Annotated in this window: 68 protein-coding genes, 1 tRNA gene and 2 pseudogenes (1 of these 71 running past the window's edge); 37 read left to right on the plus strand and 34 right to left on the minus strand. The window is 60.1% G+C overall.

Features of this window, described 5'->3' with window-relative positions:
• The 5 genes from CF137_RS06555 to CF137_RS06575 all read right to left on the minus strand — a co-directional run.
• Nucleotides 1–157, minus strand: the beginning of a protein-coding gene (locus tag CF137_RS06555) for an acyloxyacyl hydrolase (RefSeq protein WP_139718438.1). It extends 368 nt beyond the left edge of the window; the window shows 157 of its 525 coding nt (coding positions 1–157); it begins with the start codon at nt 155–157; its stop codon lies off the left edge, out of view.
• A 248-nt stretch (nt 158–405) separates the two neighbouring features.
• Nucleotides 406–2070, minus strand: coding sequence for an asparagine synthase B (gene asnB, locus CF137_RS06560; RefSeq protein WP_139718439.1), 1665 nt, complete (start codon nt 2068–2070; stop codon nt 406–408).
• A gap of 192 nt (nt 2071–2262) precedes the next feature.
• Nucleotides 2263–2631 (minus strand): cupin domain-containing protein, encoded by a 369-nt coding sequence (locus tag CF137_RS06565; protein WP_139718440.1) that lies wholly within the window; start codon nt 2629–2631, stop codon nt 2263–2265.
• A gap of 130 nt (nt 2632–2761) precedes the next feature.
• On the minus strand, nt 2762–4336 hold the full coding sequence (locus CF137_RS06570; protein ID WP_139718441.1) for a cation:proton antiporter family protein: 1575 nt from the start codon (nt 4334–4336) through the stop codon (nt 2762–2764).
• 54 nt (nt 4337–4390) lie between these two features.
• Nucleotides 4391–5140: an HAD-IIA family hydrolase gene (locus tag CF137_RS06575; RefSeq protein WP_101317469.1), complete on the minus strand. Its 750-nt coding sequence runs from the start codon at nt 5138–5140 to the stop codon at nt 4391–4393.
• Between the two features lie 197 nt (nt 5141–5337).
• On the opposite strand from CF137_RS06575, the gene CF137_RS06580 reads away from it, so the two are divergent.
• Nucleotides 5338–6402, plus strand: a complete 1065-nt coding sequence (locus CF137_RS06580) for an adenosine deaminase (RefSeq protein WP_139718442.1) — start codon at nt 5338–5340, stop codon at nt 6400–6402.
• Between the two features lie 113 nt (nt 6403–6515).
• On the opposite strand, the gene CF137_RS06585 is transcribed toward CF137_RS06580, so the two are convergent.
• The 4 genes from CF137_RS06585 to CF137_RS06600 form a co-directional block, all read right to left on the minus strand.
• The gene (locus CF137_RS06585; RefSeq protein WP_139718443.1) at nt 6516–7502 is read right to left on the minus strand and encodes a zinc-binding dehydrogenase; all 987 of its coding nucleotides are present in this window, start codon (nt 7500–7502) and stop codon (nt 6516–6518) included.
• A 146-nt stretch (nt 7503–7648) separates the two neighbouring features.
• Nucleotides 7649–8770 carry an alkene reductase gene (locus tag CF137_RS06590; protein ID WP_139718444.1) on the minus strand — a complete coding sequence of 374 codons (1122 nt, stop codon included), beginning with the start codon at nt 8768–8770 and terminating at the stop codon, nt 7649–7651.
• A gap of 202 nt (nt 8771–8972) precedes the next feature.
• A complete protein-coding gene (locus CF137_RS06595) occupies nt 8973–10508 on the minus strand; it encodes a TerC family protein (protein WP_101317461.1) in 1536 nt (511 codons plus the stop codon).
• Between the two features lie 300 nt (nt 10509–10808).
• Nucleotides 10809–11735: a cation diffusion facilitator family transporter gene (locus tag CF137_RS06600; protein WP_101317459.1), complete on the minus strand. Its 927-nt coding sequence runs from the start codon at nt 11733–11735 to the stop codon at nt 10809–10811.
• Between the two features lie 167 nt (nt 11736–11902).
• Between CF137_RS06600 and ydiJ the strand changes: the two genes are divergently transcribed.
• The 4 genes from ydiJ (at nt 11903) to CF137_RS06620 (ending at nt 18133) form a co-directional block, all read left to right on the plus strand.
• Entirely contained in the window at nt 11903–14980 is a 3078-nt protein-coding gene (ydiJ, locus tag CF137_RS06605) for a D-2-hydroxyglutarate dehydrogenase YdiJ (RefSeq protein ID WP_162515873.1), read from the plus strand.
• Nucleotides 14980–15468 (plus strand): hypothetical protein, encoded by a 489-nt coding sequence (locus CF137_RS06610; RefSeq protein ID WP_139718446.1) that lies wholly within the window; start codon nt 14980–14982, stop codon nt 15466–15468. Before ydiJ ends, CF137_RS06610 begins: the two co-directional genes overlap by 1 nt.
• Before the next feature lie 132 nt (nt 15469–15600).
• Complete coding sequence (locus CF137_RS06615) at nt 15601–16062, plus strand: hotdog fold thioesterase (protein ID WP_139718447.1); 462 nt, start codon at nt 15601–15603, stop codon at nt 16060–16062.
• Nucleotides 16063–16243: 181 nt separating this feature from the next.
• Nucleotides 16244–18133 (plus strand): DEAD/DEAH box helicase, encoded by a 1890-nt coding sequence (locus CF137_RS06620; protein WP_139718448.1) that lies wholly within the window; start codon nt 16244–16246, stop codon nt 18131–18133.
• A 538-nt stretch (nt 18134–18671) separates the two neighbouring features.
• Here the strand turns inward: CF137_RS06620 and CF137_RS06625 are convergent.
• The 3 genes from CF137_RS06625 to CF137_RS06635 all read right to left on the minus strand — a co-directional run bounded on the left by CF137_RS06625 (nt 18672) and on the right by CF137_RS06635 (nt 21777).
• Nucleotides 18672–19994 carry a Na+/H+ antiporter family protein gene (locus tag CF137_RS06625; RefSeq protein ID WP_139718449.1) on the minus strand — a complete coding sequence of 441 codons (1323 nt, stop codon included), beginning with the start codon at nt 19992–19994 and terminating at the stop codon, nt 18672–18674.
• Nucleotides 19995–20277: 283 nt separating this feature from the next.
• A complete protein-coding gene (gene rnt, locus CF137_RS06630; RefSeq protein ID WP_162515874.1) occupies nt 20278–20955 on the minus strand; it encodes a ribonuclease T in 678 nt (225 codons plus the stop codon).
• 99 nt (nt 20956–21054) lie between these two features.
• Nucleotides 21055–21777, minus strand: a complete 723-nt coding sequence (locus CF137_RS06635) for a phosphatase PAP2 family protein (RefSeq protein WP_139718451.1) — start codon at nt 21775–21777, stop codon at nt 21055–21057.
• 256 nt (nt 21778–22033) lie between these two features.
• Between CF137_RS06635 and CF137_RS06640 the strand changes: the two genes are divergently transcribed.
• The 7 genes from CF137_RS06640 to dedD all read left to right on the plus strand — a co-directional run bounded on the left by CF137_RS06640 (nt 22034) and on the right by dedD (nt 30965).
• Nucleotides 22034–23155, plus strand: coding sequence for a 4-phosphoerythronate dehydrogenase (locus CF137_RS06640; protein WP_139718452.1), 1122 nt, complete (start codon nt 22034–22036; stop codon nt 23153–23155).
• Between the two features lie 194 nt (nt 23156–23349).
• On the plus strand, nt 23350–24366 hold the full coding sequence (locus CF137_RS06645; protein WP_042022376.1) for an aspartate-semialdehyde dehydrogenase: 1017 nt from the start codon (nt 23350–23352) through the stop codon (nt 24364–24366).
• A gap of 282 nt (nt 24367–24648) precedes the next feature.
• The gene (locus CF137_RS06650) at nt 24649–26847 is read left to right on the plus strand and encodes a FimV/HubP family polar landmark protein (RefSeq protein ID WP_139718453.1); all 2199 of its coding nucleotides are present in this window, start codon (nt 24649–24651) and stop codon (nt 26845–26847) included.
• Between the two features lie 203 nt (nt 26848–27050).
• On the plus strand, nt 27051–27860 hold the full coding sequence (gene truA / locus CF137_RS06655) for a tRNA pseudouridine(38-40) synthase TruA (RefSeq protein WP_042022379.1): 810 nt from the start codon (nt 27051–27053) through the stop codon (nt 27858–27860).
• A gap of 119 nt (nt 27861–27979) precedes the next feature.
• Nucleotides 27980–28843 carry an acetyl-CoA carboxylase, carboxyltransferase subunit beta gene (gene accD / locus CF137_RS06660; RefSeq protein WP_042022381.1) on the plus strand — a complete coding sequence of 288 codons (864 nt, stop codon included), beginning with the start codon at nt 27980–27982 and terminating at the stop codon, nt 28841–28843.
• A gap of 2 nt (nt 28844–28845) precedes the next feature.
• Entirely contained in the window at nt 28846–30105 is a 1260-nt protein-coding gene (folC, locus tag CF137_RS06665; protein WP_162515875.1) for a bifunctional tetrahydrofolate synthase/dihydrofolate synthase, read from the plus strand.
• A gap of 74 nt (nt 30106–30179) precedes the next feature.
• A complete protein-coding gene (gene dedD, locus CF137_RS06670; protein ID WP_139718455.1) occupies nt 30180–30965 on the plus strand; it encodes a cell division protein DedD in 786 nt (261 codons plus the stop codon).
• 106 nt (nt 30966–31071) lie between these two features.
• On the opposite strand, the gene CF137_RS06675 is transcribed toward dedD, so the two are convergent.
• Nucleotides 31072–32409: a flavohemoglobin expression-modulating QEGLA motif protein gene (locus tag CF137_RS06675; RefSeq protein WP_139718456.1), complete on the minus strand. Its 1338-nt coding sequence runs from the start codon at nt 32407–32409 to the stop codon at nt 31072–31074.
• A 158-nt stretch (nt 32410–32567) separates the two neighbouring features.
• On the opposite strand from CF137_RS06675, the gene CF137_RS06680 reads away from it, so the two are divergent.
• Together CF137_RS06680 and CF137_RS06685 are read left to right on the plus strand one after the other, a co-directional pair.
• Nucleotides 32568–33023 carry a type III secretion system chaperone family protein gene (locus CF137_RS06680; RefSeq protein WP_082186808.1) on the plus strand — a complete coding sequence of 152 codons (456 nt, stop codon included), beginning with the start codon at nt 32568–32570 and terminating at the stop codon, nt 33021–33023.
• 225 nt (nt 33024–33248) lie between these two features.
• Nucleotides 33249–33336: transfer RNA gene (locus CF137_RS06685), tRNA-Ser, on the plus strand.
• Between the two features lie 239 nt (nt 33337–33575).
• On the opposite strand, the gene CF137_RS06690 is transcribed toward CF137_RS06685, so the two are convergent.
• Nucleotides 33576–34292 (minus strand): DUF2982 domain-containing protein, encoded by a 717-nt coding sequence (locus CF137_RS06690; RefSeq protein WP_139718457.1) that lies wholly within the window; start codon nt 34290–34292, stop codon nt 33576–33578.
• A gap of 245 nt (nt 34293–34537) precedes the next feature.
• Here CF137_RS06690 and recR point away from each other — a divergent pair, with 245 nt between their 5' ends.
• Both recR and htpG read left to right on the plus strand, forming a co-directional pair.
• On the plus strand, nt 34538–35140 hold the full coding sequence (gene recR / locus CF137_RS06695; protein WP_068978499.1) for a recombination mediator RecR: 603 nt from the start codon (nt 34538–34540) through the stop codon (nt 35138–35140).
• 212 nt (nt 35141–35352) lie between these two features.
• Nucleotides 35353–37266 (plus strand): molecular chaperone HtpG, encoded by a 1914-nt coding sequence (gene htpG / locus CF137_RS06700; protein WP_139718458.1) that lies wholly within the window; start codon nt 35353–35355, stop codon nt 37264–37266.
• A gap of 95 nt (nt 37267–37361) precedes the next feature.
• Here htpG and CF137_RS06705 read toward each other — a convergent pair whose 3' ends face one another.
• From CF137_RS06705 to pspF, 6 genes are all read right to left on the minus strand, one after another.
• The gene (locus tag CF137_RS06705) at nt 37362–38147 is read right to left on the minus strand and encodes a peptide ABC transporter ATP-binding protein (protein WP_101325026.1); all 786 of its coding nucleotides are present in this window, start codon (nt 38145–38147) and stop codon (nt 37362–37364) included.
• A gap of 34 nt (nt 38148–38181) precedes the next feature.
• Entirely contained in the window at nt 38182–39180 is a 999-nt protein-coding gene (locus CF137_RS06710) for a peptide ABC transporter ATP-binding protein (protein ID WP_101325025.1), read from the minus strand.
• Nucleotides 39181–39262: 82 nt separating this feature from the next.
• Nucleotides 39263–40156, minus strand: a complete 894-nt coding sequence (locus tag CF137_RS06715) for an ABC transporter permease subunit (protein WP_139692829.1) — start codon at nt 40154–40156, stop codon at nt 39263–39265.
• A 35-nt stretch (nt 40157–40191) separates the two neighbouring features.
• Nucleotides 40192–41151: an ABC transporter permease gene (locus CF137_RS06720; RefSeq protein ID WP_139718459.1), complete on the minus strand. Its 960-nt coding sequence runs from the start codon at nt 41149–41151 to the stop codon at nt 40192–40194.
• 2 nt (nt 41152–41153) lie between these two features.
• Nucleotides 41154–42749 carry an ABC transporter substrate-binding protein SapA gene (gene sapA, locus CF137_RS06725; RefSeq protein ID WP_162515879.1) on the minus strand — a complete coding sequence of 532 codons (1596 nt, stop codon included), beginning with the start codon at nt 42747–42749 and terminating at the stop codon, nt 41154–41156.
• 91 nt (nt 42750–42840) lie between these two features.
• On the minus strand, nt 42841–43893 hold the full coding sequence (gene pspF, locus CF137_RS06730; RefSeq protein ID WP_139718460.1) for a phage shock protein operon transcriptional activator: 1053 nt from the start codon (nt 43891–43893) through the stop codon (nt 42841–42843).
• Between the two features lie 196 nt (nt 43894–44089).
• Between pspF and pspA the strand changes: the two genes are divergently transcribed.
• The 17 genes and pseudogenes from pspA (at nt 44090) to CF137_RS06820 (ending at nt 60687) form a co-directional block, all read left to right on the plus strand.
• A complete protein-coding gene (gene pspA, locus CF137_RS06735) occupies nt 44090–44776 on the plus strand; it encodes a phage shock protein PspA (RefSeq protein ID WP_042022411.1) in 687 nt (228 codons plus the stop codon).
• 3 nt (nt 44777–44779) lie between these two features.
• Nucleotides 44780–45016 (plus strand): envelope stress response membrane protein PspB, encoded by a 237-nt coding sequence (pspB, locus tag CF137_RS06740; RefSeq protein ID WP_042022412.1) that lies wholly within the window; start codon nt 44780–44782, stop codon nt 45014–45016.
• Complete coding sequence (gene pspC, locus CF137_RS06745) at nt 45013–45417, plus strand: envelope stress response membrane protein PspC (protein ID WP_139718461.1); 405 nt, start codon at nt 45013–45015, stop codon at nt 45415–45417. The genes pspB and pspC overlap by 4 nt, the downstream gene beginning before the upstream one ends.
• A gap of 158 nt (nt 45418–45575) precedes the next feature.
• Entirely contained in the window at nt 45576–46997 is a 1422-nt protein-coding gene (locus CF137_RS06750; protein WP_162515876.1) for a YcjX family GTP-binding protein, read from the plus strand.
• A 79-nt stretch (nt 46998–47076) separates the two neighbouring features.
• A complete protein-coding gene (locus tag CF137_RS06755) occupies nt 47077–48111 on the plus strand; it encodes a YcjF family protein (RefSeq protein WP_139718463.1) in 1035 nt (344 codons plus the stop codon).
• A 190-nt stretch (nt 48112–48301) separates the two neighbouring features.
• Nucleotides 48302–49225, plus strand: a complete 924-nt coding sequence (locus CF137_RS06760; RefSeq protein WP_005346246.1) for a LysR family transcriptional regulator — start codon at nt 48302–48304, stop codon at nt 49223–49225.
• Between the two features lie 197 nt (nt 49226–49422).
• Complete coding sequence (locus CF137_RS06765; protein WP_139718464.1) at nt 49423–50568, plus strand: ABC transporter substrate-binding protein; 1146 nt, start codon at nt 49423–49425, stop codon at nt 50566–50568.
• A gap of 100 nt (nt 50569–50668) precedes the next feature.
• On the plus strand, nt 50669–51682 hold the full coding sequence (locus CF137_RS06770) for an ABC transporter ATP-binding protein (protein WP_139718465.1): 1014 nt from the start codon (nt 50669–50671) through the stop codon (nt 51680–51682).
• The gene (locus tag CF137_RS06775) at nt 51679–52647 is read left to right on the plus strand and encodes an ABC transporter permease (protein ID WP_005346227.1); all 969 of its coding nucleotides are present in this window, start codon (nt 51679–51681) and stop codon (nt 52645–52647) included. The genes CF137_RS06770 and CF137_RS06775 overlap by 4 nt, the downstream gene beginning before the upstream one ends.
• A 35-nt stretch (nt 52648–52682) precedes the next feature.
• Nucleotides 52683–53510 carry an ABC transporter permease gene (locus tag CF137_RS06780; protein ID WP_139718466.1) on the plus strand — a complete coding sequence of 276 codons (828 nt, stop codon included), beginning with the start codon at nt 52683–52685 and terminating at the stop codon, nt 53508–53510.
• 29 nt (nt 53511–53539) lie between these two features.
• The gene (locus CF137_RS06785; protein ID WP_098969218.1) at nt 53540–54970 is read left to right on the plus strand and encodes a gamma-aminobutyraldehyde dehydrogenase; all 1431 of its coding nucleotides are present in this window, start codon (nt 53540–53542) and stop codon (nt 54968–54970) included.
• A gap of 153 nt (nt 54971–55123) precedes the next feature.
• Nucleotides 55124–55918, plus strand: coding sequence for a phenylalanine 4-monooxygenase (phhA, locus tag CF137_RS06790; protein ID WP_139718467.1), 795 nt, complete (start codon nt 55124–55126; stop codon nt 55916–55918).
• Between the two features lie 63 nt (nt 55919–55981).
• Nucleotides 55982–56464, plus strand: a pseudogene (locus CF137_RS06795) (4a-hydroxytetrahydrobiopterin dehydratase); the annotation flags it as partial.
• Between the two features lie 154 nt (nt 56465–56618).
• Nucleotides 56619–58166: a transcriptional regulator TyrR gene (gene tyrR / locus CF137_RS06805; RefSeq protein ID WP_139718469.1), complete on the plus strand. Its 1548-nt coding sequence runs from the start codon at nt 56619–56621 to the stop codon at nt 58164–58166.
• 189 nt (nt 58167–58355) lie between these two features.
• On the plus strand, nt 58356–58931 hold the full coding sequence (locus CF137_RS06810; RefSeq protein WP_139718470.1) for a regulatory sequestration protein YfiR: 576 nt from the start codon (nt 58356–58358) through the stop codon (nt 58929–58931).
• Nucleotides 58928–60175 (plus strand): diguanylate cyclase DgcN/YfiN, encoded by a 1248-nt coding sequence (locus CF137_RS06815; RefSeq protein WP_139718471.1) that lies wholly within the window; start codon nt 58928–58930, stop codon nt 60173–60175. The genes CF137_RS06810 and CF137_RS06815 overlap by 4 nt, the downstream gene beginning before the upstream one ends.
• A gap of 23 nt (nt 60176–60198) precedes the next feature.
• The gene (locus CF137_RS06820; protein ID WP_139718472.1) at nt 60199–60687 is read left to right on the plus strand and encodes an outer membrane lipoprotein YfiB; all 489 of its coding nucleotides are present in this window, start codon (nt 60199–60201) and stop codon (nt 60685–60687) included.
• A gap of 95 nt (nt 60688–60782) precedes the next feature.
• Here CF137_RS06820 and CF137_RS06825 read toward each other — a convergent pair whose 3' ends face one another.
• A complete protein-coding gene (locus tag CF137_RS06825; RefSeq protein ID WP_162515877.1) occupies nt 60783–61520 on the minus strand; it encodes a TerC family protein in 738 nt (245 codons plus the stop codon).
• Nucleotides 61521–61631: 111 nt separating this feature from the next.
• Here CF137_RS06825 and CF137_RS06830 point away from each other — a divergent pair, with 111 nt between their 5' ends.
• From CF137_RS06830 to CF137_RS06840, 3 genes are all read left to right on the plus strand, one after another.
• Entirely contained in the window at nt 61632–62747 is a 1116-nt protein-coding gene (locus CF137_RS06830; RefSeq protein WP_139718473.1) for an ATP-NAD kinase family protein, read from the plus strand.
• 123 nt (nt 62748–62870) lie between these two features.
• Entirely contained in the window at nt 62871–63149 is a 279-nt protein-coding gene (locus tag CF137_RS06835) for a YfcL family protein (protein WP_042022445.1), read from the plus strand.
• Nucleotides 63150–63246: 97 nt separating this feature from the next.
• Entirely contained in the window at nt 63247–64911 is a 1665-nt protein-coding gene (locus CF137_RS06840; RefSeq protein ID WP_101325008.1) for an AMP-binding protein, read from the plus strand.
• 116 nt (nt 64912–65027) lie between these two features.
• Here CF137_RS06840 and CF137_RS06845 read toward each other — a convergent pair whose 3' ends face one another.
• The 13 genes from CF137_RS06845 to guaB form a co-directional block, all read right to left on the minus strand.
• Nucleotides 65028–66191: a trans-sulfuration enzyme family protein gene (locus CF137_RS06845; protein WP_139718474.1), complete on the minus strand. Its 1164-nt coding sequence runs from the start codon at nt 66189–66191 to the stop codon at nt 65028–65030.
• A gap of 125 nt (nt 66192–66316) precedes the next feature.
• Nucleotides 66317–67387, minus strand: coding sequence for an isopenicillin N synthase family dioxygenase (locus CF137_RS06850; protein WP_240038521.1), 1071 nt, complete (start codon nt 67385–67387; stop codon nt 66317–66319).
• A gap of 573 nt (nt 67388–67960) precedes the next feature.
• Nucleotides 67961–69160 (minus strand): Bcr/CflA family multidrug efflux MFS transporter, encoded by a 1200-nt coding sequence (locus CF137_RS06855; protein ID WP_101325006.1) that lies wholly within the window; start codon nt 69158–69160, stop codon nt 67961–67963.
• Between the two features lie 106 nt (nt 69161–69266).
• Nucleotides 69267–70922, minus strand: coding sequence for a glycosyltransferase family protein (locus CF137_RS06860; RefSeq protein WP_139718475.1), 1656 nt, complete (start codon nt 70920–70922; stop codon nt 69267–69269).
• Between the two features lie 62 nt (nt 70923–70984).
• A complete protein-coding gene (locus CF137_RS06865; RefSeq protein WP_139718476.1) occupies nt 70985–72361 on the minus strand; it encodes a hypothetical protein in 1377 nt (458 codons plus the stop codon).
• 143 nt (nt 72362–72504) lie between these two features.
• Nucleotides 72505–73080, minus strand: coding sequence for a hypothetical protein (locus CF137_RS06870; RefSeq protein ID WP_139718477.1), 576 nt, complete (start codon nt 73078–73080; stop codon nt 72505–72507).
• Between the two features lie 139 nt (nt 73081–73219).
• Nucleotides 73220–74644 carry an NAD(P)/FAD-dependent oxidoreductase gene (locus CF137_RS06875; RefSeq protein ID WP_139718478.1) on the minus strand — a complete coding sequence of 475 codons (1425 nt, stop codon included), beginning with the start codon at nt 74642–74644 and terminating at the stop codon, nt 73220–73222.
• Nucleotides 74645–74745: 101 nt separating this feature from the next.
• Nucleotides 74746–75585, minus strand: a complete 840-nt coding sequence (locus tag CF137_RS06880) for an FTR1 family iron permease (RefSeq protein WP_139718479.1) — start codon at nt 75583–75585, stop codon at nt 74746–74748.
• On the minus strand, nt 75585–78638 hold the full coding sequence (locus CF137_RS06885) for a YncE family protein (protein ID WP_139718480.1): 3054 nt from the start codon (nt 78636–78638) through the stop codon (nt 75585–75587). The genes CF137_RS06880 and CF137_RS06885 overlap by 1 nt, the downstream gene beginning before the upstream one ends.
• A 4-nt stretch (nt 78639–78642) precedes the next feature.
• Nucleotides 78643–79092 (minus strand): hypothetical protein, encoded by a 450-nt coding sequence (locus tag CF137_RS06890; protein WP_139718481.1) that lies wholly within the window; start codon nt 79090–79092, stop codon nt 78643–78645.
• Between the two features lie 128 nt (nt 79093–79220).
• Complete coding sequence (locus tag CF137_RS06895; protein ID WP_068978476.1) at nt 79221–79706, minus strand: YqhA family protein; 486 nt, start codon at nt 79704–79706, stop codon at nt 79221–79223.
• Between the two features lie 221 nt (nt 79707–79927).
• Nucleotides 79928–81517, minus strand: a complete 1590-nt coding sequence (gene guaA / locus CF137_RS06900) for a glutamine-hydrolyzing GMP synthase (protein ID WP_139718482.1) — start codon at nt 81515–81517, stop codon at nt 79928–79930.
• An 82-nt stretch (nt 81518–81599) separates the two neighbouring features.
• Complete coding sequence (guaB, locus tag CF137_RS06905) at nt 81600–83063, minus strand: IMP dehydrogenase (RefSeq protein ID WP_042022475.1); 1464 nt, start codon at nt 83061–83063, stop codon at nt 81600–81602.
• An 823-nt stretch (nt 83064–83886) separates the two neighbouring features.
• Between guaB and CF137_RS06910 the strand changes: the two are divergent.
• Nucleotides 83887–84216: pseudogene (locus tag CF137_RS06910) on the plus strand (D-alanine--D-alanine ligase A); the annotation flags it as partial.
• Nucleotides 84217–84276 lie beyond the last annotated feature (60 nt).

Raw genomic sequence — 84276 nt, forward strand, 5'->3', positions numbered from 1 at the left:
TATGGTGGAACTTGGCATCGGCAATTTTAATGTCGAGCTTTTCATTGCTGAAGGCGTTGCCAAGCTGCAGCACCACGATATTGTCGTTGGCCATCACTGCCGGGCTGGTGAGCAGTGCTGCCAGCAGGCCAATCCTTGAAAGAGTGTTAGCGTCCATGCTTTCTCCCGATCCTTGTTGTCATCGTGGTGACCCTGTTGGTCACCCTTCAGGCATAGTCAATCGAAGCGCTCCCTGTCAATGAATGGTCACTCGGTAAAGAAATTAAATATTTATGAAAAATCAACTATCTGCGGTGGCCTGATGTGGTTTGGCGGGCGTGGCAGCGAGGACATTAAAAAGCCCTTCACCATGGTGAAGGGCTTTTTGCTATCTGGCGTTATCCGCTCGGGTGAACCCGTTCGGGCTTAGTAGCCTTGCTGGTGCACGTCCATCACGGCGCGACCGGACGGGTCTGCCATCTCTTTGAACTTGGCATCCCACTCCAGCGCGGTGGGGGTGGAGCAGGCGACCGACTTGCCGTAGGGCACAGTGCGGGCGGCGGCTTCCAGCGGGAAGTGCTCGTCGAAGATGGCGCGGTAGAAGTAGGCCTCTTTGGTGAGCGGGGTGTTGATGGGGAAGCGGAAGGCGGCCGCCTCGAACATCTGATCCGTCACTTCGGTCTCGACCATGGCTTTCAGGCTGTCGATCCATGAATAACCCACGCCATCGGAGAACTGCTCCTTCTGGCGCCATGCCACTTCATGAGGCAGCAGCTCCTCGAACGCTTCGCGCAGGATGTGCTTCTCGATCTTGCCGTTGCCACACATCTTGTCGGCAGGCTGCAGGCGCATCGCCACATCCATGAACTCCTTGTCGAGGAAGGGCACGCGACCTTCCACTCCCCAGGCGGCCATCGACTTGTTGGCGCGCAGGCAGTCATAGAGGTGCAAAGAGGCGAGCTTGCGGACGTTCTCTTCGTGGAACTCGCGGGCGTTGGGGGCCTTGTGGAAGTAGAGGTAGCCACCGAACAGTTCATCCGAGCCCTCGCCCGAGAGCACCATCTTGATCCCCATCGCCTTGATATAACGGGCCATCAGATACATGGGCGTGGAGGCACGGATGGTGGTGACGTCATAGGTCTCGAGGTGATAGATGACATCCCGCAGGGCATCCAGCCCCTCTTGCACGGTGAAGTGGATCTGGTGGTGGATTGTGCCGAGGTGATCAGCCACCTTACGGGCGGCGGCCAAGTCCGGCGAGCCTTCCAGCCCCACGGCGAAGGAGTGCAGCTGCGGCCACCAGGCTTCGCTGTTGCCATCGTCTTCCACCCGACGGGCGGCGTAGATCTTGGTGATGGCGGAGATCACCGACGAATCCAGCCCGCCGGAGAGCAACACGCCATAAGGCACGTCGCACATCAGCTGGCGTCTGACCGCCGCTTCCAGCGCCGCTTTCAGCTCGGCCTTGTCGCTGACGTTGTGCTCGACCGCGCCGTACTCCATCCAGTCACGCTGGTACCACTGTTTAAGCTCGCCATCCTTGCTCCACAGGTAGTGTCCCGGCGGGAAGGTTTCAACGCTCTTGCAGACCGGCACCAGCGCCTTCATCTCGGAGGCGACATAGAAGTTGCCGTGTTCGTCGCGACCGGTATAGAGGGGGATGATCCCCATATGGTCACGACCAATCAGGTAGGCATCCTGCTCGGCGTCATAGAGGATAAAGGCGAAGATGCCGTTGAGATCGTCGAGAAACGCCGGGCCCTTCTCCTTGTAGAGGGCCAGCAGCACTTCACAGTCGGATTGGGTCTGGAACTGGAAGTCGACCTTGAGGTTCTTCTCCAGCTCTTTGTGGTTGTAGATCTCGCCGTTGACGGCCAAGACGTGAGTGCGCTCGGGGTTGTAGAGCGGTTGAGCGCCATTGCCCGGATCGACGATGGCCAGGCGCTCATGCACCAGAATCGCTTTGTCACAGCTGTAGACGCCGGACCAGTCAGGCCCGCGGTGACGCAATCGCTTGGACATCTCCAGCGCCGATTTACGCAATAGAGCCGGGTCGGTTTTGATGTCCAGAATGCCGAAAATAGAACACATTGGCGGTAATCCTCTTGATTTTTATATGAGCCCCCCACGTCCGGGCTCGAAATTCCATTTACATTCCTCGTCAGACACAATGCCTAGCGGAAAAACCTTTTGCAAGCGGGAAAACCGCAGAAAATCATGCCGTAAGCGTCAAGCAGATCAACAGGATAAGGCCCGCAGCAACGGGGTAGGGTGACGTGAACGTCAAGCCGCGGCGGGTTCGAAGATCACATAAACCTTGCGACAGGGGGTGAGGGTCTCCCACTCCCCGACAAAGCCGGCCGGAATCACGAATTGATCGCCGGGTTTGAGGGCCAGCTGGCCGCCCTGACTGTCGTGGATCACCACATCCCCCTCCAGCAGCTGGCAATACTCGTGCTCAGTGTAGTGGATGGCCCAGCGGCCCGGCTCGCAAGCCCAGAAGCCCACGTGAAACTGCTGGCTTGGGTCGGAGTAGTGGTTCCACACCGTTTGCGCCGGGTTGCCCGCTTTAATGCGCTCGGGGGCTGGCATCAGCGGGGTAGGGGCCGCCTCGTGGCGGCCCGGCAAAATCCAGTCGTTGAGGGTCTTCATGGTGCCTCCTTGGCTTCGGCAGATAGGAACGCGGGGCCTTCCAGGCCCCGCGTTTGTTCGTTTTATTAAACGAGGTTGTGCATAACTTAAACGATGCGTTCCTCCTTGCCAAGGGCTGCTGGCCGACGACTCAAAGCGGCTGCAAGCGGCGGATCACATGGCGGGCAAAGCCGCTGCCCGCTTCGTTGTAGACGTTGAACACCGCATCCACCCCCTGCTCCTGCAAGGAGGCGATATCATCCTCGAAGCGGACGATGGCGGCGATCTTGCCGTTGAACCCGTGGCTGCGCAGCTTCTCGATGGCGTAGAGGTTACCCGAGTGGTGGGGCATCGCCAGCAGCACCAGATTGACCTGATTGGAGAGCAACACCTTGTCCCAGAAGTCGGTATCGGTGGCATCCCCTTCGATGACGTTCATCCCCTGGGCGCGCAGGGTGGGCAGCTTCTCGCTGTCGTTCTCCACCCCGAGGATGACGTTGCCGTACTTGTTCTCCAGCTCGAAGTAGGCCCCCTGACCGATCCGCCCCATACCGAGGATGATCACCTCCGCATCGCCCAATTCGATGGGTCTGTCTTCCGGATGGAGGTTGCTTGCCTGCAATCCCCGCAGCCAGTGTCCGATGCGGTGATAAATGCGCTCGCTCTGGGCATTGAGCGGGGCGGAGATCATAAAGCTCGCCGCCAGCGCCAGCGAGACCGCCACCAGCCACTCGTGGGAGAGCCAGCCCGCCTTGGCGGCGATGGCTGCGACGATCAGGCCAAACTCCGAGAAGTTGCTGAGCGCCAGGGTGGAGAGCAGGGCGGTGCGCACCCGCAGGTGGGCGCCGCTGTAGACCAGATAGTAGAGGGCGCTTTTCAGCGGCAGGGCCAGCACCAGCGCCAGCGCCAGCAGCATGGTGTCGTGGGTTGGCAGGCCATTGAGGCCGATGGTGAGAAAGAAGCAGACCAGAAAGAGGTCTTTGAGATTAAAGAGCGCCTTGGCCAATCCCGCCGCAGCCGGATGGGAGGCGAGCAGCATGCCGATGATCAGCGCCCCGAGATCCGGCTTGAGCCCGACCACTTCAAAACCGGCCGCCCCGACCACCAGCGCCAGAAATACCCCGAACAGCACCTGCAACTCACCGTGACCAGCACGTTCCAGCAGCTTGAACAGCAGCGGGCGCAGCAGTGGCAATCCCAGCACCCAGAGCGCCCAGATGCTGGGCCACTTGCCACTGGAAAACGCCAGAAAGGCCACGGCGAACACATCCTGCATGACCAGTACCCCGATGGCGATGCGGGCGTAGAGGGCGTTCATGTCGCTGCGATCTTCCAGCACCTTGACTGCGAAGACGGTACTGGAGAAGGAGAGGGCAAAGCCCAGCAGCAGCGCCAGCTTCCAGTCCAGCGACAGGGCGAGGTGGAGCCCCAGCCCCTTGCAGACCAGCAACACCACGGTGAAGAGCAGGGTGGAGAGCAGCAGGTGCAGGCTGGTGGTGCCCCACACATCGCGCCGCATCAGGGTCTTGATATTGAGCTTGAGGCCGATGGTGAACAGCAGCAGGGTGACGCCGAGATCGGCCACCTCGCTCAGGGCGGGGGTGTTTTCATATCCCATGCCGTTGAGGATAAAACCGGCGGCCAGAAAGCCGAGCAGAGGGGGCAATCCGATGAGATTGACCAGCATGCCGCAGCCAAAGGCCACGGCGATCATAATGGGTTCCATAACAGATCCTGCAAGGGCAGGAGAGGCCTGCCCTGTTTAACGCTTGGGTGGTGATTAGACGATATCGATGTCGACCACGGAGTCGAAAATATGGTTCGGCCTGAACGGCATGCGGTCGATATCCGCCACCTTGCTCACCCCGGAGAGCACCAGCACCGTCTCGAGACCGGCCTGAAAGCCCGCCAGAATGTCGGTGCGCAGGTTGTCGCCGATGATGATGGTGTCGTCGGAGTGGGCCTCCATCCGGTTGAGTGCCGCACGGATGATCCAGGCGCTCGGCTTGCCGACATAAAACGGCTTCTTGCCAGTCATTCGCTCGATGGGGGCGCACAGTGCGCCGCAGGCAGGGTGCATCATGGGGCCGTGGGTATCAGGGTTGGTGGCGATAAAGCGGGCCCCCTGATCGACGAACTTGGCCCCCTGCTGCATCATGGTCCAGTTGTAGTTGCGGGTCTCGCCCACCACCACGAAGTCGGGGTCGATGTCGGTGATGGTGAAACCTGCCTTGTAGAGCTCGTGGGTCAGCGCCCCTTCACCAATCACATAGGCCTTCTTGCCATCCTGGCGTTTGAGGAAGTCGGCGGTGCCCATGGCAGAGGTGTAGAAGCTCTCCTCCGGCACCTCGATGCCAGCGGAGCGGAAGCGGTTTTGCAGATCTTTCTGGGTCTGGGCCGGGTAGTTGGTGAGGAACAACAGCTTGCTGCCCTGCTCCAGCAGGCGGTGGACGAAACGGTCGGCACCGGGAATGAGATCGTTATTGTGCAGGATGACACCGTCGATATCGCAGATGACGTTCTTCTTCATGAAAACTCCTTGTCAGGGCGCAGGCGAGCCGCCAATCGTTAAGATGTTCAATCATTTATGATTTTTGTGACGCCATTATAAGTCTGTTTGATGACAAGTCTCCCCTGTCGCGCCACTTAGGTGCACAATAAAGCTGCCGTCGGGTCAGTCTGGTGGAGGGGCTGGCGCCGGATCACTTTGCTGATGGAGCCGTCACCATGGACACCCCGATTCCCAAGCCAGTCACCCCCGAACACCTCACCGCCGCGCAATTTATCGCCGGACTGCCGAAACTGGAGCTGCACCTGCATATCGAGGGCAGCCTCGAACCCGAGCTGATGTTTGAGCTGGGCCGCCGCAACGGTGTGCCATTGCCCTGGCCCGACGTGGCCAGTGTGCGCGCCGCCTATGACTTTGACTGCCTGCAATCCTTTCTCGACCTCTACTATCGCGGTGCCAGCGTGCTGGTGACCGAGCAGGATTTCTTCGACCTCACCTGGGCCTATCTTGAGCGTTGCGCTGCCGACAAGGTGGTGCATGTGGAGATCTTCTTCGACCCGCAGACCCACACTGCCCGCGGTATCCCCTTTGCGACTGTGCTGAGTGGCATCGAGCGGGCGCTGCAGACCGGGGAGAAGGAGTTTGGCATCAGCTGGCGCCTTATCATGAGCTTTTTGCGCCACCTCAGCGAAGAGGATGCCTTTGCTACCTTGGCAGAGGCGGAGCCCTTCCTCGCCCGCATTCACGGCATCGGCCTCGATTCGGGGGAGCAGGGCAATCCGCCCAGCAAGTTTACCCGGGTCTTTGCCCGCTGCCGCGAGCTGGGGCTGCCGGTGGTGGCCCACGCCGGTGAAGAGGGGCCCGCCGAGTACATCTGGCAGGCGATCAATGAGTTACACGTTTGCCGCATCGATCACGGAGTGCGCTCGGCAGAGGATCTCGCGCTGCTGCGCTATCTGGCGGATACCCGCTTGCCGCTCACCGTCTGCCCCCTCTCCAACACCCGGCTCAAGGTGTTCGGCAATATGGCCCAGCACAATGTGTTGCGGCTGCTGGAGCAGGGGCTCTGCGTCACCATCAACTCGGACGATCCTGCCTATTTTGGCGGCTACATGGTGGCCAACTTTGCGGCGCTGGCCGATGGTCTCGGCGCGACCATGAGTCAGCTCTGCCGCTTGTCGCTTAATGCCGTTGAGGCGAGCTGGCTCTCTTTGGCCGACAAGGCGCGGCTGACCCGGGAGATCCGCTGTTATGCCGAGACCCACGGGGTGATCCTGCACTGAGTCAGGCGCTAATGAAGTCGAGATGACATGCAGTCGATATAAAAACAGGCCCGCCATCACTGGCGGGCCTCTCTCGTTTCAATGGCTGGTGGGGTCGCCGGGGGAAGGCAGCGTTACGCCACTCGCACCAGAAACTTCTCGCCCTGTCCTTCGCGCTTGAAGCGGTCGAGCAGGGTAGGCAGCGCCTCGAAATTGCCGACCACCAGCGGCGGCAGGGTCAGCTCGCCGCTCGCCATTTGATCCATCATGGCGACACCGGCGGCCACCAGTCGGCTCCACTGCTTGTCGGTGCCAAAGGCGTGTTGGGCACCCAGCGCAATCTCGTGCAATGAGAGGCAATGGCTAAAGGCGGGCTGCGGGTTGTGCGGGATGCGCCCGAGCACAGTCACCATATGGCCGTAGTAGCCCAGAGCAGACAACAAGCTTTCTGCCTGTTGGCTGGAGACCAGATCGATGATCCCCTCAAACGGTTCGTTACCGTTGGCCGCCTGCAGGGTGGCTAGCCACTGCGGATCCCGATAATCGGCCACCCCCTGCACCCCGATCTGTTTGAGCCACTGATGGTGGCGTGGGCTGGCGCTGGCAAAGACCCGCGCTCCCTGTTTAAGGGCCAGTTGCACCGCAAAGCGGCCGACGCTGCTGCCCGCGCCGGTGATGAGCAGCGCTTCCCCGTGCAGGCGCGGCAGCTTGGCCAGTGCCTGCCAGGCGGTGAGGCCGGGACAGGGCAGGGCGGCGGCCGCCTCGTCACTCAGGGCATCGGGCACCGGCAGCAGGGCGCGAGCCGGTACCCGGGTGTGGCGGGCAAAGCTGCCGTGGTGGCGCAGGTCGGTGTGATAGGCGACCCGGGCGCCGAGACGCAGATGGCTGACGTTGGCACCGAGCGCCACGATGGTGCCCATGCCATCGACGCCGGGCACTTGACCATCCTGCCAGTTGGAGTGGCCATATTCGATCAGCTTCCAGTCCACCGGATTGAAGGCGATGACCCGGTTGGCTACCAGTACCTCATCGGGGGCGAGCGGCGAGAGCGGCAGGTCGGCGAGGGTAAGCTGGGTCGGTTCACCGGGGGCATGCCAGCACCAGGCTTGGGTGTGATTCATGAGGACTCCTTGCGAAACAGTGGGAGAGCTTAACGAGATGATTGCAACAGTAAGGCAGTCATAAGTATCACTGTTGCGAATGGGCAACAATACAGCAGGCCCCAACCAGTGGGGCCTGCTTTAAGTGGCCGGTTGGCCATCGGCAATCAACGGCTGGTGGTTGCGTCATCGGCCTGATAGACGGGGTAGTCGGTCAGCCCTTTCTCCGCGCCGCCAAACAGGGTAGCCGGATCGTGGGGGGCCAGCGGATAGCCGTGGCGCAGCCGGTTCGGCAGATCCGGGTTGGCGACGAAGGGGCGGCCAAAGCCAATCATGTCGGCCCAACCCGCTTCGAGGGCGGCGCGCGCACGGGCCCCATCATATTTACCGGCATAGATCAGGGTGTTGGGAAAGGCATCTCGCAGACCCTGCTTGAAGTTCTCCGGCATCAGGGGGGCATCATCCCAGTCCGCTTCGGCAATGTGCAGGTAGGTGACATTGAGTTGGCCCAGCAGGCGGGCGGCCGCCAGATAGGTCTGCTGCGGGTTGGCATCCACGGTGCCGTTGAGGGTGGTGAGCGGCGCGAGGCGCACCCCAACCCGATCGGCGCCGATTTCGCTACTGACCGCCTCAGTCACCTCTTTGAGAAAGCGCAGCCGGTTCTCCAGCGAGCCGCCGTAGCGGTCGCTGCGGGCATTAGATTCGGAGTCGAGGAACTGGTTGATGAGATAACCGTTGGCGGCGTGCAGCTCAATGCCATCAAAACCAGCGCTGATGGCGTTGCGGGCTGCCTGACGGAACTGGCCGATCACCTGCTCGATATCGCTCTGGGTCATGGCGCGCGGGGTGACGGTCTCGACAAAACCCGGCTCATCGCTGCCGTTATCGACGAACACCTTGACCCCCACGGCGGCAATGGCTGACGAAGAGATAGGCTGGGCGCCGCCGATGTTGTCCGGATGGGTGACCCGGCCGACGTGCCAGAGCTGGGCGAAGATGGTGCCGCCCTTGGCGTGCACGGCATCGGTCACCAACTTCCAGCCGGCGATCTGCTCGGCGCTATGGATGCCCGGCGTCCAGGCGTAGCCCTTGCCCATGGGGTCGATTTGGGTGCCTTCGCTGATGATCAGCCCCGCTTCGGCGCGCTGGGCGTAGTAGCTCGCCATCATGGCGTTGGCCACGTCACCGGGCTGACTGGCACGGGAGCGGGTCATGGGGGGCATGACGATGCGGTTGGCAAGGTGCAGCTGGCCGAGGCGCAGCGGGCAAAACAGGTGATCGTGGCTCATCTTGAGTTCCTGAAGGTGGGAGTGACGCCACTCTATGCCGGCATCTTGTTGTGAAAAAGAGGGGTAATCGCATAATTGAATTGCGAAAAATGCAGCAATCAGGCCAACCAGCTCTTAAACAGGGGCAGCTATCCATACCCGTGCTGGAGCTGGATGCAAAAAAAGAGGGCCGTGTGGCCCTCTTGTCATGATGGTGGGCAGCTTACACTGCCTGCGGGATCACCCGCACCCGCTCGATGCGCCGCTCGCTCACCTCGACCACCTCGAAGCTGAGTTGCTGCAGTTGCAACTGCTGGCCCGGGCTGGGCAGGATGCCAAAGTGGGAAAGCAGCATGCCCGCCAGGGTCACATATTCGTCGTTGTCACTTACCAGACCCTCGTGCTCCAGTACCTGCTCCACATGGTGGATGTTGGTGCTGCCGTTGATCAGCCACCCTTCGCCATCGCGCACGATATCCGGGGTTTCGTCCTCGTCCGGCAGTTCGCCGACGATGGCCTCCAGCAGATCGTGGGTGGTGACCAGCCCCTGAATCACGCCAAACTCGTCTGAGACCAGAATGAGGCTCCCTTTGGCTTTGCGCAGCTCTGCCAGCAGGCGGATCACGTTGATGGTCTGCGGCACGATAATGGGGTCGTTCTGCTTGGCCAATTCGCTTAAGGATTGCCCCTCGTTGAGGGCAAACAGCAGATCGCGGGCTTTAAGTACCCCGATCACCTCATCGAGATCCCCGTCGCAGATAGGGAACAGGCTGTGGGGCTCTCGCTGCAACAGGGCGCGGATCTCGTCGTTGGAGTCGTTGATATCGATCCAGGCCATGTCTGAACGTGGTGTCATGATGGTGCGAATGGATCGCTCGGCCAGTGACAGCACACCGGTCACCATATAACGCTCCTCTTCCCCAAAACTCAGCGGCGCAGGCGCTGGCGCATCCAGATCGTCGTCCGGCTGATCCTGGTAGGCCTTGCTGCCCATCAGCTTGAAGATGGCGGCGGTAGTGCGCTCACGCAGGGGCTGTTTCAATTCATGACGTTCGGCGCTGCGCTGGGACAGTTGGTTGAAAAACTCGATCAGCACCGAGAAGCCTATGGCCGCGTAGAGGTAACCCTTGGGAATGTGGAAGCCGAAGCCTTCCGCCACCAGGCTAAAACCGATCATCAGCAGGAAGCTCAGGCAGAGCACCACCACGGTCGGGTGGGCATTGACGAAGCGGGTCAGCGGCTTGGAGGCGAGCACCATCACCACCATGGCGATGGTCACGGCGGCCATCATGACGCCAAGGTGTTCCACCATGCCGACGGCGGTGATGATGGAGTCGAGCGAGAAGACCGCATCGAGCACCAGGATCTGGGCGATCACCACCCCAAAGCTGGCGTAGGCGCCGACCGGGCCATCGTCATGGGGTTTGGCTTCCAGCCGCTCGTGCAGCTCGGAGGTGGCCTTGAACAGCAGGAACAGGCCACCGCCCATCAGGATCAGGTCCCGACCGGAGAAGGGATGATCCCACAGATGTAAAATCGGAGTGGTCAGGGTAACCAGCCATGACATGACGCTCAGCAGCGCGAGTCGCATCAGCAGGGCGAGGGAGAGACCGATGACGCGGGCTTTGTCCCGTTGGGCGGGGGGCAGTTTTTTCACCAGGATGGCGATAAAGACCAGGTTGTCGATCCCCAGCACGATTTCCAGAATGATCAGGGTAAACAGACCAACCCAGATGTGGGGATCCAGCAGCAATTCCATTATGACGACCTCGATAAAAACAGACAGAGCAAACAGTGATCACGGCGCGCGGTGGCCGCAGTAACAGCAAGGCAATGGCATTATTCAGAGGCGCGGATTAAGCAGATAAAGAGAGTGCGTGAAGGGAATGAACGAAGAGCAACTTCGGGGATTGTCCATGATGGGCAATAAAACCTCGGGTGAAAAATGAGCCCTGATGATAACGATTGGCGCCAATTTGGCAAGCACAGCGTCAGCGGGAGGTGATGGGGGAGTAGCAAGACTGGGGGAGGCGGCCAAGCCGCACTCCCCGTGCGGTTGTTACAACCAGCGCTTTTCGCGGGTGAAACAGACCGAGAGCCAGGCATCGCCCAGGGTATCACCGAGGCGAGACCAGAGCTCATGGCGCAAGGCATCCTGGCGATCCACTGACCACTCTTGATCCGGTGCAATCAGGATATTGAGCTCGAGATCAAAGCGCCGACCGCTCTTGGCCAGATGGCTGTAGCACTCGATGCCGTGGCGCTGGCGCAGCGCTTCGATTTCCCGCTCGACTTGGCGGGGCACATCCCCCTTGGGGGCGATCTTCAACACTTCCCGCAGGTTGCGACTGAGCACCTTGATGGGGATGAGGGTGGCACACAGGGCCAGCAGCGAGACCAGCACCGGGTCTATGTAACGGTTATATTGGCCATAGCCGATGGTATCGAGCCCCATCGCGACCAAAAAACCCACCAGCAGGGTGGCACTCAGTATGGTATCAACCAGCCACTCCTCTGAATCGACCCGCACCAGTTCGGAGTTGAACTGCTTGGCCAACCGCGCTTCGACCAGATAAAACAGGGAGCATAAAAAGGTGGAGATGGCGGCGCAGATCAGTGCGTGGCCGAGGTCAATGTCACGGCCACCCGCCAGCAGGGTGGTGATGCCGCTATAAAGTGCCCCCAGACAGAGCAGTAAAATGATGACCCCGTTGATCACATTGGCAATGGGTTCGAAATGGGCGTAGCCGTACTGGAAGCGGGCATCGGAGGGGCGGGTAACGAGGTAGGCGGTGATGAGACCAAGGCCGGTCATGCCCATACTGAACAGGCTAAAAATACCATCGAGCATGATGGCGTGGGATCCCACCAGCAGGCCATAGCCGATGCCGAAGATGGCAAACCCTATGCTGCCGAACAGCGACAGGGTCAAAGCCTGCTTTTCGGTGGTGATAAACGTACTGATAACATGGCGGTAGTGAGCCATAAAAGTCCTCCATTCAAATGGTGAATATTGCCAAGGGCAAGCGGTTTTCTTGCTGATATACTGCCCGCTCACATGTGAGCGGACTGGTCTGATTGCCATTGATAGGCGGCTGGCCAGTCGTTGTCGCCGGCGTGCCGGCATCAAGCAAAGGATGGGAACAAGGATTCATGATCCCGAGACTCGATTACCAGGACAGTTTGTCACCCGCAACCCTGCAGTTTCTTGAGTTGCTAGAGCGCAGCGCATTTCGTGGTGATATCGAAAAGTCTTATGCAAGCCGGTTGGCGATGGCGACGGATAACAGCGTCTATCAGGTAGTACCCCAGGCGGTTCTCTATCCGCGCAGTGCGGACGACATAGCAGCAATGCTCAAGCTGGCCGCGGAGCCGGCATTCGCCTCCTTGAGTTTTTTCCCTCGTGGTGGCGGTACCGGCACCAATGGTCAGTCCTTGGGCGGCGGCATTATCGTCGATCTCTCCCGTTATATGAACCAGATCATGGAAATTAATCTGGAACAGGGGTGGGTGCGCGCCCAGGCCGGGGTGGTGAAAGACCAGCTCAACGCCTATCTCAAGCCCCACGGTTACTTCTTCTCGCCAGATCTCTCCACCTCCAACCGCGCCACCATTGGCGGCATGATCAACACCGATGCATCGGGGCAGGGGTCACTGGTCTACGGCAAAACCTCGGATCACGTGCTGGGGCTCAAGGCGGTGCTGGAGAACGGCGACATCATGGCCACCGAGCCGCTGACTGGCCCACGGCTGGCGGACAAGCTGGCGCTGGAGAATCGGGAAGGGGAGATCTATCGCACCCTCTATCGCATCGGCAAGGAGCGGCGCGCCGACATTGAAGCCACCTTCCCCAAGCTCAACCGCTTTCTGACCGGCTACGATCTCAAGCACCTCTATCAGCCCGAAAGCGATACGCTGGATGTGAGCCGGGTGCTGTGCGGCTCGGAAGGATCCTTGGGCTTTATCACCGAAACCAAACTCAACATCACCCTCATCCCGCGTTACCGGACCCTGGTCAACGTCAAGTACGACAGCTTCCCCTCGGCCCTGCGCAATGCCCCCTTTATGGTGGCGGCAGAGGCGCTGTCGGTGGAGACGGTGGACTCCCGGGTACTGGGGTTGGCCCGCGCCGACATCATCTGGCATTCGGTGAAAAACCTGATCCAGGATGTGCCTGGCAAGGATCTGCAGGGGCTCAATATCGTCGAGTTTGCCGATACCGACGAGGCAGAACACAAGGCCAAGGTAACAGAGCTATGCCGCCGCATCGACGCGCTGCTGGCCAAGGGGGAGGCGGGGATCATCGGCTATCAGCTGTGTGACCACCTGCCGAGCATCGAGACCATCTACACCATGCGCAAGAAGTCGGTGGGGCTGCTGGGCAACGCCGAAGGGCGCAAGAAGCCGGTGGCCTTCACTGAAGATACCGCGGTGCCGCCAGAATCCCTGGCCGATTTCATCATGGAATTTCGCGCCCTGCTGGATGCCCACGGCCTTGATTACGGCATGTTTGGCCACGTTGATGCAGGTGTGCTGCACGTGCGACCGGCGCTGGATCTCTGCGATCCCGAACAGGAGGTGCTGCTGCGCCGGATCTCCGATCAGGTGGTGGCGCTCACCGCCAAATACGGTGGCCTGATGTGGGGGGAGCACGGCAAGGGTTTTCGCTCCGAATACAGCCCCGCCTTCTTTGGCGAGCTGTGGGAAGAGCTGCAGCGGGTCAAGGGGGCGTTCGACCCAAGCAATCGCATCAACCCGGGCAAGATCTGCATCCCCTATGGCAGCGGCGCCGAGCTGGTGTCGGTGGATGGCCCCAAGCGCGGCAAGTATGACCGCCAGATCCCGCTCGCGGTGCGCACCAGCTACACCCGCGCCATGGATTGCAACGGCAATGGTCTCTGCTTCACCTTCGAGACCGACTCCCCCATGTGCCCCTCGGTCAAGATCAGCCGCGATCGCCGCCACTCCCCCAAGGGACGGGCGGGCCTGATGCGCGAATGGCTGCGCCAGCTGGCAGAGCAGGGCTTCGATCCGCTTGCAGAAGAGGTGGCGCTGCAATCCGGTGGCGTGCGCTTCAAACAGCTGGTGGACAAGGTGCGCAACAGCTGGGCCAAACAGCGCGGCGAATATGACTTCTCCCACGAGGTGATGGAGGCGATGGCGGGCTGTCTGGCCTGCAAGGCGTGTACCAGCCAGTGCCCGATCAAGGTGGATGTGCCCGATTTTCGCGCCCGTTTTATGCAGCTTTATCACGGCCGCTACCTGCGCGCGCCCAAGGATTACTTCGTCGGCACCGTCGAAAGCTATGCGCCGCTGCTCGCCAAAGCGCCGAAGCTGGTCAACTTCTTCCTCGAAAAAGAGTGGGCCCAGAAGGCAACCGAGAAGAGCATTGGCATGGTCGATGTGCCGCTGCTCTCGGTGCCGACCCTGGCCGAGAGCCTGCATGACAACCGCGCCCGCTATTTTGATCTGCCGGGGCTGGAGCGGATGAGCGCCGAGCAACGCAAGCAGGTGGTACTGATTGTGCAGGATCCCTTCACCAGCTATTACGATGCCCCCGTGGTGCGGGATTTGGTGAAACTCGCCAGCAAGCTCGGGTTCCTGCCCTACCTGCTGCCCTTCAAACCCAACGGCAAACCCCAACATATCAAGGGGTTCCTGCGCGCCTTTGCCCGCACCGCCGCCAATAGCGCCCAGTTCCTCAACAAGGTGGCGGGGCTCGGCATCCCCATGGTGGGGGTGGATCCGGCCATGGTGCTCTGCTATCGCGACGAATATGCCAAGGCGCTGGGGTCGGCTCGCGGCGATTTTCAGGTGCTGCTGCCACAGGAGTGGCTGCTCTCGCTGCCGACAGATCAACTGCCCGTTAGCGCCAACAAGGCAAAAAGCGAGGAGGGGAGCGAACCCGAACCTTGGTATCTGTTTGCCCACTGCACCGAGAAGACTGCTCAGCCCTCGACCCACGGCGACTGGAGCACCTTGTTTGGCCGCTTCGGGGCCAGCTTGCAGCCGGTCTCTGTGGGGTGTTGCGGCATGGCGGGCACCTATGGTCACGACGTCAAACAGGTGGAGAACTCCAAGGGGATCTACGGGCTGAGCTGGGCCGAACCGCTCGCTCGCCTGCCCAAAGGGCGCTGTCTGGCCACCGGTTATTCGTGCCGCAGTCAGGTCAAGCGGATGGAGGGGGAAAAACTCAAACATCCATTGCAAGCCCTGCTGGAGCTGCTCTGATGCTGCGTTTTCCCAAGCGGTTTAGGGTGCCGAAGGCCTATCGGCACCCGCGTTTCTTGTTGTTGCCTGCCACCCCCGCTCAGGCGGTGGTGGAGTTTGTCGCCATGTTGCGCGAGCGCGAGCAGCTTCATCAGCTGTTTCGCCCGAACGATATCTGGCCCTCCGCCAACTTCAGCCTGAGCCAGCACCAAGGGGATCTGGAGTGGCAGCAGTCGGAGTTTCTGGCCAAGCGCTCCTTTGCCTATGGTCTATGGAGCCCAGAGCGAGAGCCGCAATTCTGGGGCGGGGTTTATCTCTACCCCTCGGTGTTGCCGGAGGTAGAGGTGGAGCTCTTTTTCTGGAAGGTGGCCGAGGCGCCCATTACCGATGAGGCGCTGGAGGCGCAGCTGCGCGACTGGCTCGCCAACGTCTGGCAGTGGCCGCATCCCCGTTTGCCAGGGCGAGAAGTGCCTTGGGATGAGTGGCCAGGGGTGACTTATCCCTGGTGATGTCCTGGTTGCTGTTATCACTTATCAAACGGCCCCTTGCTCGGGGCCGCTTGTTTTCTGACCCGGTTTGCCGATGCTGGGTGTGTCACCCCATCGGCACCAATCCATTATTGATTTAAGGAGTTGCTTGCCATGAGTCACGATATTGCCCCCATCTGGCGGAAACCCATGAGTCTGGACGGGCTCAATGCCACCTCTCGCAACACCTTGATGGCCCATCTCGACATCGTCTATACCGCCTTTGGCCCCGACTGGCTGGAAGCAATCATGCCGGTGGACCATCGCACCCACCAGCCCCTTGGCATGCTGCATGGCGGCGCGTCCGTGGTATTGGCGGAAACCTTGGGATCGATTGCCGCCAACATGGCGGTGGGGCCTGAGAGTTACTGCGTGGGGCTGGAGGTGAATGCCAACCATCTGCGGGCCAAGCGGGAAGGGGTGGTCAGCGGGCGTTGCTCACCGCTGCATCTGGGGGCGACGACTCAGGTGTGGCAGATTGAAATTCGGGATGAACGGATGCGTTTATTGTGCACCAGCCGACTGACCATGGCGGTGCTCAAACACAAGCGGGGCAAGGACTCCTGCGAGGAGTGATCTGCAATAACGCCTTAAGGGTGCAAAATAAGCAAGCTATAGTCGCCAGATCCCTCTATAATTGCCAACGTCTTGAGAGGCTTATCACATTTTTCAAGACAGCAGAACAAAGTGGCGCTATAATCGCCGCCTTTTTGCTATTCCGCGGTGTTTAGCCGCCTGCCTTAATCTGGAAGAATCTATGTCTGATACCGAACAACTGCCCCTTTTTAGTGAGCTTGGACTGGCCGCGCCTGTATTGAAAGCGCTGCAGGACGTGGGCTATGAGCGCCCGTCACCGATCCAGGCCGCAGCAATTCCCCACCTGATGGCGGGACACGATCTGCTGGGGCAGGCGCAAACCGGTACAGGGAAGACCGCTGCTTTTGCCTTGCCTCTTTTATCTCGTCTGGAAGCTGGTAACCGCAACACCCAGGTTTTGGTGTTGGCACCTACCCGTGAACTGGCGCTGCAAGTTGCTGAGGCGTGCCAACGTTACGCCAAGCACATGCCTGATTTCCACGTTCTGCCTATCTACGGCGGTTCCTCTTACGAAACCCAGACCCGCGCACTGCGTCGTGGCGCTCAGGTTGTTGTAGGTACTCCTGGCCGTGTGATGGATCTGATCCGTCGCAAGAACCTGGACCTCTCCGGCCTGAAAGCCCTGGTTCTGGACGAAGCTGATGAAATGCTGCGTATGGGCTTCATCGACGACGTTGACTGGATCATGGACCAGTGCCCGAGCACCCGTCAGGTTGCCCTGTTCTCTGCCACCATGCCGGACCAGATCCGTCGTGTTGCCCAGAAGCACCTGAAGCAGCCGAAAGAGATCAAGATTGTCTCCAAAACCTCCACTGCACCGACTATTCGTCAGCGCTACTGGCAGGTAACCGGTCTGCACAAGCTGGACGCCATGACCCGTCTGCTTGAAGTAGAGCCGTACGAAGCAGTACTGGTCTTTGTGCGCACCAAGAATGCTGCCGAAGAGCTGGCTGGCAAACTGGCCGCCCGCGGCCACGCTTGTGAAGCGCTGCACGGTGACATCCCGCAGAAGTTGCGTGAGCGTACCGTTGACAAGCTGCGTCAAGGTCAACTGGACATCCTGATCGCGACCGACGTAGTTGCTCGTGGTCTGGACGTTGAGCGTATCACCCACGTGGTGAACTACGACATCCCTTACGATACCGAATCCTACGTTCACCGTATCGGCCGTACCGGTCGTGCTGGCCGTAAGGGCGAGGCCATTCTGTTTGTGGCTCCCCGTGAGCGTCGTATGCTGCGTGCCATCGAGCAAGCAACTCGTCAGGCCATCGAGCCGATGAAGATGCCGAGCACCGAAGACATCAACCAGCACCGTATGACCAAGTTCAAAGAGCGCATTCGTGAAACCATGATGGGCGAAGAGCTTGAGATCTATCACAACCTGGTGAACGAGCTGATCGAAGAAGATTCTGCAGATCCGCTGGAACTGGCTGCCGCACTGGCCAAACTGGTTCAGGGTGACCAACCGCTGCTGCTGGATGACTCCATCCCTGATCCGCTGCTGAACGCCAGCAATGATCGCGGTGGTCGTGACTTTGAACGTCGCGATGGTGGCCGTGATTTCGGTGGTCGTGACTTCGTGGACCGTGGTGATCGTCCTGCCCGTCGTATGCCTTCCCTCGAGCCGCGTCCGTTGAAAGACAACCCGGATGTAGAGATGGAGCGCTACCGCGTAGACGTGGGTGCTAACCACGGCGTCAAGCCGGGCCAGATCGTTGGCGCTATCGCTAACGAAGCGAACATCGAGAGCCGTTTCATCGGTAACATCGACATCGCTGATGACTTCTCCACCGTTGATCTGCCCAAGGGTATGACCGGCGACGTGCTGGAAGTGATCAAGAAAGCTCGCGTTTGCCAGCGTCCGCTGCAGATCAGCCGCTACACCGAAGTACCTGCCGGTAGCAACACTGCCAGCCGTCCGCCGCGCAGCGATCGTCCTTTCAACAAGGATCGTCGTCCGAGTGGTGACCGCCCGTTCAATAAGGGTGGGGATCGCCGTGAAGGTGGTGCTGACAAGCGTAAATTCGGTGGCAAGCGCCGCGAAGGTTAATTGCTGACCCAGTGATAAAAAGGCCGCTCATCGAGCGGCTTTTTTTATGGCTGCAGTTTGCCCCGTGTTAGCACAACACCATCAAGCGGGCCATGGCTTGAGCCCATGGCGACAGCGTTCGGAGGTGTTGTGTCGCTCTATATAAGCCCTGTTCCAGGGCGGTTATGGTGTGCTATCTGACGTCAACCGTCCCTCTGCTACCGAGACCGCTGGGCTGCGGTTGTTCTTATTACCGAGTGGCGGGAGCGTATGTGCGAAGAGCTGCGATATCTGTCATGTGGGCAGCCAGAAGTGAAGAGAAGAGCAATATCTATGGTTTTCATCTCAGGCTGCGCAATTCCTTGTTCAAGCGATAGCTGAACAGCGCGCGGGGCAGCTTGAGAGACTGGGATCAGTGGCGGTGCGCTGATGGCTTCGATGTCATATCTGACCGACGGCTCTTAGCAGGGTTGAGCTTGGCCATTGGTTAGCGCGAATGAAGAAGGCGACCCTGAGGTCGCCTTCGTTTTATGCATAGTGCCTTGGTCAGATATGCGGGTCAGAGCACCATGGCTGCCACCCAGCCGAACAGGATGAGCGGAATGTTGTAGTGAATAAAGGTGGGCACCACGCTGTCCCAGATATGGTCGTGCTGACCATCGGCGTTGAGGCCGGAGGTGGGGCCCAGGGTCGAGTCGGAGGCCGGTGAACCGGCATCCCCCAGCGCGCCTGCGGTGCCGACCAGTGCGATGATTGCCATCGGGGAGAAGCCGAGCTGCAGACAGAGCGGCACATAGATGGTGGCGATGATGGGCACGGTGGAGAAGGAAGAACCGATCCCCATGGTGATCAGCAGGCCCACCAGCAGCATCAGGAAGGCGGCGATGCCCTTGTGCTGGCCAATGCCGGAGGCGACCACCTCGACCAGACTATCGACCCCGTGGGTTGCCTTCATCACGGCAGCAAAACCGGCGGCGGAGATCATGATGAAGCCGATCAGCGACATCATCCGCACCCCCTGGGTGAAGGCATCCTGGCTTTCGCGAAACTTGATGACGCCGCCACAGGTGAAGATGACAAAACCGGCCAGCGCACCCAGTACGATGCTGTTGGTCATTAGCTGCAACCCAAGTGCTACGCCAATGGCCAGCAGGGCCACCCAGATATGGGTGAGATTGAGTTCAACTGTCTCTGGTTCGGCTTCCAGGATCTTGGCCAGATCATATTGGCGCGGTTTGCGATAGCTGATGAACACCGCGATGAGCAGACCCAGCACCATGCCACAGACCGGAATGGCCATGGCGAGCGGGATCTGACCGGAGGTGATCGGCACGCCGTTATCGATCAGGTTCTTGGCCAGAATGTTGTTCAGGAAGATGCCGCCAAAGCCGACCGGCAGCACCATATAGGTGGCGGTCAGGCCAAAGGTGAGGACACAGGCCACCTGACGACGGTCGATCTGCATCTGTGCCATCACATGCAACAGCGGCGGGATCAGAATGGGGATAAAGGCGATATGAACCGGGATCAGGTTTTGGGACGAGATCGCCACGGCTAGCACGGAAGAGAGCAGCAGGGTTTTGACCCACATAATGCGGGTCGAGCTGGCATCTTTGCCCAATTGGCTGATCACCTTGCGGGCCAGCAGGTCGGTGATCCCGGAGCGGGAGATGGCGACGGCGAAAGCACCCAGCATGGCGTAGGAGAGCGCAATCTCGGCGCCACCGCCCAGGCCACCGCTGAAGGTGGTGAGGGTCTTTGTCAACGACAGCCCACCGACCAGGCCGCCCGCAATGGCGCCCAGCGCCAGTGAGACCACCACATTGATCCGCAGCAGACTGAGCACCAGCATCAGTCCGACTGCGATAACAACTGGATTCATTTGATTTCCTTATAGTTTGTTATTGCTGTCTGTCATGTGAAGGGGAGTTAGTTTGCGAAAAATGTGACAAATGTCGAGAAAAAAATCAGTCAAACCCCTCATATCACAGCAGCAGGTGGCACAAGGTTAATCAACATGAGGGTTTGTGACCTGTTTGTCTCCGTGCATCGCGTGCACAGCGGTTGATAGTGAGGTGATGGTGAGGTTGATGGTGATTTCCGGGGCGTAGTGCAATCAATCACTTCCCAAAAAACGAAGGCTGCCAGTGGCAGCCTTCTTGCGCTTATTCCTGCCCGTCATGGTCGGCAGGGGTATCCGGCGTGTTGTCATCCGGATGGGCTGGCGGCCAGCCCCCCATGCTCTTCCAGCGGTTGACGATATGACAGAACAGCTCTGTGGTGCGCTCGGTGTCATAGAGGGCAGAGTGGGCCTCTTTATTGTCAAACGGGATGCGAGCGCTCTGGCACGCCTTGGCCAGCACGGTCTGACCCAGCGCCAGCCCGGAGAGGGCGGCGGTGTCGAAGGTGGCAAACGGGTGGAACGGATTGCGCTTGAGGCCAGCGCGTTCGGCGGCGGCCATCACAAAGCCGTGATCGAAGGTGGCGTTGTGGGCCACTATGATGGCACGGCCGCAATCCTGCTCCTTCATCCCTTTGCGGATCCCCTTGAAGATCTCGGTCAGTGCCTCTTTTTCCGAGACAGCGCCACGCAACGGGTTGTAGGGATCGATGCCGGTGAACTCCAGCGCGGCCTTTTCCAGGTTGGCCCCTTCGAAGGGCTCGACATGAAAGTGGAATACCTGATCGGGAACGAGCCAGCCCTGCTCATCCATTTTCAGGGTGTAAGCGGCGATTTCGAGCAGGGCATCGGTCTTGGCGTTGAACCCGGCTGTTTCAACATCGATGACGACGGGGTAAAAACCACGGAAACGGCCCTTGAGGGTATGAACTGCGTCGGTCATGGGATCTCGGTCGGGATAAAATGAGGCGGCATTATGGCAAAAAAGCACAGGCTTGTCCCCCCATCCCACGCAGGATGCCGCGGCAAGATGGCACAGGATTCAATATCTGTGCAGCCACCAGCGGGCGGCGATCAGCGCCGTGAGCGTACCCAGCAGGGCGCTGGCCAGCACATCCACCGGCCAGTGCATGCCCATCACCATGCGCGACATGCCAACCCCTAAGGCCCACAGTGGCAACAGCCAGACCCCGGTGGGGGCGCGGGCCAGCCAGATCAGGCCGAAAAACTGGGCTAGGCTGATGGCGGCGATGCTGTGGCCAGAGGGGAAGGCGTAATTTACCTCCTTTTGCCAATGGTGGCCGAGCCACTCGGGCAGGGCCAGCAACTGGCTGGCGGCGTGAACCTGTTCGCTGCGCACATCGACGCTACTGGCGTAGAAGCTTTTGATGGCCGGGATCAGCGTCTGACTCTCCAGCCAGAGCAGATAGGGTCTGGGCTCTTCGGTCAGGTGCTTGATCAGGCTCTTGAGCACCCAGTCGCTGGCGAGCAGGGCCGCCAGTGCGCATCCCAGCGCAATAAAGGGCGCCAGCTCCAGTTTGAGTTTGTAGCGGGTCAGCAGTAGCAAGAGGGCGCCACTGACCCCGATCCCGGGAATATCGACCATGCGGGTCAGGGCGTATGACCACCATAGCCAGCCAGATTGCAGGGAGCCGGTCAGAAAAGGCTGCCAGGGCAGCGTGGCGAGTAGCAGCAGGGGCAAGGTTAGCAGGGCGGTGAAGCCGAGGACCTGGCTGCGAGAGAGTGACGTGGTGCAAGGAGGCATGGTCGTTGGGCGGTAGTGAGAAAGTTGCGCATTGTGCCATTAGCCGATCTGCGGGCAAAGTCGGGCGGATGATTTGTTACCTCTGCTTACATATTTGCGACCCGATCCCGCGCCCGGAGCGGGTTATCTGCGGCTTGTGGCGCTGCGATGAGGGAATGTCGCGCCCTTTCGCACCAGATTGCATCACAGGCTGAAATATCGGGCGGCTTTGCGCTAGAATGGCGCCCCCGTGGCGGTTGTGACCAAAGAGAGCCCGATGAAGATAGTCGTTGATGAGAATATGCCCCATGCTGTGGAGCTGTTTGCCGAATTTGGCGAGGTGGTTGCCTTGCCCGGGCGGCAGATGCAGGCCAGCGATCTGCAGGATGCCGATGTGCTGCTGGTGCGTTCGGTCACCCGCGTCAACGGCGATTTGCTGGCGACTAGTCCTAAACTCGGGTTTGTCGGCACCGCCACCATAGGCACCGACCATGTGGACAAGGCTTTGCTGGCGAGCCGCAATATCCCCTTCTTCAGCGCCCCCGGTTGCAACAAGTATTCGGTAGGGGATTATGTGCTCTCCGCCCTGCTGGTGCTGGCGGAGCGCTATGAACTCGACCTCTCTACCATGTCCCTGGCGGTGATTGGCGCGGGCAATACCGGCGAGTGTGTGGCTGGCAAGGCCCAAGCGCTCGGCATGCGGGTGCTTCGCTGTGATCCGCCCAAGGCGCGGGATAATCCCGCCGGCGGCTTTGTCGACTATCAGACCGCGCTTAAGGCCGATATCGTCAGCTTTCATGTGCCCATCACCCGTGAAGGGGCGGATGCCACCTACCATCTGCTGGATGCCGAGCAGATTGCCGCCCGTCCTGCCGGGCAGATCCTGATCAACGCCTCACGGGGCGAGGTGTGGGATAACCGGGCTCTGCTGGCACGCCAGTTGAGCGATGAGCCTTTGCGACTGGTGATGGATGTGTGGGAGAACGAGCCTGAGCCACTGGTGGATCTGGTGCCCCATACCGAGATTGCCACCCCCCATATCGCCGGTTACAGCCTGGAGGGGAAGGCGCGCGGCACCTGGATGCTCTATCAGGCGCTCTGCCAGCAGTTGGGGCGCTCGCCGCGTCAGGATTTGAGTCAGCTGTTGCCTGCCCCCGATGTGCAGGCGGTGGTGCCGGGCCGCGCGCCGGATCAGGCGCTGATCAAGCAGCTGGTGCATCTGGTCTATGACGTGCGTCGCGATGATGCCCGTTTCCGGGCCCGACTCGGCTTGTCCGGCAGCTTTGATGAGCAGCGCAAGCACTATCCCGAGCGCCGTGAACTATCCTCCCTGCGGGTTGAAGGGGCGTTTGCCGACAAGGCGCTGGGTGCACTGGGATTTGCGCTGTCACGCCCCTGAGTCGGGGCTCTTATGATCTGAAAGATAACCGGCAGGTGTGAGCCATTTGTGCCACATCGCCGCCATTTTTACTGTTCCGGCGCAGCGTCTTCTGCGCCGAAACAGCCATCTCAGGCGAGGGCGTCTCGATCCAGGAGGCCCTGCCGACCATGGCGCCAGCCGGTGCCATTGCAGCATTATCAGAGGAGAACAGAATGAGCCAGCAGTTTAACGTAGCGGTATTGGGTGCCAGCGGCGCCGTGGGTCAGGCGATGATCGAGATCCTGGAAGAGCGCGAATTTCCGGTAGCGACCCTCTATCCGCTGGCTTCCAGCCGCAGCGCCGGTGATACCGTGCGTTTTGGCGGCAAGAACCTTGAGATCCTCGATGTCGAGGAGTTTGACTGGAGTCAGGTGCAGATCGCGCTGTTCTCCGCCGGTGCCGAGGTCTCTGCCAAGTGGGCACCGATTGCTGCCGAACACGGCTGCATCGTCATCGACAACACCTCTTGCTTCCGTTACGACGAAGATATCCCGCTGGTGATCCCGGAAGTGAATCCGGGCGCCCTGGCCGATTTTCGCAATCGCAACATCATCGCCAACCCTAACTGCTCCACCATCCAGATGCTGGTGGCCCTGAAGCCGCTGCACGACGAAGTGGGTATTGCCCGCATCAATGTGGCGACTTATCAGTCCGTGTCAGGCTCCGGTAAAGAGGGTGTCAGCGAGCTGGCAGGCCAGACCGCCCATCTGCTCAACGGCCGTCCGGTAGAGCCGACCATCTATCCGCATCAGATTGCCTTCAACCTGATCCCGCAGATCGACAGCTTTACCGACAACGGTTACACCCGTGAAGAGATGAAGATGGTGTGGGAAACCCAGAAGATTCTGGGGGATGCCAGCATTGCCGTGAACCCAACCTGTGTGCGGGTGCCGGTTTTCTATGGTCACGCCGAGGCGGTACACGTCGAGTTGCATCAGCCACTGGATGCCGAACAGGCCAAAGATCTGCTGCGCAATGCGCCAGGTGTGACCCTGTTTGATGACGAAGGGGATTATCCGACCCCGGTACGCGATGGGACTGGCAAGGATGAGGTGCTGGTGGGACGGGTGCGTCAGGATATTTCTCACCCGAGCGGTATCAATATGTGGATCGTGGCCGATAACGTTCGTAAGGGCGCGGCAACCAACAGCGTGCAGATTGCCGAGTTGCTGGTTCGCGACTATCTGTAAGGCCAGATAGCCTTGGCAAAGGCGCAGCAAGGAGTGCTGCGCTTTCACAGTAACAGCGGGGCGTCTGTGACCTGAGCCGCACTCTACTGCATCCAGATTCTGTTGGGATATCAACTGATTAAGTTTTTTCCTACACTCAGTGGCACATTCAGTGACACATTGGGTGCTAAATGTGTCGGACAGCTGGCTTGCCAGGCGAGCCTGATTTATATTGAACCGACTGTTTTGGGGTAACTATCCAGATTTTTCAATGTGATAGGGCCGTCATACGAAGGAACGAATATGGGACATTCCCGCATAACATTGGCAACACTACTCGCATTGGGTCTGCTGGGCATCGTCCAGGCTGAAGACTCGGCGCGGGAGCCTTTTTTTGTCGAGCTAAAAGGCCCTGACGAGCCGGCACCTCCTGCCGTTAATCGTCAGCCGCTGGTCCAGCCACAAGCAACACCCGTGGCGCAACCGGTGCGCGCAACCGCCCAGCCGGTGGTGCGTCAGGCCACTGCCAATGCCGGTAGCTATGGCCCCGTTCGTCCTACCGACACCCTCTGGAGTCTGGCGAGCAAATATCGCCCCGCCAGCGGTGTCAGCGTCTACCAGACCATGGTGGCGATTTACGAGAAAAATCCCCGCAGTTTTGCCGATGGCAATATCAACCACATTCTGGTGGGATCTCGAATTTTGCTGCCCAGTGCAGCAGAAGCGAGTGTGATAACCGATGCTCAGGCCCGTCAGCGTTTCAACAGTGACAACGCCAGCTGGAAGGGGCTGAGCCCCAAATATCTGGCTGACAAGCAGGCCCACACCGCAAAACCGGTAGCAGCCAAACCGGCGAAGGTTGAAGCTGCCAAATCCGAGCCGGTGAAAGCCGCCCCGGCACCGCTGCCAGTGGCGAAAGCTGCACCCATTCCAGCCCCTGTGGTGGCACCGCAACCGGCTGCTGAAACCAAAGAAGTGGCCAAGGTCAGCGAACCGGCGCCAAAAGAGGCGGTGGCTCCCGCTGCTGTGCCCAGTGCAGCACAGAGCACCACACCCGCACCGCTGCCATCTGACCTGGATAAGCCGATTGGCAAACCGGCCACCGAGATGGCGCTGGCGCTGGAAGATGCCAATGCCCAGCTCGGTCAGGTCACCGAGATGAACCACAGGCTCAAGCTGCGTCTGCAATCCCTGACCGAAGAGGTGGAAACCCTCAAGGCCCAACTGCAGGACCAAACCTCGCTGCAAAAAGAGATTGCCGAGCTCAAAACACAGCCAGTCGCGCCGATGGCGGCCGCGCCTGAACCGGAAAAAAACTGGTTGATGGATCTGCTCGCCTCACCGCTCAACCTTGCCATGATCATCTTGCTGCCGGTGCTGCTGGTATTGGCACTGGTGACCCTGTGGTTGCGTGCCCGTGCCCGTCGCGAGTTGGAAGAGCAAGAGAAGAGTCTCTCCGAATCCACCGCCATGATGATGGATCAGGAGCAGAGCGAGTTTGATGATCTGCTCAGCATCGATGTGACCGATAACGAGCCTGTGCGTCCGGTCGCGGATCTCAATACCCCTGATGGCTTTATGCCGATTGAGCCTGATGCACCGCAGCGGCCAGATGTGGATCTGGTGTTCAGCGATGATGGTGAGGTGGCGCTGGAGGGTTTCGAGCCCGAGCGGATGCCCGCCCAGTCTGCCAGCCGGGATCCGGATTTGGTGCCTGATCTGGATCTTATCCATGACGAACCCAAGGTGCAGCTCAAGCAACCGGCCATGGACTTGGCCAGCGAGTACAAGCCCAAGGCGAGCAACGAGGTAATGAGCGAAGAGGAGCTACAGGCGGCCCTGTTTGCCGAGCTTGATGCGGACCTCTCTGCCGATCTCGACCCTGACTTGAGCTCCATTGACGAGGTTGGCGCTACTGACGACGATCTGGCCAGCTTCGATCTCAGCGATTTCGAAAATGCCCTCGATGAGCAGACCGCTGGCAAAAAAGGCGATGATAACGCCATTGATCTCAGTGCCGCGGACGAGAGCGCGGATGCGATGCTGGCCGAGCTGGGTCTCGAGCCCACCAAGGTCAAGGAGGCCGAGCTGGATCTGGAGTGGGATCCTAACGAGTTGGCGCTCTCTGATTTTGAGGATGCCTTTGCCGAGGTGGAGTCCCATCAGGGGGATGTGAAGCCGCGTGCACAGGCTAACGAAGGCGGTTATGTCGAGATCGACAAGCTGCTGGCTGAAGCGGATGCCACTGCGTCGGAACCGGAGCCTTATCAGGGCTTCTCGCTGGATGTGGGGCTGGATGGTTTCCCCGAGGTGCTGCCCGAATCCACCGGCTTTGACGTCGATGCCGATGACGGTGGCGTGGGGGCCAAGCTTGATCTGGCCCGTGCTTACCTGGAAATCGATGACAAGGATAGTGCCCGCGAGCTGCTGCAGGAGGCGGCAGAGCAGGGTAGTGATCACCAGCGCGCCGAGGCGGAGAAGCTGCTCAAGCGCTTGGCGTGAGTCACTTTCCAGTCACTGATTAACACCATGAGGGCAGCCAGCAGGCTGCCCTTCTTTATGGTGATGTCTTATTGCGATGGTGCCCGACAATGCAAGGCGAGCATTTGAACCGATTTCGCGGTTTGTGGGACTTTTTGGGCTGAGCGCGTATAATCCGCCCCGTTTCTTTCATCGCTTACTTTCACTACAAGATACGTTTATCCATGCGAATTGCCCTTGGCATTGAATATGACGGCAGCCGGTATTTCGGTTGGCAGCGTCAACGAGAAGTGATCAGCGTACAGGCTGAACTGGAAAAGGCCCTGAGCCGGATTGCCAACCACCCTGTCTCCATCCAGTGCGCCGGACGCACCGATGCCGGGGTCCATGCAACCGGTCAGGTGATCCACTTTGATACCGATGCAAACCGCGGCGAAGGGGCCTGGACCCTGGGGCTGAACTCCAACCTGCCACCGGATATCGCGGTGCGCTGGGTCAAGGAGGTGGATGAGTCGTTCCACGCCCGTTTCAGCGCCACCGCCCGTCGCTACCGTTATGTCATCTACAACCATAACTACCGTCCGGCGATCCTCGGCAGTGGGGTTAGCCACTACCATGAGACCATCGATGCTGAATTGATGCATCAGGCGGGCCAGAGTCTGATTGGGGAGCATGACTTCACCACATTCAGGGCCATTGCCTGTCAGTCCAACACCCCGTGGCGCAATGTGACCCACCTCTGCGTCAGTCGTCAGGGGCCCTATATCGTGCTGGATATCTGTGCCAACGCCTTTTTGCACCATATGGTGCGTAACATCACCGGCTCCCTGTTGCTGGTGGGGCAGGGGCTCAAACCGGTGGAGTGGATCGCCGAGGTGCTGGCAGCCAAGGATCGCAACCTGGCCGGGCCGACCGCCAAGGCCGGTGGCCTCTATCTGGTGGATGTCGATTACCCGGCCGAGTTTGCCCTGCCCCAGTTGCCGCTTGGCCCGCTGTGGCTGCCGGACTCGGCACCGGGTACGACCAGTTTTTAGTAACTGCGCCCAAAAAATTGTGGTTTAATGACCCGTCATTTGTTGCCATCGAGCTAGTAAGTCATTGAACAATCTAGTCTCGATGCGTGTTGTCAGGCACAAAAGCATTAAGGAATTCCATGAGCTGGCTTGAGAAGATTCTTCCCAAGAGCAAGATCACTGCGCCCCGTCGTCACAACATTCCGGAAGGAGTGTGGACCAAGTGCAGTGCTTGTGAACAGGTGCTCTACCGGGCAGAGTTGGAGCGCAACCTCGAAGTGTGCCCCAAGTGTGATCATCATATGCGCATCAGCGCCCGTGCCCGTCTCGAGAGTTTCCTCGATGAGCAGGGTCGTACCGAGATCGGTGCCGAGCTGGAGCCGCAGGATGTATTGAAATTCAAGGATTCCAAGCGCTACAAGGATCGTTTGTCTGCCGCTCAGAAAGAGACGGCTGAAAAAGATGCGCTGGTGGTGATGAAAGGGACCCTCAAAGGGGTGCCAGTCGTCGCCTGTTCGTTCGAATTCTCTTTCATGGGTGGCTCTATGGCCTCCGTGGTCGGTGCCCGTTTCGTGCGCGCCGTCGAGGAGTGCATCAAGGATGGCCGCGGTCTGGTCTGCTTCTCCACCTCCGGTGGTGCCCGCATGCAGGAAGCCTTGTTCTCCCTGATGCAGATGGCCAAGACCAGCGCCGCGCTGGACAGACTTACCAAGGCGGGTCTGCCCTATATCTCTGTGCTGACCGACCCCACCATGGGTGGTGTTTCCGCCAGCCTAGCGATGCTGGGTGACATCAACGTGGGCGAGCCCAAGGCGCTGATCGGCTTTGCCGGCCCGCGCGTCATCGAGCAGACCGTGCGCGAGAAACTGCCGGAAGGCTTCCAGCGCTCCGAGTTCCTGCTGGAGAAGGGCGCTATCGATCTGATTATCGATCGCCGCGAGATGCGTAATCGTCTGGCCAGCTTGCTCGCCAAAATGCTGAATACTCACATCATCGAAGAGTGAAGATGAGTTCAAACATGCAACAATCCCAAAGCCGGTCGCTTGTCGACTGGCTTTCTTATTTGGAGCAGATCCACCCGGTCAATATCGACATGGGGCTGGATCGGGTCGGTGCCGTTGCCCGGCGTATGGGTCTCACCCAACTGCCATTCAAGGTGATCACTGTGGCCGGCACTAACGGCAAGGGCTCCAGCTGTGCCATGGCGGCCAGCATTCTGATGGCGGCTGGCTACCAGGTCGGGGTCTACTCCTCTCCCCATTTGCTGCGTTTTACCGAGCGGGTGCGGGTCAATGGGCAAGAGCTGGCCGATAGCGAGCACTGCGCGGCGTTTGTCGAAGTGGAAGCCGCTCGCGGCGAGATCGCCCTTACCTTCTTCGAGTTCGCCACCCTGGCTGGCTTGTGGCTCTTTCGCCGCGCCGCACCGGACGTGCTGCTGCTGGAAGTGGGGTTGGGCGGTCGGCTCGACGCCACCAATGTGGTGGAGTCAGATGTGGCGATGATCACCTCCATTGCCCTCGATCACTGCGACTGGCTGGGGGATACCCGCGAAGCCGTGGCGGTGGAGAAAGCAGGGGTCTATCGCGCTGGCAAACCCGCCATTAGCGGCGAGCCCAACCCGCCAGCGACCATCGCCAGCGAGGCGCAGCGCCTCGGTGCCTCCCTGCGTCAGGTAGGGATCGACTTCTCTGGCAAAGAGCATGAGAGCTGCTGGGATTACCACGGCCTCAATCAGTGGCGGGATCTGCCCAAGCCGGTGTTGCCGCTGATGAACGCGGTGACTGTGCTGGCGGCGCTGGAGTCGCTGGGCTTGCCGCTGCCAGAGTCCGCCATTCGTGACGGGCTGGCCAATGCCCAGCTGGCTGGCCGGATGCAGCGGCTGCAAAGCGCGCCGCTGGTGATCGTTGATGTGGCCCACAATCCCCATTCGGCGGCTTACCTTGCCACCCAGCTGCGCCAAATGCCCTGCACCGGTATGCGCCGCGCCGTGGTCGGCATGCTCAAAGACAAGGACATGGCTGGGTCGCTGGCCGAGCTCGATGGCCTGATTGCCCAGTGGTATCTGGCCAGTCTGACCGGCCCGCGCGCCGCCACTGCCGAGCAGCTTGCTATAGCGCTGGGGGCAGGCAAGGGGCCTGTGCACTGTTTTGATGAGGTGAGCGGCGCTTATCAGGCCGCGTTGGCCGCCTCGAGTCCGGACGATATGGTCATTATGTTTGGTTCGTTTTACACTGTCGCCGACATTCTGGCAGGTGTCGCCTCCTAGGCCACACCGCCGCTTTCCTGCCCACGGCAGGAGAGTTAAACCGCGTATTGAGTTAAGTAAAGGTAGGATTCAACTTGGCCTCGAAGTTTCAAAACCGTCTGGTGGGCACCGTCATCCTGGTGGCCCTGGTTGTTATTTTCCTGCCGGACTTGCTGGATGGTCACAAGCTGGCGCAAAAGGAGGAGGCCTTTGCCAAGATCCCGCTGCGCCCTGATCTGGAGCCTGCCAAGCCTGCATTGCAGGTGTCGGCGGCGACCAGCTTGCCCGCCGAGCATCTGGCTAGTCAGCAACAGGCCTCGGCGGCCCAACAGTGGCAAGTGGAAGAGGTGGCCGATCCCATGACTCTGGCGGGTCAAGGGCAGGGCAATTCTGCCGCGCAGCCGGTTACCCCAACGGTCAAGCCCCAGCCCAAACCGGACGTGGTTGCCAAGAAACCGGTTGAGCAACCGAAGCCTGCTCCTAAGCCGGTGCCCAAGCCTGTGCCAGCCAAACCGGTTGAGGTCGCCAAAGCACCTGCGCCAGCCAAGTCGCAGGCGGGTCAGATCAAATCCCTCGACGATCTGATCGAGAGCAAGATGACGCAGCCGACCAAGCCTGCGCCAGCTGCTGCAGCGCCAGCTCAGGGCAGCTGGATCCTGCAGCTCGGTGCGTTCAAAAACGTCGACAGCGTCAATGCGTTGGTGGGCAAGCTGCGGGCCGCCGGTTATTCGGCCCACACCTCGCCACGCACGCCGGTGCAGGGGCAGATCAACCGGGTCTTTATCGGGCCTGATGTCTCCAAGGAGAAGCTGCAAGGCATACAAGGTCGGGTTTCCCAGATGACCGGGCTGAGCGGTTCAGTGGTCGCTTACAATCCGTGATGGTTGGTCTGAGCTAAAGCGTTGCCAAAAAAGCCCCCTCGTTGCACCAGGGGGCTTTCGTTATCTGCAGGGGCACCGATTAAGGTGCCCCTTCTTTATCTGTTGCTCAGTCTATCTCGATATCCACTGGCGCTATGATGGGATTTGCGACCGGCAGGTGGTGAAACAGTTGACGGAAATGGCGCTGAACTCGCCCTATGTCGATCAGCGACATGCCGGACGAAAAACCGAACCAGACGTAGAGCCCGGTGAGATCGCGAAACATCGGCGGCAGGTAGCGGGGGGCCGCAATCAGTCCTTCCAGATAGTGCTGATAGAGCACTGGAATGTCATCCAGCGTCACCTTACCGACAAACAGCATCGGTAGGATCTCGGGCACGCCTTCCAGCACGGCGCTGCGGATGAAGTTGACCGTCTCCACATAGCCACGCACGTAGGAGAGATCCTTGGTAAAGCAGGCGCCGCCGCCCACCATGCCACCCCGAAACACCCGTTGGGTGATCTTGTAGGCATCGTGCTCGCTGGTGCCTTGCTCGACGAAGTGGCGAAACACCTCGATAAAGTTGGCACCGCGCTCGGCCATGTCGATGGCCATCACCCGATCGGAGATGCGTTTGGCCCGGTCCGGAAAGGAGCTGAAGGTGAGCGTCTCAATCAATACCGCCAGCCCTTCCTGACAGGCGGTGATGCGCGGCGAGCCAGCGCTCAGCCAGGTGGCATAGGGCTGTTGACGGCCATTGAGGGTGGTGCCGACATGTACCCACCCTTCGTGTACCTCCAGCACCTGCAGATCCAGCTCGGAGAAGCAGGCGTGGGAGTTGAGCTTGATGTAATCCCCACCGGCAGCTGCATCTGAGACAATCCCGTCGCTCAGCTTCACCTGCACTGTGCCATCACTGAAATAGGTCGATAGCTTGTTTTGCAGCTTGGCAACGGCCGCTTCCCCTGAAAATGCCTTGGGATAGGGGCGCACCAGATGACGGGCGCCAGGCAGGGAGAAGATATCGCACAGGCGGGAGCCCAACTCCTTGAGGGTTTTGCGATCCCCGCGCAGGTGATCGCTGGCAGAGCCATACAGTAGCTGGCTGTAGCGCAAAAAATCCGGTTGCCCGCGCTGGCGCAGCATCTCGCTCACCACCATGTACTGGTCGACGGTTTCTTGCAAAATGCGACCCAAATCATCCTGTGGCCCCAGCTTTCTGCGGATCCTGTCGCGCAGTTCCTTTAGCTCCAGATACTTGTTGCGCGGGTCGAAACCAAGGGAGAGACTATCGTAGAAATGGTGATCAATAGCGGGCAGTTCTCGCCCCCCTTTGGCCAGAAAATCAGCCTGCAGGTGGCGTGGCCACTTGATGGCATCCAGAATGCGGATCGGTTTTTGCAGGGCAAGCAGCTCATCCGAGAGAGACTTCAGATGCAGGCGGTACTTTTCTTGGATGGTCATGGGGCCCCCTGTGGGGCAAGCGTAGCCGTGGATTGGGCTGAGTATATGCATAGTGCTTGCCAAAAAGAAGCGGGCGGCAGGGTTATCGGGCTGGTGTGCTTTTGGTTGATAGAGAATTGGTTTAGACTGCGCCCCTTGATCCAAATCTTGTCGTGGAAATGATGAATATCCCCAGCTCCGAAATGGTAATGCGTTGGTTACAACAGGCTCGTATCGAACACTATGTCTGCGATCAGTGTCATGGTATCCACATTGTCTCTTTGCAATCGGTAGATGGTATTCAAGAGAGTCGAATTTTTGTCGAAGAGGAGGGACTGCTGTTCTCCTCCGAGCTGGAAGTACGCCCTTCCGCTATGCTGCCGCTGGTGGCTGATCTGGGTCGACTCAATATGCAGTACCCCTCGCTCAAGGTGTTCCTCGATATTATCGATGACAACCTGCCGCGACTGGTAGTTGGTCATACCATCTTTACCAATGCCGGACTGACGGTTGAACAGTTCCTGCTGTTCGTGCAAAGCACCATAGCCGCGACCCATGAACTGGTTGCAGAGTGCGAGCGCTCAGGGTTCCTTAACCTCGCCGACATTCAGGTATCACCAGAATCTGTGCATTAAGCGTGCAAACGAACCGGTAATTGAAAAAAGCCGTTGACGAAGGAGGGGCTTTCTCCTACATTACGCCCCGTTCCAGCGCAACAGCGCAGTGAACTCCGTGTTGGCTGAACACGTAAAACCACAGACCAAAATTTGGTGAGCGGCTCCAGTGGCTGCCCACCGACGAAGTCGGCAAGAAAGCACGCGTAGCGTGATCCGAAAGCCACTTCAAAGAAGTAAAAATTTGGTGAGGTGTCCGAGTGGCTGAAGGAGCACGCCTGGAAAGTGTGTATACGGCAACGTATCGAGGGTTCGAATCCCTCCCTCACCGCCAAATTAAAAAAACCGACCTCAGGGTCGGTTTTTTGCTTTCTGGCAAACTTGGAAGCCAGGCAACCGCACTATGGCTATTGATGCGGGAGGGTGATCCCCTTTACCGGGTTATTTGCCGAAATCTGAATTTAAACAATATCCCTTCCTGCATCCCAATTCCCTCGGTCAATACTAATCAGCCAATAACCGGTTGTGGCAATCTTGTCGCGCCGAATGGTCACTTGCGTCAGTCATGGGGGGTTAGGTTGGGGGTGACTCGCTCTGCATCAGCACTATTGCCTCTTGTTGATAGTGCCGTAGCAGGGTTAGAAAGGCCTCTGGCTGCCGGTCCAGGCTGTCGATGGGGATCAGCAGGTCATAGCCGAGCAACTGGCGCAAACGACTCATCCGCTGTGCCAGCATGGCAATGGTCCCGTCATAGTGTTGCCCTTCGTGGGAGCGAAATCGTCCCTCTTCCAGCAGATCGCCCCCCAGCAGGGGATCGCCGCAACTGCCGCTCAGGCAGCCAGGCTGTTCGCTTTGCATTGCGTGTAACAGCACACTGCGCTGCTCGGTCAGCAGATGAACCGCCAGCCGCGGGGTGATCAGCGGTAGAAACTCGTCATAGCGTTTGATTTTGAAGCCAATGTAGGGAAGGGGATGCAGATCCCAACCCACATGAACCCGTGGTTGATCAACTCGCACAATGTTGTTCCATTTAATCGCCCAGCCACCATACCTGTGGTGGTAGTGCAGATAATCCCGGCACAGGGAGAGGCTGACCGCAGGCTCGTTGAGCTTGAGCCAGCCGATAAAGGTCATCATCAGGCCGGTCAGTAGTAGCGCATAAGCCGGGATCAGGGGGGCGCTGGCAAGTCGCCAGATCAGCAATAACATCAGGCTGGTGATGAGCACCCCGGAGCAGAGCAGGGTCAATCCGTTACGGCGGTTCAAGGGCTTCACGTGGCGTGTTTTCATCGGTTAGCTCCTCTCCTGACGGTTGGCGCGGCAATAATGCAAATGGCCATCTGTGGCCAAGTATAAGGGGCGCCCTTTTTTGAAAGCCAGCCACCCCGGTTGAGGGATGGGTGTTGGCGTGTCGGAAAGCAGATGGCAGCGACGCGCCTGCTCGGGTATAGTCCTGCGCCAATAGCGTGATCCAGTTCAGCTGACCTGTCGCAGCCCTGAGGGTGGCGACAGATAGGCCCGGTGTAAGGAGTGTTATGAAGTTCAGTCCCCTGCTCGATGAGATGATGAAAGCCCTGCAGGTATTGCCTGGGGTGGGGCCCAAGTCTGCCCAACGGATGGCGTTTACCCTGCTGGAGCGCGAGCGCAGTGGCGGCTTGCGGCTGGCTCAGTTGCTTAGCCGGGCACTGATCGAGATTGGTCACTGCAGCCACTGCCGCACCTTTACCGAGAATGATCTTTGCGAGATCTGCGCCAATCCCAAGCGTGAAGAGAGTGGCCTGCTCTGCGTCGTTGAGAGCCCGGCAGATGTGGCGGCCATCGAGCATACCGGTCAGTTCTCGGGTCGTTACTTCGTGCTGATGGGGCACCTGTCACCCCTTGATGGCATTGGCCCGGAAGAGTTGGGGCTGGAGATCCTGGAGCGACGTTTGCAAACAGAATCGATCGGTGAGCTGATTTTGGCCACTAACCCCACCATCGAAGGGGATGCAACAGCCTGGTATATCGCCGATATGGCCCGCGCAGCCGGTATCAAGGTGAGCCGCATTGCTCACGGCGTGCCGGTGGGTGGCGAGCTGGAGCTGGTAGATGGCACCACGCTTTCTCATTCGCTGATGGGGCGACAGCCGCTGAATTGAGTCCGCCTCGGCTCCCTCTGAACGGTATTCGTCATCACCACTTAACCCGCCAAGGCGGGTTTTTTTTGACTGAAGTAGGTGGCAGATGGTGTTTTTTGGCGCAAAAAACGCCATCTGCACTGCCAAGATTTTTTTCCCCCTTGAAATGAGGAGTCACGGCCCCATCTTGTATCAGGAATATGTTCAACCCGAATTGCCTGAGGATAGTGTCGATGACCCAAAGCGTTCATGCCGAAACCCACGGTTTTCAGACTGAAGTCAAACAACTGCTGAGCCTGATGGCCCACAGCCTCTACTCCAACAAAGAAGTGTTCCTGCGCGAGCTGATCTCCAACGCCTCCGATGCGGCAGACAAGCTGCGTTTCAAGGCGCTTTCCGATGCCTCTTTGTTTGAAAACGACGGCCAGTTGCGCGTTCGCCTGGTGGTTGATAAAGAACAACGGACCCTGACCATCTCTGATAACGGCATTGGTATGAGCCGGGATCAGGTGATTGAGCATCTGGGTACCATTGCCAAGTCCGGCACCGCCGACTTTTTCAAAAACTTGTCCGGTGATCAGGGCCGCGACTCCCAGCTGATCGGTCAGTTCGGGGTCGGTTTCTACTCCGCGTTTATCGTTGCTGACAAGGTGACCGTGGTGTCCCGCGCTGCGGGTACCGAACAAGGTCAGGGCGTGCAGTGGGAATCACAAGGTGAAGGCTCCTTCACCGTGGCTGATGTGACCAAAGAGGGTCGCGGTACCGACGTGATCCTGCACCTGCGTGAAGAAGAGGGCGAGTTCCTCGATGACTGGCGTCTGCGCAGCGTGGTTGCCAAGTATTCTGACCACATCAGTGTGCCAGTCGAGATGTACAAAGAGGGCACCCCGGATCGCGAAGAAGAGGGCGAGACCATAGTCGGTACCCCTGGCGAGTGGGAGCAGGTTAACCGTGCCACCGCACTGTGGACCCGCAGCCCGAAAGAGATCAAGGATGAGGAGTATCAGGAGTTCTACAAGCACGTTGCCCACGATTTTGAAGATCCCATGCTGTGGGGCCACAACCGGGTAGAAGGGGCGCAAGAGTATACCAGCCTGCTCTATATCCCGGCCCGGGCGCCGTTTGATCTCTACAACCGCGAACAGAAGCACGGTCTGAAGCTCTACGTGCAGCGCGTCTTTATCATGGACGACGCCGAGCAGTTTATGCCGACCTACCTGCGCTTCGTCAAAGGGGTGCTGGACTCCAACGATCTGCCGCTCAACGTCAGCCGCGAAATTTTGCAAGACAACAAGGTCACTGTCTCCCTGCGCAAGGCATGCTCCAAGCGGGTGCTGACCCTGCTGGCCAAACTGGCCAAGGATGACAGTGAGAAGTACGCCAAGTTCTGGAACGAGTTCGGTAACGTGCTCAAAGAGGGGCCGGCGGAAGATCACGCCAACCGTGAAGAGATTGCCAAGCTGCTGCGTTTTGCCAGCACGGCGGGCGAGGGCGAAGCCCAGACTGTCTCCCTCGAGGATTATGTTGGCCGCATGAAGGAAGGCCAGCAGAAGATTTATTTCATCACGGCTGACAGCTTCGCTGCCGCCCAAAACAGCCCGCACCTCGAGATCTTCCGCAAGAAGGGTGTCGAAGTGCTGCTGATGTCCGAGCGGGTCGATGAGTGGCTGATGAGCCACCTGACCGAGTTCGACGGCAAGCAGCTGGTCTCCGTCACCCGTGGCGAACTGGATCTGGGTGATCTGGAAGATGAGGCATCCAAGCAGGCGCAAGAAGAGGCTGAAAAAGCCAATGCCGGTCTGGTGGAGCGCGCCAAGCAGAGTTTGGGTGAAGCGGTGAAAGAGGTGCGTGTGACTCACCGCCTGACCGATTCTCCCTCCTGCATCGTCACTGATGCCTATGGCATGAGCACCCAGATGATCAAGCTGATGCGTGCGGCTGGCCAGCCGGTACCGGAGCAGAAGTACATTCTGGAGCTCAACCCCGACCATGCGCTGGTGAAGAAGCTCGACACCATCCAGGATGAGGCGCTGTTTGGCGAGTGGGTCACCCTGCTGCATGAACAGGCTCAACTGGCCGATCAGGGTGGTCTTAATGATCCGGCGAGCTTTGTCTCCCGCATTAACCGGTTGCTGCTGCAAGCCTGATAACCCGTTGTGCTAACAGCAAAAGGCCACTGCATCTGCAGTGGCCTTTTTTGATCTGCTGTGGTTCCGCGCTCGCGTGGGCGCAGCCGTTACGCTTATCTGCGGTATTCGTTGTTGTAGTTCTGGATCAGCCGGCGGGTGATATCGTGCTGGGGATCGGCAAACACCCGCAAGGTTTTGCCGCGCTCGACGATCCGCCCCTCATGCATTACCAGCACTTCGTCACTGATATGGCTGACGATACCCAGATCATTGGCCACCAGCACATAGCTCAGCCCCATGGTCTCCTGCATCTCCAGCAGCAGATTGATGATCTGGGAGCGCACCGAGATGTCGAGGGTAGAGAGCGCTTCGTCAGCCACCACAATTTTCGGATTGAGGATCAGCGCACGAGCCAGTGCCACCCGCTGTTGTTGACCCGCAGAGAGCATCTGCGGATAGAACAGGGCGTGATCCGGCAGCATGCCGACCATGCGCAGGGTCTGGATCACTTTCTCATTGCGCTCCTCATTACTCATCCCGGTATTGAGACGCAGCGGGGTCTCCAGGATCTGGCCAACCCGGATCTTGCGGTTGAGCGAGGTATTGGGGTCCTGAAAAATCATTCGCAGCAGTTTGCAGCGAGTCTGGTAGTCGCCATGCACCATCAGCTGGCCGTCGATGGCGATATCACCGCTGGTGGGCTCGATCATTCCGGCCAAAATCCGGGCGAGGGTGCTCTTGCCGGAGCCCGCTTCGCCGACGATGGCGAGGGTCTGGCCCACTTCGAGATCGAATGACAGGGGCTTGATCGCCTCCACTGCCTGACGACGGAACAGACCGGTGCGGTTCTGGTAGGTTTTGCTAAGGCCTCTGACCTGCAACAGGGATGGCTCGATCACAAGCGGGGCTCCTTCATCGGGGCATTAATGATCATCATTTTTTCGGCTCCTCCATATTCAGCGGGAAGTGGCAGCTGAACTGATGACCTTTGAGCTTTTGCATCAGCGGGGTCTGCACGCACTGCTTCTGGGCATAGGGACAACGTGGCCCCAACCGGCAGCCGATGGGCAGGTGTTGCAGCGGGGGAATAATCCCGGGCAGGGTGTCGAGTCGTGACTTGTGACGCACCAGCTTGTCAAAGTCCGGGATCGATTTGAGCAGGGCGTCGGTATAGGGGTGGCGCGGGCTTTCCAGGATCTGCTCCCGGGTGCCCACCTCGACCATTTGACCGCAATACATGATGTTGATGGTATCGGTCAGGTTGGCGATGGCGGCGATGTCGTTACTGATGATCAGTATGGTGGTGTTACCCAGCTTGTTCATCTTGTCCAGCAGTCGCAGGATCTGGGAGTGAGTGGTCGATTCCATGGCGCTGGTGGGCTCGTCGGCCACCAGCAAGCGCGGTTTGTTGGCAATGGCCATGGCGATCATCACCTTTTGGCACATACCGTCAGAGAGCTCGTGGGGATAAGCGCTCATCACTTTGCGATGATCCTTGACCCCGACCCGGTGCAGCAGGGCGATGGCCTTCTTCTTGCGCCACTGGAAGCGTTGCCAGAACTTCCCTTCGTACGAATCGGTCGGGATCGCCTCTTCCAGCTGGGTGCCAATCTCTTCGGAAGGGTCGAGGCAACTGATGGGGTCTTGAAAGATCATGGCGATTTCGCGGCCCATGATACGGCGCCGCTCCTTGGGGGCCATGGTCAGCAGATCCATGTCGTTGAAGCGCATCCGGTCGGCGCGTACCGTCCAGTTGTCCTTCTCGATGCCGACGATCACCTTGGCGATCAGACTCTTGCCTGAGCCTGATTCACCCACCAGGCCACGGATCTCCCCCTCGGTCAGGGTCAGGCTCACCTTGTCTACCGCCTTGACCTTGCCCTGCGGGGTATCAATCTCGATGGTGAGATTACGAATATCGAGCAAGGGCATCAGCGGCGCTCCTCATTGCGGTGTGGCACAGGGGTTTGTATCAGCGCGATGCCGATAGAGTAAGTTTCGAACAAGGGCCTCATCAATCATTGCCCTCTTTGAGTGCTTCACGGATCCCTTCACCCACCACGTTGGTGACCAACACACTAAACAGGATGGCGATGCCCGGCAGAGTCACGGTCCAGGGGGCGAGGTAGATAAGATCGCTCGAATCCGCCAGCATGGCGCCCCATTCCGGCTGGGGTGACTGAGCGCCGAGGCCAAGAAAGCCTACCGCCGAGATATCGAGGATGGCCGCCGACAGGGTGCGGGTGGTTTGGGCCACCAGGGTCTCGACGATGTTGGGCAGAATCGCCAGGCGCATGATCCGGAAGGGAGGTGATCCATCAAGGCGGCTGGCGGTGATGTACTCCTTCTGCATTTCGGTGTGCACCGCATTATAGGTGGCGCGGATAAAGGGCGGGATCAACGCCAGGGTAATGGCAATCAGCGTATTGCCAAGGCCCGGTCCCAGGATCGCGACCATGATGATGGCCATCAGCAGGGAGGGGATGGAGAGCAGGGTATCGAGCAGGTGGTGTAGCACGCTCGATTTGAGCCCCTTGCTCATGCCGCCAAGGATGCCGATAGCAGAGCCCACCACCATGGCAATCACCACCACCACCAGCGCATAGCCAAAGGTGAGGCGAGCCCCTACCACCAGACGGGAGAGCATGTCGCGCCCCAGATCATCGGTGCCGAGAAAGTAGTCGATATTGCCGGTTGCCGCCCAGGAGGGGGCAAGCAACAAGTGCTCTGTATGCTGCTCATCGATACCGTAAGGGACCACCAGCGGCCCTACCAGGGTGATAAGCAGCAGCAGTAAAAAGCACCAGAGCCCTGCCATGGCGAGCGGGTTGCGGCTGTAGGAAGCCCACGTCTGCTCAAGGGGCGAGAGGATCTTGAGCTCGGGATAGATGTTCGATTTATCTTGCATAGGATACCTGACTCCTGGTCACGCCATGAGCGCGTTCAATCTTGTTTGGCATACAAATCTTTGCGCCGTGCCGGATAGATAAGGGTGGTCAGCAACTCGGTACTGACGCTGATCAGGATCACAAAACTGGCGACCACCAGGGTTGCACCGCGAATGGCGGCATAATCCTGCAGGGCGATGCTGCTGATGAGCCAGCGGCCGATCCCGTGCCACTCGAACACCACCTCGGTGATCATGGCGGAGGTGAGCACGCTGCCCAGTTGCAGACCCAGCAGCGGCAGCACCGGTGGCAGGGCATTTTTCAGGCCGTGGCGCCAGACGATCTGCCACTTGGAGAGGCCACGGCTCGCCGCCGCCTTGATGTAGTTTTGCTTCATCACATCGATGAGTGAACTGCGCACATGGCGGATCACCTCAGTGGTGGGCACCACCGCCAGCACCAGTGACGGGAGGATCAGGTGGCGCAGGGCATCATGCAGCGCCGCTTGCCGCCAGGGCTCGTTGCTGAGCAGCACATCGATCACCGCGATACCGGTGATCGACGGGACATCGTAGAGCAGGCTGAGTTGCCCCGAGGACGGCAACCAGCCGAGATCGAGTGAGAAGAGCATCACCGCCAGTAGCGCTAGCCAAAACACCGGCACCGCATAGCCGATGAGACCGGCCGTCATGATGGAGATATCCAGCGTCTTGCCTTGCGAGAGCGCGGCCAGGGTGCCGAGCGGAATACCCACCAGCAGCGAGATGGCAAAGGCGGCCAGACAGAGGATCAGGGTAGCCGGGAAATAGTGGCGGATCTCGTCCAGCACTGGCATGCCGGAGACGCTGGAGAGCCCCAGATCACCGGCGAAAATACGGCGCAGAAAGTCGGGATAACCGCTCCAGAAGCTGAGCTGATTGCCGATCAGCCGATAGTCCAGCAGATAGGCGACGAAGGTCAGCGCCAGCAGGGTGATGAGCAGCAGGTTGAGACGGCGCAAGGTGTATAAAAGCATGCTTACTCCCTGTGAGCCTGGTTGAAGGAGGTACCACCGAAGGGCATCAGCATCAGCCCCTCGATGTCGCTGCGGCTGACCTGAGTGCGCAAGGCGTGGGCCAGCGGAATAAGGGGCAGCTGTTCGTTGAGCAGGGTCTGGGCGTAATAGTAGTTGCGCAGCCGGAAGGCGAGTTGGGGCGTGGTCACCGCATCATCCAGCAGTTGATCGAAGGCCGGGCTGCACCAGCGGCTGTAGTTGTTGCCGCGCTCTACCGCAGAGCAGCTCAGCAGCTGGCGGAAGAAGTTATCAGGATCGGCGTTGTCGGCAATCCAGCCGGAGAGCAGGCTGTCGTACTGCCCCTGAGTAAGGCGACCTTCGATCACCTGCCACTCCCGTTGCACAATTTTGAGCTTGATGCCGACCTTGGCCAGATCACTGCGGATCAGCTGGGCCGTTTTGACCGCATCCGGGTTGTAGGGGCGGGCGTCCGGCTGCACCAGCACCTGCATCTCGAACCCATTCTCCAGTCCCGCCTCCTTGAGCAGCTGGCGCGCCCGTTTCAGATCAGGCTTGCGCTCGGGCAGGCTGGGATTGTAACCCCATGAGAGCGGTGGCAGCAGGCTGTTGGCCGGCAGACCGGTATCGAAATAGACCGCCTGCAACAGGTTGTCGATATTGATGGCGCTGGCAATGGCCTGACGCACCTTGATGTTGTTGAACGGCGGCTTGCGGGTATTGAGGGCTAAAAAGGCGACGTTCATCCCCGACTGGACCGAGAGGCTGAGGGCCGGGTGCTGCTTGATCACCGAGAGCTGGCTGGCAGACGGGGTGCTCATCACGTCACACTCGCCGGTCAACAGCTTGGCCAACCGCTTGGAGGATTTGGGGGCGATGTCGTAGACCAACTGTTCAATTTTGGCATCGCCGCCCCAGTAACCCGGATGGCGCAGATAGCGAATGAGCTCGTTGTGACGATACTCCTTGAAACTGAACGGGCCGGTGCCGATAGGGCGGGTGTCCAGCAGGGCTGGCGTGCCAGCCTTGAGCATCTGTTCGGCGTATTCGGCGGAGAGGATCACCGCATAGTCGCTGGCCAGGGTGGCGAGGAAGGAGGCGTTCGGTTGGTTCAACTCGAACACCACCGTCTGTGGCCCCTTCTTGCTCACCCGTTTGATCAGCAGATCTTGCCCCAGGCTGTAGAAGTAGGGGTAATCGCCACCAGAGACGTTGTGATAGGGGTGCTGTTCGTCAAGCTGGCGGGCATAGGTGAAGACCACGTCATCGGCATTGAAGGTGCGGGTGGGCTTGAACCAGGGGGTATGGTGAAAGGTCACCCCCTTGCGCAGAGTCAGGGTATAGGTGAGCCCATCTTCGCTGATACGCCAATCGGTGGCCAGTGCCGGTTCCAACGCCAGGGTGTTGGGGTTTACCTCCAGCAGGCGGTCGTAGAGCGGACGGGCAGTGGCATCTAGCGTCACCCCGGAGTTGGAAACATGGGGATTGAAGGAGAGGGGAGAGCCCTCAGCACAATAGATGAGTCCGGTTTTGGAGGCCTCGGGTTGCTTCTGGCAGCCGGTGACCAGCACCAGCAGGCCGAGTAGCAAGGGGGTGAGCATTCTCATTGTTGAACCATGTTCTTATACGATGTGGGTACGCACGTTTTGATACAAATGTGCCAGCGCGAAGGCTGGCGTGTTGCGGGAGCCGTCATAAATCGGACTCCTTTTGCTCTTGTTCTGCCTCGTTATCATCATTGAGCAGCTGATATTTGCGTAGCATGCCACGGAACTGGTGATAGCTTAGGGCCAGCAGTTGAGCGGCTTTGCGCTGATTATACTGGGATTGCTGCATCGCTTGCTTGAGTAAATTAATCTCGAACTCCGCCACCGCCTGTTTCAGCTCGAGCGGCAAGCTCATCGCCGTGGCGATTGGCGCCTCACCGGGCCCCTCTGGCAGCGGCGGGTTACTCTTGGCACCGGGGCGCCAGGGGGAATCAAACGGGTTGATCACCAGGGTCGAGAGCGGCAGTTGCGGATTGCCCTGACGGTAGATACTGCGCTCCACCACGTTTTTCAGCTCCCGCACGTTGCCCGGCCAGTGGTAATCCTGCAGCAGCTGGGTCGCCTTGCGGGAGAAACCGGCAAACAGCGGATAACCCAGCTCCCGGGTCATGCTGTGGGCGAAGTGCTCGGCCAGCATCAGGATATCTTCCCGCCGCTCCCGCAAGGGGGGGAGGGTGATCACATCAAACGCGAGCCGGTCGAGCAGATCGTGGCGAAACTGCCCCTTGTCCGCCAGCGCAGGGAGATCCTCGTTGGTGGCGCAGACCAGTCGCACATCCACCTTGAGGGGCTTGGCCCCACCCACTCGCTCAAATTCGCCATACTCGATGACCCGCAGCAGCTTCTCCTGCACCCGGGCGCTGGTGGTGGCCAGCTCGTCGAGGAACAGGGTGCCGCCATCGGCCCGCTCGAAACGCCCCTGATGGCGCTTGGCTGCACCGGTAAAAGAGCCCGCCTCGTGACCGAACAGCTCGGTCTCCAGCAGGCTCTCGCTCAAGGTGGCGCAGTTGATGGTGACAAAGCTTTGATCCCAGCGCGCCGAGAGATAATGTAGGCGGTGGGCGATCAGCTCCTTGCCCGTCCCCCGCTCACCGATGATCAGCACGGGTTTGCGCAGTGGGGCGAGCCGTGAGGTCTGCTCAATGATCTCGAGAAATGCGTTGGATTCCCCCAGCAGGCTTTCCGTGGCCGTGGTCATAGTGCTCCCTGTCGGTTGTTAAAGCTGGTCAATCTTACCAAAAGTTGGTGAATCTTATCATCACTTGCACCAGGCATCTTGTAATTCGCTCTTTCAGCCCCATATAAATCAACAAGTTAAATTTCATTCCAGATTGGCACACAAGTTGCCATTGTCAATGGAGAAACAACGCCATGCCAACAACAGGAGTGCAACCATGAGTATTTTTTCCCGTCTGGCCGACATCATCAATTCCAACCTGACGTCCCTGCTCGACAAGGCCGAAGATCCCCAGAAGATGGTGCGCCTGATCATCCAGGAGATGGAAGATGAGCTGGTCAAGGAGCGCTCCAATCTGGCCCGCTTCCTCGCCAGCCAGAAAGAGATTGGCCGTCAGGTCACCCGTCATCAGGAGCGGGTTGACGAGTGGCAGGCCAAGGCCGAACTGGCCCTGACTAAGGGTCGTGAAGATCTGGCCCGCGCTGCCCTTATCGAGAAGAAGAAACAGACCGAGTTGTCAGAGACCCTCTACCGCGAGCAGCAAGCGGTCGACAGTGGCATCGAGAAGCTGGGTGAGGAGATCCGCCAGCTCGAAGCCAAGCTGGAAGATGCCCGCGCTCGTCAAAAGGCGATGGCGATCCGCACCGAAGCGGCCAGCAGCCGTCTCAACGTGCAGAGCCAGGTAGCCCGTGGCGAGAGCCAGGCGGTGGTGAGCAAGTTCGAGCGGATGGAGCGTCGCATCGACGAAATGGAAGCCCGCGCCGATCTGGGTCAGTCCGACAAGGCACTGGCGCAGCAGTTTGCCGAGCTGGAAGTGGACGACCAGATCAGCCGCGAGCTGGAAGCGATGCGCCAGAAGCTGGGCCAGAGTGAACACAAAAGCGAAGGCAAACAGGGGGAGTAACAGATGGAAGATCTGCTGGGTGTATTGATGGTTCCCATGGTGGTCTTCATGGTGGTGGTGGCCCCCATCTGGCTGGTGCTGCACTACCGGGCCAAGGGGCGGATTGGCGCCGGTCTCGCCGATAGCGAGCGGGAACAACTGCAAGGGTTGCTCGGCCGTGCCGAGAAGATGCAGGAGCGAGTAGGGGCGCTTGAGTCGATTCTGGATGCAGAGGTTCCTGGTTGGAGGAACAAGGTATGAGCAGCGTCAATCGTGACGGGCGTAACCTGTACCGGGATCCCCAGCGCGGCAAGATAGCCGGAGTCTGTGCCGGTTTGGCAGAGTACTTCGGGGTGGAGACCTGGATCGTACGGCTGTTGGCCATCAGTGGCCTGATCTTCGCCGGTTTCATCACCTTCACCGCTTATATTGCGGCCTGGCTGCTGCTCGACAAGAAGCCGGTCACGCTTTATCAGCGCGAGGAGGCTGATTTTGCCGAGGTGCGGATGAAGGCACGCAGTTGGCAGGCGGGGGTCACCCCTCATCAGGCGCTGGGCCGTATTGCGCAGGAACTTGACGCGCTGGAGCCCAGAGTTCAGCGGATCGAGAAGTTGGTGACCTCCAAGGAGTTCACCCTGCAGCGGGAATTCAGCAAGCTGTAGTAGCCATCGTCAGTATTTATCGTCGATGGTGGAGCCTCCTGTGATGCTCCATCATTGACGCCACTCAGGCAGATTGACCATCCAGCGCGGATAGCCAGTTTGCCTTATCGCATGGCAGATCACGCCAGATGCAACACCAAGGGAGAACGGGTCAAGCCTTGATACTCAATAAACTGGAACAGAAGTTGACTCGCCTGCAACACAAGGCGAACGACGTGGTGAACCGGGTGCGGGATCGCCATATCCGGCTGGCGGTGACCGGCCTCTCTCGCAGCGGTAAAACCGCCTTTATCACGGCGATGGTCAACCAGCTGGAACACGCGGCCATCGATGGCCGTTTGCCGTTGTGGGATGCCCTGCGTCAGGGGCGCATTCTCGGTGCGCGCCGGGTGCCGCAGCTCAATGCCCACATTCCCACCTTTGCTTACGAGCGCGGCCTCGACTCCCTGTTTGGCGATCCACCGGCCTGGCCCGAACCCACCCGCGGCGTGGCCGAGGTGCGCCTCGAAATTCGCTATCGCACCCGCCACCCTCTGCGCAAGCATCTGGGGGAGATCTCCACCCTCTACGTGGATCTGGTGGACTACCCCGGGGAGTGGCTGCTTGACTTGCCGCTGCTTGAGATGAGCTACGAGCAGTGGAGCGAACAGGTGCGCGAGCAACTTCGTCGCCCCGAGCTGCGAGCGCTCGCCGCCAGCTGGCTGACACCGGAATGGCAAGCGACGCAATCTTTTGCCGAGCGACCGGTGGCAGAACTTGCCGAGCGCTACACCGCCTACCTGCACGCTTGCAAACAAGATCTGGGATTGCACCTGATCCAGCCCGGCCGCTTCGTCTTGCCGGGGGAGTATGCCGGTGCCCCCATGCTGCAGTTTGTCCCCTGGGTGTGGGAGATGCCCACCAGCGAGCCCGCCGATGGCACCCTCTACGCCACCCTCAAACAGCGTTTTGAGCAGTACAAACAGCATCTGGTGCAGGGTTTTTACGCGCAGCACTTTGCTGGCTTTGATCGCCAGATCGTGCTGGTGGATTGCCTGCAGCCTCTCAACGCCGGGGCGGCCAGCTTTGGCGACATGCAGCAGGCCATCGCCCGCATCATGGAGAGCTTTGCCTACGGCAAGAGCAACTGGTGGCGGCGACTCTTCTCGCCCCGTATCGACAAGCTGCTGTTTGTGGCGAGCAAGGCCGATCACGTCACCCCCGAACAGCACGCGCCCATGGTTTCGCTGCTGCAACATCTGGTGCGCAGTGGCCGTGGGCAGGCCCGTTTTGAGGGGATCACCACCGAGTGTCTGGCGCTGGCCGCCATCAAGGCGACCGAAGTGGGCAAGGGGGTGGCTAATGGCCGCGAGTTCCCCGCCATCCGTGGCACCAGTCTCGCGGGTGAGCCGCTGTTGCTGTTCCCGGGTGAAGTGCCGCCCCATATTCCCCCTGCGCAGTGGTGGAATAAACAGGGGGGGAACAATCAGGGCTTTGATTTTCAGGCGTTTCGCCCCCTGCCCATGAGCGCCCATCAGGCGTTGCCCCATATCCGGCTCGATGCGGCGCTGGAGTTTTTGCTCGGGGATCACCTCGAATAACGGTGTGCGGCCCGGTGTTGCCCTCAGTGGTGTACTTGATAGGCCGCACACAGGAGACTGTTTTCAGGAGAACAAGGCGATGAACGATCAGATAAAAGAGCGGCCACCGCTGCAGGGCAAGGTGATCCTTGAGCCTGCCTTGACGGTGGCCAGCGATGAGCGACCGCCCGCACCGGCCCAGCGGCTGGAGGAGGCGAGTTTCGAGCGCCTCGACGAGCTGGACGATTTCACCGAGGTGGAGAGTGCCCTCGTCAGCAAACCGCGCCGCCGCCGCCATCGGCTACTGGTGTGGGGGCTGGGGGCGGTCGGTCTGCTCTCGTTGGGCCAATATGGCGCCTTTCTTTACGATCAGTTTCTCACCACTCCGCTGTGGGGCAGCGCCTGGCTGGCGGCCTCGGCGTTGGTAGCGGCGGGCACCGCCAGCGTGGTGGGGCGCGAGTGGCTGCGCCTGCGCACCCTCAAGCGGCGCCAGGATGTGCGCTCGCGGGCAGAAGATCTGCTGGCCTATCAGGGAGTCGGCCAAGGGCAGGCCTTTTGCGAAGGGTTGGCGGTCAAAAGTGGCGACAAGGGGTGCGAGGGGTATCAAACCTGGCTGGCCCAGCTCGACGAGAGCCACAGCGATCGGGAGGTGTTGACCCTCTACAGTCAGCTGGTACTCGGCGAGCGCGACAAGCTGGCGCAGGCGCGGGTCGCCAAATGGTCGGGGGAGGCCGCGGTGCTGGTGGCGCTAAGCCCGCTCGCCACCGTCGACATGATGCTGATGCTGTGGCGCAACCTGCGGATGATCGAGGATATCGCCGATGTCTATGCCATCGAGCTTGGCTACTGGAGCCGGATTCGCCTCATTCGTCAGGTGTTTCGCAACATGCTCTACGCCGGAGCTACCGAGCTGGTGACCGAGGTGGGGATGGATCTGCTGGGGGCCGAGTTTGCCGCCAAGCTCTCTGCCCGCGCCGCACAAGGGGTTGGAGCCGGGCTGCTCACCGCCCGCCTGGGTCTGCGTACCATAGAGGCATGCCGCCCGCTGCCCTGGTGTGCGGACGAGAAACCCAAGCTTGGTGATCAACGCAAGCGGATCATCAGCCAGCTTGCGGGGTATCTCAACAAATCCTGATAGCTCTATCTGCACCTTGCTGCGATGACCCATGCCCCTGTTGTGCTCGCCAAGCCGCAGGGGCATGGTTTTAATCGGCAGATCATTGAGTTGGCAGCAGTGCCCGACTTTGGCGAGGCGCCCGTTTACGGTTAAGCTGGCAGTCAATCGTACCAATCACACCAATCGTACTAATCGGCAAGGATGCCCGATGAACTTTACCTTTCGCCAGATCCGTTATTTTGTGGCCGTGGCCGACAGCTTTTCAGTGAGTCGCGCCGCCGCCGAGCTGCATATCTCCCAGTCGGCGGTCACCAGCGCCATTCGCGAGCTGGAGACCGAACTGGGCGCTCCGCTATTCGAGCGCAATCCGCGCGGTGTCACCCTCACCACTCAGGGCCACCAGTTTTTGCTCCACGCCCGCCGTATTCTCGGTGCCATGACCGAGGCGAGCCACTCCCTCAAAGCGGTGGCCCAGCAGGATCAGGGGCGACTCACCATCGGCGTGACCACCCTGGTGGCGGGTTACTACCTCTCAGAGGCGCTTGGCCGCTTTCGCCGTGCCTTTCCGGCGGTACAGATCGAGGTGAAGGAGGATGAACAGCCTTTTCTGGAACACCAGATCGTCAACGGCGAGGTGGATGTGGGGATCCTGATGACCAACCGCACCATCCGGCAAGAGGCGTTTGATACCGAATTGCTGACCCGCTCGCCGCTGCGGCTCTGGCTGGCCGCCAACCACCCGCTCTGCGCCGAGTCGACCCTCTCCCTGACCGCGCTGGGGGAGGAGCCGATGATCTCGCTGACCGCCGATCAGCTCGATCAGATCATCGGGGGCGGCCTGCGCCGCTACGGCATCTCCCCCCGTATCGTGCTGCGCACCGCGTCGGTGGAGGCGGTGCGCAGTCTGGTCGCCAGCCAGCTCGGGGTTGCCCTGCTGCCCGATTTTGCCTATCGCCCCTGGTCGCTGGAACAGGAGCGGGTCGAGGCGCGCCCCATCAAGGAGCCCATTCCCGCTATCGATATCGGGCTGGTGTGGCGCCGTGGTTCTCGACTGGATTGGACGGCGCGGGAATTTATCGATATTGCGCGGGATCAGAGTCGGTTGCGGGCCCGTCAGGCGCTCCCTCGCTAGCCATATCTTGCGGGGTTGCCACTAAAATTCAGATTCATCTGCACTCGATATCGATTTAGCTGATACCTGAGCCACCAAAAATTGAAATATTCATCGTATTGCCACTCCCCTAAGCTCATAGCTGGTTAACGGAATGTTAACGCCCACGGCGGCGTTCCTTCACCTGATGCAAGTCAACACAATGCAAGGAGTGCATGATGAAATTGACCCCTCTGATGCTGGCTCTTGTTCCGGCGCTGCTGGCAGGCCAGATCCAGGCTGCCCCGACCGAGCTCGGCAAGGGTGAAGGCCAGCTCAATATCGTGGCCTGGGCTGGCTACGTCGAACGTGGCGAGACCGACAAGAACTATGACTGGGTGACCGGCTTCGAAAAAGAGACCGGCTGCAAGGTGAGCGTCAAGACGGCAGCCACCTCGGATGAGATGGTGGCGCTGATGAACGAGGGGGGCTTCGATCTGGTGACTGCCTCCGGCGATGCCAGCCTGCGCCTGATTGCCGGTGGCAAGGTGCAGCCGCTCAATCTGGCGCTCATCCCGAGCTACAGCAAGATTGATCCCCAGCTGCAAAATGCCCCCTGGCACACAGTGGATGGCAAACACTACGGCGTGCCTTACCAGTGGGGCGGCAATATCCTGATGTACAACACCAAGGTGTTCCCCAAGGCACCGGACTCCTGGAACGTGGTGTTCGAGGAGCAGACCCTGGCGGATGGCAAGTCCAACAAGGGGCGGGTGCAGGCCTTTGACGGCCCGATCCACATCGCCGATGCGGCCCTCTATCTGATGACCCACCAGCCCGCCCTTGGCATCAAGGATCCTTACGAGCTGAACGAGGATCAGTACAAGGCCTCCCTCGATCTGTTGCGCAAGCAGCGCCAGCTGGTGGGACGCTACTGGCATGATGCCTTCGTCCAGATCGATGACTTCAAGAACGAAGGTGTGGTCGCGTCAGGCTCCTGGCCATTCCAGGCCAATACCCTGATCGCCGACAAGCAACCCATCGCCACCACTGTGCCCAAGGAGGGGGTCACCGGTTGGGCCGATACCAGCATGGTGCACAGTGATGCCAAGAACCTCACCTGCGCTTACAAGTGGCTGGAGCACTCCCTGAACAACAAGCTGCAGGGGGATCTCGCCTCCTGGTTTGGCTCGGTGCCTGTGGTGCCTGCCGCCTGCGAGGGCAATGCCCTGCTGGGCCCGACCGGGTGCAAAACCAACGGTATCGACAACTTCGATCGGGTTCGCTTCTGGCGTACCCCGGTCTCCCAGTGCAAGAGCCAGGGAACTTGCGTGCCCTATTACCGCTGGGTCTCCGACTATATCGCCATTCTGGGCGGTCGCTGAGGCGGGGTGAGCAGCGCCTCCTCTGCACAACCGCCCAAACAGGATAATCAAGCGGGCCGGACAGGAGTCCGGCCCATCCCAGCACAGACAAGGACGTCCCATGAACGCCGTACAATTTGACCGGGTCAGTCGCCACTATGGCGAGGTGAAGGCGGTCGATGACATCTCTTTCCAGATCCCCTCCGGGGAATTCTTTACCCTGCTGGGGCCAAGCGGTTCCGGCAAGACCACCTGCCTGCGGATGATCGCAGGCTTCGAGTACCCGAGCGAGGGTGAGATCCGCCTGTTCGGCGAACCCTGCTCCACCGTGCCGCCCTATGATCGCAACCTCAATACCGTGTTTCAGGACTATGCCCTGTTTCCCAACATGGATGTGCGCGACAACATCGGCTATGGCCTGATGCTCAAGGGGGTCGCCAAGGCGGAGCGCTACCGCAAGGTGGACGAGATGCTGGAGCTGGTGCGATTGCCCGGGGTAGGCAAGCGCCGCCCGAGCCAGCTCTCCGGCGGCCAGCGCCAGCGTATCGCCATCGCCCGGGCCCTTATCAACCAGCCGCGCATCCTGCTGCTGGATGAGCCGCTGGGGGCCCTCGATCTCAAGCTGCGCGAGCAGATGCAGCTTGAGCTCAAGGCGCTGCAACGCCAGCTTGGCATCACCTTTATCTTCGTCACCCACGATCAGCAGGAGGCGCTCTCCATGAGCGACCGGATCTGCATCTTCAGTCAGGGCAAGATCGAGCAGATCGCCGCCCCCGATACCATCTACGACGCTCCGGCGACGCCGTTTGTGGCCCGCTTTGTTGGCACCGTCAATCTGTTCGAAGGGGATCAGGCCAGACGGCTGTGTGGTGACGGCAGCCAGATGATGGTGCGCCCGGAACGGATCCGGCTCAGTGAGGCGGGCACCCCGGGCTGGTCGGGGGAGATCCGCGAGGTGGAGTATCTGGGCCCCTTTGTCCGTTATCGGGTCGATCTCGGGGAGCAGCTCGAGATCATCGTCAACCACCCCAATGAGGGGCAGGCACGTCTGGCGCGTGGCAGCAGGGTCAGTCTCAGCTGGCCGGAGCAGGCCATCCATCGCCTGAGCGCCGCCCAGCAAGGGGCGCAGCCATGAGTGCCCCTCACAGTGCGAGTCTTGCCATGAACCATCAGCCCGAACCTGCCCGTTTCAGGCCGCTGCGGCGCCTCTCGACCCTGCTCTATGGTCGACCTGGCCTGCTGCTGGCGATCCTGCTGGGGCCGCCGCTGTTGTGGCTCGGCATCATCTATGTCGGCTCCTTGCTGATGTTGCTCTCCAACTCCCTGTTCGGGCTGGACGAGTTTAGCGGTCAGGTGCGCCATGAGCTGGGGCTGCAAAACTTCGTCGCCCTGCTGCGGCCTGAGAATCTGGATGTGATCGGCCGTACCGTCGGCATGTCGCTGCTGGTGACCCTGGCCTGTGCCCTGCTCGGTTTTCCGGTTGCTTACTACATGGCGCGCTACACCAGTGGCAAGACCCGGGCGCTGTTCTATGTGGGGATCATGCTGCCGCTCTGGTCCAGCTATCTGGTGCGGGTCTATGCCTGGAAGCTGATTTTGGCCAAAGAGGGGGTAGTGAGCTGGCTGGCCGACAGCATGGGGTTGGAGTGGCTGCTCGATGCCATCCTCTCCCTGCCGGTGATAGGTGGCCCGTCGCTCTCCTTCTCGCGGCTTGGCACCTTTATCGTGTTCGTCTATGTCTGGCTGCCCTTCATGATCCTGCCCATTCAGGCGGCGGTGGAGCGTATTCCGCGATCCCTGCTGGAGGCGAGCAGTGATCTGGGGGCAACACCCGCCCAGACCTTTCGCAACCTGATCCTGCCGCTGGCGTTGCCCGGTGTGGTGGCGGGCTCCATCTTCACCTTTTCGCTGACCCTCGGCGATTACATCATCCCCGGCATCATTGGCAACTCGACCATGTATATCGGTCAGGTGGTCTACATGCAGCAGGGAACTGCGGGCAACCTGCCCTTCGCCGCCGCCTTCTCGCTGGTGCCAATCCTCATCATCGCCATCTATCTGGCGATTGCGAAACGACTGGGGGCTTTTGATGCGCTTTGACCCTATCGCTCTGAACCGGCAGCAAGGAGGCCGTCATGTCAGCTAGCTCAGTGATCAGTCAGGGACCGCGCCCTTCGGGCCTGCTCAAGTACGCCGCCATCGGCGGGCTCTTGTTCCTGCACTTTCCCATTCTGTTTATCTTCCTCTACGCCTTCACCAGCGAGAGCAAGAGTTATCAGTTTCCGCCTCCCGGGCTCACCCTCAAGTGGTTCGAGGTGACCCTCAATCGCCCCGATGTGTGGCGTGCCATCCAGTTGTCGCTGGAGGTAGCGGGACTGGTGACGCTGGCAGCCATGATCCTCGGCACTCTGGCGGCAGGGGCCATTGCCCGCAGCCGCTTCTTCGGTCAGGAGGTGGTGTCGCTCTTGCTGGTGCTGCCCATCGCGCTGCCCGGCATCGTCACTGGTATCGCGCTGCGCTCGGCCTACGGCTTGATGGAGATCCCGTTCAGCTTCTGGACCATCGTTATCGGCCACGCCACCTTCTGTGTGGTGGTGGTCTACAACAATGCGCTGGCCCGTTTTCGCCGCACCAACCAGAGCCTCATCGAGGCGTCGATGGATCTCGGGGCCGATGGCTTTCAGACCCTGCGCTACGTGATCCTGCCCAATCTGGCCACGGCGCTGCTGGCGGGGGGCATGCTGGCCTTTGCCCTGAGCTTTGACGAAGTGATCGTCACCACCTTCACGGCGGGCCAGCAGACCACCCTGCCCATCTGGATGTATCAGGAGCTGATCCGTCCCCGAGACAGGCCGGTCACCAACGTGGTGGCCCTCATCATAGTGGCCTTCACCACTATCCCCATTTTGCTTGCCTACTACCTTACTCGCGACACCCATGATGTCGCTGGCAGTGGCAAATGATGACTCAACGCGTGCGCAAGGATGCAACCATGAAACTCTCTACCCAACTCTTGATTGATGGCCAGTTTGTGACCGGCGAGGGGCAGGCCGAACCCATTCTCAACCCGGCCAACGGCGAGCAGATCGCCGCCGTACCCGAAGCCTCGTTCGAGCAGGTGAACCGAGCGGTGAACGGTGCCCAGCGGGCCTTCGCCCAGTGGAGCCGCACCACCCCGGCCCAGCGCAGCAACCTGCTGCTGCGTCTGGCGGATCTCATCGAGCGCCACGCTGAGGAGTTTGCGGCGCTGGAATCCCTCAACTGCGGCAAACCCTATCTGGCGGTGCTCAACGACGAGCTGCCTGCGGTGGTGGACTGCTTCCGCTTCTTTGCCGGGGCTGCCCGTTGCCTGCAAGGGCCGCTGGCGGGGGAGTATATCGAGGGGCACACCAGCATGATCCGCCGCGATCCCATCGGGGTGGTGGGCAGTATCGCCCCCTGGAACTACCCGCTGATGATGGCGGCCTGGAAGATGGCGCCGGTGCTGGCGGCGGGCAATACGGTGGTGCTCAAACCCTCCGAGCAGACCCCGCTCACCGCTTTGCGCCTTGCCGAGCTGGCCAGCGAGGTCTTCCCCCGCGGCGTCATCAACGTCATCTGCGGGCGGGGCGAGAGTGTGGGGGCACCGCTGGTGGAGCACCCGCTGGTGCGGATGGTGTCGCTCACCGGCGATATCGCCACCGGCCAGAAGATACTGCAGAGCGCCGCCCGCACCATGAAGCGCACCCACCTTGAGCTGGGGGGCAAGGCGCCGGTGATCATCTTCGACGATGCGGATCTGGAGGCGGTGGTGGCGGGTATTCGCACCTTCGGTTTCTACAATGCAGGGCAAGATTGCACCGCTGCCTGCCGTATCTATGCCCAGGGCAAGATCTACGACAAGTTCGTCGCGGCCATGACCGATGCGGTGGCCTCCATCAAGGTGGGCAGCCAGTACGAGGAGGGGGTCGAGATGGGGCCGCTCATCTCGGACAGGCAGCGCAACCGGGTTGCCAGCTTTGTCGAGCGGGCCCAGAGCAGCGGTCATGTGGAGGTGACGGCGGGGGGCAAGATCCGTCCCGGCAACGGCTTCTTCTTCGAGCCGACCCTGATTGTCGGGGCCCGTCAGGAGGATGAGATCGTGCGGCGCGAGGTGTTTGGCCCCGTGGTGTCGGTGACCCGTTTCAACGATGCCGAGCAGGTGGTGCAGTGGGCCAACGACTCGGACTATGGTCTGGCCTCGTCGGTCTGGACCAAGGATTTGAGCCTCGCCAGCAAGGTGGCCAGCCACCTGCAATATGGCTGCACCTGGATCAATACCCACTTCATGCTCACCTCCGAGATGCCTCACGGCGGCATGAAGATGTCGGGTTACGGCAAGGATCTCTCCCTCTATGCGCTGGAGGATTACACGGTGCCGCGCCATATCATGGTCAAGCTGTAGTGGGTATTGGTTAGCTGGTTGTCACAATTTATTTACAACTGTTTCAGGCAGCCGACTCATGGGTCGGCTGCTTTTTTTGTTGCCATTTCGTTACAGTGAAGCGGTGATGAAACGGCAAGGCGCCTGGATGTGGCGCCAGAGGATGGAACCGCTATGGCAACCTTTTACACCGCACACCAGCCGGATGCTGACGGGGTGATCCACTACTGCAACGAGGAGCATGGCACTTGGCAGATCCTGATCGAGCGCCAGTTGGCGGCGCTTGAGGGCAAGGGGTGTGATGAGTATCTGGCGGGCCTTGCCAGGCTGGCTCTGCCCCGTGATCGCATCCCCCAGTTGGCCGAGATCAACGCCATCTTGCAGCCTGCGACCGGCTGGGCGGTGGCGGCGGTGCCTGCGCTTATCTCGTTCGATCGCTTCTTCGCCCTGCTGGCCAATCGCCAGTTTCCGGTGGCGACCTTTATCCGGCGCCGGGACGAGCTCGACTATCTGCAAGAGCCCGATATCTTTCACGAGATCTTCGGTCACTGCGCCATGTTGACCAATCCGGCCTTTGCCCACTTTACTCACCTCTACGGCCAGTTGGGGCAACAGGCGAGCAAGGAGCAGCGGGTTTTTCTGGCGCGGCTCTACTGGTTCACCGTGGAGTTTGGCCTGCTGGCGACGCCGGATGGGCTGCGTATCTACGGCGGTGGCATTCTCTCCTCCATCGGTGAGACTGTCTATGCCCTCTGTGGCAAGCCGCTGCTGCAACCCTTCGATCTGCTGACCGTGCTGCGCACCCCGTATCGTATCGACATCATGCAGCCCACCTATTTTGTGCTACCGAGTCTCGCGCACCTCTACCAGCTGACAGGGGAGGAGATCATGGCTGCTCTGGCGGAGGCCAGTCGGCTTGGCCTCTATCCGCCGCGCTTTGAGCCTGTCTCAGGCAAGCAGGCGAGCTGACCAAAAGCAAACAACCCGATTTCATATTCATTAATTTTTCATTAATTCAAGCAGGAGTAACCCATGTCCGAACTGGCCAGTCAGCAGTGTGAAGCGTGCCGCGCCGATGCCCCCAAGGTGAGCGATGAGGAGCTGCGCGAGCTGATGCAACGTATCCCCGACTGGCAGCCGCTGGTGGTGGAGGGGGCGCTGCAACTGCGGCGGGAATTTTCTTTTCGCAACTTCAAGGAGGCGCTGGCGTTTACCAACCGTCTGGGGGAGCTGGCGGAGACGGAGTTTCACCACCCCGCCATCCTGACCGAGTGGGGTAAGGTGACCGTCAGCTGGTGGACTCACAAGATTGGCGGATTACACCGCAACGACTTCATCATGGCTGCCCGTACCGACCAATTGCCCAGATAAGTTGAGAGCGGGTTGAGGCTGAGTATCCCCCTTCCTGCATTTCTGACCGAGTGGGGTAAGGTGACCGTCAGCTGGTGGACCCACAAGATTGGCGGTTTACATCGCAACGACTTCATTATGGCGGTGCGTACCGATCAATTAATCAGCTGACGGTGTGCGCAAACCGTGACACATGCTGGCTTGGGCCTGCCTGCGAAAGCAGCGTAGGCCCGCATTTTTATGGGCTGGCGCTCGCACTGGGGGGATCGAGACTGTATTATCCGCTCATTCATAGAGTTAGCTAGGAAGTGTGTCCCGAATGCGTCTTGAAGTCAGCTGTGAAGACCGCCTGGGCCTGACCCGGGAACTGCTCGACCGTCTGGTGGAGCACAATATCGATCTGCGCGGCATCGAAATCGATACCTCAGGCATCATCTATCTCAACTTTCCCGAGCTGGAGTTCAGCGATTTTCAGCACCTGATGCCGGAGATCCGCCGCATTCCCGGTGTCTACGACGTCAAGACCATCCCCTACATGCCTTCCGAGCGAGAGCACCACGAGATTGAGGCGCTGCTCAAGGCGCTGCCGGATCTGGTCTTCTCCCTCGACAGCAAGGGCAAGGTGACCCAGGCCAACCAGTCGGCCCTCACCACCCTCGGCTTGCCGGTGGAGGAGGTGCGCGGCGTGGCGCTTGGCTCGCTGGTCAAGGGCTTCTCTTTCTCCCGCTGGCTGGAAGCGAGCGAGATCAAGCCGCAGACCTGCAAGCTCAGCTTCAATGGCGAAGAGTATCTGGCGGATCTGATGCCGCTGTTTGTGGCGGAAGCGCGCGGCAAACAGGCACTGGCGGGTGCCGTGGTGGTACTCAAATCGGCTCGCCGGGTCGGCATGCACTTCAGCGCGCTCCATGCGGTGGAAGTGGAGGGCTTCGAGCACCTGCAGGCCGAGAGCCCCAAGATGAAAGAGGTGCTAGGTCAGGCGCGCAAACTGGCGATGCAGGACGCGCCTCTGCTGATTGTCGGCGAGACCGGCACCGGCAAGGAGTTGCTGGCCCGCGCCTGCCATGCTGCCAGTCTGCGTTCCAGCCACCCCTTTATGGCGCTTAACTGCGCCGCCATGCCCGATAACGTGGCCGAGAGCGAGCTGTTTGGCTATGCCCCCGGTGCCTTTGGCAACAACACCGAAGGCAAGCGCGGCGTGCTGGAACTGGCCAGCGGCGGCACCCTGATGCTGGACGAGATCGGCGACATGTCCCCTCATCTGCAGACCAAGTTTCTGCGGGTGTTGCAGGATGGGGTGTTCCGCCGGGTCGGTGACGAGCAGGAGGTGAAGGTCAACGTGCGTTTCATCTGCACCACCCAGAAGCAGTTGCTGGATCTGGTGCACGAGGGGACTTTCCGCGAGGATCTCTACTACCGTCTCAACGTGCTGAGTCTGGCGCTGCCCCCCCTGCGCGAGCGCAAGGCGGACATCATGGTGCTGGCCCAGCAGTTTGTCTCCCGCTTTGCCAGTGAACTGCAGCGGCCTCGTCCGCGCTTTACCCGCAACATGGCCGACTACCTGAGCGCCTACCGCTGGCCGGGCAACGTGCGCCAGCTGCGCAACTGTCTCTATCGCGCCATGACGTTGCTGGAAGGGGATGAGCTGGGGCCGGAGCAGATTGACCTGCCGGTCACCGCCGACTCGGTGCCGCTGATTGACGAGTGGTTCGAGGGGGACCTGGACGATGCGGTCAAGCGCTTCGAGAGCCAGTTGCTGGCAAGACTCTACCCCTCCTTTCCGTCAACCCGTCAGCTGGCCAAGCGCCTGGGTGTGTCGCACACCGCCATCGCCAATAAACTGCGAGAATACGGTATCAGCAAGAAGTGATCTGCGCCTTGATGCCCGCCACCAAAGAGCCCGTCGCCAGACGGGCTCTTTGGTTTATTTATACGGCGGTGAGCAATGACCACAGAGGAAGCCTTGTCAGACCATCACTGGCCAACTTACTATCAGCGTCTATATATCCGAACCGCAGTGCAGCTGCAGCGGTGTTGTTAAGGCGGCCAGTTTCTGATCATGTTGTTGCGCTCTTTCCCCCGAATCATTGCCCGTCTGGTGCCCGTGCTGGTCGCACTCGGGCTGCTGCTGCCCCGTGGCGGGTTGGCGGAAACAGTGCAGTCGGAAACCGCAGCCGAGAGCCGGGCAATGGCGGTCAGGGGGTTAGTGCTTGATCTGCTGAGCTACACCCGCTGGCCCACCGAGCCTGCGGTGCTGCGCATGTGCGTGGCGGCCCCGACCGAATATGCCGGCCACCTTTTTACCATCAACCGTCAAGCTAATGGCCGCCGGGTACAGGTCAATCGCTACGAGGCGACCGATCCAGCTATCAGCGGTAACTGCGATGTGCTCTATCTTGGCGTGCTCGATGAGCCAACCCGGATTGCGCTGTTTGCCCGCCTGCAGGGTCACCCCGTGCTCAGCATCAGCGAATACAACCACGACTGCACCAGCAGTTCGGTGTTCTGCCTGCAGACCGCTCAGGACCAAGAGCGGATACGTTTTAAAGTTAATCTTGATGCGTTGGCGTTAAGTGGTGTGAAGGTGCACCCGGCTGTGCTCAAGTTGGCCCATGCCGACAAGGAGACCCCATGAGTCGACCGCCGAACGTGGCTACCCGCCGTCTGACCCTGCGTCAAAGCCTGGGGCGTACCCATCTGGTGGCGGCCATCACCGCCGTCAGCGTAGCGGGACTTTTTTTGACTCTTGTCACCTTGCTGGTGGTGCGTTTGTACGCCGATCACAACCTGGAACTGGTGGCTCGCGCCATCAGCTACAGCGCCGAAGCGGCAGTCGTGTTCCGCGATGAGGAGGCGGCGAGCGAGGCGCTGATCGGCATTGTTGCCCATGAAGAGGTGGCCGAGGCCACCATCTTTCTGAACAATGGTCAGCCGTTTGCCAACTGGGCGCGCCCGAGAAGCAACCCGCTGGTGACACTGGAGGACTATCTGGCACAACTGCTGATGCCGGGACCGGTCAAGATCCCCATGTTGCGAGGGGGCGAGCAGATCGCCACCATCGAGCTGCGCGGTCATGGCGAGTATCTGTTGCTGTTCTTGCTCTCGGTGGTGCTGGTGATGGCGGTCTGTCTCGCCCTGAGTGCCATGTTGGCACTCCATGTGGCCGGGCGGATGCAGTTCACCATCACCTCACCGTTGCGGCAACTGGCGCAAGTGGCACACTCGGTGCGCCGTCAGCGCACCCTGGGGATGCGGGCACCACCGGCCGATATCGTCGAGCTCAATGAGTTGGGGGATGACTTCAACGCCCTGCTCGATGAGTTGCAAGCCTGGCAAGCTCAGCAGGCCCGCGAAAATGCCAGCCTGCTGCATCAGGCGACCCACGATAACCTGACTGGTCTGCCCAATCGGGCGCTGTTTGATGCGCGGCTAGGTCAGGCAATCATGCTTGCCGAGACAGCGGGGGAGGGATTCGCCTTGCTCTACCTCGATTGTGATCGGTTCAAGCAAATTAATGACAATCTGGGGCATAACGCCGGTGACGAGGTATTGGTGACCCTCTCCAGGCGGGTAGAACATCAGTTGCGTCCGCTCGATCTGGTGTGTCGCCTGGGGGGCGATGAGTTTGCCATCTTGCTGAGTCCGGTTTTTGCGCAACAGGATGTCGAAGAGGTGATTAAGCGTATTCAACAGGCGATGAGTGATCCTGTGGTGCTACAAGATGGTCAGGCGTTGATAGCGGGAGTCAGCATAGGCTTTGCGCTTTATCAACCTGGGATTAGTGCCAGCTCGTTGTGCGCGCAGGCAGATCAAGCCATGTATCTGGCAAAACGAGATCGTCGTGGTGACGTTCAGGCAGCCCCTGCCGGGGTGCAGTAATCGGTGTTACAGGAGTAATAACAATGAACATGTCTCTCTCCCTGAAAGTCATACTGACGGGCTTGGTGCTGACTATGCTGGCGGCGTGCCAGAGCCCTCCCAAGGGGTTGACCCCTGAGCAGGTGGCGGTCTTGAAGGAGCAAGGTTTTTATCTGAGCGATGCTGGCTGGACGCTGGATCTGGCCAACCGGGTACTGTTTGCCAATAACGTGGGTGAGCTGACCCCTCAGACCCGTCAGGTGGTCGAGAAGTTGGGCAACACCCTGCTGGGGGTGGGGCTGGACAAGGCAAGAGTGGATGGCCACACCGACAACACCGGCGAGAGCAGTTACAACCAGCAGCTCTCCCTGAAACGGGCCCAGTCGGTTGCCGAGGTGCTGGTGTCTGTTGGCATGCAGCCTGCCAACCTTGAGGTGCGTGGCCTTGGTGCGACCATGCCGCTGGCGGATAACAAAACCAGAGAGGGCCGTGCTGCCAATCGCCGGGTTGCTATCGTGATCAGCGATCAATAAACACAGTGCTATGCAATCAACCATGACAAAAGAGCGCCTGAATAGGCGCTCTTTTTGATCGTGACAGCTGGGGTCGCGGGGCATCCGGCGCGGGATCACTGCGCGCTATTTTGCCCGTTATTGTCGTGATGGCTGCGCAGACGGATGTTGATCATCTCGACCAGCAGTGAGAAGGCCATGGCGAAGTAGATGTAGCCCTTCGGAATATGCAGATCCATCCCCTCAGCCATCAGGGCAAAGCCCACCAGCGTCAGGAATGAGAGGGCCAGCATCTTGATGGTGGGGTGAGTATCCACAAAATCGCCGATGGACTTGGCGGCAAACATCATGATGAAGACGGCGATCATGATGGCCAGCACCATGACGGGGACGTGATCGGCCATGCCGACGGCGGTGATCACCGAGTCGAGGCTGAATACGATATCCAGAATGGCGATCTGGATCAGGGTGCTGATAAAGCCCGAGGCCGCTTTGCTGACACTCTCCGGCTCGGCAGCCCCTTCCAGGGTGACGTGGATCTCGTGGGCGCTCTTGCCGATGAGGAACAGGCCCCCCAGTAGCAGGATCAGGTCGCGGCCGGAGATGGCTTCACCCAGCACGGTGAAGAGCGGCGCGGTGAGGCGCATCACCCAGGCCAGGGAGAGCAGCAACAGGATCCGGGTACCCATGGCGAGCCCCAGACCCAGAACGCGCGCCTTCTGACGCTGCGCCTCCGGCAGGCGACCCACCAGGATGGAGATAAAGATGATGTTGTCGATGCCCAGCACGATTTCGAGCAGGGTAAGGGTGGCGAGTGCGACCCAGGCAGAGGGATCAAGAACCCATTCCAGCATGATTGAACCTTGGTTGAAGAAAGTGAAACGGGGCATTTTAGCAGGAGGAACCAGTGCTTGTCGCCGCGTGGGGAAAAGATAAAAATGGGCGCTATCGCAAGGGAGGCTGGCATGTTTCGATTAGGGTTCATCATTAATCCGGTTGCCGGGATCGGCGGCGCAGTGGGCCTCAAGGGCAGTGATGGCATGGTGGCCGAGGCACTGGCCCGTGGCGCTGTGCCCAAAGCGCAGGAGCGGGCGCGGCAAGCGTTATTGCCGCTGTGTGAGTTGACCACCCCGTTTGAACTGCTGACGGTGGCCGGGGTGATGGGGGAGAAGGTTGCGCGTTCCCTCGACTTGCCCTGTCGGGTTATCTATCACCCCGAAGGGGAGAGTACCTCTGCTGACGATACCCGCCATGCGGCTGAGCTGATGCGCGAAGCCGGGGTCGACCTGCTGCTGTTTGCCGGTGGCGATGGCACCGCGCGGGATATCTGCGCGGCGGTCGGGGAGTCCTGCCATGTGCTTGGCATTCCGGCGGGGTGCAAGATCCACTCCGGGGTCTACGGGGTGACCCCGGCCGCCAGCGGGCGGGTGGTGGCACGGATGATCGCTGGTGAATTGCTCAGCCTGGTGGATGGTGAGGTGCGGGATATCGACGAGGAGGCGTTTCGCGCTGGCAAGGTGCGAGCCCGCCACTACGGCCAGCTGAAGGTGCCCGGCGATCTGCGTTATGTGCAGGCGGTCAAACAGGGGGGCAGGGAGTCCGAAGAGCTGGTGCTGGCTGACTTAGCCGCCGGTGTGGTGGAGCAGATGGAGCCCGATACCCTCTATCTGATGGGTTCTGGCAGCACGGTGGCGGCCTGCATGGCCGAGCTGGGTCTGGAAAATAGCTTGCTCGGTGTGGATCTGGTGGAAAATGGCCGACTTATCGGGCAGGATCTCAGCGCCGTCGAGATCCTGACCCGGATCCGTGGCCGTCGCTGCCGACTGATCATGACCCTGATCGGCGGACAGGGACATCTGTTTGGGCGCGGAAATCAGCAATTGAGTCCTGAAGTGATTCGGTGTGTCGGGCTGGAGAATATCCAGGTGCTGGCAACCAAAGCCAAGCTGACCGCCCTCGCGGGCAGGCCGCTGCTGGTGGACACCGATGATCCGCAATTGAACCGGGCGTTGCGTGGTTATCTGCAAATAACCACGGGATACAAGGATCAGGTCATCTACCCGGTGGCCAACCCGGAATAGGACGCCAAGGACGCTGCTGGCCTGGCGCCAGAGAGCCGCAGTCACCCGAATTGCGGTTCCATACCCCGAATTATTTTCCCGGCAATTTTTTTGCCAGCCACTCTGGAAATGAGGCTGCGTTACATGACAATTCACGATTTTGAGCACAAGTTGTTGGGACTGATCGACAGCATGGTTGCCACCGCAACCGAAGATGAGCTGTTTGCCGGTGGTTACTTGCGAGGTCATATCTCGTTGGCGGTTGCCCGGGCCGAACTGGAAGGCAAGACGCTGGTACGAGATATCAAAAGCTATGTATTGCGCAGCCTCAACGAGGCGATTTTGCAAGGGGAGCTATCCGAAGAGGATGAGAAATTGGTGCAAGCAATGTGGATTCGTTTGCAACAAGATGCAGAAGCTTGATCGGATACACATTTCAAACTGAAGTTTGAGTTTATTCTTCCCTGAAGTTAGTGAAAGGTTAATAATAAGTTTCGCCTTTTGTTTCAGGGATTAAACTATGGCTTCCACACCCCGTATTGCTCAAAAACTGCCGCTCGAGATGCTCTATCACTGGGAGCGGCAGTGTCCTGATCGAACCTATCTGCGTCAAACTATCAACCGCGAATACGTCGACTTCACCTGGGGTGAAGTGGCCGATGAAGCGCGGCGGATGGTGACGGCCTTGCGTCATTTAGGTCTGGTGGCCGGTGACAAGGTGGCGCTGCTCTCCAAAAACTGCGCCCAGTGGTTTATCGCCGATCTGGCGATGCAGATGGGGCAGTATGTGAGCGTGCCCATCTATCCGACCGCCAACGTCGACACCATCGAGTACGTGCTGCGCCACAGCGAGGCCAAGGCCATTTTTATTGGCAAGCTGGATGACTGGAAGAGTCAGGAGGCTGGCGTCCCCGCCGATCTGCTGCGCATCGCCTTCCCCTACGACACCATGCCAGCCAGCCACCAGTGGGATGACCTGCTGGAAGCGCACGAGCCGATCCCTGACAGCCCGGTACAGGCCCCTGACTCCCTGCTGAGCCTGGTCTACACCTCCGGCAGTACCGGCAAGCCGAAAGGGGCCATGCTGAGCGTCGAGCGCTACGCCTGGTCTTGTGAGAAGCTGGTGGAAACGGTGGGATTGTGTGCCACTGATCGCGGCTTCTCCTACTTGCCGCTGGCCCACATTACCGAGCGGGTCTATGTCTACGGCGGCAGCTTGTATGGCTGCGCCGAAATCGCCTTCCCCGAATCCCTCGACACCTTTATCGAAGACGTCAAACGCTGCCGTCCCACCGTGTTTATCTCGGTGCCACGGTTGTGGGCGATGTTTCGCATCAAGATCCACGAGAAGTTGCCCCAGCAAAAACTGGAGTTGCTGCTCAAGATCCCGTTCATTTCGGGCCTCATCAAACGCAAGTTGCAGAAGGGGTTGGGGCTGGATCAGGCCCGGGTACTGGGTTGCGGTTCGGCGCCTGTCTCCCCTGCGCTGTTGCAGTGGTATCTGAGCATCGGCCTCAAGGTGACCGAAGCTTGGGGTATGACCGAGAACCACGCTTACTCCACCATCAACTACCCGTTCCGCGCCGACAAGATCGGCACCGTCGGCAAGGCGGGTCCGGGGGTGACCATCAAGATCTCCGACGAGGGGGAGATCCTCTGTCGCTGTGAGGGGATGATGCTGGGTTACTACAAGGATCCCGAGCACAGCGCCGAGGCCATCGATGCCGAGGGGTGGCTGCACACCGGCGACATGGGCAAGCTGGACCGGGAGGGTTACCTCACCATCACTGGCCGGATGAAGGACGTGTTCAAGACCGCCAAGGGCAAATATGTGGCGCCGGTGCCCATCGAAGGGCTGCTGGGACAAGAGCCCATCATAGAGCAGCTCTGCGTGATTGGTTATGGCATGCCCCAGCCCATCGCACTGGTACAGCTGGCCGAGAGCGCCATGAAGGGCAATCGGGAAGAGGTGAATGCCAAGTTGGAGGCGGCGCGGGTGCGGGTCAACGATCAGCTGGAATCCCATGCCAAAATTCGCGGAATCCTGGTGGTGAAGACCCCGTGGAATATCGAGAATGGCGTGCTGACCCCGACCATGAAGATCAAGCGTCACCTGCTGGAGCATAAATATGCTCGTCTGGGGGATGACTGGTCATCCTCCCACTCGGTGGTCTGGGAGGAGTAAGGCTCTTTTTACTGCTATAACAGCATCAAAAAACCGCGGCCCATTATGGGCCGTGGTTTTTTTTGGGGATTGTCACTCGCCCCTGTTTTGCGGGAGTGTGACAAGTGCCCCTTGGGCTAGATCAGCGCCAGCGCGGCGGCCAGATCGGCGATCAGATCGTCGGCATCTTCCACCCCGATACTGAAGCGGATCAGATCGTCATTGACCCCGGCGGCGAGGCGGCTTGCCTCGTCCATGGCGGCGTGGGTGGTACTGGCTGGATGGCAGGCCAGACTCTCGAGATCACCCAGACTCACCGCCTGCACGAACAGCTGCAGGTTGTCGAGCAGGGTAGCGCAGCGGGCAAAGCCCCCCTCCAGCTCGATGCTCACCATGCCGCCAAAGCCGCTGGCGAAGGCACCGAGGGCATCGTGACCCGGATGGTTGGCAAGCCCCGGGTAGATCACCTTTTTCACCGCCGGCTGGGCTGCCAGAAACTCGGCCACCTTTTGCGCATTGTGCAGGTGGGCATCCATCCGCAGTGGCAGGGTCTTGACCCCGCGTTGCAACAGGTAGGCCTCCTGCGGGCCTATGGGGGAGCCGATATGCTTGAGGGCCACGGTGCGGATCGATTTCATCAGCGCGTGAGAACCCGCCACCACCCCGGCAATGATGTCGCCGTGGCCGCCCAGATACTTGGTGCCGCTGTGCATCACCACATCGACCCCGAGCTCCAGCGGGCGCAGCAGGTAGGGGGTGAGGAAGGTGTTGTCACACACCGTAATGGCGCCCACCTTGCGGGCCGCTTCCACCACTATTCGCGGATCCACCACCTTGAGGGTGGGGTTGGTCAGGGTTTCGAACAGTACCACCTTGGTGGCGGGGCGGATATTGGCCAGCAGATCCCGATCGCTCTCGTAGGCGGTGACCTTGATACCGGCGCGGCTGAAGGTCTGCTTGAGGAAGGCATCGGTGCCGCCATAGAGCGGGCCGATATAGGCCACTTCATCGCCGCTGTCGGCCAGTGCATACATGATGGCGCTCACCGCCGCCATGCCGCTCGCCACCACCAGCGCCTCGTCGGCACCTTCGAGTGCCGCCAGCTTCTGCTCCAGCTCGGCGGTGGTGGGGTTGCCAAAGCGGCTGTAGATAAAGCCGGGGGCTTGACCTGCAAAGCGCTCCTTGCCCGCCTGAGCATTGAAGTAGCTGAAGGTGCTGCTCTGGTAGAGCGGTGTGGTGAGGGCGCCAGTCTGGGGATCGATCCGTTGGCCGCTGTGTACGCTCATGGTCTTGAATTTCATTGTATTACTCCGTTCTGGCCAGCTGCTGGCCCTGATGTTCCGCGTTTAAAATCGATATGAAGGGGCGCAACTGGCGTCCCTTCTGGTGACATATTCGCTCGGGCGATTGCCATCATCCCGCTGGTTCAGGCGGTTTCCCGCTCCCGCTGCTCCTTCGACCGTTCCCTTGGCTGCGATGGTGCAGCATAGTTGCTGGCATCCTGAGCGGTATAGTGACGCACTGCCACATCCGGGTGGGAGCGCAGCCTCCCTTTCAGCACGTTCTCCCCCACCTGATAGCAGAGCGGGTTGGCCGGGTCACTCTCTGGCCCTTGCGCCTGCGTCGCCAGCGCGGGGGTGAGGGTGAGCAGGGGCACGGTGGCATCGAGCCGCGCCGCCATAAAGAAGGCGCAGGAGAGGCGCGATACGCCGGGCGGAGGGCTTACCACCCGATGCAGGGTCGCCTTGAGATAACCGTTGGAGGCAAGCTCCAGCAGCTCGCCGATATTGACCACCAGTGCCCCCGGCAGGGGCGGCGCCGAGATCCAGCCGTCGGTCGTCTCGACCTCAAGCCCTGAGTGATCATCCTGCATCACCAGCGTCAGGTAGCCGGGATCCTTGTGGGCGCCGACCCCCTGACTGCTGCCACCCGCCTCTTGCCCCGGGTAGTGAATGAGCTTCATGTGCTGGTAGGGGGCACCGCGAATGCTTCCGTCGAACACTCCGACCGGCTGTTCCAGCACCTCGGCAAAGGCGGCGAGCAGGGTGAGGGTGATATCGCTCAGCCGCTCTTGCCACGCCAACAGGTGAGATTTCATTTCTGGTAGGGCGGTCGGCCACTGGTTGGGGCCGATCAGCCGCTGCCAGGATTCACGGATCTGCACCACAGGCAGAGCCTGCGCCTCGTTCATGATATCGAACTGCTCCCGCAGATCCGGCTTCTGGCGGGTCAGCTCGGCACCGACCCGGTTGTAGCCGCGAAAGTGGGGGCTGTTGACCATCTGCACCGCCAGCTTCTCCTGCTCCGGCAGGGCAAAGAAGCGCTCTGCCAGCGCCAGGGTCTCCCGCTGCTCGGCGTCACCCAGGCCATGCCCTGTCAGGTAGAAAAAGCCCACCTCGCGGGCAGCTGCCGCCAGTCTGGCCAACATAGGGCGCCGCAGGTCGGGCGCCCCGTTGAGGGCGGCCAGATCGATGATCGGCAGTGGTGAATGTTCCATGTGCACCTCCTCACTCTTTCGTTATCTCTGGCGCCATCTCTTGCCCTGCCACCACGGTTGGCAGGACGGATGAGCGGCAAACGGGGTGGCGCGACAGCGTGGCATAGTGAGCCCGGGTGATTGCGCCATTTGGATGAGGGGGATGCTACTGTGCGGTTTAGGAAGACGGAAACAACAAATTATTCTTAGTTATATACAAAATTCGAAATTGAATTCGGGATTGAATTCGAAATTGTGTGGCCATGCTTGTCTGTTAGACAAGGGCATGCCGCGTGAGTCGCAGCGGGGAGGCGTAGCCAACCCGCAGGATCACTCCACAGGGCAAGAAGGGGCGATAATACCAATCACATTAAAGATGCTTTCACCCCCAACGAGGGCAGGGGTTCGACAGCGCGGCAACCCTCCTTTGAGGGTGTGGGGCAAGCGCACGGCATCCATACCTTTGTGGAGCAGCGGACATGGATGCCAGCTATCACGCTAGGTTACCTGAGCAGTATCGGTGCCCATGTGTGGATCAATCAGGGGGGCTAAGCGATAGGGAGGTGGGCCCGGAGATGTTCCGGGCCCGTTGCATTATTCACTGGGCGTTTTCAATACCCAGTAGCTCAGGGCCGATCCCACGCCACAGCAGGCGATGGCGATGGCCATGGGCAGTGGCGATTGGGGGGGATTGAGGTTAACCAGAATGCCGACCAGGGCGCCGATGCCAAAGCGCAAGGTGCCCGCCAGCGCGGACGCTGTGCCCGCTGACTGGGGGAACTGCCCCATCAGGCCGGTCATGGCATTGGCCCCCACCAGACTGATGTGGCCGATAAAGAGCACCACCGGAATCACTATGCCCCACAGGCCGCCGGTCTGGCTCCAGGCGTTGTAGATCAGCAGGGCGCCCGCACAGGGCAGCACCAGCAGGCCGTATTGCAGCATCCGCTCTGAGCCCACCCCTTTCACCAGTCGGCTATTGACGAAGGTGACCACCATCATCAGCAGGATATTGAGGCCAAACAGCCAGCCGTAGTGCTCGGTCGGCACCTTGAAGTATTCGATATAGACGTAGGGTGAGGCGCTGAGAAAGGCGAACATGCCGGAGCTGGAGAGGGCTCCGCACAGCACGTAACCCATGGCGCCGCGATGGGAGAGCACCCCCCAGTAGTTCTTGAGGATCTGGCCGAGATTGAGGGGCTGGCGGTGTTCCGGTTTGAGGGTCTCCTGAATTTTCCACTGCATCACCAAGGACACCAGCAGGCTGATCCCCACCAGCAGCCAGAAGATCACCCGCCAGCTGGTATGGGCACTGATATAGCCACCAATCACAGGGGCCACCAGCGGTGCCAGCGTCATCACCAGAATGACGAATGACATGGCGCGGGAAAACGCATCCTTCTCGAAAAGGTCGCGCAGCAGGGCATTCACCACCACAGATCCTGCTGCGCCGCCAGCCGCCTGCAACATCCGATAAGCCAGCAGTTCCGGCAGTGAGTCTGCCATGGCGCAACCCACAGACGCGATGGCAAACATGGTGAGCCCGATCAGGATCACCGGTTTGCGGCCATAGCTGTCGGCCAGCGGGCCGTAAAAGAGTTGGCCGATGGCAAAGCCGCCCAAAAAGGCGCTGATGGTGAGCTGTGCCCCATCAATGCTGGTGGCCAAGTCCCGGGCAATGGCCGGAATGGCGGGCAGGTACATGTCCACCGCCAGCGGAGTCAGGCCTGCCAACGCGCCAAGCAGAATAAAGAGAAAGCGGGGTGAGAGAGGGAGGGTATGTCTGTGGGGCATAAGTTATCCGGTCGTGAACTATGGCGGCAGAAGAAGAGCGGGAATTCTATCAGCTTTAGCGTCGTCGGGCATGGCGTTCCTGCCCCCTCACCGGAGGGGGCAGGTGTTAGCCTTGGCGCTGGCGCCGCAGGGTGCGGATCTGACTGGCCAGCAGCAGGCTCCAGATCAACCAGGCGATGAGAGAGAGGCCGTAACCGAGCCGCTCCGGCCAGCGGGCGGTCAGGGTGAAAGTAACCTGATGGCGACCTGCAGGCACCCACACCTGTATCAGCCCATTGCGGGTGCTGCTGATGGTCAGTGGCAAGGTGTCATCCAGCTTGGCTTGCCAGCCCGGGTAGTCAAATTGGTGCAGGATCAGTTTGGCAGGGGCTGGCGCATCGACGGTCAGGACGATCTGCCGTGGCTGCCAGTTGAGGATCTGCCATGAGATCCCTTGCTGCTCTGTGGTGACCGCGGGTTGAAATTCATCTTTCCAGGCCAGCAGGGTCGGGGCAAACATGCCTTTTGGCACCTGCTTTGGCCGGTATTCGCGGGCGCTGCGTTTGCTGTCAAATTCCCCGTCCAGCGCGCTCTTTTGCGGCGCCTGGGTGAGCGGCGATTCATGCACATAGACCGCCTGCGAGAGCAGGGTGAGGGCCAGCACCGTCCACCAGAGCCATTGCCATGGACGATAGGCGGGGACGCCCAGCGCCACCACCGCCACGGTAGCGATCACCAGCAGCAGATTGAGCCGCCAGGGAAACTGCACCAGCTGTAGTGGAGGTAGCAGGTGCCAGAGTGGCTCGCTCAAGGGGAGCATCATTAAAAAGCTGAGGGTGCCCAGGGTGCCCCAGATCAGCAGTTCCGGATGGCGTGGTTCGCGGGCGGCAGCCCATGCCACCAGTAGCAGGACGAGGGTGAGCAGGGTCAGCCAGGCCAGATGGCCGCGAAAACGCCAGTCACTATTCGTTTCGGGCAGACGGTCAAGGAAGTTGCGGTGAAACTCGAACATGCCAATGCGCATCTGATCCATGGAGATCCCCCCCTGATCCAGCAAGGCTGGCAGCAGCAACAGGCTGGCCATTGCCAATCCCCAGAGTTGGCCCAGCAGGGTGGGCCAGAGGTGCAGGGTTATCTTGCTACGCCAGGCCAACAGCAGGCTGCGCACGGTGAGCAACCCCAGAATGAGCAGGGTGCTCGGCAGATGGGAGAGGGTCAGCAAGGCGACTGCCAGTGCGAGCAGCAGCAGGGCAAAAGGGGCTCGGCGGCAGAGGCGATCCTGGGCCAGCAGCGCCAGCGGCGCCCAGACAAAGGCCCAGCTCTCGGCCAGCGCAAAGCGGGCATAGATGTCGATCGCCAGATGATAGGGCAGTGCCATGTAGAGCAGGCTGGCGGCCAGCGCGCGCCCCGGCGTGGCAAAGGGGTGCAGCCAGAGATAAGCAAACAGCCCGGATAAACCGAGCGCCAGAGTGCTGCTCCAGAGCAGGGGGATCATGGCGTGATGGGCGAGGGGATCGGGGCCTGCGAACAGGGCACTCACATAGTAGGGGAGTGGGGGATAAAAGAAGAATGCCGGGCTGCCGAAGGCGCCGTTCATCTCCATCAGCCAGCGGGGATAGATCTCCCCTTGCCACAGTTGCACCGCAAAAAAGTGGCCAGATAGCAGATGGTGAAACAGATCGTGACCCTGACTGCCCCCACGTAGCCAAAACGGCAGCAATAGCAGGGCGGTTGCTGTCATCAGTGCCAATGGAACCCATAGCCACTCTCTGGTCATACGCATAAGGAGACTCACTTGTTATGGATGCGCAGTGAGTGTAACCGAGTTGCAACCCTCTTTTTGAGTCATTTGAGTGCGTTTTGCGCTCTTTTTATGTTGTTTGTCATTGGTGCTATTGCTTGCTGCGAAGGGATGGCGAGCCAGAGTCCGGGCTCGGCGGCAAAGCGCGGAGCAAACCAGTGCTGGCGCACCGCAGTGGGCATCTCGCTCGCGGCTATCGGGCGGCGACTGAGGCGGCAGGCCTCTTGCTTGAGTGCGAGGCTCGCATCCCCTTTGTACCAGCCATCGGTGACGGCCAAGGTCGTGGTCTCCCGCAGCAACCTGACTCCCCACTGGGTCACCAGCGCCGGGCAGCTTTTTTCTGCCAGCCTGGCCGCCTGCACCATGGCGGGCGGACGGGGCAGGGTTAAGGTCGCGCCAAGCAGCAGCAATCCGGCCACCACTGTCAGCCCCTCGGTGCGGCGTGGCAGCCAGCCTGCCAGCAGCACGATACCGAGCAGGGTGACGGGCGCCAGATGGCGGGGATTATCGGGATTCTGGCCAAACAGGGTCCAGAGCAGCAGGGCAAGCCAGTAGAGCGTCCAGAGAGGGGAGAGGGCAGCAGGGTGGTCTTTTGATCTTGGCCAGATCGGCAGTACCAGCAAGGCTGTGACAGCCAGGGGCCAGAGCGGGGTGAGCTGATCGTTGAAGGTGTTAGCCCAGCTGAGCAGCCGATCGCCGTGGGCCGCCGCCGTGTTGCCCCAGAGGGTAAAGTGGCCGTCGGTAAAGCGTCGCCCTTCGCTAAAATAGGCCGAGCCATCGGCCTGCCAGACAAAGAGCAGACTGGTGAGCCCCACCAGCGCGATGGGGAGCACAAACCTGACGCGCGTTCCCTTCTGCGCCATCCCGAGCCACAGCGGCAGCAGGGCCAGTACAAAGTAGGAGGGGCGTAGCGCCAGCAACAGACCCAGCAGCAGACCGGCCAGCGCCGGTTTGCGATGCTGCAAGGCCAAGAGAGCCCCGAGCCAGGCGGCGAGCGCGGGCCCATCCGAGAGACCGGACAGCGCCAGCGTAGGTGTAAGTGGCAGTGCCAGCACCAGCAACCAGACGGGGGCGAGCAGGCCTGGCCGTTGCCACAGCTTCACAGCCAACAAGGCGGCGAGCGGCGCCAGCAAACTGCTACCCAACAAACTTGCCCACTGCACCGTGCGGGCCGGATCGTCCACCAGCAGATTGATTAGCCGCGCCAGCCAGATAAAGGCGGGGTAGCCCGGAAAGTGGGGGGAGAACTCCAGCACGCTAAAGCGCGTCACCCCGTGGGCGAAATTGAGGGCATCGTCGGAATCGAGCGCCACCGGGAAGGCCAGCAGCCAGCCGAGCCAGGCCAGTTGCAGCAGGGCAAGCAGCCAAATGGTGGTTGAGCAGGGGGAAGCACAACGCCGGGACCTTGCCTTCCCCCTCATCCCCAGCCCTTCTCCCGCAAGGGGAGAAGGGGGCAAACTGGCGTTCGGGTGCATCTATCGGCAGGCCGTGCGTAGGGTGGGTAGCGCGAAGCGAAACCCACCGTTTGTCACAGTGAGATGGCGCAATGATCGGCAAACGTTCATCAAAGCGGCGCCAGCACGGCCATCAGCGCTTTTTCTGCATCGCTAAAGGCGGCGGCATCGGCGGGCTTGGCGCCTACCCCGAATACCCCAGGGTTGCCGATGGCATCCAGCACCTTGGCCAGCGCCTGTTCGGCCGCCTTGCGATCCCCTTCACTGAGGGAGGGGAGGATCAAATCGAGGAAGCGCTTGCTCTTGACCACCAGCACCTTGGCGGTCTGGTAGTCGCCAAGATTCTGACTGGCCCCTTCGAGGCGGCGTTCGATCTCCGCCTTGTAGGCGCGGTTGAGCAGGGCAGCGGTGGCGGCGGCGTCTTTCCCCTTGATGGCGGCCGCCAGCGGCGCTTGCAGATCCACCTTGTGGTGCTGTTCCAGATAGGCCAGCTCGTCGGCAATCTCGCTCAAGGTGGCGCTGGCATCCTTGCCATCAGTGGCGGCGCCCAGCAGCGCTTCGCGGGCGTCGATCAGTGGCTCCTTGCCGGCGGCGGCATAGGAGTATGCCTGTGCTTGTTCGCTGAGGGTCAGTCCGCTGAGGGTCAGCAGCAGGGTGAGGGCGAGTAAAACCGGGCGTATGGTCATCCTGTTCTCCTTACTTATGCCAAGAGGTTATGCCAATGGCGCGGCCCTCAGGCCACGCGCTGGGTTTCGATCACGGTATTTTCGTGGCGGTGGTGGAAGGTGTTGCGGCGTCTGTCTACCTGTTGGACACCGACAATCCTCAGGCCACGCTCTGGGTCTCGATCACGGTATTTTCGTTGCGATGGTTAAAGATGGCGTGGCGTCTGTCCACCCCGTCGATCACCATGTCGGCGGCCATCATCCCCATCTCCATGGCGGTGTCGGTGAAGATGTAGCGGAATGTCCCCTGACGGCCAGTCATGATGAGGTTATTGATCGGCATCAGCGCCTTGATGGCGTCGTTGCGGCGGGCCTGATAGCCGAGATCCATCAGCGGATAAGCGTACTCGCTGCGGGCCTCGAAGGTCTCATCGCCAAGCTTGGCGGTATCGACGCCGAGGCTCGCCAGATCAGCGGTGACCCGACCACGCAGATCGGCGAGCGGTGCCTGCCAGGTGGCATCCCCCGGGTTGCAGGGGATCTCCAGCATCACCGAGGTCTGGCCCTGTGGCGCCATAAAGGGGCTGCGGCGGCGCGGCTCCTGCAGGCGGGTGGCCAGAATATGGGGGTCGGAGAGGTACTGCCAGGTGTTGTCCGACAGGTTCTCTGTTTTAAGCGGCATATTGACGAAGCGAAGCGACCGGTAGTGCAGATCGCACGGCAAGCCCAGATGCTGGCAGGTGAGGGGCAGCGGCAGGGTGGAGATCACCTGATCGAAGGCTGCGCTCTGTTCAACGTCATCTTGTTTCCAATAAACCCGTTCGATGCGGCCATCAGCCTGATCAAGGCGGGTGATGGTGGCGCCGGTTTTCAGCAGGGCCCCTTCGGCTACCAACCGCTCGCCCAGGGTGGTGAAGATCTGGCCAAAACCATACTTTGGATAACGATACTTGCGGGCATAGGTGCGCACCGAAATGCTGCCATTACGTCTTGGCAGCAGGCGGCGCGCCACGTCTTTGAGGTCGATCAGGCTGATACGCTGGCCAGCCCAGTCGGCGGAGAGCTTGTCCGGGTTGATGCCCCACAGTTTGCCGGTGTAGCCCTCGAAGAACTGGCGATAGAGGGTGCGGCCGAAGTGGCTCTGGATCCACTCGGCAAAGCTTGCCTTGGCAAAATCATCCGGCTTCTTGCTAAAGGGCAACAGCAGCAAGTCTTTTACTGCACCGGCCATCAGGGCCAGCGGCGCCGTTTTGAGCAGGTTGGGCAGGTTCAAGGGGTAGTCATAGATGCGCCCGCCAAAGCGGATCACGCTCTTGCGCTCGGCGTGGAGCAGATCGTCGCCCATCAGCTCGTCGATAAAGGCGAGCAGCTCGGGGTTCTTGGTGATAAAGCGGTGGCCGCCGTAGTCGAAGCGATAGTCGCCATCGCGCCCCTTGAAGGTCTGGGTGGCGCACATGCCGCCCACGACCGACTCCTGCTCGAACAGGGTGACCGCAAAACCGGCGCGGCGCAGGCGCCAGGCGGCCATCAAACCGGCGGGGCCAGCACCCAGCACTGCAATGTTCTTCTTGTTGTTATCGCTCATGACCTATTCCGAAACTGCTTGTTCAAGAAGGGAACCGCGCCAAGGCACGGCCCCGAAGGGTGTTGTTACCGTGTGGCCTTGTTGCCACAGGGCGTGCGGGCTCAGCCCTTGCTGGACGCGGCGCTTACCTGCGGGCGGTAGCTGCGCTGCCAGAGGGTAACGAAGATCGCCAGATAAACGGCCCAGGTCAGCAGTTGCAAGCCAGCGGGTGAGGCATTGTAGCCAAACAGGGCGCGCAGGAAGGTACCAAATACCCCCTGATCGTCGAGAATGTGGCTGATGTCGAACACCGGCGTGGTCCAGAAAGTGATGATGTCTGCCGCCTGCAACATGTTGACGGCGGACGACAACAGACCTGCGGCGATGATGATGATCAGCAGCCCGGTCCAGCGGAAGAAGGGGGCCAGCGCCACCTTGCGGGTGGAGCGCAGCAGCCCCCACACCAGCGCGATGGAGACCAGCAGCCCCGCCAGCGCACCCATCAGGCCGGATTGCAGATCCACCCCTTGTCCCGAGTAGAGCAGGGCGGAGAAGAAGAGCACGGTTTCAAACCCTTCGCGCATCACAGCCAGGAAGGCAAGCAGCACCAGCCCAAACAGGTTGCCGCCATCGATGGCCGCATCGATGCGCGCCGTCATGGCTCCCACCTGGGATTTGGCCTGCTTTTGCATCCAGACTGCCATATAGGTGAGCACCAGAGTGGCAAAGATCAGGATCCCCGCCATCAGCAAATGGTTATAGCGCTCGCTCTCAAACTGGCTCACCACCACCTGGAACAGGAAGGCGACGATCAGGGAGGCGACAAGGCCGAGCCCCACCCCCAGATAGATGAACTTGTTGTAGCGGCTCGCCCCCAGCTTGGCGAGGTAGGAGAGGCAGATGCCGACCAGCAGGAAGGCTTCCAGCCCCTCGCGCAGGGTAATAAGAAAACTTGCAAACATCAGGATTGAGGCTCCGTAGCGGGTGTGACGGGAAGAGGCGGCAAGGTGAGTTGCAGCTGATTGAGTTGAAGTCGATTGAGCAGCACTATGGGTGGCTCCGGCAAGCTCGGCTCGGCGGCGCGCACCGCATCATTGACCCACTTGGGGTAGGTGCGGAAATTGAGTTTGATATCGGCCTTGAAGGGCCCTTGGGCATCTGCGGGGAGCGGCCAGGTTTCATCGCGCCAGCCATCGGCCGGAATGCGGGTATCTTCCAAGAGCTTGGCGTAGCGCCAGAACTTGAGCCCCACCGGCTTGCCCTCGGCATCGCCGAACACTTTTCTGAACAGTCGCGCATCTTCAGGGACAGCGCCATCCACCGGCTGGCCGCTGGCAAGCACCACCCTGCCGCTGGCGTCGGTGACGGTCAGCTCCAGCCAGAGTTCACGAAAATCGGCCACCCCGGTGGGCAGGGCGTGGCCTGCGCCGGTATTGGCGACCCGCACCACCAGCTGCTGGCTATCGGCTGCTTGGCCGATACGGGCAGAGAGGGGTTCGATCCGGGCCGAGAGCGTGGCGCTGGAGCGCAACAGGGCCAGACTCTCCTGCTCAAGGTCGGGATTGCGCAGCCCCACCAGCTGGTGCTGGGCACCAGTAAAGTTGTGGCGATAGAGCCGTGCCTTTATGGTGCCGTTTTCGGTGGACTGGCCCGCCACCGGCGCGCCGCCATTGCCCGGCTCCGGGTTCATGTGGCAGTCGATGCAGGTACGCCGCTTGGCGGGATCCTTGGCCTTGGCGAAGCTGGATTTTTCCCACTCGTCCCAGGTGTTGACGATATTGGCGCCGGTGCCCGGGGCAAACTCGTTGTGGCACGACTTGCACAGGGCCGCGTCGCGGTAGAAATCCTTCTGATAGGAAGCTTTGTGGGCCGCCGGACGGGCGTTGATCTGCCGCTCTGCCAGCCAGTGCTGGAGGCTGCCACCCGCGGCATCCTCGAACACATAGCTCTCGCGGTCTTTCAAATTCACGGTAAAGGCACTGTTGCCGCCCGCGTCTTCGACTTTGGTGATGCGATGGCAGAGCACGCAGCCGGTGCCTTCCTCAACCACAGGTTCGCCAGCCTTGTGGGCGGCAATCAGCGAGGCGCCGCCCTGCTCGAACATGTGGGAGCCCTTGGGCAGATCCGTCTGGCCTGTCATCACCTGCTGGGGCATGTGGCAGCCCTGACACCACTGGCCGAACGCTTCCCCTTCGGTTTCGCGGGCCAGCGCCTGTACCACCTTGTAGTAGGGGTGGGAGTTGCCCATCAGCCGGTGGTTGCTCTCGCTCCAGTCCGCAAACGCCTGTTGGTGGCAGTTCTGGCAGGAGGCGGAGTTGAGCCACTCTTTCGGGTGAGTGGTCGGCGCCTTGGCGGGATCCGTGCGCGGGGCATCGAGTCGCAGCCAGTTGGCGAGATAGGGGAGGTTGCCATCGGCGGTCACGAAAGCATGCAGATCCTCCATCATCGCCTTCACTTCCGGTTGTGGCTTGGCGGGGTCAACCGCCTCGGCGCCATCGCGGGTGTCATGGCCCATGCCGCCCTGGGTCTGCTGGGTCATGCGCAGGTATTCGCCGACAAAATCCCCCGCCACCATATTGGTGAGGTTGGCGTGGCCGTTGATGGCGTTGTCGCCGCTCTTCTGGCGATGAGCAGCCATCAGATAGCGGTTGGTGAAATTGAACCCATCCAGATGGCAGGAGTTGCAGCTCATCCAGTTGTCCCCCGCCATGGGGAAGCGTGCATTGGCGCCGTTGTTGCCCAGCGTGTTACCAAGATGGAACAGCCGCTCGCCGCGCTTGAGCGGTTCGGGGCGGGGATCTGTCTCTACCAGCTTGGCGAAGTGGGGCGTATCCACCGTCACGCGAGCGAAAGGGCCGCTGCCGCCGCTATTGAGACGGGTAAGATCCTGTCCCATGGCGTTGTGTACCAGAATGTGGTCGCCGTCTATAAACAAGTCCCGCGGGTTCTGGCCCGGCAGGTGGCGCAACAGCTGGGTTGCCTTGGCGCCCCCCTGAAACTTTTTGCGGCGGTGGCGGTTGTTGTTGGACTTGCCGCTGCGAGAGAGGTCAAACACCAGCAGATCTTCCGAGCCCGCCAGCGTCAGATAGACCCGCTTGCCGTCGGCGGCGAAGCGCGCGGCGAACGGGTTGGAGACAATCTGGCTGCGGTTGCCGACGCTTGGCAGATTGATCTGCAAAAAGAGCTGCTTTCTTTCATCTATCCGCTCTTTCTCCTCATCCAGATCGATGATGGAGACGGCCGGAAAGACGGTGCTCTGAAACTGGAAGGGGTGATCGAAGCTCCACAGCACATGGGGCAGCCAGGCTTCGCTGCCATCGGGGGAGAGGGCGATGCCATCGAGCAGGCGCGGCAATCCCTGGGAATCGCTTGGCGTATTGCTGTGGGTCTCGGCCAGGGTGATGAGCTTGGGCTTGGGCAGGGTGGTTTCGGGCAGGGAGGAGCCCTTGGCGCCGCTGCCCAGCTTGGCGAGATCATAGATGGCGAGCTGGCCTGTCATGGCGTGGGTCAGCAGCAGGCGATCGTTGTCGGTCAGGGCCAGCCCGCGCGGGCTCTCGGCGGTTTTTGTATCCAGCTGGAGGTCGCCTGCGGTGTCATAGGCTTGCAGGCGGCCTGCCTCAAACAGCGTGACCCAGAACCACTGCCGCTTGGGATCGAAGATGACCCCGTAGGGTCTATGGCCGGTGGGGATCGCCTTTTCCAGCTCGAGATCATCACCCAGCAGCAGCAACCGATCGCCGCTGTAGTCGGTGACCAGCAGATTACCGTCGTCTGCACGGGCAAGCTGGCGCAGATCGCCACCCAACTGCACCTCTTTCAGCCGCTTGCCGCTATCGCGTTCAAGTTGGGTAACCGAGCCTGCGTTCAGGTTGGCGGTGACGAGGCGCGGGGCGCTCCCCGCCTCATAGGCGAGCATTCCAGCGCCCATCTGCTGGGCAAACGCGAAGGGGCTGGCCAGCAGCAGGACGAGGGCCAGCAGGGGTGACAAACATGCACAAAGAGATGACTTCAACATGGGATCAGGAGCGCCATTTCAAGATGGTCCAGCGCCAGGCATGGCGCAGCACCAGAGGAGTTAACGCTAAAGCGCTCAGCCAGTGGGCCCAGCTGGCGAGGCTGCCCATGGCATCGCCCGGGGTGCCGTGCAGCACCAGCAACAGGCCGCTGGTCAGACAGACCAGCAGCAGGGCTTCGATAATCCGCCCTGTGGTGCGCAAAAAGGGCTTGTTGCTGCGGCTCAACAGGCTGCGATGAGAGAGCCAAAAAGCGCCAAACAGCAGCGGGAACAGGGTGAGCGAGAGCATCACATGTAAAAACAGATTCCAGCGCGCCAGCGACCAGAGCGGAGTCAGCGGTTCCCACAGCAGCAGGCCGGAGAAGAACATCAGATAGAGGGTGCCCTCGGCGGCCTGATGGTGATAGGCCAGCCACTGCCAGAATTGTCGGGGTGAGAGGGAAAGGCTTGTCATAAAGGCTCCAACGCCCGGGCGGTGCCGCCCGGGGGGAGCAAGTTTATAACGCAGTAAGAGTAATGAAAAGAGTTATCAATTGTATTGCTGGTGAATCAAGGCTGAACAAGCACAGTGATCAAGCCCGACTATTTATGATCTGCCATCCGCTCGGTTACGGCATAGATGAGTGCGGCGACCGAGAAGGCGAGAAAGACGATGACTGACCACTTCATCTCCACTTCATTGGTGATGCCATCTTCGAGGAAGGCTTTGAGCACCTCGACCCCGGCGATGGTGACCAGCGAGTTGATGACAATGAGCTTGAGGGAGGCAAAGTTGATCTTGCTAAGCCAGTTGTCGCCAATGGCTTCGCGTTGCTCCTGAGTCTGGATAAATTGCACATAGCCGCAGACCGCCACCAGGATCAGCATCTGGGCCACCAGCACGAAGTCCACCAGAGTCAGCACGCCGGTGATGAGGTCCATATAGTGGATTTCTATGATGTTGATGCAGAGCAGATAGAGCTGCATGGCAAACTTCACCATCAGCAGGGCCACGCACACCAGAATGCAGACGTAGAAGGGGAACATCATCAACCGGCTGCCATTGAGCATGAAATTGAATCGACGCATGAGAACTCCGATGTTGAAAATAGTGTGAGTATGACGTGAACAGCCAGCGAGGGATCACGCCTGTGGCGGCTCATTATGGCGGTAGCATCCTGCTTGCGCCCATAAAAAGTAAACGGGTTACCAATAAAAAGAGGGAGGCATAATGCCTCCCTCCCTGTTGAGTCCTGATCCCGCTTGGGGGACTCATATGTTCTTAACTGACCTGCATCAGAGTAAGAGGCTTATTCCCATTCGATGGTTGCTGGCGGCTTGCCGGAGATGTCGTACACCACCCGGGAGATACCGCTGATCTCGTTGATGATGCGGTTTGACACATGACCGAGGAAGTCATAGGGCAGATGGGCCCAGTGAGCGGTCATAAAGTCGATGGTCTCAACGGCGCGCAGGGCAATCACCCAGTCATATTTGCGGCCATCGCCCATCACGCCAACGGATCGCACTGGCAGGAACACCGCAAATGCCTGGCTGACCTGATTGTACAGGTCGGCCTTGCGCAGCTCTTCGATGAAGACCGCATCGGCACGGCGCAGGATATCGCAGTACTCTTTCTTCACTTCACCCAGCACGCGAACACCCAGACCCGGGCCCGGGAACGGATGACGGTAGAGCATGTCGTAGGGCAGGCCCAGCTCCAGACCAACGCGGCGTACTTCATCTTTGAACAGTTCGCGCAGCGGCTCGACCAGACCCATCTTCATCTCTGCCGGCAGGCCGCCGACGTTGTGGTGAGACTTGATGACGTGGGCCTTGCCGGTGGCACTGGCGGCAGATTCGATCACATCCGGGTAGATGGTGCCTTGTGCCAACCAGCGGGCATTTTTCAGCTTCTTGGCTTCGTCGTCGAACACTTCCACGAACACGCGACCGATGATCTTGCGCTTGGCTTCCGGCTCGGCTTCACCGGCCAGGGCAGAGAGGAAGCGCTCTTCAGCGGCAACCTTGATGATGTTGAGACCGAAGTGATCACCGAACATCTCCATCACCTGCTCACCTTCGTTCAGGCGCAGCAGACCGTTGTCAACGAACACACAGGTGAGGCGATCACCGATGGCACGATGCACCAGCATGGCGACCACGGAGGAGTCGACACCACCAGAGAGGCCGAGGATCACCTCATCGTCACCCACCTGCTCGCGAATGCGGGCTACGGCGTCGTCGATGATGGTGGCCGGGGTCCAGAGGCATTCACAACCGCAGATATCTTTGACGAAGTGCTCCAGCATGCGGGCACCCTGACGGGTGTGGGTCACTTCCGGGTGGAACTGCACGCCGTAGAAGCGCTTGGCTTCATTGGCCATGGCCGCATGGGGGCAGGTCGGAGTGCTGGCGATGGTGCTGAAATCGGCCGGAATGTCGGTGACCTTGTCACCATGGCTCATCCAGACATCCAGCAGGGCGTTGCCGTTGTCAGCGATGGCATCTTCGATGTTGCGCAGCAGGGCGCTGGTCTTGCCAGAGTCGCCCAGCACTTCCACCTTGGCGTAACCGAACTCACGCTCGGCGGAGGATTGCACCTTGCCACCCAGCTGCTCGGCCATGGTCTGCATGCCGTAGCAGATGCCAAATACCGGTACACCGGCGTTGAACACATACTCGGGGGCGCGCGGGCTGCCCGCTTCGGTCACGGATTCCGGACCGCCGGAGAGGATGATGCCGTTGGGATTGAATTCGCGGATCTGCGCTTCGGTGACATCCCAAGCCCACAGTTCGCAGTAAACGCCGATTTCACGGACACGGCGGGCGATAAGCTGGGTGTACTGAGAACCGAAATCCAGGATAAGGATACGGTGTTCGTGAATATTTTTAATCATGTTATTCCTGCATCAGGCGGATGTTTAACAAAAATCACGGGGATAAAAACGGTGACAAAACGGGGCCGTAGCCCCGTCTTGATCAGCCCATCCGATAGTTGGGGGCTTCTTTGGTAATGGTCACATCGTGGACGTGGGACTCTTTCATCCCGGCGCCGGAGATGCGCACGAACTCAGCCTTGGTGCGCATGTCGTCGATGGTGGCACAGCCGGTCAAACCCATGGAGGAGCGCAGGCCGCCCATCTGCTGGTGGATGATCTCTTTGAGGCGGCCCTTGTACGGCACGCGACCTTCGATCCCTTCCGGCACCAGCTTGTCAGCGGCGTTATCGGTCTGGAAGTAGCGGTCGCTGGAGCCCTTGGACATGGCGCCCAGGGAGCCCATGCCACGGTAGGATTTGAAGGAGCGACCCTGATAGAGCTCGATTTCGCCCGGCGCTTCTTCAGTGCCGGCAAACATGGAGCCCACCATGACGCAGCTGGCGCCAGCGGCGATGGCCTTGGCCACGTCACCAGAGAAACGGATGCCACCATCGGCAATCACCGGAATACCGGTGCCTTCCAACGCTTCAACGGCGTCGGAGATAGCGGTGATCTGCGGCACACCCACACCGGTCACGATACGGGTAGTACAGATGGAGCCCGGGCCGATACCGACCTTGACCGCATTGACGCCAGCCGCGACCAGCGCCAGTGCGCCAGAGGCAGTGGCGACGTTGCCACCGATGATCTGCAGCTCAGGATAGGCATCACGGGTTGCCTTGATGCGATCCAGCACGCCCTGGGAGTGGCCGTGGGAGGAGTCAATCAGCAGCACATCCACACCGGCTTCCACCAGCGCAGCAACGCGCTCTTCGTTACCGGCACCGGCACCGACAGCCGCGCCCACCCGCAGACGACCCTTGTCGTCTTTACAGGCGTGCGGCTTGCGCTCGGCTTTCTGGAAGTCTTTAACGGTGATCATGCCCTTGAGTTTGAAGTCCGCGTTCACCACCAGCACTTTTTCGATACGGTGCTTTTGCATCAGGGCAACCACCTCTTCGCGAGGGGCTCCTTCACGGACGGTGACCAGGCGATCTTTCTGGGTCATGATCTGTTCGACGGTCTGGGAGAGATCAATCACGAAGCGCACATCACGGCCGGTGATGATACCGACCAGCAAGTTGCCCTCGGTCACCACAGGGTAACCGGCGAAGCCGTTCTTGTGGCTCAGCTCCTTGACCTGGGCGATGGTCATGTCAGGGCGTACGGTGACGGGGTCAGAGACCACACCACTTTCGTACTTCTTGACCTTGCGCACTTCGGCAGCCTGCTGCTCGATGGACATGTTCTTGTGGATAAAGCCGATACCGCCTTCCTGGGCCAGTGCGATAGCCAGACGGGCATCGGTTACTGTGTCCATGGCAGCGGAAATCATAGGGATATTCAAGCTGATAGAGGAGGTCAGCTGGGTACGCAGATCGGCAGTATTGGGAAGAACATCGGAGTGGGCGGGAACCAACAATACATCATCGAAGGTCAACGCTTCTTTGGTAATCCTGAGCATGGCAATATCTCACCGTTGAGGAAGTGGGGGTGTAAAATATTGCCGACGAAGTTTACTGACCGATCGGGTGTTGGTAAAGAAGTTTTTTTGATTTTTTATGGTCTAGCCGCACTTTAGGTCGCCAACAGGCTAAAAAACCAAGATTATCCCTCCTGAAATGGCCGTTTTGATGAAAAAGAGTGAAGCAGTTGCTGTTTTATACAACATCCATATCGTCAGCAGACATCCGCTCAACGTGTCTCGCCCCGAGGTTTGCGTCATCACATCCCCGACCATCGACATGGCGCCATCGCCCCAACCGCGCTGGGTCGGCACAGATCCGGGCCACACAGATGCAGCTTGCCATCGTGGCCGGATGAGTGTGCTCAGATCACATTTTCAACCCGTTAATTGACCATAAAACGACCGATCTCAGGTGGTCATACCACCAAAGCACCTCTGACCGGTGAGCAGTGGCTTTTTTTGGGTTCAGTGGTGGTTCCGTGATACGGACAGTGCATTTGCCGTCAGGCACATCATCAACCAGATCAAGGGTCTGGCAAGCCGGTGCCATCAGCGCTGCCGCCATCTCCCCATAACCCACCAATCGACATACGTGGCGCACGCCAGGGGCGGTCACTTGTGCAAAAAATGTAAAAATAGGCCATTACCGACACTTTTTTGTGTTCAATCGTTTGCGTGAAAATTTACGTTTAACGGTGAGGGCTTGATGTCGTCTCTGACTCGTTGTTCTCGATCAGGGAAATCGATATGTTGCCCATAGATAGCTGTGGCGGGTGCTCTGTCTGAAAGGTGGGCGTCCCAATTAGGGTTACTGGCTAAGTGGGGCAAGGTCTTTAGCAAGGCGGCCTCCCAGGGCTCTTCCGTTGGCTGCTACTCCGCCAGCAACGAAGCGGATCTGGTGCAGTGCATTGCCAATGCCTTCGGTTACTCCGAGCAGGTACTGATCGAGAAAGCGGTCAAGCCGCGTGAGGTGGAAGTGCCCCACTTCTCGCGCATCGACTTCTTCCTGACCGACGAGGGGGAGATCCTGCTCAACGAGATCAACACCTTCCCGGGCATGACCTCCATCTCCATGTTCCCGAAACTGCTGGAGCATCACGGTCACAACTTTGCCGACTACCTTGAGCAGATCCTGCGCAAGGCCAGCTAAGTGCGCTCTCCCGTTCGCGGGATGAAGAACGACCCAATAAAAAAGGCTCTGTCCCAATTA

The sequence above is a fragment of the Aeromonas sobria genome, assembly GCF_006243315.1.
In the GTDB taxonomy this organism is placed as follows: domain Bacteria; phylum Pseudomonadota; class Gammaproteobacteria; order Enterobacterales; family Aeromonadaceae; genus Aeromonas; species Aeromonas sobria_A.

Bases quoted from the DNA above. Each gene is read 5' to 3' on its own strand.
- CF137_RS06860 (WP_139718475.1), bottom strand. From the start codon at position 70,922: ATGCGTATGACCAGAGAGTGGCTATGGGTTCCATTGGCACTGATGACA.
- CF137_RS06895 (WP_068978476.1), bottom strand. From the start codon at position 79,706: ATGCGTCGATTCAATTTCATGCTCAATGGCAGCCGGTTGATGATGTTC.
- ydiJ (WP_162515873.1), top strand. From the start codon at position 11,903: ATGATCCCGAGACTCGATTACCAGGACAGTTTGTCACCCGCAACCCTG.
- CF137_RS06565 (WP_139718440.1), bottom strand. From the start codon at position 2,631: ATGAAGACCCTCAACGACTGGATTTTGCCGGGCCGCCACGAGGCGGCC.
- CF137_RS06575 (WP_101317469.1), bottom strand. From the start codon at position 5,140: ATGAAGAAGAACGTCATCTGCGATATCGACGGTGTCATCCTGCACAAT.
- CF137_RS06570 (WP_139718441.1), bottom strand. From the start codon at position 4,336: ATGGAACCCATTATGATCGCCGTGGCCTTTGGCTGCGGCATGCTGGTC.
- asnB (WP_139718439.1), bottom strand. From the start codon at position 2,070: ATGTGTTCTATTTTCGGCATTCTGGACATCAAAACCGACCCGGCTCTA.
- rnt (WP_162515874.1), bottom strand. From the start codon at position 20,955: ATGACCGACGCAGTTCATACCCTCAAGGGCCGTTTCCGTGGTTTTTAC.
- CF137_RS06600 (WP_101317459.1), bottom strand. From the start codon at position 11,735: ATGGCTCACTACCGCCATGTTATCAGTACGTTTATCACCACCGAAAAG.
- pspA (WP_042022411.1), top strand. From the start codon at position 44,090: ATGAGTATTTTTTCCCGTCTGGCCGACATCATCAATTCCAACCTGACG.
- CF137_RS06610 (WP_139718446.1), top strand. From the start codon at position 14,980: ATGCTGCGTTTTCCCAAGCGGTTTAGGGTGCCGAAGGCCTATCGGCAC.
- CF137_RS06840 (WP_101325008.1), top strand. From the start codon at position 63,247: ATGGCTTCCACACCCCGTATTGCTCAAAAACTGCCGCTCGAGATGCTC.
- CF137_RS06615 (WP_139718447.1), top strand. From the start codon at position 15,601: ATGAGTCACGATATTGCCCCCATCTGGCGGAAACCCATGAGTCTGGAC.
- CF137_RS06775 (WP_005346227.1), top strand. From the start codon at position 51,679: ATGAGTGCCCCTCACAGTGCGAGTCTTGCCATGAACCATCAGCCCGAA.
- CF137_RS06865 (WP_139718476.1), bottom strand. From the start codon at position 72,361: ATGAGGGGGAAGGCAAGGTCCCGGCGTTGTGCTTCCCCCTGCTCAACC.
- CF137_RS06770 (WP_139718465.1), top strand. From the start codon at position 50,669: ATGAACGCCGTACAATTTGACCGGGTCAGTCGCCACTATGGCGAGGTG.
- CF137_RS06785 (WP_098969218.1), top strand. From the start codon at position 53,540: ATGAAACTCTCTACCCAACTCTTGATTGATGGCCAGTTTGTGACCGGC.
- pspF (WP_139718460.1), bottom strand. From the start codon at position 43,893: ATGACCACGGCCACGGAAAGCCTGCTGGGGGAATCCAACGCATTTCTC.
- CF137_RS06635 (WP_139718451.1), bottom strand. From the start codon at position 21,777: ATGCCTCCTTGCACCACGTCACTCTCTCGCAGCCAGGTCCTCGGCTTC.
- CF137_RS06855 (WP_101325006.1), bottom strand. From the start codon at position 69,160: ATGCCCCACAGACATACCCTCCCTCTCTCACCCCGCTTTCTCTTTATT.
- CF137_RS06765 (WP_139718464.1), top strand. From the start codon at position 49,423: ATGAAATTGACCCCTCTGATGCTGGCTCTTGTTCCGGCGCTGCTGGCA.
- truA (WP_042022379.1), top strand. From the start codon at position 27,051: ATGCGAATTGCCCTTGGCATTGAATATGACGGCAGCCGGTATTTCGGT.
- CF137_RS06625 (WP_139718449.1), bottom strand. From the start codon at position 19,994: ATGAATCCAGTTGTTATCGCAGTCGGACTGATGCTGGTGCTCAGTCTG.
- CF137_RS06880 (WP_139718479.1), bottom strand. From the start codon at position 75,585: ATGTTTGCAAGTTTTCTTATTACCCTGCGCGAGGGGCTGGAAGCCTTC.
- pspB (WP_042022412.1), top strand. From the start codon at position 44,780: ATGGAAGATCTGCTGGGTGTATTGATGGTTCCCATGGTGGTCTTCATG.
- CF137_RS06870 (WP_139718477.1), bottom strand. From the start codon at position 73,080: ATGACCATACGCCCGGTTTTACTCGCCCTCACCCTGCTGCTGACCCTC.
- guaB (WP_042022475.1), bottom strand. From the start codon at position 83,063: ATGCTCAGGATTACCAAAGAAGCGTTGACCTTCGATGATGTATTGTTG.
- CF137_RS06885 (WP_139718480.1), bottom strand. From the start codon at position 78,638: ATGTTGAAGTCATCTCTTTGTGCATGTTTGTCACCCCTGCTGGCCCTC.
- CF137_RS06690 (WP_139718457.1), bottom strand. From the start codon at position 34,292: ATGAAAACACGCCACGTGAAGCCCTTGAACCGCCGTAACGGATTGACC.
- CF137_RS06640 (WP_139718452.1), top strand. From the start codon at position 22,034: ATGAAGATAGTCGTTGATGAGAATATGCCCCATGCTGTGGAGCTGTTT.
- CF137_RS06760 (WP_005346246.1), top strand. From the start codon at position 48,302: ATGAACTTTACCTTTCGCCAGATCCGTTATTTTGTGGCCGTGGCCGAC.
- CF137_RS06650 (WP_139718453.1), top strand. From the start codon at position 24,649: ATGGGACATTCCCGCATAACATTGGCAACACTACTCGCATTGGGTCTG.
- CF137_RS06645 (WP_042022376.1), top strand. From the start codon at position 23,350: ATGAGCCAGCAGTTTAACGTAGCGGTATTGGGTGCCAGCGGCGCCGTG.
- CF137_RS06875 (WP_139718478.1), bottom strand. From the start codon at position 74,644: ATGAGCGATAACAACAAGAAGAACATTGCAGTGCTGGGTGCTGGCCCC.
- htpG (WP_139718458.1), top strand. From the start codon at position 35,353: ATGACCCAAAGCGTTCATGCCGAAACCCACGGTTTTCAGACTGAAGTC.
- phhA (WP_139718467.1), top strand. From the start codon at position 55,124: ATGGCAACCTTTTACACCGCACACCAGCCGGATGCTGACGGGGTGATC.
- CF137_RS06620 (WP_139718448.1), top strand. From the start codon at position 16,244: ATGTCTGATACCGAACAACTGCCCCTTTTTAGTGAGCTTGGACTGGCC.
- CF137_RS06780 (WP_139718466.1), top strand. From the start codon at position 52,683: ATGTCAGCTAGCTCAGTGATCAGTCAGGGACCGCGCCCTTCGGGCCTG.
- CF137_RS06715 (WP_139692829.1), bottom strand. From the start codon at position 40,156: ATGCAAGATAAATCGAACATCTATCCCGAGCTCAAGATCCTCTCGCCC.
- CF137_RS06850 (WP_240038521.1), bottom strand. From the start codon at position 67,387: ATGGAACATTCACCACTGCCGATCATCGATCTGGCCGCCCTCAACGGG.
- CF137_RS06830 (WP_139718473.1), top strand. From the start codon at position 61,632: ATGTTTCGATTAGGGTTCATCATTAATCCGGTTGCCGGGATCGGCGGC.
- CF137_RS06815 (WP_139718471.1), top strand. From the start codon at position 58,928: ATGAGTCGACCGCCGAACGTGGCTACCCGCCGTCTGACCCTGCGTCAA.
- CF137_RS06720 (WP_139718459.1), bottom strand. From the start codon at position 41,151: ATGCTTTTATACACCTTGCGCCGTCTCAACCTGCTGCTCATCACCCTG.
- folC (WP_162515875.1), top strand. From the start codon at position 28,846: ATGAGTTCAAACATGCAACAATCCCAAAGCCGGTCGCTTGTCGACTGG.
- guaA (WP_139718482.1), bottom strand. From the start codon at position 81,517: ATGATTAAAAATATTCACGAACACCGTATCCTTATCCTGGATTTCGGT.
- CF137_RS06820 (WP_139718472.1), top strand. From the start codon at position 60,199: ATGAACATGTCTCTCTCCCTGAAAGTCATACTGACGGGCTTGGTGCTG.
- CF137_RS06755 (WP_139718463.1), top strand. From the start codon at position 47,077: ATGAACGATCAGATAAAAGAGCGGCCACCGCTGCAGGGCAAGGTGATC.
- CF137_RS06595 (WP_101317461.1), bottom strand. From the start codon at position 10,508: ATGGAATTGCTGCTGGATCCCCACATCTGGGTTGGTCTGTTTACCCTG.
- CF137_RS06825 (WP_162515877.1), bottom strand. From the start codon at position 61,520: ATGCTGGAATGGGTTCTTGATCCCTCTGCCTGGGTCGCACTCGCCACC.
- accD (WP_042022381.1), top strand. From the start codon at position 27,980: ATGAGCTGGCTTGAGAAGATTCTTCCCAAGAGCAAGATCACTGCGCCC.
- CF137_RS06585 (WP_139718443.1), bottom strand. From the start codon at position 7,502: ATGAATCACACCCAAGCCTGGTGCTGGCATGCCCCCGGTGAACCGACC.
- CF137_RS06890 (WP_139718481.1), bottom strand. From the start codon at position 79,092: ATGACAAGCCTTTCCCTCTCACCCCGACAATTCTGGCAGTGGCTGGCC.
- CF137_RS06835 (WP_042022445.1), top strand. From the start codon at position 62,871: ATGACAATTCACGATTTTGAGCACAAGTTGTTGGGACTGATCGACAGC.
- pspC (WP_139718461.1), top strand. From the start codon at position 45,013: ATGAGCAGCGTCAATCGTGACGGGCGTAACCTGTACCGGGATCCCCAG.
- CF137_RS06675 (WP_139718456.1), bottom strand. From the start codon at position 32,409: ATGACCATCCAAGAAAAGTACCGCCTGCATCTGAAGTCTCTCTCGGAT.
- sapA (WP_162515879.1), bottom strand. From the start codon at position 42,749: ATGCTCACCCCCTTGCTACTCGGCCTGCTGGTGCTGGTCACCGGCTGC.
- CF137_RS06810 (WP_139718470.1), top strand. From the start codon at position 58,356: ATGTTGTTGCGCTCTTTCCCCCGAATCATTGCCCGTCTGGTGCCCGTG.
- CF137_RS06580 (WP_139718442.1), top strand. From the start codon at position 5,338: ATGGACACCCCGATTCCCAAGCCAGTCACCCCCGAACACCTCACCGCC.
- CF137_RS06680 (WP_082186808.1), top strand. From the start codon at position 32,568: ATGATGAATATCCCCAGCTCCGAAATGGTAATGCGTTGGTTACAACAG.
- CF137_RS06710 (WP_101325025.1), bottom strand. From the start codon at position 39,180: ATGCCCTTGCTCGATATTCGTAATCTCACCATCGAGATTGATACCCCG.
- recR (WP_068978499.1), top strand. From the start codon at position 34,538: ATGAAGTTCAGTCCCCTGCTCGATGAGATGATGAAAGCCCTGCAGGTA.
- tyrR (WP_139718469.1), top strand. From the start codon at position 56,619: ATGCGTCTTGAAGTCAGCTGTGAAGACCGCCTGGGCCTGACCCGGGAA.
- CF137_RS06590 (WP_139718444.1), bottom strand. From the start codon at position 8,770: ATGAGCCACGATCACCTGTTTTGCCCGCTGCGCCTCGGCCAGCTGCAC.
- CF137_RS06845 (WP_139718474.1), bottom strand. From the start codon at position 66,191: ATGAAATTCAAGACCATGAGCGTACACAGCGGCCAACGGATCGATCCC.